Origin of the sequence: Exiguobacterium sp. s26, assembly GCF_018618235.1 — a bacterium.
GTDB lineage: Bacteria > Bacillota > Bacilli > Exiguobacteriales > Exiguobacteriaceae > Exiguobacterium > Exiguobacterium chiriqhucha.
The window spans coordinates 1-115,343 of sequence record NZ_JACSLS010000006.1 but is presented as its reverse complement, the minus strand read 5'-3'; the positions used below and the strand labels follow the sequence as shown (position 1 = coordinate 115,343).

General features: G+C 52.5%; 110 protein-coding genes and 2 pseudogenes (1 of these 112 running past the window's edge). 79 read left to right on the top strand and 33 right to left on the bottom strand.

What is annotated here, in order from left to right; translation table 11 throughout:
• The 3 genes in view from glgD to KNP82_RS11100 are tightly spaced (at most 22 nt apart) and all read left to right on the top strand, a layout consistent with a single transcriptional unit that may run on beyond the window.
• Positions 1-855 carry the 3' portion of a glucose-1-phosphate adenylyltransferase subunit GlgD gene (gene glgD / locus KNP82_RS11110; protein ID WP_021066734.1) on the top strand. The gene continues 246 nt to the left of window position 1, outside the view, so the window shows 855 of its 1,101 coding nt (coding positions 247-1,101); its start codon lies beyond the left edge, outside the window; it ends in the stop codon at positions 853-855.
• 10 nt (positions 856-865) lie between these two features.
• Positions 866-2,305: a glycogen synthase GlgA gene (gene glgA, locus KNP82_RS11105; RefSeq protein ID WP_029595993.1), complete on the top strand. Its 1,440-nt coding sequence runs from the start codon at positions 866-868 to the stop codon at positions 2,303-2,305.
• A 22-nt stretch (positions 2,306-2,327) separates the two neighbouring features.
• Complete coding sequence (locus tag KNP82_RS11100) at positions 2,328-4,760, top strand: glycogen/starch/alpha-glucan phosphorylase (protein WP_029595992.1); 2,433 nt, start codon at positions 2,328-2,330, stop codon at positions 4,758-4,760.
• A gap of 13 nt (positions 4,761-4,773) precedes the next feature.
• Here KNP82_RS11100 and KNP82_RS11095 read toward each other — a convergent pair whose 3' ends face one another.
• The gene (locus KNP82_RS11095) at positions 4,774-5,592 is read right to left on the bottom strand and encodes a sulfurtransferase (RefSeq protein ID WP_029595991.1); all 819 of its coding nucleotides are present in this window, start codon (positions 5,590-5,592) and stop codon (positions 4,774-4,776) included.
• Positions 5,593-5,691: 99 nt separating this feature from the next.
• Between KNP82_RS11095 and KNP82_RS11090 the strand changes: the two genes are divergently transcribed.
• The 3 genes from KNP82_RS11090 to KNP82_RS11080 all read left to right on the top strand — a co-directional run bounded on the left by KNP82_RS11090 (position 5,692) and on the right by KNP82_RS11080 (position 8,950).
• Entirely contained in the window at positions 5,692-7,419 is a 1,728-nt protein-coding gene (locus tag KNP82_RS11090) for a phospho-sugar mutase (RefSeq protein WP_029595990.1), read from the top strand.
• 125 nt (positions 7,420-7,544) lie between these two features.
• Complete coding sequence (locus KNP82_RS11085) at positions 7,545-8,303, top strand: transporter substrate-binding domain-containing protein (RefSeq protein WP_029595989.1); 759 nt, start codon at positions 7,545-7,547, stop codon at positions 8,301-8,303.
• Positions 8,300-8,950, top strand: coding sequence for an amino acid ABC transporter permease (locus tag KNP82_RS11080; RefSeq protein WP_021066728.1), 651 nt, complete (start codon positions 8,300-8,302; stop codon positions 8,948-8,950). Before KNP82_RS11085 ends, KNP82_RS11080 begins: the two co-directional genes overlap by 4 nt.
• A 55-nt stretch (positions 8,951-9,005) precedes the next feature.
• Here the strand turns inward: KNP82_RS11080 and KNP82_RS11075 are convergent, their stop codons facing one another.
• The 3 genes from KNP82_RS11075 to KNP82_RS11065 form a co-directional block, all read right to left on the bottom strand.
• Positions 9,006-9,842: a DUF6671 family protein gene (locus KNP82_RS11075; protein WP_029595988.1), complete on the bottom strand. Its 837-nt coding sequence runs from the start codon at positions 9,840-9,842 to the stop codon at positions 9,006-9,008.
• A gap of 143 nt (positions 9,843-9,985) precedes the next feature.
• Positions 9,986-11,086 carry an ABC transporter ATP-binding protein gene (locus tag KNP82_RS11070; protein ID WP_021066727.1) on the bottom strand — a complete coding sequence of 367 codons (1,101 nt, stop codon included), beginning with the start codon at positions 11,084-11,086 and terminating at the stop codon, positions 9,986-9,988.
• A gap of 103 nt (positions 11,087-11,189) precedes the next feature.
• Positions 11,190-12,041: a PucR family transcriptional regulator gene (locus tag KNP82_RS11065; RefSeq protein ID WP_058765777.1), complete on the bottom strand. Its 852-nt coding sequence runs from the start codon at positions 12,039-12,041 to the stop codon at positions 11,190-11,192.
• Between the two features lie 76 nt (positions 12,042-12,117).
• Here KNP82_RS11065 and KNP82_RS11060 point away from each other — a divergent pair, with 76 nt between their 5' ends.
• From KNP82_RS11060 to KNP82_RS11040, 5 genes are all read left to right on the top strand, one after another.
• Complete coding sequence (locus tag KNP82_RS11060; RefSeq protein ID WP_131472313.1) at positions 12,118-13,209, top strand: DUF445 domain-containing protein; 1,092 nt, start codon at positions 12,118-12,120, stop codon at positions 13,207-13,209.
• Between the two features lie 35 nt (positions 13,210-13,244).
• The gene (locus KNP82_RS11055) at positions 13,245-13,616 is read left to right on the top strand and encodes a YlbF/YmcA family competence regulator (protein WP_021066724.1); all 372 of its coding nucleotides are present in this window, start codon (positions 13,245-13,247) and stop codon (positions 13,614-13,616) included.
• Between the two features lie 131 nt (positions 13,617-13,747).
• Positions 13,748-15,523 carry an SLC13 family permease gene (locus KNP82_RS11050; RefSeq protein ID WP_251128729.1) on the top strand — a complete coding sequence of 592 codons (1,776 nt, stop codon included), beginning with the start codon at positions 13,748-13,750 and terminating at the stop codon, positions 15,521-15,523.
• Between the two features lie 62 nt (positions 15,524-15,585).
• A complete protein-coding gene (locus KNP82_RS11045; protein ID WP_214755681.1) occupies positions 15,586-16,077 on the top strand; it encodes a hypothetical protein in 492 nt (163 codons plus the stop codon).
• Positions 16,078-16,163: 86 nt separating this feature from the next.
• Positions 16,164-17,734, top strand: a protein-coding gene (locus KNP82_RS11040; protein WP_125317986.1) for an IS3 family transposase whose coding sequence is annotated in 2 segments (ribosomal slippage) — positions 16,164-16,803 and positions 16,803-17,734 — 1,572 coding nt in all. Because the reading frame shifts where the segments join, the coding sequence is not laid out codon by codon here.
• Between the two features lie 64 nt (positions 17,735-17,798).
• Here the strand turns inward: KNP82_RS11040 and KNP82_RS11035 are convergent.
• Genes KNP82_RS11035 through KNP82_RS11025 form a run of 3 tightly spaced genes read right to left on the bottom strand, consistent with a single transcriptional unit; the run spans position 17,799 to position 20,120 of the window.
• The gene (locus KNP82_RS11035; RefSeq protein WP_214755682.1) at positions 17,799-18,017 is read right to left on the bottom strand and encodes a YhzD family protein; all 219 of its coding nucleotides are present in this window, start codon (positions 18,015-18,017) and stop codon (positions 17,799-17,801) included.
• Positions 18,018-18,060: 43 nt separating this feature from the next.
• Complete coding sequence (dinB, locus tag KNP82_RS11030; RefSeq protein WP_251128724.1) at positions 18,061-19,149, bottom strand: DNA polymerase IV; 1,089 nt, start codon at positions 19,147-19,149, stop codon at positions 18,061-18,063.
• 59 nt (positions 19,150-19,208) lie between these two features.
• Positions 19,209-20,120: a magnesium transporter CorA family protein gene (locus tag KNP82_RS11025; protein ID WP_214828011.1), complete on the bottom strand. Its 912-nt coding sequence runs from the start codon at positions 20,118-20,120 to the stop codon at positions 19,209-19,211.
• A 172-nt stretch (positions 20,121-20,292) separates the two neighbouring features.
• On the opposite strand from KNP82_RS11025, the gene KNP82_RS11020 reads away from it, so the two are divergent.
• Both KNP82_RS11020 and KNP82_RS11015 read left to right on the top strand, forming a co-directional pair.
• The gene (locus KNP82_RS11020; RefSeq protein ID WP_051627804.1) at positions 20,293-21,165 is read left to right on the top strand and encodes an HD domain-containing protein; all 873 of its coding nucleotides are present in this window, start codon (positions 20,293-20,295) and stop codon (positions 21,163-21,165) included.
• 277 nt (positions 21,166-21,442) lie between these two features.
• A complete protein-coding gene (locus KNP82_RS11015; RefSeq protein WP_214803325.1) occupies positions 21,443-21,661 on the top strand; it encodes a hypothetical protein in 219 nt (72 codons plus the stop codon).
• A gap of 126 nt (positions 21,662-21,787) precedes the next feature.
• Here the strand turns inward: KNP82_RS11015 and KNP82_RS11010 are convergent, their stop codons facing one another.
• Positions 21,788-22,774: a peptidylprolyl isomerase gene (locus tag KNP82_RS11010; protein ID WP_214803328.1), complete on the bottom strand. Its 987-nt coding sequence runs from the start codon at positions 22,772-22,774 to the stop codon at positions 21,788-21,790.
• Positions 22,775-22,925: 151 nt separating this feature from the next.
• On the opposite strand from KNP82_RS11010, the gene KNP82_RS11005 reads away from it, so the two are divergent.
• Complete coding sequence (locus KNP82_RS11005; protein WP_236355805.1) at positions 22,926-23,264, top strand: DUF1878 family protein; 339 nt, start codon at positions 22,926-22,928, stop codon at positions 23,262-23,264.
• Here the strand turns inward: KNP82_RS11005 and KNP82_RS11000 are convergent.
• Together KNP82_RS11000 and KNP82_RS10995 are read right to left on the bottom strand one after the other, a co-directional pair.
• Positions 23,248-23,811, bottom strand: a complete 564-nt coding sequence (locus KNP82_RS11000; protein WP_021066715.1) for an HTH-type transcriptional regulator Hpr — start codon at positions 23,809-23,811, stop codon at positions 23,248-23,250. The two genes, KNP82_RS11005 and KNP82_RS11000, sit on opposite strands and share 17 nt — an antisense overlap.
• Positions 23,812-23,870: 59 nt before the next feature.
• On the bottom strand, positions 23,871-24,227 hold the full coding sequence (locus KNP82_RS10995) for a hypothetical protein (protein ID WP_021066714.1): 357 nt from the start codon (positions 24,225-24,227) through the stop codon (positions 23,871-23,873).
• Between the two features lie 174 nt (positions 24,228-24,401).
• Between KNP82_RS10995 and KNP82_RS10990 the strand changes: the two genes are divergently transcribed.
• A complete protein-coding gene (locus tag KNP82_RS10990; RefSeq protein ID WP_235045179.1) occupies positions 24,402-24,731 on the top strand; it encodes a hypothetical protein in 330 nt (109 codons plus the stop codon).
• Between the two features lie 54 nt (positions 24,732-24,785).
• On the opposite strand, the gene KNP82_RS10985 is transcribed toward KNP82_RS10990, so the two are convergent.
• A complete protein-coding gene (locus KNP82_RS10985) occupies positions 24,786-25,214 on the bottom strand; it encodes an HIT family protein (RefSeq protein WP_214803330.1) in 429 nt (142 codons plus the stop codon).
• A gap of 132 nt (positions 25,215-25,346) precedes the next feature.
• Between KNP82_RS10985 and KNP82_RS10980 the strand changes: the two genes are divergently transcribed.
• Positions 25,347-26,396, top strand: a complete 1,050-nt coding sequence (locus KNP82_RS10980; RefSeq protein WP_214803333.1) for a hypothetical protein — start codon at positions 25,347-25,349, stop codon at positions 26,394-26,396.
• Between the two features lie 47 nt (positions 26,397-26,443).
• On the opposite strand, the gene KNP82_RS10975 is transcribed toward KNP82_RS10980, so the two are convergent.
• Positions 26,444-26,698: a GlsB/YeaQ/YmgE family stress response membrane protein gene (locus KNP82_RS10975; RefSeq protein ID WP_021066710.1), complete on the bottom strand. Its 255-nt coding sequence runs from the start codon at positions 26,696-26,698 to the stop codon at positions 26,444-26,446.
• Positions 26,699-26,865: 167 nt separating this feature from the next.
• Here KNP82_RS10975 and KNP82_RS10970 point away from each other — a divergent pair, with 167 nt between their 5' ends.
• Positions 26,866-27,603: an ABC transporter ATP-binding protein gene (locus tag KNP82_RS10970; protein WP_214828008.1), complete on the top strand. Its 738-nt coding sequence runs from the start codon at positions 26,866-26,868 to the stop codon at positions 27,601-27,603.
• Entirely contained in the window at positions 27,600-28,730 is a 1,131-nt protein-coding gene (locus KNP82_RS10965) for an ABC transporter permease (protein ID WP_029595972.1), read from the top strand. The genes KNP82_RS10970 and KNP82_RS10965 overlap by 4 nt, the downstream gene beginning before the upstream one ends.
• A 39-nt stretch (positions 28,731-28,769) precedes the next feature.
• On the opposite strand, the gene KNP82_RS10960 is transcribed toward KNP82_RS10965, so the two are convergent.
• Positions 28,770-30,068 (bottom strand): ammonium transporter, encoded by a 1,299-nt coding sequence (locus KNP82_RS10960; protein WP_035385685.1) that lies wholly within the window; start codon positions 30,066-30,068, stop codon positions 28,770-28,772.
• 129 nt (positions 30,069-30,197) lie between these two features.
• Between KNP82_RS10960 and KNP82_RS10955 the strand changes: the two genes are divergently transcribed.
• From KNP82_RS10955 to KNP82_RS10880, 16 genes are all read left to right on the top strand, one after another.
• Positions 30,198-30,503, top strand: a complete 306-nt coding sequence (locus KNP82_RS10955) for a MerR family transcriptional regulator (protein WP_021066706.1) — start codon at positions 30,198-30,200, stop codon at positions 30,501-30,503.
• Positions 30,504-30,619: 116 nt separating this feature from the next.
• Positions 30,620-31,669: a uroporphyrinogen decarboxylase gene (gene hemE, locus KNP82_RS10950; protein WP_021066705.1), complete on the top strand. Its 1,050-nt coding sequence runs from the start codon at positions 30,620-30,622 to the stop codon at positions 31,667-31,669.
• Positions 31,666-32,595: a ferrochelatase gene (hemH, locus tag KNP82_RS10945; RefSeq protein WP_021066704.1), complete on the top strand. Its 930-nt coding sequence runs from the start codon at positions 31,666-31,668 to the stop codon at positions 32,593-32,595. Before hemE ends, hemH begins: the two co-directional genes overlap by 4 nt.
• A complete protein-coding gene (hemG, locus tag KNP82_RS10940) occupies positions 32,588-33,973 on the top strand; it encodes a protoporphyrinogen oxidase (protein ID WP_029595969.1) in 1,386 nt (461 codons plus the stop codon). The genes hemH and hemG overlap by 8 nt, the downstream gene beginning before the upstream one ends.
• 89 nt (positions 33,974-34,062) lie before the next feature.
• Positions 34,063-34,950: a Cof-type HAD-IIB family hydrolase gene (locus KNP82_RS10935; RefSeq protein WP_242679012.1), complete on the top strand. Its 888-nt coding sequence runs from the start codon at positions 34,063-34,065 to the stop codon at positions 34,948-34,950.
• A 68-nt stretch (positions 34,951-35,018) separates the two neighbouring features.
• Positions 35,019-36,008 (top strand): lipoate--protein ligase, encoded by a 990-nt coding sequence (gene lplA / locus KNP82_RS10930; protein ID WP_021066701.1) that lies wholly within the window; start codon positions 35,019-35,021, stop codon positions 36,006-36,008.
• Positions 36,009-36,165: 157 nt separating this feature from the next.
• Entirely contained in the window at positions 36,166-36,639 is a 474-nt protein-coding gene (locus KNP82_RS10925) for a PTS sugar transporter subunit IIA (RefSeq protein WP_131472251.1), read from the top strand.
• A 103-nt stretch (positions 36,640-36,742) separates the two neighbouring features.
• Positions 36,743-38,290: a long-chain-fatty-acid--CoA ligase gene (locus KNP82_RS10920; RefSeq protein WP_214828005.1), complete on the top strand. Its 1,548-nt coding sequence runs from the start codon at positions 36,743-36,745 to the stop codon at positions 38,288-38,290.
• 96 nt (positions 38,291-38,386) lie between these two features.
• Positions 38,387-38,689 (top strand): metal-sensitive transcriptional regulator, encoded by a 303-nt coding sequence (locus tag KNP82_RS10915; RefSeq protein WP_021066698.1) that lies wholly within the window; start codon positions 38,387-38,389, stop codon positions 38,687-38,689.
• A 12-nt stretch (positions 38,690-38,701) separates the two neighbouring features.
• Positions 38,702-40,813 (top strand): heavy metal translocating P-type ATPase, encoded by a 2,112-nt coding sequence (locus KNP82_RS10910; RefSeq protein ID WP_214803350.1) that lies wholly within the window; start codon positions 38,702-38,704, stop codon positions 40,811-40,813.
• Entirely contained in the window at positions 40,810-41,016 is a 207-nt protein-coding gene (gene copZ / locus KNP82_RS10905; RefSeq protein ID WP_021066696.1) for a copper chaperone CopZ, read from the top strand. Before KNP82_RS10910 ends, copZ begins: the two co-directional genes overlap by 4 nt.
• 345 nt (positions 41,017-41,361) lie before the next feature.
• Positions 41,362-42,024: a response regulator transcription factor gene (locus KNP82_RS10900; RefSeq protein ID WP_214828001.1), complete on the top strand. Its 663-nt coding sequence runs from the start codon at positions 41,362-41,364 to the stop codon at positions 42,022-42,024.
• Positions 42,021-43,400: a sensor histidine kinase gene (locus KNP82_RS10895; protein ID WP_214827998.1), complete on the top strand. Its 1,380-nt coding sequence runs from the start codon at positions 42,021-42,023 to the stop codon at positions 43,398-43,400. The genes KNP82_RS10900 and KNP82_RS10895 overlap by 4 nt, the downstream gene beginning before the upstream one ends.
• A gap of 122 nt (positions 43,401-43,522) precedes the next feature.
• Positions 43,523-43,972, top strand: coding sequence for a competence protein ComK (locus KNP82_RS10890; RefSeq protein ID WP_021066693.1), 450 nt, complete (start codon positions 43,523-43,525; stop codon positions 43,970-43,972).
• A 108-nt stretch (positions 43,973-44,080) separates the two neighbouring features.
• Complete coding sequence (locus KNP82_RS10885; protein WP_214827995.1) at positions 44,081-47,149, top strand: efflux RND transporter permease subunit; 3,069 nt, start codon at positions 44,081-44,083, stop codon at positions 47,147-47,149.
• Between the two features lie 130 nt (positions 47,150-47,279).
• The gene (locus KNP82_RS10880) at positions 47,280-47,690 is read left to right on the top strand and encodes a hypothetical protein (RefSeq protein ID WP_021066691.1); all 411 of its coding nucleotides are present in this window, start codon (positions 47,280-47,282) and stop codon (positions 47,688-47,690) included.
• A gap of 27 nt (positions 47,691-47,717) precedes the next feature.
• Here KNP82_RS10880 and KNP82_RS10875 read toward each other — a convergent pair whose 3' ends face one another.
• Both KNP82_RS10875 and KNP82_RS10870 read right to left on the bottom strand, forming a co-directional pair.
• A complete protein-coding gene (locus KNP82_RS10875) occupies positions 47,718-48,074 on the bottom strand; it encodes a hypothetical protein (protein ID WP_021066690.1) in 357 nt (118 codons plus the stop codon).
• A gap of 55 nt (positions 48,075-48,129) precedes the next feature.
• The gene (locus tag KNP82_RS10870) at positions 48,130-48,510 is read right to left on the bottom strand and encodes a truncated hemoglobin (RefSeq protein WP_021066689.1); all 381 of its coding nucleotides are present in this window, start codon (positions 48,508-48,510) and stop codon (positions 48,130-48,132) included.
• A 159-nt stretch (positions 48,511-48,669) separates the two neighbouring features.
• Here KNP82_RS10870 and addB point away from each other — a divergent pair, with 159 nt between their 5' ends.
• From addB to KNP82_RS10825, 9 genes are all read left to right on the top strand, one after another.
• On the top strand, positions 48,670-52,110 hold the full coding sequence (addB, locus tag KNP82_RS10865; RefSeq protein WP_214827992.1) for a helicase-exonuclease AddAB subunit AddB: 3,441 nt from the start codon (positions 48,670-48,672) through the stop codon (positions 52,108-52,110).
• A complete protein-coding gene (addA, locus tag KNP82_RS10860) occupies positions 52,094-55,696 on the top strand; it encodes a helicase-exonuclease AddAB subunit AddA (RefSeq protein ID WP_214827989.1) in 3,603 nt (1,200 codons plus the stop codon). Before addB ends, addA begins: the two co-directional genes overlap by 17 nt.
• Positions 55,697-55,811: 115 nt before the next feature.
• Entirely contained in the window at positions 55,812-56,174 is a 363-nt protein-coding gene (locus KNP82_RS10855; RefSeq protein WP_021066686.1) for a response regulator, read from the top strand.
• Positions 56,171-58,729, top strand: coding sequence for a HAMP domain-containing sensor histidine kinase (locus KNP82_RS10850; RefSeq protein WP_214827987.1), 2,559 nt, complete (start codon positions 56,171-56,173; stop codon positions 58,727-58,729). The genes KNP82_RS10855 and KNP82_RS10850 overlap by 4 nt, the downstream gene beginning before the upstream one ends.
• A gap of 144 nt (positions 58,730-58,873) precedes the next feature.
• A complete protein-coding gene (locus KNP82_RS10845) occupies positions 58,874-59,254 on the top strand; it encodes a YisL family protein (protein ID WP_029595956.1) in 381 nt (126 codons plus the stop codon).
• A 102-nt stretch (positions 59,255-59,356) separates the two neighbouring features.
• Complete coding sequence (locus tag KNP82_RS10840) at positions 59,357-60,358, top strand: class I SAM-dependent methyltransferase (protein WP_021066683.1); 1,002 nt, start codon at positions 59,357-59,359, stop codon at positions 60,356-60,358.
• A gap of 73 nt (positions 60,359-60,431) precedes the next feature.
• Positions 60,432-61,958, top strand: a complete 1,527-nt coding sequence (locus KNP82_RS10835) for a phytoene desaturase family protein (RefSeq protein ID WP_214828019.1) — start codon at positions 60,432-60,434, stop codon at positions 61,956-61,958.
• On the top strand, positions 61,955-63,433 hold the full coding sequence (locus tag KNP82_RS10830; protein WP_214827984.1) for a phytoene desaturase family protein: 1,479 nt from the start codon (positions 61,955-61,957) through the stop codon (positions 63,431-63,433). The genes KNP82_RS10835 and KNP82_RS10830 overlap by 4 nt, the downstream gene beginning before the upstream one ends.
• Positions 63,402-64,241: a phytoene/squalene synthase family protein gene (locus KNP82_RS10825; protein WP_058763050.1), complete on the top strand. Its 840-nt coding sequence runs from the start codon at positions 63,402-63,404 to the stop codon at positions 64,239-64,241. Before KNP82_RS10830 ends, KNP82_RS10825 begins: the two co-directional genes overlap by 32 nt.
• Positions 64,242-64,670: 429 nt before the next feature.
• On the opposite strand, the gene KNP82_RS10820 is transcribed toward KNP82_RS10825, so the two are convergent.
• The 6 genes from KNP82_RS10820 to ybaK form a co-directional block, all read right to left on the bottom strand.
• Positions 64,671-66,137, bottom strand: coding sequence for a phytoene desaturase family protein (locus KNP82_RS10820; protein WP_058763052.1), 1,467 nt, complete (start codon positions 66,135-66,137; stop codon positions 64,671-64,673).
• A gap of 14 nt (positions 66,138-66,151) precedes the next feature.
• Complete coding sequence (locus tag KNP82_RS10815) at positions 66,152-67,219, bottom strand: glycosyltransferase family 2 protein (protein WP_029595952.1); 1,068 nt, start codon at positions 67,217-67,219, stop codon at positions 66,152-66,154.
• A complete protein-coding gene (locus KNP82_RS10810; protein WP_214827981.1) occupies positions 67,216-67,914 on the bottom strand; it encodes a lysophospholipid acyltransferase family protein in 699 nt (232 codons plus the stop codon). Before KNP82_RS10810 ends, KNP82_RS10815 begins: the two co-directional genes overlap by 4 nt.
• The gene (locus KNP82_RS10805) at positions 67,880-68,632 is read right to left on the bottom strand and encodes a carotenoid biosynthesis protein (RefSeq protein WP_021066675.1); all 753 of its coding nucleotides are present in this window, start codon (positions 68,630-68,632) and stop codon (positions 67,880-67,882) included. The genes KNP82_RS10810 and KNP82_RS10805 overlap by 35 nt, the downstream gene beginning before the upstream one ends.
• An 87-nt stretch (positions 68,633-68,719) precedes the next feature.
• A complete protein-coding gene (pssA, locus tag KNP82_RS10800) occupies positions 68,720-69,418 on the bottom strand; it encodes a CDP-diacylglycerol--serine O-phosphatidyltransferase (RefSeq protein WP_021066674.1) in 699 nt (232 codons plus the stop codon).
• Positions 69,419-69,438: 20 nt separating this feature from the next.
• A complete protein-coding gene (ybaK, locus tag KNP82_RS10795) occupies positions 69,439-69,903 on the bottom strand; it encodes a Cys-tRNA(Pro) deacylase (protein ID WP_058763054.1) in 465 nt (154 codons plus the stop codon).
• Positions 69,904-70,058: 155 nt separating this feature from the next.
• Here ybaK and KNP82_RS10790 point away from each other — a divergent pair, with 155 nt between their 5' ends.
• Positions 70,059-70,793, top strand: coding sequence for an enoyl-CoA hydratase/isomerase family protein (locus tag KNP82_RS10790; RefSeq protein WP_021066672.1), 735 nt, complete (start codon positions 70,059-70,061; stop codon positions 70,791-70,793).
• Between the two features lie 46 nt (positions 70,794-70,839).
• Here KNP82_RS10790 and KNP82_RS10785 read toward each other — a convergent pair whose 3' ends face one another.
• Together KNP82_RS10785 and KNP82_RS10780 are read right to left on the bottom strand one after the other, a co-directional pair.
• Entirely contained in the window at positions 70,840-72,198 is a 1,359-nt protein-coding gene (locus KNP82_RS10785; protein WP_021066671.1) for an MATE family efflux transporter, read from the bottom strand.
• Between the two features lie 156 nt (positions 72,199-72,354).
• Complete coding sequence (locus tag KNP82_RS10780; protein ID WP_029595949.1) at positions 72,355-74,139, bottom strand: glycoside hydrolase family 13 protein; 1,785 nt, start codon at positions 74,137-74,139, stop codon at positions 72,355-72,357.
• Positions 74,140-74,510: 371 nt separating this feature from the next.
• Here KNP82_RS10780 and KNP82_RS10775 point away from each other — a divergent pair, with 371 nt between their 5' ends.
• The 11 genes from KNP82_RS10775 (at position 74,511) to KNP82_RS10725 (ending at position 87,457) form a co-directional block, all read left to right on the top strand.
• On the top strand, positions 74,511-75,776 hold the full coding sequence (locus tag KNP82_RS10775; RefSeq protein ID WP_029595948.1) for an extracellular solute-binding protein: 1,266 nt from the start codon (positions 74,511-74,513) through the stop codon (positions 75,774-75,776).
• A gap of 105 nt (positions 75,777-75,881) precedes the next feature.
• Positions 75,882-77,237: a carbohydrate ABC transporter permease gene (locus KNP82_RS10770; protein ID WP_021066668.1), complete on the top strand. Its 1,356-nt coding sequence runs from the start codon at positions 75,882-75,884 to the stop codon at positions 77,235-77,237.
• A 1-nt stretch (position 77,238) separates the two neighbouring features.
• Entirely contained in the window at positions 77,239-78,072 is an 834-nt protein-coding gene (locus tag KNP82_RS10765) for a sugar ABC transporter permease (RefSeq protein WP_021066667.1), read from the top strand.
• Positions 78,073-78,095: 23 nt separating this feature from the next.
• On the top strand, positions 78,096-79,607 hold the full coding sequence (locus tag KNP82_RS10760; RefSeq protein ID WP_058763056.1) for an alpha-amylase family glycosyl hydrolase: 1,512 nt from the start codon (positions 78,096-78,098) through the stop codon (positions 79,605-79,607).
• Positions 79,608-79,658: 51 nt separating this feature from the next.
• A complete protein-coding gene (locus KNP82_RS10755) occupies positions 79,659-80,702 on the top strand; it encodes a LacI family DNA-binding transcriptional regulator (RefSeq protein WP_029595946.1) in 1,044 nt (347 codons plus the stop codon).
• 234 nt (positions 80,703-80,936) lie between these two features.
• Entirely contained in the window at positions 80,937-81,908 is a 972-nt protein-coding gene (locus KNP82_RS10750; RefSeq protein ID WP_021066663.1) for a YsnF/AvaK domain-containing protein, read from the top strand.
• An 87-nt stretch (positions 81,909-81,995) separates the two neighbouring features.
• On the top strand, positions 81,996-82,805 hold the full coding sequence (locus KNP82_RS10745) for a YsnF/AvaK domain-containing protein (RefSeq protein WP_029595944.1): 810 nt from the start codon (positions 81,996-81,998) through the stop codon (positions 82,803-82,805).
• Positions 82,802-83,209, top strand: coding sequence for a general stress protein (locus KNP82_RS10740; protein WP_029595943.1), 408 nt, complete (start codon positions 82,802-82,804; stop codon positions 83,207-83,209). The genes KNP82_RS10745 and KNP82_RS10740 overlap by 4 nt, the downstream gene beginning before the upstream one ends.
• A gap of 210 nt (positions 83,210-83,419) precedes the next feature.
• Positions 83,420-85,717 carry a glycoside hydrolase family 65 protein gene (locus KNP82_RS10735; protein WP_214827978.1) on the top strand — a complete coding sequence of 766 codons (2,298 nt, stop codon included), beginning with the start codon at positions 83,420-83,422 and terminating at the stop codon, positions 85,715-85,717.
• A gap of 145 nt (positions 85,718-85,862) precedes the next feature.
• Entirely contained in the window at positions 85,863-86,711 is an 849-nt protein-coding gene (locus KNP82_RS10730) for a YitT family protein (RefSeq protein ID WP_021066659.1), read from the top strand.
• A 74-nt stretch (positions 86,712-86,785) separates the two neighbouring features.
• On the top strand, positions 86,786-87,457 hold the full coding sequence (locus KNP82_RS10725; RefSeq protein WP_214827974.1) for a 5'-methylthioadenosine/S-adenosylhomocysteine nucleosidase family protein: 672 nt from the start codon (positions 86,786-86,788) through the stop codon (positions 87,455-87,457).
• A 56-nt stretch (positions 87,458-87,513) separates the two neighbouring features.
• Here the strand turns inward: KNP82_RS10725 and KNP82_RS10720 are convergent, their stop codons facing one another.
• A complete protein-coding gene (locus KNP82_RS10720; protein WP_029595940.1) occupies positions 87,514-88,326 on the bottom strand; it encodes a Cof-type HAD-IIB family hydrolase in 813 nt (270 codons plus the stop codon).
• Positions 88,327-88,490: 164 nt separating this feature from the next.
• Between KNP82_RS10720 and KNP82_RS10715 the strand changes: the two genes are divergently transcribed.
• The 11 genes from KNP82_RS10715 (at position 88,491) to KNP82_RS10665 (ending at position 95,232) form a co-directional block, all read left to right on the top strand.
• Positions 88,491-88,685: a YjzD family protein gene (locus KNP82_RS10715; RefSeq protein ID WP_021066656.1), complete on the top strand. Its 195-nt coding sequence runs from the start codon at positions 88,491-88,493 to the stop codon at positions 88,683-88,685.
• Positions 88,686-88,751: 66 nt separating this feature from the next.
• Positions 88,752-89,171, top strand: coding sequence for a thioredoxin family protein (locus tag KNP82_RS10710; protein WP_021066655.1), 420 nt, complete (start codon positions 88,752-88,754; stop codon positions 89,169-89,171).
• The gene (locus KNP82_RS10705) at positions 89,168-89,950 is read left to right on the top strand and encodes a phosphatidylserine decarboxylase (protein WP_214827971.1); all 783 of its coding nucleotides are present in this window, start codon (positions 89,168-89,170) and stop codon (positions 89,948-89,950) included. The genes KNP82_RS10710 and KNP82_RS10705 overlap by 4 nt, the downstream gene beginning before the upstream one ends.
• A 128-nt stretch (positions 89,951-90,078) precedes the next feature.
• Positions 90,079-90,705, top strand: coding sequence for a YqeG family HAD IIIA-type phosphatase (locus KNP82_RS10700; RefSeq protein ID WP_021066653.1), 627 nt, complete (start codon positions 90,079-90,081; stop codon positions 90,703-90,705).
• Positions 90,706-90,839: 134 nt separating this feature from the next.
• Positions 90,840-91,952 (top strand): ribosome biogenesis GTPase YqeH, encoded by a 1,113-nt coding sequence (gene yqeH, locus KNP82_RS10695; RefSeq protein ID WP_029595938.1) that lies wholly within the window; start codon positions 90,840-90,842, stop codon positions 91,950-91,952.
• A complete protein-coding gene (gene aroE / locus KNP82_RS10690) occupies positions 91,949-92,734 on the top strand; it encodes a shikimate dehydrogenase (protein ID WP_021066651.1) in 786 nt (261 codons plus the stop codon). The genes yqeH and aroE overlap by 4 nt, the downstream gene beginning before the upstream one ends.
• A gap of 5 nt (positions 92,735-92,739) precedes the next feature.
• Positions 92,740-93,036 (top strand): ribosome assembly RNA-binding protein YhbY, encoded by a 297-nt coding sequence (gene yhbY / locus KNP82_RS10685; protein WP_021066650.1) that lies wholly within the window; start codon positions 92,740-92,742, stop codon positions 93,034-93,036.
• On the top strand, positions 93,033-93,602 hold the full coding sequence (locus KNP82_RS10680; RefSeq protein WP_029595937.1) for a nicotinate-nucleotide adenylyltransferase: 570 nt from the start codon (positions 93,033-93,035) through the stop codon (positions 93,600-93,602). The genes yhbY and KNP82_RS10680 overlap by 4 nt, the downstream gene beginning before the upstream one ends.
• A complete protein-coding gene (gene yqeK / locus KNP82_RS10675) occupies positions 93,592-94,149 on the top strand; it encodes a bis(5'-nucleosyl)-tetraphosphatase (symmetrical) YqeK (RefSeq protein WP_021066648.1) in 558 nt (185 codons plus the stop codon). Before KNP82_RS10680 ends, yqeK begins: the two co-directional genes overlap by 11 nt.
• 10 nt (positions 94,150-94,159) lie before the next feature.
• The gene (gene rsfS, locus KNP82_RS10670) at positions 94,160-94,507 is read left to right on the top strand and encodes a ribosome silencing factor (RefSeq protein ID WP_021066647.1); all 348 of its coding nucleotides are present in this window, start codon (positions 94,160-94,162) and stop codon (positions 94,505-94,507) included.
• Positions 94,507-95,232, top strand: coding sequence for a class I SAM-dependent DNA methyltransferase (locus tag KNP82_RS10665; protein ID WP_131472289.1), 726 nt, complete (start codon positions 94,507-94,509; stop codon positions 95,230-95,232). Before rsfS ends, KNP82_RS10665 begins: the two co-directional genes overlap by 1 nt.
• Before the next feature lie 151 nt (positions 95,233-95,383).
• Here KNP82_RS10665 and KNP82_RS10660 read toward each other — a convergent pair whose 3' ends face one another.
• Both KNP82_RS10660 and KNP82_RS10655 read right to left on the bottom strand, forming a co-directional pair.
• Complete coding sequence (locus KNP82_RS10660; RefSeq protein ID WP_029595934.1) at positions 95,384-95,932, bottom strand: GrpB family protein; 549 nt, start codon at positions 95,930-95,932, stop codon at positions 95,384-95,386.
• Between the two features lie 218 nt (positions 95,933-96,150).
• On the bottom strand, positions 96,151-96,564 hold the full coding sequence (locus tag KNP82_RS10655) for a VOC family protein (protein ID WP_214755697.1): 414 nt from the start codon (positions 96,562-96,564) through the stop codon (positions 96,151-96,153).
• A gap of 154 nt (positions 96,565-96,718) precedes the next feature.
• Here KNP82_RS10655 and KNP82_RS10650 point away from each other — a divergent pair, with 154 nt between their 5' ends.
• The 7 genes and pseudogenes from KNP82_RS10650 (at position 96,719) to KNP82_RS15690 (ending at position 101,023) form a co-directional block, all read left to right on the top strand.
• Complete coding sequence (locus tag KNP82_RS10650) at positions 96,719-97,300, top strand: DUF2238 domain-containing protein (RefSeq protein ID WP_214827967.1); 582 nt, start codon at positions 96,719-96,721, stop codon at positions 97,298-97,300.
• A gap of 108 nt (positions 97,301-97,408) precedes the next feature.
• A complete protein-coding gene (locus KNP82_RS10645; protein WP_021066643.1) occupies positions 97,409-98,878 on the top strand; it encodes a catalase in 1,470 nt (489 codons plus the stop codon).
• 114 nt (positions 98,879-98,992) lie between these two features.
• Entirely contained in the window at positions 98,993-99,211 is a 219-nt protein-coding gene (locus KNP82_RS15565) for a maltose acetyltransferase domain-containing protein (RefSeq protein WP_251128723.1), read from the top strand.
• A 33-nt stretch (positions 99,212-99,244) separates the two neighbouring features.
• Positions 99,245-99,298 (top strand): annotated as a pseudogene (locus tag KNP82_RS15740) (hypothetical protein); the annotation flags it as partial.
• A gap of 66 nt (positions 99,299-99,364) precedes the next feature.
• A pseudogene (locus KNP82_RS15735) lies at positions 99,365-99,514 on the top strand (DapH/DapD/GlmU-related protein); the annotation flags it as partial.
• A 259-nt stretch (positions 99,515-99,773) separates the two neighbouring features.
• A complete protein-coding gene (nfsA, locus tag KNP82_RS10635) occupies positions 99,774-100,526 on the top strand; it encodes an oxygen-insensitive NADPH nitroreductase (protein ID WP_214827963.1) in 753 nt (250 codons plus the stop codon).
• The gene (locus KNP82_RS15690) at positions 100,433-101,023 is read left to right on the top strand and encodes a YrvL family regulatory protein (RefSeq protein ID WP_353048233.1); all 591 of its coding nucleotides are present in this window, start codon (positions 100,433-100,435) and stop codon (positions 101,021-101,023) included. The genes nfsA and KNP82_RS15690 overlap by 94 nt, the downstream gene beginning before the upstream one ends.
• A gap of 68 nt (positions 101,024-101,091) precedes the next feature.
• Here KNP82_RS15690 and KNP82_RS10625 read toward each other — a convergent pair whose 3' ends face one another.
• From KNP82_RS10625 to KNP82_RS10615, 3 genes are all read right to left on the bottom strand, one after another.
• The gene (locus KNP82_RS10625; protein WP_214827959.1) at positions 101,092-102,213 is read right to left on the bottom strand and encodes a TlpA family protein disulfide reductase; all 1,122 of its coding nucleotides are present in this window, start codon (positions 102,211-102,213) and stop codon (positions 101,092-101,094) included.
• 63 nt (positions 102,214-102,276) lie between these two features.
• Positions 102,277-103,677 carry an MBL fold metallo-hydrolase gene (locus tag KNP82_RS10620; RefSeq protein WP_131472301.1) on the bottom strand — a complete coding sequence of 467 codons (1,401 nt, stop codon included), beginning with the start codon at positions 103,675-103,677 and terminating at the stop codon, positions 102,277-102,279.
• Between the two features lie 69 nt (positions 103,678-103,746).
• Positions 103,747-104,043, bottom strand: a complete 297-nt coding sequence (locus KNP82_RS10615; protein ID WP_214755701.1) for a rhodanese-like domain-containing protein — start codon at positions 104,041-104,043, stop codon at positions 103,747-103,749.
• A 113-nt stretch (positions 104,044-104,156) separates the two neighbouring features.
• Here KNP82_RS10615 and KNP82_RS10610 point away from each other — a divergent pair, with 113 nt between their 5' ends.
• From KNP82_RS10610 to KNP82_RS10595, 4 genes are all read left to right on the top strand, one after another.
• Entirely contained in the window at positions 104,157-104,528 is a 372-nt protein-coding gene (locus tag KNP82_RS10610) for a rhodanese-like domain-containing protein (RefSeq protein WP_242679019.1), read from the top strand.
• Between the two features lie 40 nt (positions 104,529-104,568).
• On the top strand, positions 104,569-105,348 hold the full coding sequence (locus KNP82_RS10605) for a sulfite exporter TauE/SafE family protein (protein WP_029595924.1): 780 nt from the start codon (positions 104,569-104,571) through the stop codon (positions 105,346-105,348).
• A 195-nt stretch (positions 105,349-105,543) separates the two neighbouring features.
• Positions 105,544-107,451, top strand: coding sequence for an LTA synthase family protein (locus KNP82_RS10600; RefSeq protein ID WP_131472305.1), 1,908 nt, complete (start codon positions 105,544-105,546; stop codon positions 107,449-107,451).
• Positions 107,452-107,553: 102 nt separating this feature from the next.
• On the top strand, positions 107,554-108,168 hold the full coding sequence (locus KNP82_RS10595) for a class I SAM-dependent methyltransferase (RefSeq protein WP_029595922.1): 615 nt from the start codon (positions 107,554-107,556) through the stop codon (positions 108,166-108,168).
• Between the two features lie 19 nt (positions 108,169-108,187).
• Here the strand turns inward: KNP82_RS10595 and KNP82_RS10590 are convergent, their stop codons facing one another.
• From KNP82_RS10590 to KNP82_RS10575, 4 genes are all read right to left on the bottom strand, one after another.
• Positions 108,188-108,382: a hypothetical protein gene (locus KNP82_RS10590; RefSeq protein WP_021066752.1), complete on the bottom strand. Its 195-nt coding sequence runs from the start codon at positions 108,380-108,382 to the stop codon at positions 108,188-108,190.
• Positions 108,383-108,488: 106 nt separating this feature from the next.
• Positions 108,489-109,037 (bottom strand): cysteine hydrolase family protein, encoded by a 549-nt coding sequence (locus KNP82_RS10585; RefSeq protein ID WP_035385683.1) that lies wholly within the window; start codon positions 109,035-109,037, stop codon positions 108,489-108,491.
• Positions 109,038-109,102: 65 nt separating this feature from the next.
• Complete coding sequence (locus KNP82_RS10580; protein ID WP_021066754.1) at positions 109,103-109,840, bottom strand: ABC transporter permease; 738 nt, start codon at positions 109,838-109,840, stop codon at positions 109,103-109,105.
• Positions 109,818-110,753, bottom strand: coding sequence for an ABC transporter ATP-binding protein (locus tag KNP82_RS10575; RefSeq protein ID WP_214827956.1), 936 nt, complete (start codon positions 110,751-110,753; stop codon positions 109,818-109,820). The genes KNP82_RS10580 and KNP82_RS10575 overlap by 23 nt, the downstream gene beginning before the upstream one ends.
• 335 nt (positions 110,754-111,088) lie before the next feature.
• Between KNP82_RS10575 and KNP82_RS10570 the strand changes: the two genes are divergently transcribed.
• Both KNP82_RS10570 and odhB read left to right on the top strand, forming a co-directional pair.
• The gene (locus KNP82_RS10570; RefSeq protein WP_214827953.1) at positions 111,089-113,935 is read left to right on the top strand and encodes a 2-oxoglutarate dehydrogenase E1 component; all 2,847 of its coding nucleotides are present in this window, start codon (positions 111,089-111,091) and stop codon (positions 113,933-113,935) included.
• Between the two features lie 18 nt (positions 113,936-113,953).
• Positions 113,954-115,231 (top strand): 2-oxoglutarate dehydrogenase complex dihydrolipoyllysine-residue succinyltransferase, encoded by a 1,278-nt coding sequence (gene odhB, locus KNP82_RS10565; protein ID WP_058763087.1) that lies wholly within the window; start codon positions 113,954-113,956, stop codon positions 115,229-115,231.
• Positions 115,232-115,343: the final 112 nt, after the last annotated feature.

Below are 115,343 nucleotides of genomic sequence, written 5' to 3'. Positions count from 1 at the left end.
GGCCTGCACATCTTCCCGCCGGCACTCAAACCTGACGGAGAAGCCTACCTCGGCGATTTGGCCAACTTCTCGATGCACCGCGAACATTTTGTGCGTAGCAAGCAACCGTATGTGGTCATCACAGGTTCGAACGTGTTGACGACAATCGATTTCCAAGACATGCTCGAGCATCACAAATCGATGGGGGCGGACATCACGCTCGCCTATACAGGCCATGAACAGAAGTGTGGCTATTGCCGCCCGATCCGTCTCGGCGAGAACGATCGCGTCGTCGGCATCGGTGAGCGCGGATACAGCCCGAGCGATGAGTATACGTATACGGAGACGATCGTCATGTCGAAAAACCTGTTCCTTCGTCTCGTCGATGAAGCGACGTCAAGAGGCGAGTATGACTTGCTCGACGGTGTCATCCGTCCGCAGCTTCACCGTCTCCACGTTCACGGGTATCACTATACTGGCAAAATGCAGGTGATTCACTCTGTGCTTTCATACTATAATGAGAGTATGCGCTTACTTCGTCATGAGGGAATCATTTACGACTTCCCACACATTTATACGAAGATTAAACATGAGCCACCGACACGCTATTTGAACGGGTCGAAGGTGAATGAGGCGCTCGTCGCGAACGGCTGTAAAATCAGCGGTGAAGTTCAAAACAGCATTCTCTTCCGCGGTGTCGTCGTCAGCGAACACGCCCGCGTTAAAAACTCAATCATTCTATCCAAATCGATCATCGAAGAAGGGGCTGTCGTCGAGAACGCCATTTTAGATAAAGAAGTGGTCGTCAAACGAGGGCAAGTCATTCGTGGTACGGTCGATGAACCGATCGTAATCGGAAAACGGACAACGGTGTAAGGGGGATATTATGAAAATATGGTATGTCGCTTCAGAAGCAGCACCGTTCATGAAAACGGGGGGGCTTGCCGATGTCATCGGCTCGCTCCCTCAAGCGGTGTCTAGCCTTGGTGAAGAAGTGAGTGTCATCATGCCGAAGTATGGCACGATTGCTCAAGAGTACGTAGATGAAATGGAATACATGTTCGATCTGATCGTTCCGGTCGGCTGGCGCAAGCAGTTCGGTGCCGTCCTCAAGCTTGAACGCGATGGAATCACGTATTACTTCATCGACAACGAATATTACTTTAAACGGGAAGGCGTGCTCTATGGCCATTACGATGATGCCGAGCGCTTCGCATTCTTCTCTCGTGCCGTGCTCGAGATGATCGGGAAGCTCGAAGCGGAAGACGTGCCTGACGTGCTCCACTGTCATGATTGGCAGACCGGTGTCGTCCCAGCCTTCTTGCGGATCCATTATCAACATATCGAGGCGTATCAACGCATTCGTACCGTCTTTACCATCCATAACCTGCAATACCAAGGCATCTTCCCGGAAGCGGTCCTCGGCGAGCTGTTACAGTTCGGTCCGGAACACTTCACGGCGGAAGGAATTCAACATAACGGTCTCGTCAACTACATGAAGGCGGGCATCGTCCATTCAGACCAAATCACGACGGTCAGTCCGTCGTATCGTGACGAAATCATGGAACCGTACTACGGGGAAGGGCTCGACGCGACACTCCGTTATCGGTCTGTCGACGTCCGAGGGATTTTGAACGGCCTCGATTTGGCGACGAATGACCCGAGCACGGACAAGCGCATCGCCCAGACGTACAATCTCGATACGGTCAAAGAAGGGAAGCTCGCCAACAAGCGTGTGCTCCAAGAACGGTTCGGCCTCGAGGTACGTGACGATGTCATGTTGATCGGCTTCGTCAGTCGACTCGTCGAACAAAAAGGTCTTGATTTGATTGAAGCGGTGAGTGAGGAGCTCGGGAACTTGGACTGTCAGTTCGTGTTCCTCGGATCGGGCCAACCGGAGTATGAAGGCATCGTCCATCATATGACGGCGTCACACCCTGGCAAGGTCGGGTCATATATCGGTTTCGATATCGAACTCGCCCACTTGATTTATGCCGGATCGGACGCATTCCTCATGCCATCCCGCTTCGAGCCGTGCGGTCTCAGCCAACTCATCTCGATGCGTTACGGGACGCTTCCAATCGTACGCGAAACGGGTGGACTGCGCGATACAGTCAAACCGTATAACGAATACACACAAGAAGGCACAGGTTTTGGTTTCTTGAACTATAACGCTCACGAGATGCTCGCGACGATCGAGAAATCGATTCGCGTCTTCTACGAGGACAACACGTGGAACGCGCTCGTCCACCAAGCGATGACCGCGGACTTTAGTTGGAAACAATCTGCGAAGCAATACCGTGAGTTGTATCACCTATTTGCATGACCGGAAGGAGTTTTACACACATATGTTTACAGACAAACAGAGCTTCGTCACTTCATTCCAAGAGAGATTTGTCGCATTAAACGGGAAGTCGTTTGATGAAGGGACCGAGCAGGAAGTGTATCAAACGTTGGCCACGATGGTGCGCGAGCAGGCAATTCCGAAATGGATCAACACCCGCGACAAGCATGAAGAAAAACAAAGTAAACAAGTCATTTATTTCTCACTTGAATTTTTGCTCGGTCGTTTTCTGTACAACAATTTACTCAGTATGGACGTCCTCGAAGTCGTGCAAGAGGGACTCGATGAGCTCGGATTCAATTTCACCGATATTACCGAATATGAGCCGGAACCAGGTCTCGGTAACGGCGGTCTCGGCCGCCTAGCCGCCTGCTTCCTTGACTCGCTCGCAGCGCTCAGTCTCCCAGGACACGGGAACGGAATTCGCTACCGTTACGGCTTGTTCAAACAAAAAATCGTTGACGGCTATCAAGTCGAGTTGCCAGACAACTGGCTTCGTGACGGGAACATGTGGGAAACACGCCGAGCGGATCGCGCCATCGACGTCAATTTCGGCGGCTGGATTGAGATGCGTCAAATCGGTGACCGGCTCCGGGTCGTCCACCATCCGGACGAAGTCGTAAGGGCCGTCCCTTACGATATGCCAATCATCGGGTACAAAAACGACGTCGTCAACACGCTCCGACTTTGGAACGCCGAGTCGCCGTTTGATGATGAGGAGTATATGGAACGGACGAAAGGGTCGTATAAAGATTTGTTGAAGTATAAGCAGTCGATTGCGACCATTTCTGAATTCCTGTATCCGGACGACACGACGTACGAAGGAAAAGTGCTTCGTTTGAAGCAGCAATACTTCTTCGTCTCGGCGGGCGTCCAGTCGATGATCGCGTCTTATTTACGTCATAATAAATCCTTGAAGCACTTAGGCGACCATTATGCGGTCCATATTAACGACACGCATCCGGTCGTGGCCATTCCTGAACTCATGCGGATCTTGATGGACGATCATGGTTACGGCTGGGACGAAGCGTGGCGTGTGACGAAGAGCGTCATGTCGTTCACGAACCACACACTCCTCGCCGAGGCGCTCGAGAAGTGGCCGGTCGAGATGTATGAACGGTTATTGCCACGCATTTATCAAATCATCACGGAAATCAATCGCCGTTTCTGTAAAGACGTCCTCGTCAACTATCCGCATCTCGAGCCACATATGGGCGAGATTGCAATCGTATCGAACGAACACATCAACATGGCAAACCTTGCCGTCGTCGGTTCGCACTCGACGAACGGGGTGGCCCGGATTCATACGGACATCTTGAAGCAACGCGAAATGCGTCATTTGTACGAGATGTTCCCGCTCCGGTTCAACAACAAGACGAACGGCATCACGCATCGACGCTGGCTCCTCAAGTCGAATCCACGCCTCTCGAATTTGATTACGGATGCAATTGGTCCATCATGGATTGAACATCCGAACGATCTCGAGAAGTTGATGGGTGTCTCGAAAGATGCGAGCTTCCAAGAACAGGTCATGAACGTGAAACAACAGAACAAACTGGATTTGGCAAGTTATATCCAAGCCGAGACGGGCATCGCCGTCGACCCGGACTCGATTTTCGATGTCCAAGTCAAGCGACTGCACGCCTATAAACGTCAATTGATGAACGCGATGCACATTCACGCGCTCTATCAAAAGATTCAAGCCGATCCGACTTTCACGATGGTCCCACGTACGTTCATCTTCGGGGCGAAGGCGGCACCAGGGTATTATTATGCCAAAGAAGTCATTCGCTATATCAACGCCCTTGCGTCGATGATCAACAATGACAAACGGGCGAGCCGCTTCATCAAAATCGTTTTTCTTGAGAACTATCGCGTCTCGATGGCCGAGCGCATCTTCCCAGGTTCGGACTTGAGTGAGCAAATCTCGACAGCGAGCTACGAGGCGTCAGGTACCGGCAACATGAAGTTCATGATGAACGGGGCGCTCACAATCGGGACGCTCGACGGCGCCAATATCGAGATTCGCGACGCGGTCGGCGACGACCACATCTTCATCTTCGGATTGACACCGCAAGAAGTCATGAACTATAAGAAGTTCGGCGGTTACCATGCGGCCGACATCTATCATGCGAACACGGACGTGCGCAACGTCGTCGACGGACTCGTCAACGGGACATTCGACAAGGTTGGAGAATACCAATTCCAAGCGATTTTCGATTCGCTTCTCGTCTATAATGACGACTTCCTCGTCTTGAAAGATTTCGCGTCATACATGCAGGCACAGCGTCGTGTCGATGAAGTATTCGCCGACAAGGCACGCTGGGCCGAGAGTTCGATCGTCAATACGGCCAAATCGGGTATCTTCTCGAGTGACCGGACGATCACAGAATATGCGAACGCCGTTTGGAACATTAAACCGACGAGCGTCAAATAAAAAAATCCACCCGTTACGGGTGGACCTTGTTTTCTGGATAACTAATCCAATCAGAGTAAGAGCCGGGGTACAGACGCACATCGTCTTTACCGAGGGCGTGTAGCGCCAAAATGTTGACGCAGGCGGTGACCCCGCTCCCGCAATAAAAGATGGGATTCGGGACATCGAGGACGTCGGCGTAATGCTCTTTCAAATCGTGGAAGTCTTGAAGCGTCCCTAAGTCGGTGACGGCCTCGGTATAGGGACAGAGCACGGCGTTCGGGATATGCCCGGGCTTGCGGTCAATCGGTTCATGGCTGCCGTCGTAACGGTCGGCCGTTCTTGAATCGTATAACCCACCAGTGACGGTGGCGGCGCGCACGTCTTCAATCGTCGCGATCATCTCGTCTTGGAAGACGGGTGTATAGTCGGAAACGGGATAGGACGGGACGTCTGTCGTCGTCTCCCCGCAGTAAGTGATGCCGGATTGGATGCCGCCTTCGAGCACGATGACGCGCTCATGGCCGGCCCACTTGAATAACCACCACGCACGAGCGGCGAACGGGAAGCCGTCGTCGTAGATGATGACCAAGTCATCGCGTTGAATCCCGATGCGGCGGAGCGTTTCGGTCCATGCCTGTTTAGACGGCAGCGGATGGCGTCCGCCGTGCTCGGACAACGGTCCGGACAAGTCTTCCATCAAATCAAGGAAGACGGCGTTAGGCAGATGTCCTTGTCGATACGCATACTTTCCGTATGAGGCGTCGTTTAATGAATAGCGGCAATCAATGAAGCGGATCGAGTCCGTATGGACGATGTGTTTCAATTCTTGGGCACGCATAGTTGGAAACATAGTATCACCTCGAAGTTTCGTTACTCCCATCGTATACAAGATGGAACAAATTGGCGAGTACTTCGATTGAATTTTTGAATGTCGAAAGGGGAACTGACCATGACATGGCAACAGACATATGACCGATGGAAACAACACGAGGCGCTCGAGCCGCATTTGCGCGCCGAACTCGAGGTGCTCGAGCAAGACGAGACATCACTCGAGGATGCCTTCTATAAGACGCTCGAATTCGGGACGGGCGGTATGCGCGGTGAAATCGGTCCAGGGGCAAACCGGATGAACATCTATACGATTCGCAAGGCATCGCAAGGCTTTGCCGATTTTATCGCCGCGTCAGGGGAAGAAGCGAAACGTCACGGCGTCGTCATCGCCCACGACTCGCGTCACTTCTCGCCAGAGTTTGCGCTCGAGGCGGCACGCACACTCGCTTCGAACGGGATTAAGACATACTTGTTCCCGAGTTTGCGGGCGACGCCAGAGTTGTCATTCGCCGTCCGTCATTTGAACGCCTTCGGCGGCATCGTCATCACGGCGAGCCACAACCCGCCGGAATATAACGGCTTCAAAGTGTATGGCGCCGACGGTGGACAATTGCCACCGGCCGAAGCCGATGAGCTCGTCTCGTACGTCAATGCCATCGAAGATGAATTGAAGATTGACGTTAAAGATGAGGCACCGCTTCGGTCCGAGGGCACACTCGTCACGGTCGATGCGTCGGTCGATGCGGCATACATGGAAGCTCTCCAATCGATTCGGATTCATACGGACGTCCAAGGCGATCCGCTCAAAATCGTCTATTCACCACTTCATGGGACGGGACGTCGCCCGGTCATGGAAGGATTGAAAGCATATGGGTTCGAACACGTCACCATCGTCGACGAACAGGCTGAGCCGGACGGGGCATTCCCGACGGTCAGTTATCCGAACCCGGAAGAACGAGCTGCCTTCGAGCTCGCGATGCAGTACGGCGACCGCGTCGGGGCCGACTTGCTCATGGCGACGGACCCAGACGCCGACCGTGTCGGCTTCACGGTCCGTGACCGCAATGGCGAATGGTTCGTCTTGACGGGGAACCAGACCGGGGCGCTTCTCATGGATTACATTTTGTCTCAAAAAGTGGAGACGGGGACGCTTCCGACGAACGGCTTCGTCGCGAAGACGATCGTCACATCAGAACTCGGGGCGGCCATCGCCAAGGCGTATGGGGTCCACCTCGAGAACACGCTCACCGGTTTCAAATTCATCGGCGAGAAAATCAAGCAGTATGAAGAGTCGGGCCAGTACCAGTTCTTATTCGGTTACGAAGAGAGCTACGGTTATTTGATTGGAGACTTCTGCCGTGACAAAGATGCCGTCCAGGCGTGCTTACTCGGCGCCGAGATGGCGGCTTTCCATAAACAGCACGGGCGCACGTTGTACGATGCCCTCCAAGCCGTCTATGAGAAGTATGGCTTCTACGAGGAGTCGCTCCAATCGATGACGTTGAAAGGGAAGGCCGGTCTCGAACAAATCGGTCGAATGATGGAGGCGTTCCGCGCCAATCCGCCACAAGAAGTCGGCGGCTACGAAGTCGTCCGCTTCGAGGATTACAAGCAACAAGTCGCGAAAAACTTGCAGCAAGGCGAGACGGAAGCGATCGAGTTGCCATCGTCGAACGTACTCAAATTCATCTTCGAGGACGGCTCATGGTTCTGCCTGCGTCCGTCTGGGACCGAACCGAAAATCAAATTCTATTTCAGTGTCCACGCCGATAGCGCGGAGAAAACGACAGTGAAACGGGAAGCGATTGAACGTGATGTTATGAAGCAAGCGAAAGCAATCGATTAATCGACGACACCGCCCTGACGAGGGTGGTGTCTTTTGTTTGACAAGATATGCCCCCCTCAGTATGATGAGTGTATTGTTCATAACCATGTAATCATATACGGATTATCAGGAAGGCGGAAATTACCATGAAAAAATCATTAACAGCAGTACTTGCAATCGGAGCATCGTTCGGGGTGCTCGCGGCTTGCGGGACAGAGACAGACAGCGGCTCAGAAGAAGCCGTCATCACAGTCGGGACAGAAGCGACGTACCCGCCATTCACGTACAAAGACAAAGGTGAAATCACAGGGTATGACATCGATGTATTGAACGAAGCGGCCGAGCGTGCCGGTTACACGGTCGAATACGAGCCAATGGACTTCAAAGGACTCGTACCGGCCCTCGACGCAGAACGCATCGACATGATTGCCAACCAAATGAGTATCACGCCAGAACGTGAAGAGAAATACGCGTTCTCAACTCCGTACGCGGTATCAGGTGCGCAAGTCATCGTCGCTTCGGACAACGAAGACATTCAAGGCATCGATGACCTCGACGGCAAAGTCGTCGGCTCGACACAAGGTTCAGTCTACGCGCAGCTCGCTGAAGAAGCCGGTGCTGAAGTGAAGTTCTACAAAGGCGCGAACCAAGTGCTCCAAGACCTTCAAGTCGGACGTCTCGATGCGGCACTCAACGACCGTCTCTTCATCTTGACGGAGCTTGAGAAGACAGGTTACGACGTGAAAGCGGTCGGAGACGTCTTCAATAAGAGTGAAGCGGGCTACATGACACGTCAAGACTCAGACGTGCTCGACAAGTTGGACGACGCGTTAGCTGAGATGCAAGAAGACGGCACGATGGCTGAGATCGGTGAGAAGTACTTCGGTGAGGACATCAGTCAATGAGTGAACTGATCACGACCGTCATCGAGAACCGTTCGGCCTATATCGAAGCCGTACAATTGACGTTGATCGCCAGTATCCTGTCGATTCTCCTCGCCTTGGTGCTCGGTCTGATCATCGCTGTCTTACACAGCAGCCCTGTCAAAGTCGTTCGTTTGTTCACTCGTACGTATATCTCGTTCTTCCGGGGCACACCGCTCCTCTTGCAACTTCTCATCCTGTACGTCGGTCTGACCGGTTTCGTCCAGTTGAGCGGGATGCAGGCGCTCATTTTCGGGTTAGGCCTTCACTTTGCGGCCTATATCTCGGAAGCGTTCCGCGCGGCCATCAATTCGGTCGATCGCGGGCAAGTCGAGGCGAGCGTCGCCCTTGGGATCCCGCGTGCGAAGCGCTTCAAGGATATCATCTTCCCACAGGCGCTATCGCGTGCAATCCCACCGGTGTCCAACTCGGTCATCGATATCATCAAATCGACGTCACTCGGTTCGGTCATCGCGGTGCAGGAGTTGACATACGTCTCGGACCAAATCGCAGCGACGACGTATCTCGTCATGCCGCTTCTCTTATTCTCGGCGTCGATCTATTGGATTTTATCGACGCTCATCCAAGCAGGACAGCATCGGCTTGAACGTCGCTACGCGATTCGTTAACCAAAAAAGCAGCCATGATTTCTCCTTATGGGGAGATAGCAGGCTGCTTTTTTTATTAGGGATTACACACATCACAATATCTTGGAGATGTGTATAAATCTCCAAGATATTCGGTTTGTTGATACTTACAAGTCGAGCAGGCATAAACATGTTGCATTATTTGTTTTGTGGGAGTATGGCATTGCTCGCATAATTGACCAGGTACTTTGCGGACGATACGGAAGCCCGGTGTGCCACAGGATGGGCAGAGTGAGTTTGCCTGTTCAATGAGTTGCCTCGTCGCGCTCTCAATATTTTTCATTCGAGTTGGGTTGGCATACGCCCGCATGTCTGTCTCGATAAAGACCTGTCGATTCGTTGACTTATTAAAACAGTATGTAAAAGCTTCTTTTAATAGCGATTCACTGGTGATGTCTTTTAGCATAATGGATGAATGTTCATCATCTGATCGGAGAATCACATGATGATCTGGAAAACCAACTTTATTAACAAACTGCAGTGCAGAAGGGTAATCTTGAACGATTGTATGACTGAAGTTTGTGTCGAGTCCTTCATAATAACCATGTAATTCAAGCTCTAATTCGTCATCTTGCAGTAATACCAGTTCAGTATTCCAAGGAATGGGCGCGAGAGGATGGAATCCGAATGTGCCTTCGCTCGCTACCCCAACATGATGATTGGTCAGTTCCAGACCCCTAGTCGCTTTTTTTCTTGCTGTATCAAATTGAGATTGTTTTCGACTGATTTCCCGTGTGAATGTTCCGAATTGATCAGTGTCGAGCGGACTCACGTGTACGTTGCATCCGAATGCGTCCTCAAGGAGAGGTTTGATAACTTTTTCTTTTTGGTGAATTGTCACCAATAGCACATCTCGATCTTTTAAATAATTCATAAATGGTTTCCTTTCTAAGCAAATCAGAGTCCTTATAAAGACTATAAAGGAAGAATTCACGCAGTGTAAACGCCTATGGAATAGTATGAAATAAAAAAGAAGTGAACCGTATGTATACGGTTCACTTCAACATATCGTAGTGCTTAACGGATGACGAGTTCTGTCTCCGTGTCGAAGAAGTGAGCTTTCGTCATATCGAGTGCGAGTGTGACATCGTCACCCATGTGGATGTTCGAACGTCCATCGATCCGTGCCGTGAACTGGTGGCCACCGAGTTCAGCGTACAAGTACGACTCAGCGCCCATGAGCTCGGCAACGTCGATGTGCGTGCGGAACGTGTGCGTCGTTGGCGAGTCGATGTAGATTGGCTCATCGTGAATCGATTCTGGACGGATTCCGAGCACGAGTTCTTTGCCGACGTAACCGCGGTCACGAAGACCTTTCATTTTGCCTTCAGGGACGTTGATTTCTTCGCCGCCGACGAGGAACTTCCCATCAGCCAATTTACCGCGGAAGAAGTTCATCGAAGGTGATCCGATGAAGCCGGCTACGAAGATGTTGTCTGGGTTTTCGTATACTTCTTTTGGCGAACCGACTTGTTGGATGATTCCGTCTTTCATGATGACGATCCGAGTCGCGAGTGTCATCGCTTCCGTTTGGTCATGGGTAACGTAAATCGTCGTCGTGTCGAGACGGTTGTGCAACTGGATGATTTCTTTACGCATTTGAACGCGAAGCTTGGCATCCAAGTTTGAGAGCGGCTCATCCATCAAGAACACTTTGGCATCACGAACAATGGCACGGCCGATGGCGACACGTTGACGCTGACCACCAGAGAGTGCTTTCGGTTTACGTTGAAGGTATTCTTCAAGTCCGAGGATACGGGCCGCATCTTGGACGCGACGGTCGATTTCATCTTTCGGGAACTTGCGAAGTTTCAAACCGAACGCCATGTTGTCATAGACACTCATGTGCGGGTAAAGTGCGTAGTTTTGGAAGACCATGGCGATGTCGCGGTCTTTCGGTGCGACGTCGTTCATGCGCTTGCCGTCGATGATGAAGTCGCCGCTCGAGATTTCTTCGAGTCCTGCGATCATACGGAGCGTCGTCGATTTACCACAACCTGAAGGTCCGACGAAGACGATGAATTCGCGGTCCTTGATGTGCAAGTTGAAATCGCTGACTGCCTTCGAGTCACCACCGTCGTATATTTTATCAATGTGATTTAATTGAATTTCTGCCATGTCGTTAGCCTCCTGGGAATCTGTTCTTGTATAATAGCGCTTACAAGACTGATTATACGATGAAACCGCTTGCATCGAATATGTACACGTTGCACAAAAACGATTACTCAGATTTGTGCAACGTGACAATCAATTGGAGCAGACTGGCATCGTAGAACTGCCTAGCGTCATAACCGGTCGCTTCGTAGAGCCGATCGAGCCGATAGTTGAGCGTATTTCGATGCATGAATAACGCCTTGGCCGTGTGCGATACGTTCAACGAGTTGGCGAACAACGCCTCCAATAAATCGATCGTCGTCTTATCGAGTGACGCGACGACAGGGGCCGTCAGACGGGGACGTACATCAAAAGTCTCATGGCGTTGTAGTAAATAATGGTATAATAATTGACTAGCAGGGTAAGCTTTAGTAGAGAGCTTGGCGAGTGGGAGTAGCGCCTGATGCTGGTGATAAAGTGGCGCAAGGTCACCGAGCGGACGTGCGCTATAGACGACATGCGCCTCGACGTAACAATCGCTCGCGATCGCCCGCAAGACGTCTTCGAACTCGGTCAGCTCGACGAACTGATCGGTCTCAATGATTTCAACGTGAGACCGGGTCATGAGAACAATCTCTGCTTCAGGCATAAAGTCAGCTAACACGTCTAAAAATTGTTCGAGTGCCTCAGGGTCTTGATAATGCAGGACGAGCGACATGAGACGGAACGGCCGGTCGAACCGGTACGCATCGGTGAGTAGACGGTCCTGCCATTTGGCTTGTCGTGGGTCGAGTCTTGTCAGGAGTGGGGTGGCGAACCATTCAAGCAGCTGTCGCTCACGCTCCGTCAGCTCCAGTTTAGGGAGACCGAAGACCGTGCCGTCCTGGGCTTGATACCAGCGAACGTCACTGGACGCTTCTTCGGACCGATGGACAGCCATCGGGAAAATCGATTTAATTCGTTCAAACGTAGTCAACACAATCACCTCTTCAATAAATGTATCATATTTCAGATCGGAGGCAGACAGTTTGGAGAGTCTAGTCAAAGTATTCATTATGATCGCCATCGGTGCGACAATCGGGGGAGTGACCAACTTCCTCGCCATCAAAATGTTATTCCGGCCCCATCACCCTAAATATATTGGGAACATGCGCGTCCCGTTCACGCCAGGCTTGATCCCGAAACGGCGCGATGAGTTGGCGACGAGCCTCGGTAAGACAGTCGTCAAACACTTGTTGACCCCGGAAGGGATGCGTAAGCGCCTGCTCGATGAACAGGTCGGTGGCCACATCACGTATTACGTCCAAGGTGAGGTGCGGACGATGCTGCGCTCGGATCAGACGATTCGATCGCTCATCGAACCACTTTATCCGGATGCCGAGACTCGTGTCTTGGCAGAAGCGGACACGAAGCTCCGCCAAGAGCTCCGGCTCGTCCTCGCAGATGTGAAGACGCGTAAACTGTATGAGATTCTCGGTGAAGACGGCATGGACCGCGTCCGGGGCATCATTCCGGAGATTGTCGATACCTTGCTCGTCAAGTCGGAGGAGTATTTCTATTCCGTCGAGGGTGAGGCCCAACTTCGACACATGGTCGACTCGTTCGTCCAGCGTCGGCTTGGATTCATCGCCGGTTTCGTCCAGAACTTGAATTTTGTCGAGATGATTCGACCGGAGATTATCAATATCCTCCGCGGCGGCTCGACGCGATCGGGTATGGCGGAAATGATTACACGTGAGTTCGAACGGTTCAGCGAACGGTCGGTCGATACGTTGCTTGACGACCGTCTAGAGGAACGGTTGATTGACGGTGTGACGACGGAAGTCGTCTCGCGCTTGCCGGTCGGGGAGTTGCTCGATCGAACGGTCCACTCGTACACACGGGACATTGAAGACCGCGTCGTCGACGAGCTCGTCCCGGCTGGAGTACGACTCGTCATTACGCGCTTCACGGATCAAATGGAGACGATCATGGACCGCCTCAAAATCGACCAAATCGTGCAAGAGCAGGTGAGCTCGCTCGATACATCGTACCTCGAAGAGATTGTTCTCTCGATCTCGAAACGAGAGTTCCGGGCAATAACATGGCTTGGCGCCTTGTTAGGTGGTATGATTGGGTTGATTCAAGGGTTGATTGCCATCATTTAAGAGGCACGCCCTAATAGTATTTAGGAGGACGTCACATGTCACAAACAAACTTGTACGATCATGCTTACCAATTGGAAAAAGCACTTCGCGATTCTGAGGAGTTCACAAATCTCTCTTCACTATACGACCGTGTCAATGCGGATGCAGAAGCGAACCAGTTATTCGCTGACTTCCGTGACATCCAAATGACGCTTCAACAGAAGCAGATGCAAGGCGAAGAAATCTCTGAACAAGAGATGATGGACGCGCAAACGAAAATGATGGGCGTTCAACAGAACGAATTGATCATGGAGCTCATGCAAGAAGAGCAACGCATGCATCAACTCGTCACAGAAGTGACGAAAATTATCATGAAGCCACTTGAAGAGCTTTACGCTCCAATGGTCAATGATCACGAAGTTCAATAAGACGTGATGCGGATGGCAATCGAGCCATCCGTTTTTTTTGTTGCCAAGATTGTCACTCACCTTATGATAACGCTTACATAATGCGTGGTATAGTAAGCTTGTAGAAACTTTCACAAGGAAGGGTGGACGTGATGGTCACCTTGGTGATTTTAACGATCATGATTATCGGGTTTATTGGAGGCTGGCTCCGAGCCGACTTGGTTGCGCTCATCGGTCTCTTGTTGCTCGTCTTGACGAATCAATTGACGCCGGTTGAAGCAATGGCCGGTTTTTCGAATTCGGTCGTGCTCATGATTGCTGGGCTGTTCATTGTGGGGGCCGGCCTATTTCACACAGGTTTGGCCGAACGGTTAGGTGCTGCGCTTATCCCGTTCGCAAAAGGGAGTGAGGTGCGTCTTTTTCTCGTCTTGATGGTCACGGTGACCTTGTTGTCGAGTCTCATGTCGAATACGGGGACGGTCGCCCTATTGATTCCGGTCGTCCTCGCCATGTCGAGACAGATGGGGACGAGTCCTGCCAAACTGTTGATGCCGCTCGCGTTCTTCTCGAGTATCGGCGGAACGATGACGCTGATCGGGACGCCGCCGAACCTGGTGGCGGCTGAGACGTTACGGAACACGTCCGCTGGCACGCTCGGTTTTTTCGCGCTCTTACCGATTGGGCTCGTCATGGCAGTCATCGGCTTATTCTATTTCTATGTTATCGGCAATCGGCTGCTCGGTACGAGCGATGTGCGCGCCGCGACGATGCCACGCTTGGCGGTGCCGCATGTGAGCCTATTCGCCTTATCTCTTTCGAAAGGGCACCCTTTAATCGGGCGGACGCTCCGCGACGTCAATTGGTCACGAGACGGTCTAATCGTCGTCGGTGAACAACAAAAAGGCATGACGCACCGCTTTGTCACAGCGCGTGCGGATACGCGTCTCACTGAAGGTCAAGTGTATGTCAGCGGAGCAGAGGCGGATGTCCGGCGAATTGCCGGAAGGGAAGGGGTGACGGTGGAACACGTCGACTTGAAGGCCGTCTACGGGAAAGCGGCCGGCGTAGCCGTCTTCACCATCCCAACGGATAGCCCGCTCGTCGGTCGTTGTTTATCGGATAGTCACTTGCGCAACGAATATCGGTTGAACGTGCTTCAAGTCATCCGTCCGAACGAAGAGATTGCCATCACGCGATTGAAAGATGTTCCGCTCGAGCGCGGAGATATGCTCGTTACGCAAGGGGAGTGGAGCGATTTAGAGCGAGCTGGGGACGAGACGTCCCTGTTGCTCGCCAATGAGCGGGTGACCGATGTCGCGAACCGGGTCGTGTCCGAGCGTCATCAGCTGGCAGCGGGTCTCATCATGCTCATGATGGTCACGCTTCTCGTCTTCGAGTGGGTCGACCCGACCGTGGCGGTATGGCTCGCAGCACTGGCCATGGTGCTCACCGGAGCCGTGCGGCATATGGATGTCGCCTATGACTCGATTCAGTGGTCATCGTTGTTATTGATTGCCGCGATGATTCCCGTCGGTCAAGCACTCGACAATGCCGGGATTATGGCCTGGCTCGTCACGTGGATCAGCGACTCGTTCAGTCAAGCCGGACCGGTCTGGGTGCTCGTCGCCATCTTCCTCGCGACGATGGCGCTCAGTCAAATCATCTCGAACACGGCGACGGCCGTCTTGTTCGCACCGCTCGCCGTATCGCTCGCCGTGGCGCTTCAAGTGAGTCCGGTCCCGTTCGTCGTCGCCGTCGCGATTGCGGCATCGCTCGCGTTCATGACCCCGTTCGGTTCGCCGACGAATGCGATGGTGTTCGGAATCGGCGGCTACCGTTTCTTCGATTTCGTCAAAGTCGGCTTGCCGTTGCAAGTGGTGACAGCGGTCATTGCGATTTTCACGATTTTACTCATCTTTCCGTTTTGAAGGACATGTTGATCTATCTGCCTAATATGTAAAAAAATGCTAAATAATGAGGTGGAGAAACGATGTGGAAACGAATCGGAATCATTGTATGTGCCCTGCTGCTTGCAGCCTGCTCGAATGAGAGCGAACAGCCGGCACCGACGCTCGGGGCGGATGCCAAAGTGGCCAAGGCGTACTTAGAGGAGCAAGGCTATGACGTCGTCTCTTATAGAGGGAATAGAACGTCGAGTTTTGAAAAGGAAGATCTGCTTGAGTTGCCAACGCAAAGTACGTGGCAAGTCCAGACGCCGCCGCCGGATGACTATATCGGACGTGACATTCGACATGAGTACTTTATCGTCCGCGACCATCCGCTCGATGATGTTGCAGAACTCGGCCAGACGAACGTCTCGGTCATGATGGTGGACGGCGAGATCATCGGCGGGACGTCATATCCGGATTCGGCCGAGCCGCTCGTCGGCAGTGCGTACTCGCTAGACGGCAAGACGGTGGAAGAGCTGCATCCCGATTACATGGAGTGGCGCAGCGAGTGGGAAGCCAAATATAGCGAATGAACAAGCGCCTCGGGATTTGATATGCTCCCCAATAAGTAGACAGATGAAATAACAAATCTGTTTATCTGATTGGGGAGTGTTTTTTTATGACGAGAAGTCGACATACGATCGAACAAAAACTGAGCGCGCTGCGCATGATGGATCAAGGCACATATACCTGGAAGGAAATCAGGGAGGCACATGACGTCTCTATGGACACCCTTCAGTTATGGAAAGTAAAATTCGATACCGGCGGTATTGACGCGTTGAAGCAATCGAGGACATGGAAGCCCTACACCAAGGAACAGAAGATTGCGGCGGTCCGTGACTATCTCGGTGGTCTCACTAAACTAGAGACACTCTCCAAACATCAAATCAGTCACTGGTCTGTTCTTCACAGATGGATTAGGAAGTATACTAGTCATAGCGAGTTAACAGATTCGAGAAAAGGGATGGGTCTAGCTATGACAAAAGGAAGAAAAACTACATTTGAAGAGCGCTTTGAGATCGTGAAATACTGTTTGGAGAATGGTCGCAACTACCAGCAGACCGCGGAACAATATCAGGTATCCTATGCCCAGGTCTATGGCTGGGTCAAGAAGTATGACACGACCGGGGCAGAAGCGCTCCTAGACCGCCGTGGGCGTACGAAACCAGAGGATGAACTAAGTGAAGAAGAGAAGCTGAAACGTCGTATCCAGCAAATGGAGCTTGAGAACGAACTTCTTCGTGCGGACAACCTGTTCCTAAAAAAGTTAGAGGAGATCGAGAGGAGGTCGTGATCAGCCAGGTACGGCTACAGCAAAGATATATCGCCATCAAAGAATTGAACGAAGAGGAAGCCCTCTCGATTGTGCTCCTCTGCCGGGTCGCCGGCATCTCACGGGCGGCCTATTACAAATGGTTGAATCGCACCATATCGGTGCGTCAAGAAGAGAACGAGAAGCTCCTGGAGGACATCCGTCTACTCTATGATCAGGCGAACGGGACATACGGGTACCGTCGGATCACGATGACCATCAATCGGCTGCGCCGGCAACAAAGCTTGTCCCCGTTCAATGAAAAGCGAATCTATCGTTTGATGCATAGCCATGGGATTCAATCGATCATCCGCCGGAAGCGGAGGAAACATAAGAAGTCAACGCCACAGCATGTGGCCGAGAACTTGATGAACCGAGAGTTCAGCGCGGCCCGGCCGGACGAGAAATGGTGCACCGACGTCACCGAGTTCAAATACGGTGCCGGGAAGAAGGCGTACCTTAGCGCGATTATCGACCTGTACGACGGCTCGATCGTCGCCTATCGTGTCGGGAAGTCCAACAACAACGGGCTCGTCTTTAAAACGATGATGCCAGCCATCGCGGGTCTACGTACAGGAGCGAGTCTGATGATCCATAGCGACCGAGGGTGCCAATACACCTCGAGAGGGTTCAAACGCATGGTAGAGGACGCGGGACTGACCCACAGCATGTCCCGCGTGGGACGCTGTATCGACAACGCCCCAATCGAGAGTTTCTGGGGCACCCTGAAAGTGGAGATGTACTATTTGCGTGAGTTCCAGGCCTATAGCGAACTGACGAAGGCAATCGAGAACTACATAGCGTTCTACAACCACGACCGTTTCCAGAAACGACTAAACGGCCTGAGCCCTGTCGAATACAGGTCTCAAGCCGCCTAGGTTGGTTTTCATTATTTACACTGTCTACTTGACGGGGAGCAGTTCAATTCCCGAGGCGCTTCTGTTATGAGGCCGTGCCTTTCAGTTTTCCTGGCAGTTTACAGCGCTCGAAGTAGATCAGTTGGCCGCGACGTGCGATGCGGGCCCCTTTATGGAGGTGCCCGGCTTCCTCAAGCAACGTGAGTCCTTTCGTTTTCGCCTCGTCATTGCTTGCCGCAGTAAATGAATCGTTCAAGACGACCGTGCCGTCGTTCTCGAACGCTGTGATCGTATACTGTTCCATCCGTTCGCCCCCCTTTACTTCCATTGTACTGAATGACCATTCATTATTCAAGCGAAGGTTTCGTCAGCTCCTCGAACGTGAGCTGACGCGCCGTCTCAGTACGGGGAATCAAATCGGACACCGTCATCCCGATCAAGCGGACCGGTTCAGTGATCGCCATCTCGTCGAACAGGCGGCGGGCGAGCCGTTTAATCTCGTCGTGGTCGTGCGTCGGATGGTTCAGTTTGATTTGGTGGCTCCGGGCCTGGAACTCGCTCGTCTTGATTTTAATCGTCACCGTCTGGCAACTGAGTTCGCGTCGGTCGAGTTGATGGAGCACGTCTTCGATTTCCGGGACGACCCGTTCATACACTTCTTCCGGGTCATCGAGGTCGAACGCGAACGTCGTCTCGGAGCCAATCGATTTTTGTTCCCGCGTCGGGACGACGGGACGGTTATCACGACCGGACGCGAGTTCATATAGTTGGCTCCCGCGGTCGAATCCGAAAATGGCCTTCAGTTGTTCAGGTTGCGCACGCTGTAAATCGGCAATCGTATGGTAGCCGTGCTTGAACAGTGTTTGGGCCGTCACTTTACCGACCCCGTGCATCGTCGTGATCGGGAGCGGGGCGAGGAACGACTCGACATCGGCTGCTTCGACGACAGTCAGTCCGTTCGGTTTGTTGAATCCTGAGGCGATCTTGGCCACGAACTTCGACGGGGCGACTCCGGCCGAGGCCGTCAGTCCCGTCCGGCGTTTGATTTCCCCGAGGATATAGCGCGCGATATAAGGGCCGGACGTGCTCATGAGTGTGTTCTCGGTCACATCCAAATAGGCCTCGTCGAGCGAGAGCGGTTCAACGAGCGGCGTGATAGACTTGAAAATCGCCATCACTTGTTGGCTGACGTGCCGATAAACGTGAAAGCGCGGTTTGACGAACGTCGCCTGAGGACAGAGCGCAAACGCACGCCGTGACGACATGGCGCTGTGCACCCCGTATTTTCTCGCCTCATACGAACAGGTGGCGACCACACCACGGCTGTGGGGGGCGCCACCGACGATGACAGGCTTATCACGTAAATCAGGACGGTCCCGCTGTTCGACCGAGGCGTAAAACGCGTCCATATCAACGTGGATAATCAATCGTTCCATGTACATCACCTTTCTATGGCAGCTGCTCCTTTCAGTATACCGAACTTTTGTTCGTTTTTTTACTGTTTTCTCTTTTTCCGTTGTTTTTCTAGACGTTTTTGATTGTGGACTTGATTCGGGAACTGTAAGAGCGAGCCAATCCAATTCTTCCGTTTCAACCACGCATAGACCAAGCCTGTGAAGAGCATGATCATCATCCAGGCGAACACATAACCGAGCGGCCACTTCAGTTCAGGCATCGCTTTGAAGTTCATTCCCCAGATGGCACCGAAGGCGACGACTGGTGTCGTCAATGCCGTGAAGACGGTCAACGCCTTCATAATCTCGTTACCGCGAAAGTTCGACAGCGTCGAGGCGAGGTCGGTTAACGCGATGACATCGGCTTGATAATGTTCGATTAACGTCAAGAGCCGGTCGACCCGGTACGTGGCAAGTCGATAAGCGTTCAACTCGTCCAAGTCGACATCGAGGAACGCCTCACGTCCGGCCATGAGCAACTCACGGTATGGGACAACGGTATCGGACCACCGTTCAATCTCGCTGCGGAGTCCGAAAATCTCATTCATAAATTCGGGAGGGACTTGCCCGCTCATCTCGCGTTGGGTCATCATCAAGCGTTCTTCATACTCATCGATGCCGTGGAAATAATAGTCCATTTTTTCAGAGAGCAGGTCATAGAATGCCTCGATTGGCGAGTCATACTGCTTCGCGGCCACCGTCTCGCAATACAGCTCATCAAACCCGATTGTCCATAAAAAGTCCCGGGTCACGAAATAGTGCCCGATTTTTTGTGGTTCGCGTTCCAACTGTTCATAATCGAGCGTGAGCGATCCGTACATATAATCGCGTTCGACGATGATTTTTGTCACTTTCGCCGTCGTCAATTGTTCGAGCCAATACGTGTACGCTTCCTCATAGTGATTGTCGACATGTACAATTTCTTCTGGTCGTGTATACCAATTCCAATTCATCTTCCATTCCCCCAATATGCTTCTCTCTCAAGTATTCCCGCTTTTCTTAGAAAGTTGGCATCTGACCTGAACTTTCGTTAAGATGTAGGTACTGACAAGAAGAGAGGTGCTTTTTTTGACGACTACTAAAATCGGTCAGCTCAAAGTGGGCGACACGTTGAACCAATATGTGATGATTAAACAATCGTATCGTGGACTCGCCGGCAACGGCAAACCATATTTGACGCTCATCCTATGCGATGAGAGCGGGGAGATTGAGACGAAAGTATGGGACAGTGCCGATACGGACAAATATGCGACGAAAAAGATTGTCCATGCTTCCGGGGAAGTGATGGACTACCGTGGCCGGACCCAGTTGAAGTTGAAACAAATCTCCATCATCGAAGGTGAGACGGACATCGCGCCATACGTGCGCTCGGCCCCAGTGCCGAAGTCAGAACTCGAGACGGGGATTCGCGGCTATATCGAGGCGATGGAGCACGTAGGGATGAAACAACTCGTGACGGCGCTCGTCGACCGGAACGAGGAAGCTTACTTCACGTATCCGGCAGCGGTGCGCCATCACCATGCGGTCTATTCAGGGCTTGCGTTCCACGTCCTGTCGATGCTGAAGCTGGCTGACACGATGTGCGACCTGTATCCGCAATTGAATCGGGACTTGCTCGTTGCAGGCGTCGTGCTCCACGACTTGGCGAAAGTAATCGAGTTGTCGGACGCAATCACACCGGAATATACGCTCGAAGGCAAACTGCTTGGGCACTTGTCGCTTATGGCATCAGAGATTGAAGTCGTGGCACGCGAGCTCGGCACCGACCGTGAAGTCGTGACGTTGCTTCAACACCTCGTCCTCAGCCATCACGGGAAACCGGAGTGGGGGTCGGCGAACGCGCCGCAGCTCCCGGAAGCCGAGATGCTCTTCTTTATCGACAACATCGATGCCCGGATGAACATGTTCGATAAGGCGTTCGAAGGCGTCGAGCCAGGGACGTTCACAGAACGGGTCATGGCGCTCGATAACCGGGCATTTTATAAACCTAAACTGTAAGAAGCACCATAACTTCGGAATAGTTAAAGTTTATGATTCAAATTCAATTGAAGATGATTAGCATTCCTGTTCTATTCTGGTAAGTACTATGAAACGAATTTTTTTCAGTGAATTTCTCACAGGCTTGGTTTGGTTAATAGGAATGAAGCATTTAAGATTGGGGCAAAAATGAATGTCGATTTTTAGAAAAGTGATCGCTTTGCTGCTTATTGTTTTTCTTCTTCAAACATATATAGACTTAACTAAAGAAGATAGTTTCTTACAGAGGAAGTATCACATGTATCCAGCACACGAAATAACTTATTATAGCGAAGAGTATGGAGAGCTAACATTCAAAAGTTATAGTGAGAGAGACGCCTACTTTTGGCAAAACTACGAGCGTGAATTTTATACGCAGACGGGTGGAACGGTCATTATAAAATATGTTTCTATTTTAGGGTTTTATATAGATTTGACCAATGACGAACAGAACAGGAAAACATCAAATCCAAGATAATCATTCTTAGTTGTTAGTTGAATCACTGACCATATGCATGAAAAGAGGCCCCCTGGCGCAAACAAATCGCGGCAGGGGGCCTCTTTTTTACTCAGTTAGTGAGTGACGGTGCCACTCACTTGTTGCTTATTTCTCAGTCGATTCCTCGGCCGGAGCTTCTTCTTCCGCTTTAAGAGCGTCTTTCACAGCATCGAACTGTGTCGATGCTTTCGCATCTTTCACATCGACGTTATATTTCTCGATCAACTCGGCATAAATCTTATTCGCGTCGACAGAAGCGGCTTTTTCAGTCGCCAATGCTTCACGGATGCGATCTTTCTCGTCTTCGAGTTTAAGGTCTTTTTCTTTACGGTCCATGACTTTGATGACGTGGAAGCCGAACTGTGACTGAACCGGCTCAGAAACTTTGCCAACGACGTCTTCTTGGAACGCGTACTCTTCAAATTCAGGGACCATGGCGCCGGCTGAGAAGTAACCGAGGTCGCCACCTTTTTCACCAGAACCTGTGTCTGTCGATTTTTCTTTCGCGATGTCAGCGAAGTCGCCGCCGTCGTTCAATTCTTTAATGATCGCTTGTGCTTCTTCTTCTGTCTCGACAAGGATATGGCTCGCCTTGACTTCGACGTTTTCTTTCGCGAACTGTGCTTCGATATCTTCGTCTGTGACTTCGACGAGTTCTGATTTCGCAGCATCGACGAGCATTTGACCGCGGAGCGCTTCTTTGAACTCGTCCGTATTCGTCATGCCGGCTTGTTGAATCGCTTGCTCAAACTCTTCTTTCGAGTTGAACTGCTCTTCGGTCTTGCTGAACTCTTCGTCGACTTTTTCTTGCTCGACTTTATCGCCGTACTCTTTTTCAAGCAATTCGTTCATCGTTTCTTGGAACGCAAGTTGTGGGACCATGCGGTCGTAGCTCATGTCGGCGATTTCGCCGCGCGTCACTTCGCCGCCTTCAAATGAAACAACTGGAGAGTTGTCAGAAGACCCGCCGCTTGTCGCCGCGTACGTGCCGCCGACACCGATGAGAAGTGCAATCGCTGATGCGCCGACGAGGGCGCCTGTTGAAAACTTCTTATTCTGTTTGTTCGGTTCATTCGTCATTCCGTTTGACATATATTCCACCCCTATAAATCTATAAGTTTCTAAATCCGACTATACCACATTTTGTTAATGATAACAGCTGTTCTCTTACCTGTGTAGTATCATAGCACAGAAACGTGTCGTATAATGATGAAAGAGAATGTGAAATGATGGGGTGGAGAACGTGTCGTTAGAAGAGAAAATCAATCAATTATCGTTTCAAATGGAACTGTTGCTCGGGGCGGTCGATTGGTCGGAGCGGCCCTTTGAACATGAGGTGCTCAAGGCGAATCTGACACGGCAAGACGTCGTTGCGTTTTTCGCGTTGCTTGATGATATCCGAGAACGACAAAACGAGCAAATGCGCTACGGGCTGTCGTCCGTGGAGCCTTTGCTCGTTCATTTCGTCGGGATGCTTCATCCTCATTTAGAGGCCGAGACGATTCTCGCGGCGTGTGTGCGCCAAGGGATGGCGTTAGACGTCACGGAACCGCTGTATCGGCAGGTCAAGCTTCTTTACTGATCTCGTCGTCCTCAGGGCGACGTCCGGCTTCTTCCGTGATCATCTTCGACGTTTCTGCAAAGATGTCCATGAAGTTGTCGCCATACAAGCGGCGAACGATTGCGGTGATGTCCGTCAAGTCCGGGAATTTCCCGTACAATTCTTGGAGCGGGAGCGAGGCGCGGAAGACGCCGTTCTCTTCCGGATCGAACGCATGAATCGTCTCGAGCAAGAGCGCCTCACCTTCAGGCGTCAATTGGACGTACGTATTTCGTTTGTCCGTCTCCTTTTTCGAGAACGTGAGCAAACCGCGGTCTTCTAACTTCTTCGAGAAGTTGAACGCCGTCGATACGTGCATAACCCCATATTTGGCGATCTCTGAGATCGAGGCGCCGCCGAGGGCGTGAGCGATCCATAAAATATGGTGCTCGTTTATGTTCAAGTCGAACGGTTTAATCCAATTTTGCCAGTCTTTCTCGACCGTCTTCCACAGTGCCTTACTAAGTTGAATGATTTTATGACTATAGAGCATGGCCTCAGGGCCAGTGAATTCTTTTTCGTGTTCCATGTCGATCCATCCTTTCCGATACAATGTGACTAAAACGACGGGCGATGACGACAGACCGGTCAGTTGGCCTTTTCCGCTTTCGCTTCGGTCGCATCTGACTGTACGTTCGAAAGCTCGTTTAGGTTTCCTTGGATCCGCTCGATTGAAGGCTGAATGTCTTGTTGATAGCGTTCGACTTCGGCTTTCACTTGATCTGTCAATTCTTTTCCTTGTAACTTACCTGCCGCCGCAACTTGCGACGCATCTTTAGCGACTTTTTGGAATTGTTCTTTCAACGTAGTGATTGTAGACGCTCGGTGTTGATTGGCCGCCGCGTCATTCGCCGTTCCACGGGCGAGTTTTTTCACGGTCACAGCTCCTAGAAACGCTACGACAAAGCCGAAAGCAACCCAATCGCGACGATTGTGATTCGACAATACATTCCCCTCCTCGAGCACACTCATACTAGAATACATTCTTTTCATATTATTTTACCAAAAAAGAGAGATTAAAAACCTATATCTTAAATAAAATTTTTCAGAACATTCAATTTTGACCGAAAAATCATTTTATTTTAAACTGTAGGTAAAGGAAGGTGACCTCCAGTGAATATGCAAAAGCGTTGGGTTGATGACATGTTAGACCTGTATAACGCGGCCAAGCGACTGGGAGATGACCCTTGGGCACAGACAATAATGGAAGCACTCGAGGCGGGATATGAAGCGTCGGAACATAATGAACAGACGCGGAAACAAACTTTGCTTGAAAAGCGACTGATTGAAATAGACGCCCGTCTAAATTTGTTAAGAAAAGAATTCGAACAAGCGGAATCTGTCAAATCGCGGCAACAGTTATACGAGCAGGCGATTAAATTACAAGTCGAGCGTGCCCAAATCGAAGAGGAGCGGAAACGCCATCTCGATTCAATCAACTCGTCATGAGGCGCAAGACAAAAAATGGACCGGTCGCTCAACAGGCGGCGGTCCATTTGTTCGTTACAGGTTTGCTTTGATGCCGGCGGCGATCGCCTGCATGTCGTCAGATGAGTACGCGTCTTGATGCGTTTCCCACTTGGCACCAAACCCGTCCGCCTCGCCGTAGCGCGGCAAGAGGTGGATGTGGAAGTGATAGACGGTCTGTCCGGCAATCGCTTCGGCGTTAGACAACACGTTCATCCCGATCGCACCTGTTTCACGCTGAATCGCGTTCGCGACGGCAGGGACGGCTTGGAAGACGTCACGGGCCACGTCGGCCGGCAATTCATAGATGTTACGGGCATGATGTTTCGGAATGACGAGCGTATGCCCTTTCGTGACTTGAGAGATATCGAGGAACGCGACGACGGCGTCATCCTCGTATACCTTATACGACGGGATGTCGTTGTTGACGATTTTACAAAAGATACAGTTGTCCTCAGTGTGCATGCTGACTCCTCCATTCATGAATGACTAATCCATCTCATCATAACATGGAAATTCGGGCGGAAGAACGATTGTCCGGACAGACGATGCCCCTTACACTGAAACCAATAGCAAGTAGAGAGAGGAAGGGAACGGATGGCGTATGTACGATCGAAGAAACCGTCGCGGCGAAGAAATATCTACCTCGGGCTCCTCGTGACGCTCGGTGTCGGCCTCGCGGTCGGTGTTTTCTATCAATGGGGATATAAACCGGCTGCCGCCAACGACAAGATTCACGTTCGCTTCAAGGACGCCTTGTTGACCGAAGACGTCAGCTTCTTCCAGGAGAATGTCGAATATGAATCAGAACCGCTCACGCGAGCTGAGGCGCTCCGGTTCATGGGGTGGTTGAATGAAGAAAAGTCGATTCGCGGCGAGGCCATCTCGGAAGTGGCGCAGGACCGGTCGGACCGGGCACAAGGCATGGAGACGGATGGATTGTTCCGTCTCGTCGATACGGGCGAAGGGCGGTTCGGCTTTGCGGATTATCGGATTGAGTTGTTGCCAAAGACGTTGCGGACGTCTGCAGACGTTCCGCTGACAAATATTTGGATCGACGGGGTGCAGGAGGGACGGATTGATGAGGCCGGCGAAGCAGTTGAGATTGTTCGCATGCCAGGCCGCTACGACGTCAAAGCCGTCGCCGTCGTCGATGGGGAAACGGTGACCGAGACCGAGGCCGTGACGTTGACGGAAGATGCGCAACTGGCGTTTGGCTTGTTGCCGGACCAGGACGAGACGGTGGCCGGACAATTCGACCTCGAGAGGGCCGAATTGATTGAAATCGAGGTCGAAGCGCAAACCGGTCATTCGATCGAGACGCTTGAGGCGCTCATGAACAAACGGGAACAGACAGTCGTCGACGAGATTGGTGAACCGATGGAACGGGGCGACGTCTGGCGCTATGATGGGATGGAGCTCCGGTTTGTCGACGGCCGGGTCGATCGCATTGATATCGATTTACAGAAGCGGCCCGACGACCTGCTCGCGCTCTTGGGCGAACCGAATGAAAAAGTCGACACGGACCTCGGCCTCGAATGGCTCTACGACCGGACGTTGCTCGAGTCGATTTTCACGTTCTTGCGCTTACAGAGCGAGAAACGGTTCATCGAGCGGGATGAAGCCATCTATCTCATTTTGACATGACAAAAAAAGGGACCCTCGGCGAGGGTCCCTTTTACGTGAGCCGTAGATTAACGTTTACGGTTCATTGATTTCATAACGAACGATACGATCAAGATCAAGATAATCGCACCGAGAAGTGCTGGGATAATCGCGATGCCGCCAACTGCAGGACCGAAGTCTCCGAAGATGAGGCCACCGAGCCAAGCACCGATGATACCAGCAATGATGTTCCCGATGACGCCACCTGGTACATCCTTACCTAAAATAAGACCTGCTAACCAACCGATAATACCCCCGACGATTAAAGTGATAATCCAACCCATAAAAACATTCTCCTTTCTGTTTTGTCCATTGTTCTCACTAACAATTTTATGGAACAATGGAAGTAATGAATAAGTTTTAAAATGCCTTACAGTTCAGATTATTCCCATGTGACAGCTTTTAAAACATATATCACAAAAAAAAGTTGAAAATGAGGGGTGGATTTTTCATGTTGCACGTCGACCATTTGAATGGCGGTTATATAGGTAAACAAGTGTTGCACGATATTTCATTTGATGTAAAAAAAGGTGAGCTCGTCGGGCTGATAGGGCTAAACGGAGCCGGAAAATCGACAACAATCAAACATATTTTAGGATTGCTTGATCCGATTTCAGGATCGGTCGAAGTCGATAGTCAAACACTCAGCTCGTCAGAAAAGAATTATCGTAAGAAAATAAGCTATATACCCGAGACCCCTATTTTGTATGACACGCTGACGTTACGTGAACATTTGACGTTGATCGGAAAAGCGTATGACATTGATGCGGCAGATTTAACGAACCGGACCGAGCGATTGGCACGAGATATGCGGATGGAGAAGCAACTGGACTGGTTCCCGTCCGTCTTTTCGAAAGGAATGCGTCAAAAAGCGATGATTCTCTGTGCGCTCGTGACGAAGTCCCCGCTTCTCATCGTCGATGAACCGTTCGTCGGACTCGATCCACTCGCGATTCGTCAACTATTGCGATTGTTTGACGAGTATAAGGAAGATTGCGCCATCTTAATGTCGACACACATTCTAGAGACGGCCGAGCGCCACTGCGACCGTTTCGTCTTCTTGCACCAAGGGGCGGTCATCGCGACCGGGACGGCCGCGAAACTGCGCGAGACATACGGTCTGCGTCCGGACGCCACGCTCGATGACATCTATGTCGAGGCGATTGAGGCCGAGGAGCGGAAACGATGAACGTATTCAAACAACGATTTGGCGTCTGGGTGGAAGACGTCGTGAAATACAGCCGCTACGTCGCGAACGGTGGCTTGTTATTCACGCTTTATTTCACGCTCATCTACGGGGCGTTCGTGTATAACCAATTTTTGACGGATTTGGACCCGGCTTTTCCGAGTGAATGGATTGTGGCGCTGATTTGGTTGCTCCTTCCGCTCGGCCATCGTCCCCGAACGTTGATTCAAGAAGCGGATCAAGTCTTCCTATTGCCGCGTCTCGGTGAGATTCAAGCGTTCATGACAGGCATCCGCCTGTTCAATGTCGTCTTTGCCGCCGTCCGCGCCATCCTCGTCATGCTTGTCGTGTTGCCGCTGCTCGTCCGGACGCAAGCGCTCACGTCGGTCGAAGTCGGAGCCATCCTCGCCACGAGTGTACTCATTTCAGCCGCGGGTCGTCTCGCCAAGTTGGAGGGGATTAAATACGTCGTCTTGCCGAGCGCACTCGCCAGCGGCTTCCTCGTATTGTTCGGTGTGCCGTTGTTGACGCCAGTGCCCGCACTCGTCCCGTTTGTCCTGCTCCACGTGCGACGGAATCGGCGCATCCCGCTGCTTGACTGGCTCACGCTCGAAGAAAAGAGCAAAGCCCAGTTCAACCGGGTCGTCAGTTGGTTCGTCGATGTGCCGGCGATGCGGGAAGACGTGCGGGAACGGTCGTTCATCGTGAGCCTGCTCGAGCGGTCGGTGTTGAAACGGGCCGATGCCGCCCGATACGTGTACGGGCTCCGGGTCATGCGGTCGAACGATTCGCTCGATCTCGTGTTGCGTCTTTCCGCCGTCGCGCTCGTTGTCATGTGGCTCTCGGGTGGATGGTATGTCGGGTTGGTCGTCCCGCTTTTCGTCGGGTTGACGGCGCTCCAGCTCGTGCCATTATTTAAACGGCTCGACACCGTGTCGATGGCGTCGTGGTTGCCAATCACACGTACCGAGCGGCTTGTCGCCTATAAATGGTGGGCGACGCGGCTATTGTTCGCGCAACTGCTCGCCCTCGGCGTTGCCTCGCTCTTGTTTGGGGCGACGTGGGACGCGCTCGTCGGTCTCGGACTCGCGTACCTGGTCGTCCGATACTACTTGAGTCGATTGACATGAAACAGGGACACCCGCATTGGGTGTCCCTGACTGTTGTCGTTATTTTTTTGGTGACATGACCGATACGCTCGACCCGAGAATTTTCGGGAGACGTGCCGGAGTTTCAGGTTCTGTCTCGACTTCACCGTATGCGGATACACCGTGCTCGGCGATGTCGAGGCCGATTTCTTCTTGTTCTTCCGTGACACGAAGACCGATCGTGACGTCGAGGAGTTTCAAGAAGGCGTAGCTACCGCCACCGGCGATGACCATCGCAATCAAGACGCCGAGTGCTTGCACACCGAGTTGAGTCAAGCCGCCGCCGTAGAAGAGGCCGGCCGAACCGATGCCTGTGATCTCGACCAAGCGAGGCGAGGCGAAGAATCCGAGCGCGAGCGTCCCGATGATTCCCGCGACACCGTGCACCGAGAAGGCGCAGAGCGGATCGTCAATATATTTCGCCATGAGGATGCTCGTACCGTACGTGGCAATCGAAGCGAGGGCACCGATGACGATGGCGGCCCAAGGTTCGACGAAGGCGCAGGCAGCGGTGATGGCGACGAGTGCCCCGAGGACACCGTTGACGATTGTCGGGATGTCGGCCGTTTTCTTGTGAATCATGACGACGGCGAGAGCGCCGAGAGCGCCGGCAGCCGTGGCGAGCATCGTCGTAAGAGCGACGTAACCGAAGAAGCCGTCCGCGACCGACATCGTCGATCCGGCATTGAAACCGAACCAGCAGAGCCAGAGCACGAGTCCACCGACGACCGTCAAGACGTGGTTATGACCGGCGAGTGATTCCGTTTTACGACGTGGTTTTAAGATGATGGTGGCCATAAGGGCAGCCATTCCGCCTTGAAGGTGGACGACAGCCGAACCGGCGAAGTCTTGCATGCCCATTGTCCCGAGAAGTCCACCAGCCCATACAGAGCGGGCGACGATTGGATACAGGATGGCGACGAAGAAGACGCCGAACAAGACGTATGCAGACAGTTTAGCCCGTTCTGCGAACCCGCCCCAGGCGATGGCGAGCGCTACGGCGACGAATGACAACTGGAACAAGAATTTGATGTCGATTGAGACGTTGGCCCAATCGAGGCTCGTGAACGATCCGTTCATGAAGAATCCTTCCGTCCCGAACCAGCGGGTCCCGTCCCCGAATGAGAGGCCGAAGCCGACAGCCCAAAAGGCGAGTGCCGCCACAGAGAGGCTGATGATTTGTTTGACTGCGACGTGCCCGGCGTTTTTAGCCCGGAGCGTCCCCGTCTCGAGCAACCCAAATCCAAGTTGCATCGTCAGGACGAGCAAAGCGGCGATGAGTACGAACAGCGTGTCCATATAATATAAGATGTCTTCCATGTTGCGATTCCTCCTTTTTTTCGATTGGTGATTCAAAAGTTGTTTTCAGTGTAAGACGAAAAATTCGACTTGGATTGCAATTTGTCAGATTATCTGACATAGTTTTTTTGTGAGGGAGGAGGACGAGCGATGGACTATAAGTCGAAGAAAGTAATTGGAATGGGCGTCATTACTGAACTGACGGGACTTTCGGAGCGACAAGTCCGCTATTATGAGTCAAAAGGGCTCGTCTTTCCAGAACGGACAAAAGGCGGTTCACGTAAATATTCTTTCCATGATGTGGAACGATTAATTGATGTGGCCTCGAAGCTTGAAGACGGCTGGCGGATTCAAGACATTAAAGATCGCGAGAAGCGTTTGTCGACGAAACAGCGTGACGATTTGATTCGTGGTCAGCTCAATTCGGCATTCCGCACGTATCCGCCAAAGAAATGACACAAAGAAAACACAATGAAAATGCTTCACATTAGCATTATTCTAATTAATTTCTGTATAATGTTTTTGAGTTCACATACCTATAGAAGAAGAGTGTAGGAGAATTATAGAGGGGAATGACGCGACGTATGAACGATACTATTTTGAAGGCGTTTAAAGGAGAGGCGACAGACTATGTGCCCGTCTGGTACATGCGCCAAGCCGGACGCTACCAACCAGAATATCGTGAGATCAAAAAAACGAGGACATTATTCGAAATCACGCATGATGCCGAATTGTGTGCCTACGTGACAGAGCTCCCGGTAAAACAACTAGGAGTCGACGCGGCCATTCTGTATAAAGATATTATGACGCCACTCCCGTCGATGGGCGTGGATGTGGAAATCAAGAGCGGCATCGGTCCGGTCATTGATAACCCGTACCGGACGATGGAAGACGTGGAACGCTTAAAACCGCTCAACACGGACGACATCTCGTACGTGTTCGAGACGATCCGTTTGCTTCGGGAACGTTTGGAAGTCCCGCTCATCGGGTTCTCGGGTGCACCGTTCACACTCGCGAGTTATATGATTGAAGGCGGCCCATCGAAGAGTTACCATCGGACGAAAGCGCTCATGTACGCTGAGCCGGACGTATGGAACGCACTTATGGAGAAGCTTGGCGACATGGTCATCACGTATGCGACGGCGCAGGCGGAGGCTGGCATCCAAGCGTTCCAGTTGTTCGACTCATGGGTCGGGACGCTTAGCCGCAAAGATTATGTTCGTTATATTAAACCAACGACAGAACGGATCTTCACCGAGTTGCGCAAGCTCGACATTCCGCTCATCATGCACGGTGTTGGAGCGAGCCATCTCGTTGAAGAGTGGCAAGACCAGCCGCTCGACGTCGTCGGACTCGACTGGCGTCTGTCGATTCAAGAAGCGCGCGACCGCGGCATCACGAAAGCGGTCCAAGGTAACCTTGACCCGTCATTCTTGCTGGCTCCGTGGCCGATCATCGAAGCGAAAGTGAAAGAAATCCTCGATGAGGGGATGAAACAACCTGGATACGTCTTCAACTTGGGACATGGGGTGTTCCCGGAAGTCGATCCGTCTGTGCTCGTCAAATTGACAGCATTTATCCATGACTACTCACGTGAAAAAATGGGAGGCAAATCATTATGAAAACCGTCGGATTACTCGTAATGGCTTATGGGACACCGTACAAACCTGAAGATATCGAGCGCTACTATACGCACATTCGTTATGGCCGCAAGCCTTCACCGGAAGCACTCCAAGACTTGACGGAGCGCTATGAGGCCATCGGTGGCGTGTCGCCGCTCGCGAAAATCACAATCGATCAAGCGGAGACGCTCCGTGACATCTTGAACGAGCGCCACGTGGGCGAAATCGACTTCAAGCTCTATATCGGGCTCAAGCACATCGAACCGTTCGTAGAAGACGCGGTCGCGCAAATGGCGAACGACGGCATCAAAGAAGCGGTCTCGGTCGTATTGGCCCCGCACTACTCGTCATACAGCGTCAAGTCGTACAACGGACGGGCGCATGAAGAAGCCGCGAAATACGGCATCGAGATTCGTTCGGTCGAATCGTGGTACGATGAGCCGAAATTCATCAATTGGTGGGCGGAAGCCATCAAAACGACGTTCGCGAACTTGCCGGTGCCGGCTGAGAAGGCTTGCTTGATCGTCTCGGCGCACAGTCTGCCAGAGAAGATTTTGGCAGGTGGCGACCCGTATCCGGATCAATTGAAAGAAACGGCTGACAAAATCGCCCAAGCGGCGGGCGTACCGAACTATGAGGTCGGTTGGCAGTCGGAAGGCAACACGCCTGACCCGTGGATCGGGCCGGATGTCCAAGATTTGACGGCTGAACTTTATGAAAAGCATGGCTATGAAGCGTTCGTTTACACGCCGGTCGGATTTGTCGCGGATCACCTCGAGGTGCTCTTCGATAACGACGTGGAATGTAAAGTCGTCTGTGACCGCCTCGGCGTTCACTACGCGCGTCCTAACATGCCAAACGCGGAGCGGAGCTTCATTGAAGCCATCGCCGATCGCATGGAAAGCGTGATTGTACATCATGCGTAATGTAACGATTGTCGGTGGTGGGATCACAGGTCTCACCGCCGCTTTTTATGCCGAGCGTTATTTACCGAACGACGTCACGATCAAGCTCGTCGAGACGAGCGGACGGTTAGGCGGAAAAATCGATACGTTTGAAACGGGGGAATTTGCGGTCGAACGAGGGCCCGACTCGTACGTGTTCCGCAAGACAGCGATGACGGATTTGATTCATGACGTCGGTCTCGGTGATGAAATCGTCCGAAACGGGGTCGGTCAAGCGTACGTGCTCCATCATGACGGGCTGCATCCGATTCCGAAACAGACGGTCATGGGCATCCCGCTCGACGTCGATGCGTTCAAGGACACGACACTCTTATCGGACGAAGAACATGCCGCACTCCGGGCGATGCTCTTATCGCCACCGGACGTCGAAGCACCGGAAACGGACGTCTCCCTTGGCTTGTACTTGCGTGAACGGGTCGGGGACCCGATCGTCGACCGGCTGATCGAACCGCTTCTTTCCGGGATTTACGCGGGAGACATCGATCAGATGAGCGCCTTGTCGACGTTCCCACAGTTTATCGAAGGCGAGAAGAAACATGGGAACTTGTATGAAGGGATGCGTCACTTGCGCCCTGAACAACGGGTCGCGGAAGTCGGCGCCAAGAAAGTTGGACAGTTCGCTTCACTCAAACGAGGATTGAAGTCGCTCACTGATCGTCTTGCCGAGCGGCTAGAGCGCACCGAAATCATCTTGAACTGTTCGGTCGAACAAGTCGAGGAGATTGAAGGCGGCTATCGCCTGCTGACGAATCGAGGCGATATCGAGTCCGATCACCTCATCTTGACGGTCCCGCCCCGGCTCATCCGTCAGTTCTTACCGAAAGTCGACAGTAATTTTCTCGCGGATATGAAACCGCACGCGACGGCGACGTGTTCGCTCGTATTCAAAGAAGACGATATCGAGCTGCCGTTCGTCGGGACGGGCTTCGTCACGAGCCAGGAGGCGGATGTGACGATTACGGCGTGCACGTTCATCGACCAAAAATGGCCGCATGCTGTGCCGGAAGGGTATCACGTCCTGCGCGTCTTTCTCGGACGTCCGGGCGCCGATGAGATCGTAGATGCGTCCGATGAGGAGATTGTCGCGACGGCGTTACGTGACCTTGGCGGCTTGATGACGATTAAAGCAGCACCGCTCGAGACGGTCGTCAGCCGGCTCCGGGACGGGTTGCCACCTTACGCCGTCTTCCATTCCGACCGGGTCCGCGCGTTGCGCGCCGAGATGGGCCGCGTCTATCCAGGCATCTTGCTCGCAGGCATCGCCTATGACGGAATCGGCATGCCAGACTGCATCAAGAGCGTCCATGAACAAATCAAAGCGCTCGCAGAAGAAGGGTAAAGATTCGTGAAGGGAGGTGTCGGATTATTCCGATGGCCTCTCTTTTTGTTATAGTTATAAGCGAAACAGAAAAAGAGGAGTGGATGTTGATGACAACGTACAAATTGTTCGTATCCGATATGGATGGCACGATCCTGCACAACCACACGAAAATTGCACCCGAGACGGCAGAAATCGTCCGTGCGGCAGAAGCACAAGGGATTCGCTTTGCGATTGCGACGGGACGCAATTACTTCAACGCGAAAGAGATTCTCGACGAAGTGGGCCTCACGTGCCCGATCGTCTCTTCGAACGGCGGTCGCGTGCTGACGGAAACGGGTGAAGTGCTACATGAAATCGATTTGACGACAGAAGAGGCGCTCGAGGTCGTGTCGGTGTTGCATCAAGACCACAAATATTCGGACGTCTTTTATGAAATGTATTCAGAGGCGGGCCTCGTCGCGAGCCGACTCGATTTGATCGATGCGACGATGGAGAACTTGAAGCAGAACGGCGATGAGCGGTCGCTCGAGATGTATGAGTTCTTCCAAAAACGTTATTACGTCAACGAGGACGTCCGTCTCGTCGAAGACATCGAGGATTTCATCAAGAATGAGGCCGGACGCGTCTATAAATTCATCGCCTTTTCGAGTCATTTCGAGAAGATGTCCTCACTATGGACGGAAATCGATGAGCGCGTGGAAGGCGTTTACGTCACGTCTTCAGGCAATGACAATATCGAAGTCATGGCGAACGGGGCCGATAAAGGGCACGGCGTCAAAAAATTGGCTGAGCATTTCGGCGTCGATTTATCGGAAGTCGTCGTCATCGGGGACAACTTGAACGATGTCCCGATGTTTGAGGTGGCCGGTAAAGCGATCGCGATGGGCAATAGTCACGAAGAGTTGATTGCCATTAGCCACCACGTCACAGAGCGTCATGACGAATACGGCGTCGCGAACGCATTGAAGCGCGTCATGAACGGGGAATGGAAGTAAACAAGTTGTAGCGTCGGGCCGCCGTCTCGTATAATACAATTAACGATTATCCTTAGGAGGAACCTACTGTGAAATTTATTTTCAACCCGGATATCCGGGACCCGAAACTCAACTTGGCGGTCGAGGAGTATATCCTCAAACATTTGAACGTCGAGCATGAGGATTATTTCTTGTTCTATATTAACGGCCCGTCGATCATCATCGGCAAGAACCAGAACACATCAGAAGAAGTTAACTTGAAGTATATCGAAGAGAACGGGATTGACGTCGTCCGTCGTTTGTCGGGCGGCGGTGCTGTCTATCATGATGAGGGCAACTTGAACTTCAGTTTCATCACAAAAGATGACGGCAACTCGTTCAACAACTATAAGAAGTTCACGCAACCGATTGTCGACGCCTTGAAGCAACTCGGCGTCGAGGCAGAGTTGACGGGACGTAACGATATCCAAGTCGGCGAACGAAAAATCAGCGGGAACGCCCAGTTCACGACGCGCGGCCGTATGTTCAGCCACGGAACACTCATGTTCAACTCGAACATCGAGGAAGTCGTCAACTCGCTCAACGTCTCGGAAGAGAAGATGCGTTCTAAAGGGATTAAATCGGTCCGTAGCCGTGTCGCTAACATCACAGAGTTCTTAGAGGAAGAGATGGCGATGGAGCACTTTGTCGAGGCGCTGCTTCATTCCATTTATGACGGACAGGAACCAGAACGTTACGTGCTTCGCGATGAGGACTGGGAAATCGTTCAAGATATCTCGAAAGAGCGCTATGCGAACTGGGACTGGAACTTCGGAAAATCGCCGAAGTTTGATGTCGAGTCGAAACGTCGATTCCCGATCGGTACGATCGACGTCCGCTTGAACGTCAACAAGGGTACAATCACGGAAGCGAAAATCTATGGGGACTTCTTCGGTGTCGGGGATATCCATGACGTCGAACAAGCCCTCGTCGGAACGCGGTTCGAACGCGGCGCGATTCGGGAACAATTGTCACAGCTTGACGTCAAACATTACTTCGGCAACGTCGAGCTCGAAGAACTCGTCGATCTCATTAGCTGAAGCGGGTTTTCATGCAGAAGGGCCTCCCTACAGAGGTCCTTCTTTTTGGCGTTTTCGTGACAGGTTGTCTGGACCGTTGCGTGTCGTTCCGGCGAGGCGTATCATAATCAGTGCAAGCGCTTTCGTGAGATGGAGTCAACCAATGGGAGGAAACGATATGTATCGATTTATCACTGAATGGATGGACACGAATTTGATGTGGGTGACGGAGCAACCGACATTTGATCTCGCCGTCCAAGCGATTGGACTTGAACTCGAAGGTCGAGGTATCGTCAATGACACGTTCGCGCGCGTCGTGACGGAGCAAGAGCGGACGATCCCGTCGGGCGTTACCGATGTCGCCGTACCGGTCGCTGTCGTCGATGTACCGCTTCACGTCGCAAAACAAGACGGCATCACCTTGTTGCATCTCAATCAACCGTTTGCGATGCAGACGATTGCGGGAGAGAGTATTCGGGCCGAAGCGATTTTCTTCATCACGGCGACGACGGAAGCGAAACAGTCGGCGCTCCATAAGTTGATGGACGACTTGCTCATGGACGATGAGACGTTACAGGCGCTCGTGCACGTACAGAGCCGGACCGGATTGTATCATTTGCAGACGATGGACTTGAAAGCGTTTTCTTATTGAGGCGTTTCATGTACAATGAAGATAACTGAAAAAGAGCGCGGCTGCCGTGCTCTTTTTTACGGCTCAAAAGTGAATAGTCATTCATTTTCAAAGGGGGATTATCATGGCAAACTTAGTCACGGCACTACAAGGCGTGGTGGCCGCGCATCCGAACAAGGCGGCCTACGTGTTTGGGGAAGACACGGTCAGCTACGGACAGTTCTATGGACAAGTCGAGGCGATGGCGGCGACGCTTGAGCAAAAAGGCATCAGTCAAAGCGACCACGTCGCGCTCGTCCTCGGCAACAGCCCCGCGTTCTTGATTTCGTATTTCGCGGTGCTCGCCCGAGGTGGGGTCGTCATTCCGATCAACCCTACATACACACCGGATGAGATGGCCTACATCTTGCTCGATGGCGACGTGAAAGCGATTGTCGCGTTGTCGCCGCTCGTCGCGCAAGCGGAAGCCGCACTCACGAAATTACCGCAACTCCGACTCGTCATCTCGGTCCCGTATGCAGACGTACCGGCGTTGAAGCGGGATGGGGACATCGAGTTCTTACCGTTCAGCGAGGCGTTCGCGACGACGAAAGTTGAAGTGGTCGAAGTCGATGAGGACGAGGTCGCTGTCATCCTGTATACGAGCGGGACGACCGGGAAACCGAAAGGCGCCTTGTTGACACATCTCAACTTGTTCTCGAACGCCCATTCGATCGGGGAGTATTTGGAGATCACGCCGGAAGACAAAGCGCTCGCCGCCTTACCGATGTTCCACGTCTTCTGTTTGACGGTCATCGTCAACGCACCGCTCCTGCGCGGGGCGACGATTGTCATCTTGCCAAAATTCTCACCGCAGGACGTGTTCGACCTCGTCCCAAAACATCGCGTCAGCATTTTTGCCGGTGTCCCGACGATGTACAACTTCCTGTTGCAGACGGCGATGAAAGTTCCAGCATACGCTTCGGCGCTCAAGCACGTCCGCGTCTTCGTATCCGGTGGAGCGAGTCTGCCGGTACAGTTGCTCGAATCGTTCGAGCAAAAGTTCGAGTGTAAGATTCTCGAAGGATACGGTCTGTCCGAGGCGTCACCGGTCACGTGTTTCAATCCGCTCCACGGCGAGCGGAAAGCCGGATCGATCGGTCCGTCAATCGTCCACGTCGAGAACAAGGTCGTCGACGAACTCGGCGAAGAGGTCGGGATCGACGAGGTCGGTGAACTGATCGTCCGTGGACCGAACGTGATGAAAGGCTATTATAAACTACCGGAAGAGACGTCGATGACGCTTCGCGACGGGTGGCTCTATACAGGCGACTTGGCGAAACGTGACAAAGACGGTTACTTTTATATCGTCGACCGGAAGAAGGACATGGTCATCGTCGGTGGCTATAACGTCTATCCGCGCGAAGTCGAAGAAGTGCTTTATCAACATCCGGGCATCGTCGAAGCAGCCGTCATCGGGGTACCGGATGCCGAACAAGGGGAAGCGGTCAAAGCGTTCATCGTCACGCGAGACGAACAGGTGACGCTCGACGAGATCCGAGCGTTCGCGGCGACGAAACTGGCGAAGTACAAACAGCCGACGCACATCGAGATCATCGAGGAGCTGCCGCGGAACACGACCGGGAAGATTTTACGGACCGTCTTGAAGAGCGAGCAATTCCAACGCAATTGACGGGAGAGAAGGACGACGAAATCAGTCGTCCTTTTTTTGTTCAAAAGATTTGACACCGTTACCGGGTAGGGGTATATTGGTGGTGAGGTGATAATCATGGAAGAATTCATGCATGACCAACCAATCGTTCCGCGTGAAGACGCAGAACGTGAAGCGCTCAGCAAACGGCTGCGCCGGATCGAAGGACAAGTACGTGGGATTCAAAAGATGGTCGAGAGCGACCGCTACTGCGTCGACATTTTGACCCAGACGTCAGCCATTCAAGCGGCACTCAAACAAGTCGAGATGCAACTGCTCGAACGTCACATGCGTAAATGTTTAGTCCATGCGAGTGAAACGGAAGACATGGACCCGTACATTGACGAATTGATGACAATCGTCAGCCGCATCAAGAAGTAAGGAGGTGTTCCGATGAAAACCGTCGAACTGTCGATTCAAGGGATGACATGCGCCGCATGCTCGGCCCGCATCGAGAAAGTGTTAAATAAAATGGACGGTGTTGAAGCGACCGTCAACTTGCCGCTCGAGACGGCGACGATTCGCGTCGACGACGGCATCACCGAAGACGAACTGATCGCCCGCATCGAAAAAATCGGTTATGGCGCAGAACGAAAGGCGGAACTGACGCCAAAACACGACCTGCGCCCGCTCGAGCGAAAAGTGCTCATCTCGGCGCTGTTGTCGGCACCGCTTCTGCTCGTCATGATTACGCACATCCCAGGTGTGACGTTCCAGGCCGATTGGCTGATGAGCCCGTGGTGGCAATTCGCACTCGCCACGCCGGTCCAGTTTTGGATTGGGGCCCAGTTTTATAAGGGTGCTTATAAGAGTTTGAAGAGCGGCGCGGCCAATATGGACGTGCTCGTGGCGACCGGGACGTCGGCGGCTTATTTTTACTCCGTCTTCGAGATGCTCGCCCATCCGATGCATCCGTCACTTTATTTTGAGACGAGTGCCGTCCTAATCACGCTCGTATTGCTCGGGAAATGGTTAGAGGCCCGAGCGAAAGAGAAAACGACGGACGCGCTCAAATCGCTCCTGTCGTTACAGGCAAAAGAGGCGATTTTACTCGTCGATGGTGTCGAACGCTCGGTCGCGATCGATTTGGTGAAAGCCGGTGACGTCATCGTCGTTCGTCCAGGTGAGAAAGTGCCGGTCGATGGGAAAATCGTCGAAGGAGAGACGGTCATCGATGAGTCGATGCTGACCGGGGAGTCAATCCCATCCGAGAAAACTGTCGGAGCTGACGTCGTCGGCGGAACGATTAACCGTTCACATCGGGTGTTGATGGTCGCCGAACGTGTCGGTAGCGAGACGATGCTCGCTCAAATTGTCCGCGTCGTCGAACAGGCCCAAACGGACAAGGCGCCGATTCAACGGCAGGCCGACCGGATTTCGGGTGTGTTCGTCCCGATCGTCGTCGCCATCAGCGCCTTGACGTTCGCGGTGTGGACACTCGGGTTCAACGATTTAGATATGGCAATTCGGGCCTCGATCGCCGTCCTCGTCATCGCCTGTCCGTGTGCGCTCGGTTTGGCGACCCCGACATCGATTATGGTCGGGACAGGCCGTGCCGCCGAACAAGGCGTCTTATTTAAAGGTGGTGGCCAACTCGAATCGTTGAACGGTGTCGACATCGTTGTCTTCGATAAGACGGGGACACTCACGAAAGGGACGCCGGAAGTGGTGGCGACGTTCGGAGACGCGGCGTTCTTGAAGTTGGCCATCATGGCCGAACGCCAGTCGACACATCCGCTCGCCGAGGCAATCGGTCGTGGTGAAGGAAGCGGCCAGGTTGAACGTGTCGAAGAGTTGGCCGGTCGAGGATTGAAAGCGGTCGTGGATGGGAAACCTCTACGTATCGGTTCGGTCCGCATGATGCAAGAAGCCGGATTCGCCTTACCGGACTGGGACATGCAGGCGATGACGCCTGTCTATGTGGCCGACGAGTCTGGAATCGTCGCGGCGTTCGGTCTACAAGATCAATTGAAAGAGCGGAGCCGTGCCGTCGTGCAACATCTAGCCTTGACGAGACAAGTGTACGTCTTGACCGGTGACCGCAAAGAAGTCGCATTCGATATCGCCCGTCAACTCGGGATTCCCGAAACGAACGTCATCGCCGAGGTGTTACCGGTCGAGAAAGCGGATCACGTCGAAGCGTTGAAGCGCCAAGGACGTGTCGCCATGGTCGGGGACGGCATGAATGATGCGCCGGCTCTCGCCGTCGCGGATGTCGGCATCGCGTTCGGAAGCGGGACGGATGTCGCGTTAGAAGCGGCTGACGTCACAGTGATGGGACAAGACATCGAGGGCGTGAACCGTGCCATCGAAATGAGTTCATTGACGATGCGCAACATTCGGCAAAACCTGTTCTGGGCGCTGGCCTATAACAGTCTGGGCATCCCGATTGCAGCGGCGGGTCTACTCGCCCCTTGGATTGCTGGGGCAGCGATGGCGTTCAGTTCGGTCTCTGTCGTCTTGAATGCGTTACGATTGAAAACACAAGGAGGAAAATCAACATGAATGAAACGACTTTAAAAGTAGAAGGTATGACATGCAACCATTGCAAAGCAGCAGTCGAAGGGGCGCTGACGGAATTAGACGGCGTCGAATCAGCGATCGTCTCGCTCCAGGACCATCGGGTCGATGTCATCCATAACGATAAAATCTCGAAACAAGCGATGATTGAAGCCATCGAAGAACAAGGCTACGACGTCAACGCATGATTCAAAGTTCTCGCCTGACGGCGGGAGCTTTTTTTGTGATGTTCAAGCGAGTCAAAACATGCTATATTATAGGTGATAATGAGAATCGATATCAATGGGGAGGGTGGGGACAAGATGGAACTCGTAATGATTAGCGGCGTACTGGCCTTACTAAGTGGAGGCACAGTATTCCTCGCGCAACAGATGCGCACTCGGCCGACACGGTAAGGAAGGGGAGACCCTTCTTTTTTTGTCGATTCGTTGACGTGTGGCGAGCACATTCAGCGTCCAAGAAACGACCCCATTCCCATCTTTTGTCCATAATTGTTTGATATGATATGTAAAAACGTTGCAGAGGTGACTCGAATGTACACAATTTATTTAGTGGATGACGAAATCAATTTGAACAAAATGCTCGTCACATATTTGGAGCAGGAAGGGTATCTCGTTCGGTCGTTCACGGACGGAATCTCGGCTCAAGCTGCCATCAAGGACGAGCCGGATCTATGGGTGCTCGATATCATGCTTCCAGACTTGGACGGGTTCCAACTGTTGAAACAAATCAAGGCGACGAACGCCTTCACGCCGACGATCTTTATTTCGGCACGTGACGAAGACATCGATAAAATCATCGGGCTCGAGATGGGGTCTGACGATTACATCGCCAAACCGTTCTTGCCCCGCGAGCTTGTCATCCGGGTGAAGAAGTTGATTGACCGGGTATACGGCTCAAAATCGAACGAACATATCGAGTATGGGGAATATACGATTTATCCCGAGAAACGTCTCATCCGACACGAACAGGATGAAATCGATTTGACGTCGAAAGAGTTCGACTTATTGCTCCTCTTCCTCGAACACCCGGGTTCGGCGTTGTCGCGTGAACAGATTCTCGAAGGCGTCTGGGGCCATGACTATTTCGGTTCGGACCGCGTCGTCGATGATTTGGTGCGGCGCCTGCGGAAGAAATTGCATCGCTTGGAGCTCGAGACGCTTTATGGCGTCGGTTATCGACTCGTTAAGCCATGAAGCTCGATCACCTTCAGCCGAAGCGGCTCATGTGGAAAATCTGGGTGTTGATTCTCCTCATCATCGTGACGCTCGCCTTGATGATTTTATTGACGATTCGTTCCTCAATCACGCAGTTTATCGATGAACAAGTGTATGAGACGTTACAAGATGTCGATTATTACCTGGGTAATACGAACGAGTTGGAAAATATCCCGCAAAATCCGATTGAATATGACCGTCGCCAACAAGAGTCCCGTTCGGTCAACCAGCTCATCTTTCTGCCGAACGGACGAATCATTTATGGGTCGGCCCCACTCGAACTGACGAACCGGATGTATCAAGAGGCGATCGAACAGACGAGCGAGGTCGCTAAATATCAGACGACGATTGACGGAGAGGATGTCTACTATATCATCCGTCAAAACGAATACGACGGGGAGCTCATCTATCAGGCATCTTATGCGTGGGACGCCTATCGCCGTGAGCTCGTCTCGACGCTCTACTGGCGCATCTCGATTTTAATCGGGGTCATCAGCTTGCTGTCGTTGATTCCAGCCTTATGGATGTCGCGTGAGCTGACGAAGCCGATCGTCGAGATGGAACGGGCGGTCGAAAAAATCTCGAACCGTCAATGGGAGACGGTGCTCCCGCTCGCCCGTCAAGACGAGCTCGGCCAATTGGCCCGCTCGATTGACGCGATGCGGCAAGAGTTGCAAGAGCAGGACGTGGCCCAACAGGCGTTGCTTCAAAACATCTCCCACGACTTGAAGACGCCGATCATGGTCATCCGTGGTTACGCCCAATCAATCGGGGACGGCATCTATCCGACCGGAGACTTGAAAGGGTCGGCCGAAGTCATTGATGAAGAGGCATCGCGTCTCGAGAAGAAAGTCGTCGATTTGTTGTACGTCACCAAGCTGGAATATTTCAAAGGCCAAGAGATGCGACTTGAACCAATCAATCTCGATAAATTGGTGGAGCTGCTCGTCAGCCGGTTCAAATTGCGTGGCAACTTGGACTGGACGGTCGAAGGGCATGCCGGTGAGATGCTCGGTGATGGGGAACAGATTCGCGTCGCGTTCGAGAACGTGCTCGATAACGCCTTGCGCTACGCCGAATCGAGGATTCATATCCGTCTGTCTCACACTGAGGCAGGCGTCGAGATTACGATTGAGAACGATGGTCCACTGGTCGATGAGAACCTCGATTTGTTCCATCAATTCTCACGCGGAAAACAAGGAAAGTTTGGGCTCGGTCTCTTCATCGTTCAACGGATTGTGACGCTCCATGAGGGGACGGTCGCCTTGGGAAATACGAGTGACGGAGTTGCTGTACATTTTCACTTTCCGCCATCGAATTCGAATCCAAAACTAAAGTTAGATCATCGAAATTAAAAAATCAGCCACTCGTTGGCTGATTTTTTTAGTTGGAAATGTTTGAGCTCGATTTGTGGAAACGGTGACTCCTTGGTATGAATGAGAGGTAAGGCAATACATCCATGATGGAGGCAGATCAGATGACTCAGTTGACGAATGAAACAAGAGCTTTGATTCCGGTGTTTAATGAGTACGGGGAGGCGGAGACGCTCGTCTATCAATCCGATGGTGTCCGACGCTTGAAAGGCTCACCCCTTCACTTACTCGAATCCGCCTGTCTGTATTACGGTTCAAGTATCCAAGGACGGATTGAAGCGGCCCGTGACGTACTCGGACCGCACCGGAAAACGCCCGTCATCATGGATTGGCATGCAGATGCCGTATTTTTCCCGACCATTGCCAAAGAAAGCCCCGACTGTGCCTGGATCAACTTCTCTCAAGTCTATGATGCGGAGAAGAGCGGAAAAGGGAGCCGAATTATCTTTCATTCAGGTGAATCGGTCGAAGTGCCGGTGTCGAATCATACCGTCTATAAGCAGAAGCAGCGTTCCATCGAGTTATCGTATTCGTTTCAAAAACGCTTTCACTGAAACACATTCAATCAGGTTTAAAGATTGAAATCGATGACGAACCCCTCTATGATGAAGAAGAATAGTTCATATGTGTATTTGCACATCATCTGAAAGTGAGGGGTCAACATGTTTTTTCAAAAAATGATTGAACGAGGAAAACTGGTCATCGTGTTTTTACTCGTCGCAGTCGTTGTCGGGGTGCTCACGTTCTTCCAACTTCCGAAGCGTGAAATTCCGGAGACGAGTGTCAATATCGTCTTGATTCAGACGCCATATCCAGGCGCGACCGCAGAGACGGTCGAACGGAACGTCACGAATATTTTGGAGACTGAATTGAGAGGACTCGAAGGAATCGAGAATGTGTCATCATTATCCGCATCCGAGTTCTCAAACATCACAGTCGAGTATGAAGACGGCTTCGACCGAAGTGAGCTCCAGGCGAACGTGCGCCAAGCCATCTCGGATGCCGCACCGCGCTTGCCTGAGAATGCGCTGGCACCGACCGTCAATGATTCGATCGGACAATTGCCGGTCGCTTCATATTTGTTGACTTCGGACGACCGCGAAACGTTGCAAGCGGCTCGAGAAGATGTCGAGCGGTTGGAGGAACGATTGTTACGGACCGAAGGCGTGACCGGTGTGACAATCAAAGGATTGCCAGAAACCGAATTCGTCGTCTCGCTCGACTCGGCCGAACTCGGGGAGCGTCAACTCGCCTTCCCGGACGTTTTGACGGCCATCAATGAAGAATATAAGACGACACCGCTCGGACGCCAGTCGACGGAAGAGGGCATCTATCAGTTGGCGATCGACAGTTTGACGAACGTCAATGATATGGGCCAAGTCGTCGTCGGATCGGTAGACGGGACGCCCGTTCTACTCGAAGACGTCGGTACGGTCGAAGAGACGGAAAAAGCGGTCACCGACCTCGTCTCGCTCGATGGGATGCCCGCCATTTCCTTGACGGTCACAATCGAGTCGGGACAAGATATCCCGACGCTGCAAGAACGCGTCGATGAAGTCGTCGCCGCAGAAGTCGGAGACGTCTCTGGCGTCGAGCTCGTCCCTTATTACGAGCAGGCCAAAGCGGTCGACGCGATCTTCTCGTCGTTGACAAAAGAGTTCATCGTCGCCATGATTGCCGTCATCGTCGTCACGACGATTGGATTGACGGTATCAGGATCCATCATCGTCAGCTTGGCGATTCCATTATCGTTCTTGCTCGCGTTAATCCCGCTTCGCTTCACGGGGGTCGACTTGAACCAAATCTCCATCATCGGTGCCATCATCGCCCTCGGGATTCTCGTCGATGACGCCATCGTCGTCAACGACAACATCCTGCGTCGTTACCGGAAAGGGGATACGGCGATGGGAGGTGCCGTACGCGGGACGAAAGAAGTGTGGGGCTCGATCGTCACTTCGACGCTCGCCGTCGTCTTCGCTTTCTTGCCATTGACCCTCTTGTCAGGTGCGAACGGGAACTTTATCCGCGCCTTGCCGACCGTATTGGCGTTATCGGTGCTCGCTTCGATGGTCATCAGTTTGACTCTCGTCCCGATTGCCCAATACTGGTTGAACCGGAAACAAGTCAAAGTCTCGAAACGAGAGCCGGGTTGGTTAGGGAAACCACTCAACCGTCTCAGTAATTTCTATGCGGACACGTTGTTGCCAAAAGTTGCGAAGCGTCCATGGACGTTCGGACTCGTCGGTTTCGTCATCACGACCGCCTTGTACGGATTGATTCTATTGACACCATTCGAATTTTTCCCGGCCGCGAACCGACCAGAAGTCGTGACGAGCGTCACATTACCGGTCCAGACCGACTTGGAAGAGACGGAACGGAGACTTCAAGCCATCGAGGAAGAGTTCCAAAGCATCGATGGCGTCACCGAGACGTCCATCTTTGCCGGGGGCGGGTTACCGAGCCTGTTCACGGGTGGTCTCGACCAAACAGGTGACAACACCGGCCAAATCGTCGTCCGTGTCGATAACGAGACAATCGATGCGATTCAATTGATTGATGAGTATACGACACAAATCCGGGAAAACAACCCGGACGCTGAAATCTTCTTGGATACGCAACAACAAGGACCGCCGACTTCGGCACCTGTCGAGTTCACGATGCGCGGCGAGACAATCGACGAGCTCGTGGCGGCACGGGATACCGTGAAAGCAGACCTCGAAGAGATTGACGGCGCACTCGTCCTCGATAACATTAAAGAGCCGTTCCAAACACTCACGTATGAGCTCAACCGTGACGCGATGGCGGCCGCTGGCGTGACCGCGAAAGCGATCAGTGACCAGATTCGCCTCGTCACGGACGGGATTCCGATCGGAACGTTCGATGATGGTGTCGAACAGCGCGATGTGAAAATTGTCGTCGATGCGGAAGCAAACCGTGAGGCGCTCGCTTTAGACGATATTCTCGTCCCAGTCGAAACGGAAGCCGGCCCACCGGTCGCACCGCTCAGCACGTTCGTCACCGAAACGACGACGGAACAGATTCAACAGATTCCGCGTGAAAACGGAGAACGGACCGTGACGCTCCAAATCTTTGCGAGCGAAGGTATGGACGAGGAAGCGTTCAAACAAGACGTCGACCGCGTGCTCGCCGATGCGAAGTCTGCATTGACCGATGACGGGATCGCGTTTGATCAATCGGGGGCAAGTGACACACAAAACGAGTTCTTCCTTGAACTCGCCACGTTGTTCGTCGTCGTCTTGTTCTTAATCTTCTTGATTATCGCATTCCAGTTCAATTCATTGTCACTACCGATGCTCGTCCTGTTCACGATTTACTTGGCGATTGCCGGAGCTGTCGTCGGACTGTTCATCACACAGACGCCATTTAGCTTCATGGCTTCGATGGGGATTGTCTCGCTCGCCGGAATCGTCGTTCGGAACGCCGTCGTCTTGTTCGAGTTCATCGAGCAAGGGATTCGGGACGGCATGGCTGTCACGACCGCTGTCTATGAGGCAGGGCGGGCCCGGATTCGTCCGATCCTGTTGACGGCCTTGACCGCCGTCGTCGCCCTCTTGCCGGTCGCGTTCGGACAAGACCCACTCTTCAAACCACTTGCCATCTGTATCGTGTCAGGGATTCTGTTCTCGACGGTACTGACGCTCGTGCTCGTCCCGGCCTACTACTTGATTTTGGCGAAACGTCGCCACCGGGATAAACCGTTCACAGAGTAATTGCATGACGACAAAGGATGGCCCGAGGTGGGCCATCCTTTGTTCGTTTACGTCGGGAGACGTATGTTTTTGTGAGATGCTCTATGGGTATAATAAGAGAAGGACTTCACAATATTGGAGGGAATCAACGATGAATGATTCATACACATGGTTAAACCGCCGGACGATTCGCCCGGCTTACAGTGCGACAGGGGGCCGGGCGTGGACGAGCGAACGCGTCGTCCGTCCGGATGCAGCGCGGGGGAAGACGGTTCGCGGTGTCAAACGCGTCCGTCGTCCGTATACGGATGAGCATGGAAATCGCCGTTATACGACGGGGCGTGTCGTCATCACCGACGCGGCTCGCAAAGCGCGGGCCAACGGTCATGGTGAGTCGGCCGTCCAACTCGAGTTGTCGGTGCCGACACCGTACGAGCGGGTCAAAGAGATGATTCCGACGAAGAAAATCCTCGTGCCTGCCATGGCCGGGATTGCCGTCGCTGGTGGGATTGCGGGAGTCATTTATGCACTCCGCAAGAAAAAGCGGAACAAAGGAAAATAAAAAAATCGCCCAACTCGGGCGATTTTTTTATTTGAGACGATCCGCAAGAATCCGTTCGAGCTGTTGCTCGCCGAGTTCGCGCATCTCTGCTTCATTCTCTTCATCGTATGCCTCGTCAGTGAAACGTCCGACGAATTCGACTTTCCCGTTGCCGAGTTCACGGAAGACGAGGTTTTTGCGGTCCTGATAAAAGACGACGCGGTACTCTCGTCCGTTCTCGTGCATATAGTTGAACACACCTTTAATGTGGTCCATGTTCTTTTCTTCGGGTTGGTCTTCTTCCTCTTCGTCCTCTTCGAGGGCGTCGGCGAGGACTGCCGTCGGTTCTACTTCTTCCGTTTCTTCTTCAGACGAAACGGCCTCTTTCTTTTCTTCTTCTGTCATGAAAAACGACCTCCTTTACTTACTTTCTTATCATACCCGCTTTTCGAAAGGCTGACTACTCAAAATGGTGCGAGCAGACGCGGACGACGTTCGAGGATGACATGATCAAGCGATGGAACAGCTGTTGTTTGATCGACTCGGGCGCATCGACCGTTTTGAGCGCTTGCTCCATGCAGCCGAGCCAATGTCCGGCATGAGTCTCAGAGATGGGGTGGTCACGATGGATCATCGCCAAGTTACCGCCACCACGACGTTCTGTATACAATTTCGGTCCCCCGAGCAACTGTGTTAAAAATTCGAATTGATGCGCTTTGACCCGCTCTTTGTCGTCCGGAAACAACGGCAACAAGACCGGGTCGGCGTAGACGAGATCATAAAAGGCGTCTACGAGCTGTTGGACTCCACGCTCGCCGCCGAATTGTTCATATGCACTCATGTTCATTTCCCCCTCATACGTCCAGTCTAATCGATTTTTGCTGAAATTGGGAAGGATGCGGGCTGGCCAATTTTCTTGCCGGGGTCTCGAAGGATTTCCCTCTACAAACTGCGCGGAATGGGTCATAATAAAGAAAAAAGGGAAGGGGTGTTCGCCTAAATGACGGTCACTTTTCACGTCGGGCGTTCCGGGAGCGGAAAAAGCGAATGGATGACGAAACAAGTCATCGAAGAGCTGAAGCGTGACCCGAGCGGACCGACCATCTATATGCTCGTCCCAGATCAAATGTCGTTTGAAATGGAACGGAAGATGGCGATGACCGACGGCTTGAACGGGTCGACCCGGATTCAAGTCTTATCGATGCGCCGTCTCGCCTTTTTGATGATGCGCGACCGTGGCGTCGCGACCGAACAGTTTTTGGACCAGACGGGGACACATTTGCTGTTGCGCCGTGTCGTCGAGATGAACGAGGAACGCTTGACCTTGTTCCGCCGGACGATGAATCAGTTCGGTTTCTATGAGGAATTGAATGCGTTGATCACGCTCCTCAAACGAGGACTCGTCGATCCGGAGCAGTTGCTCCGCTTGAGCGAACAAGACCAACACCGGTCGCTGAAACTGCAGGACCTGTCCATCCTGTATGAAGGTTTCTTGACGATGACAGCGGGGAAATCGCTGCACGCCGAAGATTACTTTAACGTGCTGCTGCAACTGTTACCGGACATCGACTTGACCGGGACCCGGTTTTACGTCGATGGGTTCAATGAATTTTCCGAGCAGGAGCTGGCGGTGCTGGTCGCTTTGGCGGAGAAGGCGCCGCTCGATGTCCTGTTGACGATCGACCCGGATTCGCTCTACCGGCCCCATCCGTCGTTCGGACCGACACAGCGTACGCTCATGCGCTTCAAAGAGCTGTTATCCGAACGGGGTATCTCGTCGAGTGACACGCCTCATACGGGTGCGCCTCGCTTCCAACATCCGAGCTTGGCCTATCTCGAGGCCACGTTTGGGCAAGTGACGGCAGCCCCGTATACCCGTCCCGATTCGAACGTCGTGTTACACGCGGCCGTCGACCGGTCGGTGGAAGTCGAGGCCGCCGTCCGTGAAGTCGTGCGTCTCGTTCGTGAGGAAGGCTTCCGTTACCGCGATATCGCGTTCGTGTCCCGTTCGCTTGAAGCGTACGGCGATTTGGCGACGCAGGCGCTACAAAAAATGAACTTGCCGTTCTTCCTCGATGAGCGACAACCGATGCTCGATCATCCGGTCGTCGAATTACTGAAGGCGACGATTGAAGTCGCACTCCGTGGATACCGGGAAGAGCCGGTGTTTCGCGCACTGAAGACGGAATTGATTCTGCTCGATGAGGAGCATCGACGCACATCGGTCGACCGGCTCGAGGCGTTCGTAATTGAACGGGGGATTAAACATTACCATTGGCATGACGCGTGGTACTTGAAACGTCGTGCCGAGGAAGAGGCACGGTTGACCGGGGAAGAACTCGACGTAGAGACGGCGCTCAATCGCTATCGGCAAACCGTCGTCGACACGTTCGACCCGTTGTTGGATGACTTGAAGGCAGCGAAGACGATGCAGGCTTACACGCATGCCATCTACGCATTCTTGGAACGAGTCGGCGTGGCGTCCTGTCTTGCCCATTGGCGAGATGAGGCGCTCGAAGAGGCACGCTTGCTCGAGGCGCGCGAACATACGCAAGTATGGGACGCGGTGTTGCACTTGCTCGAACAGCTAGAGGCGGCCGCACCGGACGAGACGCTCTCGACCGAGCTGTTCCTCCAAATGATGGACACCGGGCTCGATAGTCTGCGCTATGCGCTCGTCCCGCCTTCTTTGGATCAATTGACGGTCACCGATTATGTTCGGGGCCGGTTGCTTGATAAGAAAGTCGTCTTCCTGCTCGGAGCGAACGAAGATCAAATCCCGCTCGTCTCGACCCAGTCGAAACTATTGACCGACCAGGACCTCGACTTCATGCACGAGAACGGCGTCCGGGCTGGGAAAGCGACCGAGCACTTGTTTGACGATGAGACGTACTATTTGTATAAGGCGCTCACTGCACCGAGTCATCGGCTGTTCGTCAGCTACGCCCTCGTCGACCGCGCCGGCAAGGCGATTCAGCCGGCCAGCTTCATCGCGGACCTGAAGGCGCGGCTTGGCGGTGGCAAGGTCGTGACGACCCACTTCGCAGAAGCCGGGGAACATCGCCCGAGCGACCAGTTGTCGTTCATCACGAACGTGAATCAGACGGCAGCGGTCACGGCGCTGGAATTACAGCGGCTCAGTCGCCACTACCCGATTCAAGACACGTGGTTCACGGTATATAACGAGCTGTTGAAACATCCGGAAGGCCGCGAGCGGATCCGGTTATTGACGAGCGCGCTCTTCTATCAAAACGTGCCCAAGCCGTTACCGGAAGACGTCGCCAAGTCGCTGTACACGAACTCGATTCGGGCGAGCGTCTCGCGGCTGGAGACGTTCCAAGCCTGTCCGTACCGTCACTTCGCCAGTTACGGCCTTCGTTTAAAAGAGCGCCGTTTGTATCGCTTAGAGGCGCCGGATATCGGCAACTTGTATCATCGCACCATCGAGCACATGTCGCAGACCGTGCAGATGGAAGGGAAAGAATGGCGTGATGTGAGCCGGGAGGAATGTTCTTCTCTCGCTGAGGCGGCCGTCGAGCTCGTCACACCAGAGATTCAAAACGCGATTTTGATGAGTTCGAACCGGTATGGCTATTTGAAGAAGAAATTGACCGACGTCGTCAGCAAGACGGCCGAAGTGTTAATCGAGCAGTCGAAACGAGACGGGTTCGATCCGGTCGCCTTTGAGCTCGCTTTCGGCAGCGGCAATTTCCCGCCGGTATCGTTCACGCTCAGTAACGGGGCGACGTGCGAACTCGTCGGTCGGATTGACCGGGTCGATACGGCTTCGATTCACGACCAATTGTACGTTCGGATCGTCGATTACAAGTCGAGTAAACGAGAGATCGACTTCGCCGAGATTTATTACGGGCTCGCGATGCAGATGCTCATCTATTTGAAAGTGTTGATTGAGCAGGCGAACGCCTGGACGCAAGAGAACGTCGCCCCAGCGGCCGCGCTCTATTTCCACGTCCATCGCCCGCTCGTCGCTCCGGCCGAGACGGATACCGACACCGAACGCAAGGTGCTCGAGTCGTATCAGATGCAAGGGTTGCTCGTCGATGATCCGGCCATTTTAGAGATGATGGACCGGACGGCGAAACTCGACCAGAAAAAATCAATCGTCATCCCGGTCAAGTACAAGAAAGACGGGACGCTCGATGCGAACACGACGAAAAAAGTCGTCTCGCCACCGCAACTCGAACAGTTGATGGACCATGCCATCGATTTGGCCCAATCGAGCGCCGAGGCGATGTATGACGGTGAAATCGGGGTCGAACCGTATGAGTATAAAGAACGCCGGCCATGCCAGACGTGCCCGTTCCAAAGTGTCTGTCACTTTGATGAGGCGTTGTCCAACGAGGCACGGCAATTGAAAAAGCTAGAAAAAGATGACGTCTTGTCAAGATTAGGAGGTGACGTCGATGCAGTGGACGAATGACCAACAAGCGGCCATTGATGCCAGAGGATCGCACGTGCTCGTCTCGGCGGCAGCCGGTTCCGGCAAGACGGCAGTCCTCGTGGAACGACTTGCGAGCCGTCTCTTGGATGAGAAGGACGAACTGACGGCCGACCGCATGCTCGTGGTCACATTCACGAATGCGGCCGCGGCCGAGATGAAGCGGCGAATCGCCAAAGCGCTCGATCAAGCGCTTCGTGACGACCCGGAGAACGCATATATTCGCAAACAACGCCAAATGCTCAACCGAGCACTCATCACGACGATTCACTCGTTCTGTCTCGAGGTGATTCGAGAGAATTACTATTTGCTCGACCTCGACCCGGCGTTCAAAATCGCTGAAGAGCGTGATTTGGTGCTCTTGCAGGACGATGTGCTCGAAGACGTGCTCGAAGACGCCTATGGCGAACAAGACCAAGCGTTCTTCGCCTTGATTGACGCCTATACGTCCGACCGCGGGGACAGTGAGATTGAGGAGTTGATTCTCGGACTTTATCACTATGCGCGAACACTGCCTGACCCGGAAGCCTATCTGGATGAGCTCGTCTCGTTGTATCAATTTGACGGGGACCCGGACGATGAGCAATTGCTGATCGAATTCGGTCACCTGCTTTGGGTAGACATCGAGAAAGCGTTGCGTCAACTTCGTCGCGTCGCCATCGAGCTTCGGCTCGCTGGTTATGAGGCGCAATCCGAGAACGTGCAACAGGCGATTTTGCCGTTCGCGAACCTTGATCCGGACTCGTTCAAGTGGAGCGAGCTCGAGACGGCTTCCCGCGCCGTCAAATTCGGGACGATGAAATCCGTCCAAAAGAAAGACGAACATCATGTCTACCACACGGTGTTGAAACCGGCCTACGACCAGGCGAAGAAGAAGTTGAGCGAAGCGACCGCACAGGCCGGCACGAGCGGAGCGGACTATTTAGAGGTCTTGATGACGCAACGTCCGCTCGTCGAGACGCTCGTCAAGACCGTCCGGACGTTCGGTGCTGCCTATGAGCAGGCGAAGCGGGAACGCGCTTTCGTCGATTTCAGCGACCTTGAACATTATGCGCTCGCGATTTTGCGCGACGGGGACGGACCGTCCTCGGTCGCATCGCTCTATAAACAGCGCTTCGCCGAAGTGTTGATCGATGAGTATCAAGATACGAACGAGATCCAAGAAACGATTATCGGACTCGTCAGCCACGAAGCCGAACACGTCGGCAACTTGTTCATGGTCGGCGATATCAAACAATCGATTTATCGGTTCCGCCATGCCGAGCCGCGTCTGTTCATCGAAAAGGCGACCCGGTTCAAACAAGGTGGTTCGGGACAACGGATCGACCTGTCCCAAAACTTCAGGAGCCGGGCCGAAGTGCTCCATGGCATCAACGACTTGTTCGTCCGGTTGATGGACGAGGAAGTAAGTGAGATCGAATACGATGAGGCGGCCCGACTCGTGCCAGGCCGGGCGTATGAGGAGCTCGAGGCGAGACCTGAGCTGATTCTCGTCAATGGTGAGAGTCGTGATCTCTCGAAACAAGAGCTCGAAGGACGCGCCATCGCGACCCGGATTTTAGAACTTGTCTCGGGCGAGGAACCGTTCAAAGTGACCGATGAGGCGACCGGCTTGCTGCGGTCGTGCGAATATCGCGATATCGTCATCTTGGTCCGCTCAAAAAAAGAGCGCGTCGAACAGCTGATGGATATTTTGACACAGTACAACATCCCGGCCTATACCGATTCAGACGGCGGCTATTTCCAGGCGACCGAGATTCGCATGATGCTCGCCGTGTTGAAACTGATTGACAATCCGCTTCAAGACATCCCGCTCGCGGGAGCGCTCCGTTCACCGATGTTCGGCTTCAGTGACCAAGAACTGGCCAAGATTCGTCTTGAATCGGAGGACTCGTTCTTCGAGGCGCTCAAAGCGAAAGCGGACGATGAGGATGACCTCGGTCTGAAGTGCGGCGATGTGCTCGACGCGTTGTCAGCGTGGCGCACGTTCGCACGGAACCATAGCTTGTCGGAGCTGATTCAACAAGTGTTCAACGACACCGGCTTCTACGATTTCGCCGGTGGCTTGCCAGGTGGGAAAGGACGCCAAGAAAACTTGAAGGCGCTCTATGATCGGGCCTTGTCCTATGAACGGAGCGGATACCGCGGTTTGTATCGCTTCCTCCGCGTGATGGACCGACTGCAAGATAACGGTGAGGATTTGTCAGAGGCGCGTTCGCTCGGCGAAGAAGAGAACGTCGTCCGAATCATGACGGTCCATAAGTCGAAAGGACTGGAATTCCCGGTCACGATCGTCGCCCAGCTTGGAAAGCAGTTCAATAAACGCGACCAAATGCAGCGCGTCATCTTCCATAAACGGTATGGCATCTCGCTCGACGCCATCGATGTCGTCACCCGGACGAAGACGGAGACGTTCGTCAAAGAGATGATTCGCCGCGATCTCGATGCCACGATGAAAGCCGAAGAGATGCGCGTCCTGTATGTCGCCCTCACCCGTGCCAAAGAGAAATTGATTTTGGTCGGGACGATTAAAGAACCGGGGAAACAGATTCAGCAGTGGCTGCACGTCGAGCAGACCGGGACGACGTTATCGGCCGAGTCGCGTCGTGACGCGAAGACGTATCTCGATTGGGTCGCTCCGGCACTCCTGAAACTTGAAGGGGCTGCCTCGTTCTTAGAACAACAGGGCTTGCCGGTTATCGCTCCGCAACAAGAAGCGACACCGTGGACGTATCGCATCATCGGTGAGGAAGATTTGGCAGAAGTCGCCACGCTCCAAGAGATGATGGCGCAGCTCCATCACGTCAAACAGTTCGAGGCGATCGATTTTCCGGTGAAAGACGAAGCGAACGTCAGTGAGTTCGTCCACAAGGCGTTCGCCTACGCCTATCCGGCACAGGCTGCGACGGAGACAGCGGCCAAACAAACGGTGACCGAATTGAAGCGGGCGCTCCAGCTTGAACAGGCGGCGTTCGAAGAGACGTACCGGGCGACGGACACCCCGTATCGAGAACCAAAATGGAAGCAATCTCCGCAGACAGGAGCCGAACGGGGGACAACGCTACATCTCGTCTTCCAATTGATCGACCCGTCCGAGCCGCTCGATGTCCAAATCGACCGCTGGGAAGCGGAAAGCATGCTCAGCCCGGTCGAGGCCGAAACGGCACGGCTTGCGAGTCCTGAAATCGAGGCGTTCTTTGCCTCGGAAACGGGACGCGCGTTGACAGCAGCGCTTCAAACTGGGACAGGTTGGCGTGAGCTACCATTCACGTACACGGTCCCGGCCGAGCGAGTCAATCCAACGGGGACGTTCACCGACGAGCACGTGCTGATCCAAGGGATTATCGATTGTCTGTTTTATGACGGAGAGACGTATGTACTTCTCGATTATAAATCGGACTCTGTGCTTTTCTCGAGCGGTTCCCGTGACGCGGCAAAACAAATGTTACGTGACCGCTATCACGTCCAACTCTCGCTTTATCGTGAGGCGATTGAGGCGATTTGGGGAATCACGGTCGGGCAGATGCTCATTTATTCGCTCGAATTGCAGGAAATTGTTGTATTATAATGTAGACGTTGTGAAGAAAAAGGGGTACGGTTATACACCGTACACCCTTATTTTTTGTGATTACGAACTGAATCCGTTAAAATAATGAAATGGGATAAAAAATGGAGGAATCGTCATGGTAAAAATTTTACTAGCAGAAGATGAAGAAGTATTACGCATGCTTGTTTTAGATACATTAGAAGATGAAGGATATGACATTGATGAAGCGCCAGACGGCCTTGAAGCCTATCGGCTAATCGAACAGAACGAGTACGACCTCGTGATTGTCGACCATATGATGCCAGGCATGACCGGTCTTGAGGTCATTGAGAAAGTACGAAAACTGCCAGGACGTCAACATACGAAAGTGATGATGCTCACGGCGAAGAGCCAACAATCTGATCGTGATTGCGCGAATGAGATTGGCGTCGACTACTTTATTTCGAAGCCGTTCAGTCCACTTGAATTGGTGAAGATTATAGGAGGCATCGTGAATTGAACAGATGGTTTAAACAAAAACTCGGTCGCGACCTCATGGTCGCCCTCTACTCGTTCCTCGCGCTCGCGCTCGTCGGCTCGATTTTTATGTATTTGCACATGCAAGAGCGTGTTGCGGCGAACGAACAACGGCTACAAGATGTCGATCAACGCATCGACCGTTTGAACACGCTGTGGGACGACTGGCAAGGGGTCCAATATGAGGCCCGAGGTTATCTCGTCTTCGGTGACACCGAAGCGCTCGATCGCGCCAAAGCGAAAGAGAATGAGTTCCAACAAGAAATCAACTGGTTCAAGAGTGTCGTTCAGACGAAACAAGGTGAGATTTTTGCGGAAGACTTGCAAGAGTTCCACGATTTCTATTTTGGCGTCATCCTTCCGGTGACGACGGAATATGGACAGTTGCGTGCTGACGGTGAAATCACCGAGACGACGATCGACCCGGAGACCGTATTAGGCTTACCGACCGCCCAGCGCTTGATTGAGCAGGGCGTCGTCCCATACAGCCCAGAGCGCGGGATTGATACGCTCGGACCGATTCAACAGATTGAGACATCATTGTCAGATTATAAATCTTTGATGAATAGCGAGAAACAAAAAGTGTACGATGCTTGGAAATTGAATAACGATATTCTTCAATTCCTCTGGATTGCGAGCATTTTATCGTTCGCGGCATTGATTTTACTGTTCATCCAACCGTTCTTGCGTCGTCAAACGCGTTTGATTTCGCGTCTCTCAATCGCTTCGGACCGTCTGCTCAAGGGCGAGATCGTCGATTTGAGCGATCAGATGGGACGCGAAGATGAGATTGGGACGATGTCACGGTCGTTCCATAAGATGGCCGAGACGCTTCGTGACAATGAACGTCACTTGATTGAGAAAAACCATGAGTTACAGGCGCAACAAGAAGAATTGATTGCACAACAAGAGGAGCTTCAAGCCCAGCAGCAAGAGCTCGAGGAAATCTTGGAGCAGACGCAACAGAACGAGCAACACTTGGCTTATCGTAACGAATTGACCGAGACGCTCGCGGCCCGCGATTCGCTCACGGCCTATCCAGAAATTATCGAGAAGCTCGTCGCCATCACCGACTCAGAAGTCGGCGCGCTCGTCTTCGTCGATGCGACAGGTTCATTCTCGATCACGAGCCATGGCTTGAACGAGACGCTCACGCGTCAATTGCTCGATAGCGAGAATTCGGTCTTGACGCGGGCGATGACACTGCGGACGACCGTCCATTCGTCGAAACAAGTCGCGAGCGACCATCCGCTCCCGTATCCATACTATATGTATGAGACGGCCGTGCCGGTCCATGATCCGACGGATGACTCGATTATCGCGTTCATCTATCTCGTTCGTTATAAAGACCGCTTCACGCAGACACAGATGGGCGACATCATGTCGTTCGCCCGTCAGTTGTCGCTCTCACTTCTCCGGATGCGTCTGTTTGAAGAGATGACCCGTGAGAAAGGGAAGACGGAACGGATTCTCGACTCGATTCGCGAGGCGGTCATTTACGTCGAACACTCGACCGATGACGTCTTCGTCAACCGTCCGCTCTATGAGATGTTCCCTGAGCTTGACGAGATCACGTCGAGCGAACTCGCGGAACTATCATGGAACGAATGGCGCGAGACGATTTCAACGACGGTCGATCAAGAAGACGATTTCTTGAAGTATACCGATCGTTTGTTCACGGACGACTTCCCGCATGACAGCGTGAGTTTCTCGATCCGTAAAGGGGAAATGAACCTACAGATGTATGCGGAGCGCATCGTCGTCGGCGGGTTATCGAAAGGAACGTTGCTCGTCTTCCGTGACATCACGAGCGAGACCGAGGCGGAGCGCTTGAAGAGCGAGTTCATCTCGACCATCTCCCATGAATTACGGACCCCGCTCTCTTCGATTTATGGGTTCACCGAGCTCATGGTCAAGAAGCAGTTGCCGAACGAGAAGCAAGCGAAATACTTGCAGACGATTCATGCCGAGACGGAGCGCTTGACGCATCTCGTCAACGACTTCCTTGACGTGCAGCGCATGGAAGCCGGCAGTCAAATGTATGACCGCGAACAGCTCGACGTCGAGCCGGTCATTCGCGATATGATGACGTTCTATGAGGCGTCATCGTTGAAACACCAGTTCGAGCTCGTCACGGCCGATGACCGCCCGTACGAACTGTTCGCCGACTGTCAGAAGTTCAAACAGTTGATGAGTAACTTGCTCTCGAACGCCGTGAAGTATTCGCCGCGTGGCGGGAAAATCACAGTCGAACTGGCCCATCACGACCAATCCATTTCGATTAAAGTGAAAGACCAAGGAATCGGGATTCCGAGCGATGCGCTCGACCGACTCTTCGACAAGTTCTATCGTGTCGACAATTCGGACAGCCGTGAAATCGGCGGTACCGGACTCGGCCTTCCGATCTGTCAGGAAATCGTCCGCGGTCACGCCGGTCAGATTCATGTCGAGTCGGTGCAGCATCAAGGCTCGACGTTCACGGTCGTCATTCCAAGTTATGAATACGCCGTCCGTGAACAAGAAACGACGACAGCTTAATCACGTCAGCAACGCAAGGCGCCTATCGATCATCGATGGGGCGCCTTTTTGGTGGAAGCGAAGATTTTTCAATCACCTGCTTGACCGTAAAGCGAGCGACTCGTGTACAATAGAGATTGTACATAATGGAAAGGGGGACTTTGAATGCCATTGACTGCATTCCTACACACGCACGTCACGAGCTGGATTTTATTACTCGTCTTGTTCGCTGTCGCCTACGTCGGCTATAAGAACGCGAACAAGAGCGGGAAGATTGCCCACATGGTGTTTCGACTCATGTTGCTCGTCGCGTTCGGCACAGGACTTTATTTGTATTTACAATTGAACGGTGGCGGCATGTTCTATCACGTGAAAATCACGGTCGGACTGCTCACGCTCATCTTCGGTGAGATGACGCTCATCCGTGTGAAGAAGAAAAAACCAGCGAACGCGATGTTCGGCGGTTTCGTCGTACTTGCACTCGTGACGATCTTCATCGGCTATGCGTTGCCATACGGACAGTCGTTCTTTAGCAATTTCATTTAAGGTTGATTCCCATTCCGCACATCGGAGTGGGATTTTTTTGTTTGTCCGTAAATTATTAGGGGAAAATAAAAAAATCAGTGATAACGATGATGAGGTGAAATGATGGAACAACAAATGAATGAATGGTCACGCGTCTTGCACGCGCGAAGATGGATGAAACAAACGGAATCGTTCCTGCCGCTTTGGCACGGATATATCGGCTATAAATATGGATTGTTCGATGCACTCCAAGGCGGGGCCAGCTTTGCGGAGATGACGCTTCGCTTGAAGCAACCGTTGACGAAACTCGCGCTGGAGCGTTGGCTTGAAGTGGGGGTCGCCGTTCGTCATTTGAAGAAGAGAGGCTGGCGTTACTTCCCGACACGTAGTTTGAAATATCAATTGTCGCATGAGGATGAGCGCAGTATCGGTTTCATGCTGCAAGAGATGATGGAGCTGCATATCCCGGCGCTCATCGCTTACCCTGACTTTTTAGAGTCGGGCAAACAGAAGACGTTCGATGGGGCGACGCATGGACAGGTCGTTGCACAGACGTCGACGCTCGTCGAGACGGTCGCTTTCCCAGTCGTTCAACAACTGTTGCGTCAGGCCGACGTGAAGACGATGCTCGATATCGGATGCGGGCACGGTGGTTACTTGCGTAAACTGCATGGCCTCGAACCAGAGTGGAAGTTGACCGGGATTGACTTAGAAGAGGACGTCATCGCCGAAGCCCGGGAGCAGGATGAGTCAGGCGATATTCGTTACGAAGTGGCCGATTTCATGGAATGGGATCATGAGGACCGGTTCGATGCCGTCATGATGAATAACATGCTCTATTACTTCTCGCCAGAAAAACGAATCGAATTGCTCGAACGGATGCTCGAGAACCTCGAAGCGTCCGGTGTCGCCGTCCTCGTCACTCCGCTCGCAGAGACGCCGCTCGGCTCTCGGTTTGCCTCGGCGTTCAATGCGTTCATGACCCTCCATGACAACTTGCATCCGTTACCGACAATTCGAGAGTTGCGCCGTCAAATGCAGCAAGTCGGCTTTGAAAATATTCGCTTTATCCCATTCATCCCGGAAGGATCATGGTATATCGTCATTGCCGAACGCGGCAATTGACACATGGCGGACACACGACGAGCCGATTCAAATTTGAACTTGTCTCCAGTCATTTCTATAATGAGATAGAAGCATAAGAGACTATTCACATAGGGAGTTGTTCAACGTGTCGGAAAAAAGAGTCGCCGTGATCGGTGCCGGACCAGGAGGACTTGCGGCTGCGATGCTGCTCGCAAGCCGTGGTGTGAAGGTAACAGTATTTGAGAAGCAGGCGTTCGTCGGTGGACGAACGTCTCGTCTTCAAGTCGGAGAATTCGCGTTCGATCGTGGCCCGACTTTTTTAAATATGCCGTATATTTTAGAAGAGATTTTCGAAGAGACGGGTCGCGATTTACATGACTACGTCGAGATGAAACGCCTTGAACCGATGTACGACCTTTATTTCGATCGAGGGAACCGGGTACTGTCGATGACGACCGACCGTGATCAAATGCATCAGGCGATTGAAGAGCAATTCCCTGGGAACGGGGATGGCTATGAACGTTTCATGGCCGAACAAGCCATCAAGCTTTCGAAGTTGATGCCGGTCCTGCAGACGGCGCATGACAAGCTGACGGATTACGTGGCTACACGCGTCTTGAAGGCGTTGCCGTTCTTGTCGATTGGTAAATCGTTATATGACGTGTTATCGGAATACTTCACGAGCGAGGAGCTGAAGTACGCCTTCACGTTCCAAGCCAAATATTTAGGGATGTCTGCTTGGGATTGTCCAGGCGGCTTCTCGATTCTGTCGTATATGGAGCATGCCTACGGCGTCCATCATCCGATTGGCGGCGTGAACCAACTATGTACAGCGATGGCGCGCGTCATCGAAGAAGAGGGCGGTGAGATTCGTCTCGGAGAAGGCGTTGACCGTCTCTTGCTCGATGGGAAGCGTGTTAACGGTCTCGTGGCGAACAACGTGCATTACGCGTTCGATGAAGTGATTGTCGGGGCCGATTTCGCCCATGCGATGACGACGCTCGTCCCGAGCGATGCGCTCACGCGTTGGAGTCCGAAACAACTGAAGAAGAAGCGCTACTCGTGTTCGACGTTCATGCTCTATCTCGGGCTCGATCGCGTCTATGACGACGTCGCCCATCACTCGATTCATTTCGCAGACGACTACGAGCGTAACGTGAAAGAGATGACGCAAGACTTGAAGCTGAGTGAAGACTTCTCCTTCTACGTGCAGAACGCGTCAAACATTGACCCGACGCTGGCACCAGCCGGTAAATCGTCACTCTACGTCCTCGTGCCGGTCCCGAACAATCTGTCGAACTTGCCTTGGGAGAAGCTCGAGGCGACGATGACGGAACGTGTCCTCGATGCGCTTGAGACGCGTTCACCGTATCGCGACATTCGTAACCATATCGAGGTCATGCAGCCGCTCACGCCGAACGACTGGGAAGCGTTCGGTGTATATGAAGGAGCCACGTTCAATCTCGGACACAACTTATCGCAGATGATGTATTTCCGTCCGCACAATCAGTTCGAGGAACTCGATCACGTCTGGCTCGTCGGCGGGGGCACTCATCCAGGCAGCGGACTGCCGACGATTTTTGAGTCGGCGCGGATCACGGCGAACCTATTGCGTGACCGGGCAGGTGTCGGCCAATGAACATCAGCTTCGTCGGTGCCGGAATCGGGTCGCTTTACGCGGCCTTGCTCCTGACCCATAAATATCCGTCGCTACACGTGACCATCTATGAGAAAGAATCCCGCGTCGGGGGTCGACTCAATTATGTCGAATTCGAGAACGGTGCCCGCGTCGATGAGGGGCCGACCATCGTCCTGTTACCCGGGAAACTGAAAAGTCAGCTTCAAGAAGCCGGGTTCCCGGAACGTGAGCTCGAACTGCTTGAAGTCGACCCGCTCTATCGCCTCCGTTATGAGGATGGGACGACGTTCTATAAATATCGCGATATCGAGCGCCAGGCGGCCGAAATCGACCGTCTTTTCAACGAGGGTGCCAGATTCAAAAAATATATGGCCCAAAAACGAGAAGAGTATCGCCTCGGCTTCGACGCGTTCTTGGACCGGGGCTATAAGAGCAAGACGGATCTGTTCGAGCCGAAGTTATTAATGCTCCTCATGCGCTTGAAGGCGTATGAGACGGCCCACGAGAACATGAAACGCTTCTTTAAGGACGAACGTCTTCGTGTCGCCTATAGTCTGCAAACGCTCTACATCGGCGGCAACCCGTATGACACGCCATCCCTCTATGGCTTGATTCCGTATCGGGAGCAAGAAGAGGGGATTTGGTACGTCAAAGGAGGATATTTCTCGCTGGCGACGAAAATAGAACAAGAGTTGAAGCGCCGGGGCGTCACGTTCAAGCTGAACGCGAAGGTGGAACGCGTCCGCGTCGCCGAAGGTCGGGCGGATGCGGTCGTCGTCGACGGAGTCGTCCATCCGTATGATGCGGTCGTCGTCAACGGCGACTTCCCGCTCATGGAACGCTTGATTGATGGCGTCAAGCCAAAGTCGTATGAACCGTCGAGTGGGACTCTCTTGTTGTATTTCACCGTGAACGGGGACATCGACTTGCCGGTCCACCAATTCGATTTACCGACTGATTTTGCCGGGTCGATGCGGACCATCTTCGAAGATGGTAAACTGAGCAAGTATCCAGCGATGTATACGTTCAATCCGTCCCTCATCGATGACTCGCTCGCACCGATGGGCACGAGCGTGCTGTACGTACTCGTACCGGTGCCTCGTAAATTGGAACGGAAAGACTTCGAAGCGAGCGGTGCGATCGAGCATTTGATCGGCCGCATCGAACGAATGGTGCCCGATTTCAGAGACCGTGTCTTGGAAATGAAAGTCCGGACGCCGATGGACGCGGAACGATTCGGCTTGTTCGAGGGTGGAAGCTTCGGCATCGCACCGAAATTGGCCCAGTCGGCCGCGTTCAAACCGCAGGCCCGTCCGTATGCCCAGATTGACCGTCTCTATGCGGTCGGGGCATCGGTCCATCCGTGCGGAGGCGTTCCAATCGTCATGATCGGCTCGCAACTGTTAGTGAAAAGAATGGAAGAAGAAATGGGGGCATTGTACCATGACGACACAAGAAGCGTATCGTCAATGTGAAGACGTAATGAAAAAAGGCTCGCTCACGTTCTATCGGGCCTTTTCCCTGCTCTCTAAACCTGACCGCCAAGCCGTGGCTGCGGTCTATACGTTTTGTCGGACACTCGATGACGCGGTCGACGAATCTGATAGCCCCGAGGAAAGTTTGACGCATTTTTTGGCCGAGTTCGATCGTTTCTTGGCGGGCGAACCATTGCCGGATGCGCTCTGGGTGGCGCTCGAGGATGTCTGGAAGCGATACGACATGGACGTCGAACCGTTCTTCGAGTTGGCCGAAGGCATGAAATGGGACTTACATAAGACGCGTTATGCGACGCTCGAGGAGACGGAGCAGTATGGCTATTACGCGGCCAGTACCGTCGGCTTGATGCTGTTACCGATTCTCGCGCCGGACGCCGATGCGGGTGGACGCCAGCAATTGAAGCAAGGCGCCATCGATTTAGGAATTGCCATGCAGTTGACGAACATCTTGCGCGACGTCGGGGAAGACCTCGATCGGGACCGGATTTATGTGCCCCAGTCGTTGCTCGCCGAGTTCGGTGTCGAGGAAGCCGATTTGTTTGCGCGGCAAGTGACTCCGGCGTTCATCGACGTCTGGGAGACAGTGGCCCGTCGCGCGGAAGCGTTATACAGCAGCGCCCGGGAGACGCATCACTTGTATCCTGTGACGAGCCGGAAGCCTGTCGCGGCGGCAGCGCTCCTCTATGAAGGGATTTTAGATGCGGCCCGGCAGAACGGGCATGACGTCTTCACGAAGCGGGCGTATGTCTCGACGATTCAAAAAGGCAAACTGTTGACCAGATTATAAGCAAGGGCGGTCGTCTTGAGACGGCTGCCTTTTTTGCGCACAAAAAAACCACTTTTGGCGGGGGACCAAAAGTGGTGTAAGCGTTATGTGATTCGTTCATCGGGGAAACGAACGAATCGGACGTGATGAACCCTAAAGATGTGCCTCGTTTCATGGGGAATGAAACAATGGGGCATCTTCGCTGAAGCAGGATGCTTGATGGACTAAGGGGGAACATCAGATGCATGCTGTTCCAGCTGCGGGATACGAGTGGGGAAACTCGCTCATCACTTTTTTCTCGGGTGTGACAAGTTCAAAACGCGATAGGCTCGGGGAAGCCATTCGATCGCTACAGGTGTAACTAACGTTACAAAACTGCTTGAACTCGAATATGATATTATCACGTCTGTCCCGTGTCGACAAGTGTCGAATCCTCTGTTCACAAAATGTTCAAATTGTCAGAGGTATGTCCTCTAACATCGATCGGGCCGCGAATTGTCCTGAAAGCGTCACCATCGGGCTACCGCCACCAGGGTGGGTCGAACCGCCCGCAAACCAGATGTTTGAGACGTCTTCGGAACGGGCCGACGGACGGAAAAACGCTCCTTTTTTCGAGTTGGCCGACGTCCCGTAAAGCGCTCCGTAGTAGGCGTAAAAATCACGGGTCAAATCGAGTGGAGTGACGCGGCGATGGAACAAGACATCGCTGTCTTCCCAATCGACACCGAACGTGCGGAGCCGTCGACGAATCAAATGCTCATACGTCTCGGCATCGATATCGGTCATATGGGCCGGCGCATTGACGAGGATGAACAAGTTATCGCCGGCTTCTCCCATTGACGGGTCGGTATGGGCCGAGTTCGAGATATAGATCGTCGGCTCATCGGCATAGCGTTCCTCTTCAAACAAGGCCCGGAACTCGGCCTCGTAGTCGTCTGAGAAATAGACGTTGTGATGGGCGAGATTCAATCGTTTGTTCAAGCCGATCATGATGACGAAAGCGGACACCGATGGCTCGATCGTGTCGCGTGTCGGTACCGGGAACGAGGGACGGTCCATCGCGTCGACGAGACGCGGATATTGCGTGAGCAGTTCCCCGTTCAGAAGGACGGCATCGCAAGACATGACCTCTTCGTGGTCGATGACGACCGCATGGGCCTTCCCGTTCGTCACTTCGATTTTCGTCACCTCATGGCCGAGCCGGAACTCGACGCCGAGCTCGCTCGCCCGTTTCGCGAAGCCTTTCGCGATCGTCCAGTTCCCACCTTTGGCGAAATAGACGCCGTCATTCAGCTCGAGATGCGAGATGAGCGCGAACGTGCCTGGTGTGACGTAGGGGCTGCTGCCGATATACGTCGCATACCGGTCGAGTGCTTGGATGATGCGAGGGTCCTTGAAGTACTTTTTATGGAGCGCATGCAGGCTCTTGAGCGGATGCACTTTCATCATGTCGGCCCAAAGACCGGTATCGATTTTCGAGTCCATCCGCGTGAAGAAGCGGTGATTGGCAATCTCGAACAGTTTTTCCGCCTCGTCTAAGTAAGCGGCCAATTGATTTTTATCGGCTTTGTCGCCGGTCAGACGGCGCACCTCAGCTTCCATTTTTTCGCGGTCCGAATCGAATGTGAACGTCGAACCGTCGGAGAAGTGGTTGACCGTGTGCGACTCGAGTTTGACGAGCTCAAAATAGTCATCCGGGTTGGCGCCGCTGTTGCGGATGACGGAGCGGAACACGTCCGGCATCGTAATCGTATTCGGTCCGAAGTCGAAGCGGTGTCCATCGGTGATAATCGGCATGAGCTTCCCACCGACATGCTCGTTCTTTTCAATGACGGTCACGTCGTAACCGCGGGCGGCCAAGGTGACGGCGGCACTCAAGCCGCCGAGACCGGCCCCGATAATGGCGATATGTTTCATAGTATGCCTCCTAATTATTGATACGTCCGGCCTTTCCATGAAATCGGCTTCCGTCGCCATTTGCGCACGACCGCGCTCGACAAGAGGAGCAAGTAGGCGATGAGACTGAACGGGTGGAGCCAAAACTGGCGGCCACCCGATTTGACATCGATGGCGAGGCGCGCGAGCAAAACGAACGCGCATGCCAAGAATGAAATCCAGTCCATGCGGACGAGAAAGACGATGAAAGCAGACAGCTGGATGCCGTAGTAGAGAAAGAAATAAAGGGCGATGCCCACTGCTTCATTCATTCCCTTGAATACGTTCTTTGAAAACCCATTCCAGACTTCTTCATTCGTCGCATACATGTCACACGTGATATACGGCGAGACGTTGACGAGCGACGTGATCTTTTTCCGACGTTTGAACTCGCGGCAGAGATCGATGTCGTCAATCAATGAATCATGAATCGAGGCGTGCCCTCCGACATCCTCGTAGCTCGCCCGCTCGACGAGGACGTTCATCCCGTTGGCCGCGGCGAAGGCAGGATGACGGACTTTTCGCCAAAACAGGGGCAAATGCTGGGCGATTAAGACGTGCTGCATCGGAATCAACAGTTTCCCGAGCCAAGTCGGTGTCGGGAAACGGGGGAAGCCCGACAAGAAGACCGCTCCTTCGCGGGCGAGTGTGCCGTGAAGTCGACCGATGAACGTCGGGTCGATCGTCACGTCGGCATCGAGGAACAATACATACGGCTCGGTCGTCCGGGTCGCCAACTGATGGCATGCATGGACTTTACCGGCCCAGCCTTCCGGGAGCGGCACCCCACGGAAGATGGTGAAGCGGGAATCGCCCGCAATCGCTTGAACGAGCGCCTCATATGTACCGTCCTCGGACCGGTCCTCATACAAATAAACGTGACATTCATCCGTCAAGGCTGCCTTCAAACTTGTGACGAGTTTCGGCACGTTCCGCTCCTCGTTCCGAAGCGGGATGCAAATCGCGGTCGAAGGGACAGGGGCCGGAGCGGTGAGCGGCCGGAGGAATAGCAAGTTCACCAGCGTGAAGACGAGCATCAGGGACGTGATGACGAACAGAATCATGAGCGGCCTCTTCCGAGTTGGAGCACGTGCTCTGTCCAATCCGCCAAGCTGCGCTTCGGAGGGAACAGCTCGATATAGCGGTCGGATTGTGCGATCACGTCGTCGCGCGTATCGTCATATAGTCGCTCAAGTGCTTTGGCGAGCTCTTGTTTTTGGTCACGTCGCGTCTTAGAGACGACCGTATGGTTGCGGAACCGCACATAGACGAGCGGGGCGGCGTGGGACGCGAACGTATAATAGATGGCGCACAACTGGACTTCTGGATTGTGAATCAGCATCGTTGCACCGGAACCGATCTCGAGCGGGCGATGCTCCTGTGGATACTCACGTCCTTGCGGGAACACCCAGACGGACTTGCCAGCGAGTAACAGCCGATTAGCATAGTCGAGCGAGGCGCGCACGTCCGATAGTTTGCCTTTTTTGATGGAGAACGCACCTAAGTGGCGGAAGAACGGGAAGCGGCGCAGTCCATCCTCATCCATCAAGACGTGGACGTCGTGACGCAAATAATATTCGTTCAACATGAGCAGAATCATCCCGTCCCACCACGAGCTGTGTGTGCTCAAAAACAATCCAGGTGTCGGCACGTCATCGGCCCGGACGTGAATCGTATGGAAAAACGGACGGATTTGACGCTCTTTGACGAACGTCGAGAACAGGTTATTGAACCATTTCTTTTTGCTCGCTTCGATCATGACGGCTCCTCCGTTCTATCAAGATGAGACCTGCGGCGGTCACGAGGCTGAGGACACCGATCCCGTAGAGACCGGCGTTGACGGCCGTGACTCCGAACAAGGCGTGAAGCATGACGAACAAATAACGGCCGTGCCCGAGCAACATCGGTTCCGCCTCGACTTCAAACCGGTCGAGTAACCAAGAGAAAATGAGCGACAGTCCGAACCAGCCGACGAAGTTTTGCGTCGGGATATCATAATACAAACCGTCATTGGCCCATTCCCAATAGCCTTTCACGTTCGCGGCGACCGGATCGATTGCCATGTCGAGCCAAACAGCGAGGAATGGGACGAGCCAGAGCGTGCGGTTCTTGAACGAGAACAAGCGGGCGACGGCAAAACTCGAGCCGATGACGGCGAGCCAGGCTGCACCGATTGTGACCGGTACACCGAACACGGTCGGACCGAACGCCTCGGCGTAGATATACTCGCTGAACGGGAACCCGGTTTTGACACCGAGCGTCTCGACAGCGATTGAGCCGAAGAAGATGAACGGGACAATCCAGCGGGCGTGGCGGACGCCGTCCGCGATCACCCAACCACCGATGGCCCCAGCGAGCCATAAGAATACCGGGTTTGCCCATTCGAGCCAACTCGGCAACAAATCAAAGCCAACGAGGACGACCCCGATGACATACCAAACTAAAAACCATTTCCAAATCCATGGATACACTTTCATTTCATCACCTCTATTACCATTCTAGAGAGGTTTGTGACATCCGTCTAATAAATGCATGCAAAAAAAGAGCCCCTCGAGAGGGACCCATCAATTCGCCATCCGTTTTCGTTTCTTGACGAACGAGAAGGCGATGAATAAGACGTAGAATGTGACGGCGATGAACCAGAACGACGGCCATTCTTTCCACCGGGCGAAAATCATGTACGTCAAGTAGATGAGACTGACTGTGATGATGAACGAATGGCGCGGGAGCGGCACATCTTTGAAACTCGGGATACGCACGCGGCTGACCATGAGCAGGGCGAGACCCGTGAAAAAGATTGGGGTGAGCAGTTCATTAATCTGGTCCCCGAACGTCGTCACGACGGCGAGCAGTCCGCCGGCCGCGGTGATCGGGACGCCTGAGAAGTAGCTGGCCGTGACGTTCGTCGCCGATAAGTTGAAGCGGGCCAAGCGGTAGGCGCCGAACAGCGGGAATAGGGCGGCGAAGAAGAGGCCGTAATTGCCGTAATCGATAAAGAACGTGTAGTAGGCGAGTAACGCCGGGGCGACCCCGAACGTGACGACATCGGCGAGCGAGTCGAGTTCTTTCCCGAAGTCACCGGCCACTCCGAGCATACGGGCCAGCCGTCCGTCGAGACTATCGAGCATCATGGCGATGATAATCAGTAACGTCGCGTTCGAAAAGTCGCCGCGCGCCGCATAGACGATGGCCAAGACGCCACAGAACAAGTTGCCGAACGTAAATGAGTTAGGAATCCACGAGCGGATTCGTTCTTTCCACATAGGTATTGCCTCCATCTTTGTTATTGAGTGAACCAGCGACCGTCCGTGAATCCGAGCAAGTCAGCCGGAGCGAGTTCGAGTTGATAGCCGCGTTTTCCGGCCGAGATGATAATCGTGTCTTTTTGTTTGGCGCTGTCGTGAAGAAACACAGGGAATCGTTTCTTCGCACCAATCGGCGAGACCCCGCCCCGGATGTACCCGGTCAGTGCCTCGAGTTCCTTCACCGGTACGGGCGACGCCTTTTTGGCGCCCCAGGCTTTTGCGGCCGCTTTTAAGTCGATATCGAGCTCTCCTGAAATCAAAAAGAAGGCGAATCGGCGTTGCTCGTTCTCGAGACAAATCGTTTTATACAGTTGGTCGAGCGGTTTACCGAGTGATGCGGCGACATGCTTGGCCGAGACGTCGGACTCGTCCACTTCATATGTGTGATACGTGAACGGGACGTTCCGTTGTTTCAGTTGTCTTGCGGCGTTTGTCAGTTGCATCGGTCCCACCCTTTCGTTGAACGACTCTTTTAAGAATAGCAAATAGTGGTAGCGTCGGGCAATCGAACTCGGAAAGTTTTCATGACAAGAAGGAAACAGAATCCATGATAGAGAAATGAATAGTGATTCATTTTATCATGAAGGGGGAAATTAGGATGGAAACGATTCAACTGGAACAGCGGAACGGGGTCGGCTGGCTGAAATGGGACCGGCCGGAAAAATTGAACGCATTAAATGAGACGTTGCTTCGCGAGGCGAGGGAAGCGATGGAGCAGCTCGTGGCGGATGAGGCCGTCCACGTCATCGTGCTCGTCGGGCAAGGACGTGCCTTCTCATCGGGACAGGACTTGACGATTGAGAGTGACGCCGACTATGGAGTGTATTTAGAAGAGGTGTATCATCCACTCGTGCGGGCGCTTGCCGACTGTCCGAAACCAATCATTGCCGGCATTCATGGGGTCGTCGCGGGGGCGGGTCTCAGTCTGGCGCTCGCCGCGGACGTCCGGCTCGTCGCAAGGTCGACGAAGTTCAGTTCGGCGTTCATCAAAATCGGTCTCGTCGCCGACGCGGGGGGACCGTACCATTTGCGACGCTTGATGCGGCCAGATCTCGCGCTCGCTTGGATGTGGAGCGGCAGCACGATTGACGCCAAACAGGCCGAGACGTTCGGTCTCGTTACGGAGCTCGTCGAGGATGAGGCGTACTTGGAGCGGTTGACGACATACGCCGAGACGCTCGCAGCCAAGTCACCGACAGCGGTGCAAGGCATGAAGGCGTTGTTCCGAGCCGATTCGTTCGAGGACGGGCTCGAGCAAGAGATTATCTGGCAACGGAAATGTGGGCAGACGGACGTTCATCGCCAGGCGATGCAGGCGTTCTTAAATCGATAATCGATAAAAAAAGAAGCGGTCACAGCGACCGCTTCTTTTTGATTGGTTATGAAGTTGGCTTCGGTTCGAACTGGAAGCCTTTTTGTTGCCACGTCCCGTATTTCCAGCGCCGGAAGGCGAAGAAACCGCGGAACCACTCGTCGAGTGAGAAGGCGAGCCAAATCCCGAGGACGCCGAGCCCCATCTGGAGACCGAACAAATAACTGAAGACGACGGCGACGCCCCACATCGAGGCGATTCCAATCATGACCGGGAAGCGAACGTCGCCGACCGACTTGAGCGAGCCCATCAAGACGATGTTCATGGCACGACCTGGCTCCAGGATGAGCGTCGCCCATAAAATCGGTACGCCGACGGCGATGATGTCCGGGTTCGACGTGAACAGGCCGAGCAACGACTTACCGAAGACGGCGAGTCCGAGTGAGGCCACGAGTGATGCGAACATGGCGAGCTTCAACGTCTTGACGGCGCGGGTATACGCCTCTTTAAACCGTTTCCCGCCGATGTCACGGGCAATCAACAGCTGCGTCCCTTGCGCGACGGCGACCGTGAACAAGAAGGCGAGCATCGACAGGTTCATGACATAGACGCGGGCGGCGAGGGACGCCTCACCCATCGTGGCGATGAAACCGGTGATGATGATTTGTGAGAACTGATACGACAAGTTCTCTCCAGCCGATGGTACCCCGATTTGGAGCAAGGCACGGATATCATCGCGTTGCGGCTTAATCAATTCTTTGAGCGGGAAGCGGAGCATGAGTCGCTTCTTGACGATCCAGAACAAGAGTACCATCGCCGAGAAACGGGCGATGACGATGGCCCAGGCGACACCGGCGACACCTGTCACCGGGAGGCCGAACCAACCCATGACGGCAATCATGGCTCCGATGGCCGTGATGATATCGATGAGAAGCGTCGCGAGCATCGCATGTTTCGTCATCCCGTGACTCCGGAGGACGGAACTGAGCGCCATGATGAGCGCCTCGGTGAAGAGCGACAACCCGACGATTTGTAAAAACAAGAGACCGTGGTCGAATAGCTCATCCGATAGACCGAACAGGCGGAGGAACGTCTCACCGAACAAGAACACGACGGCGACCATGATCACGCCGAGCCACATGTTCAAGCTGACGGCAGAACGGGCGAAGTCGCGGCTCTTCTTCATCCGATTGGCGCCGATGGCTTGACCGATCAAGATGGTCGCGCCGACCGACGTCACGCTGAAGACGATTAAGAAGACGTTCAAAATTTGGTTGGCGACGCCGACGGCAGAAGCGGCGGCATCTGAGTAATGGGCCAACATGAGCGTGGCGATAATCCCGGTCCCCATATGGAGCGCGAGCTCGATGAAGATTGGCCACGATATTTTAAATAAACTGAGCTGTTCGGTGTTTTTGTTCGGCATGTGTATTCTCCCTTGTTTCTACAATTCTCTCTATGAAATATTTACGTTGTCAAAATCACAAGGGTCATGTTACTCCTTTTGATATGAAAAAGAAAGGGATTTAGCAAATTATTTTCAACAAAAAAAACACCCGCCGAAACGGGTGCAAAACCGAATTTATTTCATTTTCAAAATCGTGGCGCTGAACGGTGCGAGTTCGACTTCAAGTGAGTCTACATCGCGGTCGTGAAGCAAATCGTAAGCGCTTCCCGTATGCCAGAGTGGGTTCAGCTTCGATACCGTCTCTGAGTTATTGAAGTATATCAAATATGTCTCGTCTTTCGTGCAACGCTCAATGATGAGTGCGTTCGACTCGTTATCGACGAGGTTGAAGCGATACGACCCGGCGTTAGCAAGCACCGGGTGCTCTTTGCGAAGTCGAATCAATTTTTGGATATAGCGGAACAGCTCCCGGTCTTCCTGCGTCTCATCCCACGGCATGCAACGACGGCAGCCCGGGTCTTGTTCACCCTCGAGACCGATTTCATCCCCGTAATAGATACATGGGCTGCCCGTGTACGTGAGCATCGACGTCATGAGCAACTTGAACTTTCCTTTATGTCCTTTCGCTCGTGTAAGGGCACGCGGCGTGTCGTGCGAATCGATCAAGTTGAACGTCACTTCGTTCACGTTCGTCGTGTTCATCATCTCGACGCGCGTCAATTCATCCCGGAACTCGGAAGCGGACGTACGGTCGAGCGCGAAATAGTTGAGGCTCGCGTTCGTGAACGGGTAGTTCATAACCGCATCGAACTGATCGCCTTGAAGCCACGGCTGCGCGTCATGCCAAATCTCACCGAGGATGTACGCTTCTGGGTTCGCTTGTTTCACGGCTTTCCGGAAGTCGCGCCAGAACGCATGATCGACTTCGTTGGCGACGTCCAAACGCCAGCCGTCGATGCCGAACTCCTCGACCCAATAGCGCGCGACTTCTAATAGATAAGCTTTTAGCGCCGGGTGCTCCGTATTGATTTTCGGCATGTTCTTCTCGAACGCGAACGTATCGTAGTTCGGCTTCGGTGTCGTCTCGATCGGGAAGTCACGAAGGTAGAACCAGTCCCGGTACTCCGACTGCGGTCCGTTCTCGACGACGTCGAGGAACCACGGGTGATTGTACCCGACGTGGTTGAAGACCGCGTCGAGCATGACTTTAATCCCGTTCTCGTGCAGAAGGTCGACGAGTTGTTTGAACTGTTCCTTCGTTCCGAACTGAGGATCGATTTCCATATAATCGAGCGTATCGTATTTATGGTTCGTCGTCGCCTTGAAGATCGGGCAGAAGTAGATGCCGGTAATGCCGAGGTCGACGATGTGGTCGATATGATCGATGATCCCTTGGAAGTCGCCGCCGAAGAAGTTCGTGATTGTCGGCTCGGTGCTGTTCCACGGGAGCGTGCCTTCCGGGTCGAGTGACGAGTCACCGTTCGCGAACCGGTCCGGGAAGATTTGATACCAGACCGTATCTTTCACCCACGACGGGGCATGGAAGATGTCGACCGGGTTGATGAATGGGACGCAGAAATAGTAGCCCGTGTCATCGAGCGGTTTATCTTCGAACCAACCTTTTTCCGTATAGACGGCCGTCTCATTGCCGTCATGGAGACGGAAGCCGTAACGGAGCCGGCGGAATGGCGGCTTGATGGCGATGAACCAATAGTCGTATTGGTCGTCGTGTCCGATCTTTTCCATCGGTGTCTCGAACGTGCGCCAGAAGCTCGGCTTGTCCGGATCGAAGTTCCACATGGCCGGGTCTTCCGAATGCCAGTCATATGGGTCATTCCAAATTAAGTCAACAGATTGGATATCATTTCTTTTCGTATGGAATCGAATATGTATCGTTTCTCGGTCGTACTTGTACACGAAAGGGGACATGGCGCGATGATAGATAGCTTCTTTAATCAAATGAAATCGTTCCTTTCTCTCTTAGGGTTGTTACCATTTTACACTGTCTGTTCAGAAAAGAAACATCAGTTGTGAAAACGTTTGCTCAAGCAAAGGGTAATAAAGCGTTTACATTTTGTCAATCGTTCGATTCCTTGTTTCATAAGAAAAACACCCACAAAAAGTTCAAAAAGAGATAAATGGGACAACAGCAGGAAAAATTCCTAAAAAAAAGTCTTGTAAAACGCTTACACAACTGTATAATAAAAATTGAGGTGAGGATGCAAACGTTTTCACTAACCTACTGATTCTGTAGCGGAGTTGTTTAAAATCAGTAGGCCAGTGCGATTGCGCAAATCTGACCATACTATTCCTTGGGGAGGTTTTTCATCATGAAGATGAAAAAAATGGTAGCAGGACTTTCAACGGCAGTATTCGCTTTCGGTGCACTTGCTGCATGTGGTGGCGGTACGGACAACGGTTCTACTAACGAAGGCGGTTCTACTAGCGAGAACAAGCCAGAAAAAATCGTAATTTGGGAAGATATTGAAAAGTCGGAAACGACGAAAGAAGTTGCGAAGGCGTTTGAAGAAGAACACGGCGTCGCAGTTGAAGTCGTTGAAGTCCAAATGACGGATCAAAAAGACAAGTTGGCGCTTGATGGCCCAGCTGGTAAAGGTCCTGATATCGTTCTCGTACCACACGACCAAATCGGAACAATCGCTGACCAAGGTCACTTGGCTCCACTTACGGATGAAGGCGCACTTGAAGCGTTCACAGACGCTTCGAAATCGGCTGTCATGTTCGACGGACAAGCTTACGGCTATCCGAAATCAGTTGAAACACCAGTCCTCATGTACAACAAGGATTTGGTATCAGAAGCTCCTACTTCAATGGACGACTTGTACAAGTTGTCTACAGATCTTAAAGACAAAGGTGAGTACGGCTTCCTCGGTCTTTGGGATAACTTCTACTTCGCTCACGGTGTAGTGGCTGGCTTCGGCGGTTACGTCTTCAAAGAAGACGGCGGCGCGCTCGACCCAACCGACATCGGTTTGAACAACGAAGGCGCAGTTGAAGGCTTCGACTACATCGGCAAATGGTACCAAGAAGGCCTCTTCCCTAAAGGGTTGATCGGCGAGTCTGGTGGCCAAGCGATGGACCAACTCTTCACTGAGAAGAAAGCACACACAGTCATGAACGGACCATGGGCCGTAGCTGGTTACCAAGATGCTGGCGTCAACCTTGGAGCGTCTGCATTGCCGACACTTCCAAACGGTGAGCCAATCAAGACGTTCATGGGCGTGAAGACATACGCACTTTCTGCTTACACAGAAAACCAAGAGTGGGCTGAAATGTTCCTCGCAGAACTCACGAACGAAGAGAACGCATTGAAAATGTTCGAAGCGTACAACGAGATTCCACCAGTAGCAGCACTCGAGTCGAATGAGACAATCACGTCGAACGAAGTTGCGAAAGCGGTATTCGATCAAGCGACGAACGCAATCCCAATGCCTAACATTCCTGAAATGGGACAAGTTTGGGAGCCAATGGCACAAGCACTTCAGCTCGTAGCAACTGGCAAGCAAGATGCACAAAAATCAGCTGACGATGCTGTTAAAGTCATCGAGCAACAAATCCAAGCGAACAACCAATAAGGACAAGAGATGATGGGGTACGCCGACTGGCGTTCCCCCTCATTTTCTAGAATTGAGCAAACGCTTGCTCGATTGATTTGCTCAAATTGAAAGGAGAAATTGAGGATGGCTTCAATTGCGAACCCGAAAACGCCGGATCAACGTCCGGACAAACAACCGACCAATCATGCTCGGAACGCTGCATTACTCTCGATCATTCCGGGAGCCGGTCAATTTTATAACAACCAAAAAGCGAAAGCAATCGCTTTCTTTATTGTCATCATGTCTTATTTTGCAGTAAACTACGATCTCTTTTTCAAAGGAGCAGGCGCTGGACCTGGCGACCGTGGCGGCCTTTGGGGATTGATCACGCTTGGCGAAGTGGCAGGACCTCGTAACGACCATTCCATCTTCTTGATGGTAGAAGGTATTGTCGCATTGATCTTACTTTTCTTCGGAATCGCGTTCTACGTCTGGAACATTCGTGACGCTTACCGAGTCGGTCGCATTCGTGATCAGCACCTAAACGTTGCAACGTTCCAAGTGCAACTTCGCAACTTGCGTGACCACGGATTCCCATACCTGATGTTAATTCCGTCGCTCATCTTGCTCGTCTTCACCGTTATTCTTCCATTGATTTTCACATTCTTGATCGCCTTCACGAACTATCGCTACAACAACGCACCACCGGCGAAACTCGTGGAATGGGTCGGATTTGAGAACTTCACACGAATCTTTGAAATTGATATTTTCCGTGACACGTTCGTCGGCGTTCTTGGTTGGACGCTCGTCTGGACAGTCGCTTCGACGGTCGGTGTCATCGCCATCGGGATCTTCCTTGCAGTCCTCTTGAACCAAGAAGGTCTTCGTTTCCGTCGCTTGTTCCGCTCAATCTTGATTTTGTCATGGGCCGTACCGGCGTTCATCACGATCTTGATTTTCCGTTCGATGTTCAACGAATCGTTCGGGGTATTCAATACGACGATTCTTCCGGCGTTCGGACTTGATCCGATCAACTGGATGACCGATCCGACGGCGACACGCAGTGCGCTCATCTTGATTCAATGGTGGCTCGGCTTCCCGTTCATCATGACGCTCATGACTGGGGTGCTTCAATCCATCCCGGGTGACTTATATGAAGCGGCGACGATTGACGGTGCGACCATCTTTGATAAGTTCCGTTTAATCACATTACCGATGCTCTTGTTCGCAACAGCACCGATTCTCATCACGCAGTTCACGTTCAACTTCAACAACTTCAACATCATCTATCTCTTTAACGGTGGTGGACCGGCTGTTCCGGGCCAAACTGCCGGTGGTACCGATATCTTGATTTCATGGATTTACAAATTGTCGCTCGGAGCCAACCCGCAATACGGACTTGCGGCTGCGATTACGCTCATCTTGTCATTCTTCATCATGACACTTGCCGTCATCCAGTTCCGTCGGACAAAATCTTTCAAAGACGAGGATATGATCTGATATGAAAAAACAAAAACGAATCAATTTGGCGTTCTCTTATGTCATCTTGACGCTTGCGTCGATCATCATTCTCTATCCAATGCTTTGGGTGGTCGGGACGTCATTCAACCCGGGTCGTACGATCACATCGACCATCATTCCGTCGAACCCGACATTTATTCACTATAAAAACTTGTTCGATCTATCTATTTCGGATTATAGTTTATGGTATGTGAACACATTAAAAATTGCAGTCATCACAATGTTGCTCTCAGTCGTTTTGGTAACGATTACAGGTTATGTCTTCTCGCGTTACCGTTTCGTGGGACGGAAGAACTCGCTCGTCATGTTCCTCGTCTTACAGATGGTCCCGCAATTCGTTGCCATCATCGCCATCTACGTGCTCTTGAACATGCTCAACCTTCTTGATACGCACACAGCCCTTATTTTGCTGTATGCCGGAGGCGCAATCCCGATGAACACGTACTTGGCAAAAGGTTATTTCGATACGATTCCGAAAGAGCTCGATGAAGCTGCTCGGATGGATGGTGCCGGTCACCTTCGTATCTTCTGGCAAATCATTTTGCCGCTCGCGAAGCCAATCGTCGCAACGATCGCCTTGTTCAACTTCATGGGCCCGTTCAACGACTTCATCTTGGCATCGCTCGTCCTTCGTTCACCAGAGAAACAGACGCTCGCGGTTGGTCTTTACAACATGATCTCTCGACAGTTCGACAACAACTTCACGTTGTTCGCGGCAGGCGCCGTCCTTTCGGCCCTCCCAATCGTCCTCTTGTTCTTCATGTTCCAACGCTACTTCGTCTCGGGTCTCACTGCCGGTGGTACGAAAGGATAATACTCACTTAAGGGGGAAGCGATATGAGGCGAGGCGTCGTGCTCGTTCTTCTGTCGCTTCTTTTGTTTCCAACAATCGTCGGAGCGAAAGAAGCAGCATCATGGGAACAGGAACGCATGTACTTTATCATGGTCGACCGGTTTGTTGACGGGAATCCGGACAACAACGCGCAGGTCGACAAAGATGACCCGAAAGCCTTTCACGGGGGCGATATCCGCGGCGTGATTGAAAAGCTCGATTATATCGAGTCGCTCGGGTTCACGTCGGTCTGGCTGACACCGGTGTTTGAAAACATGCCGGACGGCTATCACGGATATTGGATTAAAGACTTTTATAACATCGATCCCCAATTTGGGACGAAAGAAGATTTGCAAGAACTCGTTGACGAGGCCCATAAACGGGACATGAAAGTCATCCTCGACTTCGTCGTCAACCACGTCGGTCCGAAACATCCATGGGTCGAAGAACGACCGGACTGGTTCCATGACGAGTTGCCGATCGTGCTTTGGAACGATCAAGAACAAGTCGAGACGCACTGGCTGTTCGACTTGCCGGACTTCAAAACGGAAGATCCGGAAGTGAAAGACTACTTACTCGAGGCGGCCACGTATTGGATTGAAGAGACCGGCATTGACGGCTATCGTCTCGATACGGTGCGTCACGTCGACAAACCGTTTTGGGAAGACTTCGTTAAAGCGGTCCGGGCCGTCGACCCCGACTTTTATCTGTTGGCCGAAGTGTTCGACCCAGATCCACAGTACGTCGCGGAATATGATGACCTAGGCTTCAACAGCATCACGAACTTCACGTTTTACGACCGCGTCTCGAAGACGATGACGCAAAAGTCGGCGAGTGTAGACGAAATCGACGTGGCCGCCAGCTACGCCGAGACGTTCTTCAACGACCCGAACCAAATGGCGACGTTCCTCGATAACCACGACGTAGAACGATTCATGCACGTCGCGGAACTCGGCGGGGCCGAGTCGGCCGAGCGTCGCCTACGCCTCGGATTGTTCGCCCTTTATGCGTCTCCAGGCATGCCGATCGTCTTCCAAGGGACGGAGAACGCACAAAAGGGCGGAGCCGATCCGGCGAACCGGGCCATGACCGATTTCCCTGGAAATGAAGAGCTCCATGAATACGTCACGATGATGAACCGGATGCGAGAGGAATATCCCGTCTTCGCGACCGGCGAACAACGCATGATCGCCTCGAAAGACGGCATGGCCGTGTTCGAGCGTCGTGACGGCGACGATGTCGCTTTGTACGCTATCAATATGAACGCCGAGGACCGAGAGATTGAATTCGAGGTAAGCGAAGTCGGAGAAGATACACGCCTTCGTGGTCTCTTGTTCTCACAACTTGTCACCGACAAACGTGGCACGTTCACCATCAAGCTCGCAGGAGAAAGCGCGAACGCCTACATCGTCGAAGAATCGGAAGTGAACATGTGGACGATCGGTCTACTTGTCATCGCCATCCCGATTTTCTTGACTGGATTGGTCATGTGGAAGCGTCGCAAGAGCGCGAGCTGACGATACCCTGTGATAGGGAACTATGAATTAACGGAAGCAAGGGGGAGCATCATGCAAATCACGATCAAAGATGTCGCCAAACACGCCAATGTCGCACCGTCGACCGTGTCTCGCGTCATCGCCAACAGTCCACGTATCAGTCAGAAAACGAAAGAGCGTGTACGCAGTTCGATGGAAGAACTCGGGTACCATCCGAACATTCACGCGCGAAGTCTCGCCAACCGCTCGACACAGTCGATTGGTCTCGTCATGCCGAGCGCAGCGACGAAAACGCTTCAAAATCCATTCTTCCCTGAAGTATTGCGTGGAATCAGTACGAAAGCCCACCAAAACGGTTACTCGCTTTACATGACGACGGGCGTGACCGAAGAAGAGGTCTTGTCGGGGGTCATCGAGATGGTCCAAGGCCGTCGCGTTGACGGCGTCATCGTCTTGTACTCACGTGAAGACGACAAAGTCGTTCAATACTTACGTCAGACAAAATTCCCGTTCGTCGTCGTCGGGAAGCCGTTTGGAGATGCCTCCTCGATTACGTACGTCGACACGGACAACTATTTGGCCGGGCGTGAAGTAACGAAACACTTATACAACCTCGGCCATCGTTGCATCGCCTTTATCGGGGGATCCGATAAACTCGCCGTCACACAAGATCGTCGCAACGGGTACGCGACAGCGTTGATGGAGGCGGGCATCCCGGTTCGGGAAGACTATATCGCTCGTGCCGAGTTCATGACGAAGGGCGGGGCCAAAGCCGTGCGGGAGTTGCTCCAGTTAGAGGAACCACCGACAGCCGTCGTCGTCAGTGACGATATGATGGCGCTCGGCGTCATCAGCACGCTCAGTGAGATGGGGCTTAAGATACCTGAGGACGTCGCCGTCGTCAGTTTCAACAACGTCTTCATCGCCGAACATTCGAATCCGCCGCTCACTTCGGTCGAAATCAACATCTTCGGCCTCGGTTTCGAGGCAACGAACTGTCTGATTGAACAGATTGGAGACAGCGCGCCACCTTACGGGAAACGCGTCATCGTTCCGCATTATTTGGTCGTTCGTCAGTCATGTGGTCAGAAAAAGAAAACTGAAATCGTTGAATGAGGTCAAACCTTCCGTTTCATGCGGGAGGTTTTTTATGTTCAATCCGGATGCATATAATAGAAGCGGAATCAATCGGTCAAAAGTCATATCGTTACAAATAGATTACAATCGTGAAAGAAATGCATGAAACGGAATTGCAAGGGAACATCTACATTACCGGCCGAATGGCAGATCATTACGAATCCGCCCAGCCAATAACCAAAAAAATAAAGAATTTGAAAGGGAGATACAATCATGGATAACAAACGTTATGTAGGCACTTACTATCAGGAGTCAGAGCTTGTGTCAAAAATTGATGAGCTTCGCGCCCAAGGGCATCGCGAAGACGATCTGTACGTCGTTGTGAAAGATAAGTCGAACCTTTCGATGGTTCGCGGCGAAACGGATGCAGAAGTAAAAGAAACGAAAGCGTCATGGCTCGATCGTTTCTTCGGAGTAGCAGACGGCGGAGACGAAGTACGTCACACGTTCGATAAACTCGGCTTCTCAGAAGAAGAGACGGCGCGTCATCACCAAGATATCGAAAACGGCGGCATGGTCCTCTTGCTCGACAAGAATGACGGCGTGTTTGACGACGGACGTAACGATACGTTCGAAGGCGGCCGCACATCAGCTGGTTACGGATCAGAAGGTAACGAAGCGGGCAATATGACCGCGCGTGACTTCGGAACAGGGACTGGCGTAACCGGTGCCGGCATCGGTGCAACAGGTGCAGGCGTCAACTCGAACCGCTTCAACGATATGGATGAGGACATCCGTAACCGTACGGACTTGACGGACGAACAGAAACTCGAGTTGCACGAAGAGCGTCTCCTTGTGAACAAGGAACGTGTGCAGACTGGTGAAGTTCGCGTCGAGAAAGATGTGGTCGAACGCGAAGAACGCGTCGATGTCGAAGTCGAGCACGATGAAGTGTATGTCGAACGTCGCCGTGTCGATGGGGACCGTGAAGCGACGGGGCATTCGTTCGATGCGACGACTGACCGCGATGAGATTCGCGTACCGGTCACGGAAGAACGTGTCGATGTGACGAAGAAAGATGTCGTTGCCGAAGAAATCATCGTCGGCAAAGAGAAAGTCAAAGATACGGAAACGGTACGTGAGACGTTGCGTAAAGAAGAAGCGCATATCGAAGGGGAAGACGACCTTCGCCATCGCGATCATGATCTCGATCGCAAACGTCGCGACGAGCGTGACCGCCTGTAATCGATTGACCAAGTACCTCGACAAGGATGGCTCTCTCTGAGGGACCATCCTTTTTTTCGCCAAGTAACCATAGGAGGAATCAATGCCATGAAACATGCGATTATCTCTGAAGTATTTGACCAGCCGGAGGCGCTGCTCAATCGAACGGTCGATTTGAAACGAGAAGGATACGCCGAAGAGGACATGTACGTCCTCGTCAAACGAGCCGACGCCGCGGACGCGGTCCGACGCCAGTCGAAGTTATATGTGCTCGTCACCGACGAACCGGGTACGGTCGCCTCACTCGTCACATCGAGCGAGCGACCGATTGAACGCTGGCTTGGTAGCATGCGGCTCACGAAGGAGCAACAGGATCGCTTCGCTCAGGAAGTCGAGCAGGGACGACTCTTCTTGTACGTCGATGCCGACCGTGGCGACCAATCGCTTGAGGCCGGCCGCCCGAAAATGAAATCAGAACCGGAGACGGAAGAACAGACGCTTGCCTTGCACGAGGAACGCTTGACCGTCGAGAAACAAGCCGTTCAAACGGGCGAGGTCGTCATCAATCGACACGTCGCGGAGACAGTTCAAGAGATTGAAGTCCCGGTCCGCAGGGAACAGGTTCATGTGGAGCGGACACCAGGGTCAGAAGACGTGCTCGAGGACTATGACTTTAATCAGCCCGGCATTCGCACGATTGACGAAGGGGACCATCTCCGGATTCAAGTCATCGAGGAACGGGCGTTCATCGTCAAACGTCCTGTCGTCGTCGAAGAGATTATCGTCCGGAAACAAGTGACCGAAGACGTGAAAACCATGACGGAGACGCTCCGTAAAGAAGAAATTGAAGTGACCGAGGTCGGCCAGGCCGACGTCACGATTCATGACCAGACAACCCGAAAGGATGAGACACGATGAGCAAACGTCGATTTGTAGACACATACCAAGACGAAGCGGCCCTCGTCGCCAAAATCGATCAACTGATCGAGGAAGGCTATGAGGAGAGCGACTTATATGTCGTCGCGAGAGACAAAGATGACGTCTCGCTCGTCAAACGGAACACCGACGCAAAAGTGGAAGCAGCGAGCGCGAACTGGATGCAAAAGTTCGCGGGTGTGGCCGAAGGCGAACAGGAAGTGAAGCGGGCGTTGCTCGACCTCGGTCTCGCTGACGACGACGTCAACCGCGCGTATGGCGATATTTTAAACGGAGGCTACGCCTTGATTCTCGATGAACCGGACACGGGGTTCAATGACGGAAACAACCCGGCGTTCGAAGGGCACGAAGCGAACGCAGCGTTCGGGCGCGACCAAGACAAGTGACTAGAGCACCTACTGCCTTCTTGAAAAGGTGGTAGGTTTTTTGTTTGTTCCAAAAAGTAAGAAAAAAGTTTATGCAAACGATTGCATTCTCGTGCAAGTCGTGTAAAATGAGAGGTGAGATTGAAATACAGCGCTTTCATAGACAAACGGTTGCATGATTCGATTGTCTAATGACGAGTAGCCTTGTAGAGAAAAAGGAGTGGCAGACAGATGAAACGATTGTTTGCAGTCGACGAATGGAAAGTAACGGAAAAAGGCCTACATCCGGAAGAAAATCGCCTGGCGGAATCAATTACCTCGCTCGGGAATGGACATATGGGGATGCGTGGCAACTTTGAAGAAGAGTATTCAAACGATACACATCAAGGCTTTTACGTGGCCGGTGTTTATTACCCAGATAAGACACGTGTCGGTTGGTGGAAGAACGGTTATCCGGAATACTTCGCAAAAGTATTGAACGCGACGAACGTCGTTGGGCTTCGTGTCGCCATCAACGGGACTCCGGTCGACTTGGCGAAGTGGGAAGTGAAAGACTTTACGCGTGAACTTGATATGCAGCGCGGTGTCTTGACGCGGACGTTCACGCTCGTGAACGGGACGGAAGAGACGAACGTCGAAGTCGTCCGGTTCTTCTCAATCGTCGACAAAGAGATTTTGGCGATCCGTTACAACGTCACTCCGGTCAACTACGAAGCGAAAGTCGAATTCACACCTTTCTTGGACGGCGATGTCGTCAACGAAGACTCGAACTACGATGAGAAGTTCTGGTTGCCGGTCGAACACGGCGTCGAAGAGCGTTTCGGTTTCGTGACAACGAAAACGAAGAAGCTCGACTGGCACGTCACGGCATCGATGATTGCTGACGTCGAGGGGGCACGTTGCGAAGTGCTCGAAGCGACGGACCTTTACGTCGCCAACAAGTTCACGGTCACGGCACCAGCTGGTGAGACGGCGACGGCGTACAAGTACGTCTCGGTCGTCACGAACCGTGATTATGAAGTCGAGGCGTTACAATCGGAAGGGATGCAACGTGTCGAGATGGCGTTCGAAAAAGGCTTCGAAACGCTTCTCGCCGAGCAGACGGAAGCATGGCTCGCTCGTTGGGAAGACGCGGACGTCCGCATCGACGGCGACGCTGAAGCGCAGCAAGGTATCCGCTTCAACATTTTCAACATGTATCAGACGTATACGGGCGAGGACTCGCGCCTCAACATCGGACCGAAAGGGTTCACCGGCGAGAAATACGGCGGCGCCACATACTGGGACACGGAAGCGTATTGCCTCCACTTCTACTTGGCGACGACGAAACCGGAAGTATCGTGGAACTTGCTCAAATATCGTCACAACCAATTGCCGCAAGCAAAAGAGAACTCGGTCAAGAACGTCGGCATGGAAGGCGCCCTCTATCCGATGGTGACGATGAACGGCGAAGAGTGCCACAACGAGTGGGAAATCACGCATGAAGAGATTCACCGGAACGGTGCGATCGCCCACGCCATCTTCAACTATACGAACTTCACGGGCGACAAGTCATACCTAGGTCAATACGGACTTGAAGTATTGGTCGAGATCTCGCGTTACTGGGCGAGCCGCGTCAACTTTGTCCCGCACAAAGACGTGTATATGATTCTAGGCGTCACAGGTCCGAACGAATACGACAACAACGTCAACAACAACTGGTATACGAACTTGATTGCCGCTTGGACGCTCGAGTACACGCAAGAAGTGTACAACTATTTGAAAGAAGCAGAGCCGGCGCGCCTTGAAGAACTTGTCGCGACGCTCGGTCTTTCAGACAAAGAACTCGCGAAGTGGAACGATATTCAAACGAAGATGTACTACCCGAAAGATGACCTCGTCCCAGACGTGTTCATGCAACAGGACGGCTTCATGGATAAAGAACAGATTTTGGTGAAAGACCTCGATCCGAAACATTTGCCGCTCAATCAAAACTGGTCGTGGGACCGTATCCTCCGCTCGAACTTCATCAAGCAGGCGGACGTGCTCCAAGGACTGTATACGTTCAGCGATCGCTTCACGGTCGAACAGAAGCGGGCCAACTTCGACTTCTATGAGCCGCGTACGGTCCATGAGTCGAGCTTGTCGCCTTGCGTCTACTCGATTATCGCAGCCGAAGTCGGCTATGAAGACAAGGCGGTCGAGTTGTACCAACGTTCGGCACGACTCGATCTCGATAACTATAACAACGATACGGAAGACGGGCTTCACATCACGTCGATGGTCGGCTCATGGATGTCGATCGTTCACGGTTTCGCAGGTATGCGCGCCCTTGAGTCGGAGCTCACATTCAGCCCGATGATTCCTAAGGGCTGGAACGGGTACTCGTTCAACATGCTCTGGCGCGGTCATCATTTGACGGTCACGTCGACGCGTGAACAAGTGACGATCAAACAGACAGGTGGCACGGACGTGTCCATCCGCGTATACGGAAACATCGTCACGGTCCCGGCAAACGATACCGTGACAATCGAGACGGTGAAAGCGTGACCAAACGCATCAGCTCAACAAGTCGGCCTCGGCCGGCTTGTTTTTTTATGAAGAGCGTGGACACATCCCATTATTTTTATGGTAGGCAGCACTAGAAAACTATGTTATCTTGATTCTTAGCCATTTTTGAAAGGGGAGACAAAACTTGACGGAAGCCGTTAAAGAACACGCTCGCATCGGAATCGTTTCGATTATCGGGGGAGTGTTCGTTGCATTATCCATGACATTATTTTTAATCCCGGCGGGGGTATACTCGACCGGATTTACGGGGCTCGCCCAAATTTTTACGCAACTGTTTGCGGGGACACCGTTTGAGCTCGGGGAAGGGATTTGGTTCTTCGTCTTGAACGTACCGCTGTTGATCGTCAGTTATTTCATGCTCGGCAAGAACATGATGATTCATACATTGATCAGCGTCGCGGCAGTCACCGTGTTCATTCGCGTGCTTCCGCAGTCGTCAATCATTTCGGACGACCCGCTTTTGAACGCTGTGTTCGGTGGGGTTTTGCTCGCCATCGGTTCGGGGATTACGATTCGTTTCGGTGCCTCGACCGGCGGATTCGATATCGTCGCCCTGATCTTAGCGAAGTTCACGAACAACTCGGTCGGCGTCTATCTGTTCCTCATGAACATGATGATCGCGCTTTGGGCCGGTGCGTTGTTCGGTTGGCAGACCGCGCTTTATACGATCGTCTTCTTATATGTGACGTCGAAAGTCATCGATGAGATTTATACGAATACGCAGCGCCAGACGCTCTTCATCGTCACGAGTCATCCGGACGAAGTGACGAAGGAGTTGCACCAGCACGTCTTCCGCGGCATCACGCTCATGCCGGCGATCGGCACATACTCGAAAGTCGAGAAAGCGACGCTCATGATGGTCGCTCAACGACACGAAGTGCGTGAAATCACACGCATCTGTAAAGACGCCGATCCAAGCGTCTTCATCAATATGGTCCCGACTGAAGATGTCGAAGGTGCGTTCCGACGCTAAAATAAACCCCCGCTGAACGCTCAGCGGGGGTTATTGTATAGGTAGAGATAAAACGAGTGTGAGGGGGACGTGTGATGATTGGAGTCAGTATTGCGACGAAGTGGGAATATGAAGCGACATTGGAGCATTATGACGTCAAAGTGGATGAGCGGTTCAGTTATCCCTATGGCGAGTATTTCAAGAGGGCGCTTAATGATGTCGAACTCGTTTTCTACAGCACCGGTGTGCGGAAAGCGAACGGGGTCGGTGCTAATCAATATATGATGTCTCGCTTCAATTTAACGAAAGTGATTGTGGCTGGCACGTGCGCCGGAATCGACGATACGTTCAACCAGTTGGATATCCTCATCCCTCATCGCGCTGTTCAATACGATTGCACGGTCAAAGAAGTAGAGCCGCTGATCAAGCAATCGTTCATCGTCGACATTGAACTAGCGAACTACGGGGACGATTTTTTGACGGGTACCATTGCGACGGCCGATCGAGCGGTCGTGATGTGGAACGACTACCTGGAACTGAAAGGACACGACATCACCATCGCGGATACGGAAGCAGGCGCCATCGCGTATATCTGCAAGAAAAATGACGTCGAATGCATCGTCATCAAAGGAATCTCAGACTTCCCGACGGATGAACGTGACGCGGATCCGTATGAATCGAACGTGGGACAAATCAACGTGTACATCGCGAACACCCCGAAAGTGATGACCAAGATTTTTGACGACTATTTGTGGCGCTTTATTTGACCATAGTTAGAATCGAACGCAAAAAACACCGACTGCATGAACAGTCGGTGTGTGGATTATGCTTTGATGCCAAGTTTTTCTTCGAGGTAGATGGCGATGCCGTCTTCCATATTCGAAGCGGTCACTTCATCCGCGACGGCTTTCAACTGGCTGATGGCGTTGCCCATCGCGACGCCGGTGCCGACGTAGTCGAGCATCTCGAGGTCGTTTTCCTCGTCGCCGAACGCGATGATGTTTTTGCGGTTGATACCGAGATGTTTCGATACTTCGCGCAACCCGAGCGCTTTCGACGTGTTCTGGCTCATGACCTCGATCATGTGCTCTGGCATGCGCCATTGGCGGTTCAAGACGGCCTCGGCGTGGACTTTATTCAAACGAGCGCGGACGTTGTCGACGTGCTCTTTCGTCGCGTGGATGAGGAGCGATGTCGGTTCTTCCTGCAAGTGCTTGAGCAAGTTGCCCGACGTGACGCTGAGCGCGCGCTCGGCGTACGGGCTGTAAAACTCTTGCGGATCTTTATGGAAATAGACGTGGTCGGTCACTTCGACGACGATGTTGTGCGCTTTCGTTTCCGATACTTCCTCGATAATCTCGTGCGCCGTCTTGAGGGGAATCGGCCGGTGCGTCACTGCGTATGACGGATCTTTCGGGTGATGGACGAGCGCGCCGTTGAAGTTGATGAGCGGTGTCGTCAAGCCGAGCTCTTCGTAATACATGATCGAGTGGCGTTGTGGGCGACCGGTCGCGATCATCACTTCATGACCCGCCTCACGGGCTGCTTGAAGCGCGCGCACGTTGCGCTCACTGATCGTCTTGTCGTCGCGCAACAACGTTCCATCCAAATCGACTGCGATTAAATAACGTGACATAGGGTTTCCTCTTTTCTACGAGTTGCTTATTTCTCAAACCGTACCATATTTCCCGTTTCGACGGAAAGAATATACAATCGAGGTCGCACATTTTACGGTAACAATGCTATACTAAGGACGTATGAATTTTTCATGAATCATCTGTGAGATGGAGGGGACTATCGATGCGTTACTTAGTCACATTGTTCTGGGCGATCTTGCTTTCGAATACAGCAATCTTTATCATTTCTGCTGTCGATGGCGTGACGTTCAACGCGATGCTCGCGACATTCTTTGGCGTCGTCATCACGATCTTTATTGTACTCTTGGACACGCTTAACCAAGATATGGGGATTAGCGACGTCGCACAAGAGAAGTAAGACGTCTACAACCAAGCTGGCTCATATCCGAGTCAGTTCTTTTTATATTATTAGGAGGAATCGAATATGAAAAACAATGCCAAACGGGCGAACTTCATCACGTTCGCTATCATCGGAGTCATCATCGTCATCGGTCTCGGCTTGTTGTTCTTCTTGAACAACGCGAACGAGGAGACGGGCGTCAACGCCGTCACACCTGACGAGCTCGAGACGAAGATTTCAGAAGAAGAGGAAGTCGTCGTCTACTTCTGGCAGACAGGTTGCGAATACTGTGAGCAAGTCAAACCATACGTCGAGCCACTCATCGAAGAGAATGACGCCGTCTCCATCAACTTGGCCGACCACAACGTCTGGACGACTTATGGCATCAACGGGACACCGACGATGATTCGTTTCCAAGATGGCAAAGAAGTCGGACGTGTTGAAGGAGCGGTCTCTGAGCAACAGTATGAAACGTTCTTTAAAAACGAGGAGGGCACACAGTGATCAAAAGCCGCTTATATCAGACTTTGTTTGAATTGAACGCGACCCCGGTCATTGCCAAGCGACTCCGTGCCTTCGCTGAATCGTCAGCGAGCCGGGCCTTCATCCCGTCGTTTGCGAAAACGTATCAAATCAACGTTGATGAAGCGGCGGAACCGATCGAGGCTTATCCGAGCCTGCACGCCTTTTTCACACGTCATTTGAAAGACGGGGTCCGGCCGATTGACGCCAACCCGAACTCGGTCGTCTCACCATGCGACGGCAAACTATCCATCGTGGCCGATATTACGGACGACAGCCGCTTCGAGGTCAAGGGTCAGTCGTACACGCTCGCCGAACTGCTCGGATCGCAACAAGAAGCAAGACGTTACGCCAGCGGTACGGTCTGTGTCCTTTATTTGAGCCCGCGTGACTATCACCGCGTCCACGTCCCGCTCGCCGGGCGGGTGCTCAGTCATTATGAACTCGGTGACCGTTCGGCACCGGTGAATGACATCGGGTTGACGGAGACGGTTCGTCCGCTCTCACGCAACTATCGTCGCGTCACACGCTTCGAGACGGCCGTTGGAGTATACGAGCACATCATGGTCGGGGCGTTAAACGTCAATACGATCGAATGGACGCTTGAAGGCGACCGCGCGGGCAAAGGCGACGAGGTCGGTTATTTCTCATTCGGCTCGACCGTCATCCTTTGTTTTGAGAAAAGCCGCGTCACCATCGACCCAGCCAAAATCGGCCCGGTTCGACTCGGAGAAGTCATCGGGACGATGCAAAACGGTTGATTTTTTAAAACTTTTTCAGGCCGACCGAACGATACACTAGTCGTTTGGTCGGTTTTCGTTTACCATAGAAGGGATATCACTACATGTATAGTAGTTGAATCGCTTTAGCTAATTGGAGGAATTTAACCGTGTTTAATCGACTTTATCCGAAACAGTTCGTCGCGTCAGTATTTGACATTGACCTTGAAGAATTGAAAGACCGTGGGGTACGTGTAATTTTGACGGACCTTGATAATACACTCGTGGCCTGGGACGTCCCGCACGCACCAGAGCTTCTTTTGCTATGGCTTGAAAAAGTGAAGTCACACGGCCTCGATGTCATCGTCGTCTCGAATAATAACGAGAACCGCGTACGTACGTTCACGGAACCGCTCGGCCTTCACTATGTGGCACGTGCGAAAAAGCCGTTACCGTCTGGATTCAAACAGGCGCTCGCAAAATATGGCTATTCGACGAAAGAAGCCATCTTCTTAGGCGATCAATTGTTCACGGACGTACTCGGTGCCAACATGGCCGGGATTCACGTCATCCACGTGCAACCGGTCGTCAAGACGGACGGACTCGTCACGAAGTTCAATCGCATGCTTGAAAAAGTCGTGTTCGCCCATATGAAACGTCGCGGAAAGTACGTGTTGATCACGAAAAAAGTTGAGGAACTCGCCGTCGATGCGAAGCGCGCCAAAGTGGCCGTCGCTGAGAAAATCGGTGAAGCGATGCACTCACGTTCCGAAGATTCACATAAAAAAGATGAATAAGGACCTCGAACGCACAGGAAGAAGGAGGCTGTCCATGTACGGCGCGTAAGGCGTCGGAATTAACGCTTCAGGAGTAGCGGCGAGGCGCTACAGTGAATGAAGAAGAGGCAACTTAAATGACAGCAGACAACATTATGGAAGAAACAACACGTTATTGCGCCGGTTGCGGTGTCGCTATTCAAACGGAAGACCCGACCGGTGCCGGTTATGCACCAAAATCGGCACTCGATCGCGAGATCGTCATTTGCCAACGTTGCTTCAAATTGAAGCACTACAATCAAATTCAAGACGTCGAATTGACAGATGACGACTTCTTGCGCATCTTGAACGGCATCAGCTCCAAAGAAGCGCTCGTCATTAAAATCGTCGATATTTTCGACTTCAATGGCAGCTGGTTGCCAGGGCTACAACGCTCAGTCGGCACGAACCCCGTCCTCTTGGTCGGGAACAAAGTCGACTTATTACCGAAGTCGGTCAACCCGAACCGGATGGCCAACTGGATGAAGTCTGAAGCGAAAGAACTCGGCTTGAACCCGGTCGATGTGCACTTGATCAGTGCCAAAAAAGGGCACGGCATCGACGAGCTCGCAGAGAAAATTGAGTACTATCGTAAAGGCAAGGACGTCTATGTCGTCGGTTGTACGAACGTCGGGAAGTCGACGCTCATCAACCAAATCATCAAGCGTTTCGGAGCAGAAGACGAGGCTATCATCACGGTCAGTCATTTCCCGGGAACGACGCTCGATTTGATTGACGTCCCGCTCGACGATGATGCGAACCTGTACGATACGCCGGGGATTATCAACCGTCATCAAATGGCGCATTATGTCGATGCGAAAGATTTGAAGACGATCACCCCGAAAAAAGAGATTAAGCCGCACGTGTTCCAACTGAACCCGCAGCAGACACTCTTCTTCGGTGGACTCGCCCGTCTCGACTACATGGAAGGCAACAAGCGCTCGTTCGTTGTCTACATGTCGAACGAGTTGAAGACACACCGGACCAAGCTCGACAAAGCAGATGAACTATACGAAAACCATATCGGTAAGATGCTCAATCCGCCGAACGAGAAAACGTTGCAACTATTGCCTCCGCTCGTGCGTCACGAGTTCAGTCTCCGTGACGGCGTCAAGACAGACATCGTCTTCAGCGGACTCGGTTGGGTTGCGATTCACGGAAAAGGTGGACGCATCGCCGCGTGGGCACCAAAAGGAGTTGCCGTCACATTGCGTGAGGCGCTCGTATGAGACTGGCCGTCATCGGTCACCCGATTGCTCATTCGCTCTCTCCCGTCCTGCACGAGCAGTGGCTGAGAGCGTCTGGGCTTTTCGGGCGCTATGAGGCGCTCGACGTCACCCCGGACGAAATCGAGGACTTGTTTCAACAGATGCGTGACGGTGTCTGGGACGGATTCAACGTCACAATCCCGTATAAAGAGGCTGTCATCCCGTACCTTGATACACTCGATGTGGCGGCCGAAGCCGCTGGTGCCGTCAACACGGTGTATAAGCGGGACGGGAAGCTGATTGGGACGAACACGGACGGTGCTGGCCTCGTCGCCGCGCTCGACCGCTGGACTGATTGGACGGGCCATGTGCTCGTCATCGGGGCGGGTGGGGCAGCGCGCGGCATCATCAGTGCCTTGCCGACCCGTGACGTCACGGTCACGAATCGAACGATGGAACGGGCGGAGCGTCTCGCGGACGCGTTCGGGATCGAGGCGCAGGCGCTCACAGATGTCGAGATCGCAAGGTATGACGTCATCATCCAGACGACATCGGTCGGCATGGACGGCGTCGATTCACCACGATCGTTAAAAGGTTTACGACAAAACACCGTCGTTTGTGATATCATATATCGTCCACTCGTCACACCGTTTTTAAAGGAAGCCGCCAAAGCAGACGCGAAAATCGTCAACGGAACTGCCATGTTCGTCGGACAAGGCGCTTTGGCGTTTGAATATTGGACAGGTGTGAGACCGGATCAACTTGTCGGAATGAAGTTAATTGAACGCTTATTGGAGGAATAAATAGTATGTTATCAGGTAAACAAAAACGCTTTTTACGTGCCGAGGCACACCACCTCTCGCCGATTTATCAAGTCGGAAAAAATGGAGTGAGTGAAGCGATGTGCAAAGACATCAGCGACGCGCTCGAAAAACGTGAGCTCTTGAAAGTTCAAGTGCTTCAAAACTGTACCGATACGCCGAAAGACGTAGCCGGAGAATTGGCTGAAGGCACGAAAGCCGAAGTCGTTCAAGTCATCGGAAAAGTCATCGTCTTGTACAAACAGGCGACTGAGAAAGAAAATCGCCAAATCAAACTCCCATGAGCCGCATCGGCCTGATGGGAGGCACGTTCGACCCGCCACATCTCGGTCATTTATTGATCGCCGAACAGGCGCGCGAACAGTTGGAACTCGATGAGGTCTGGTTTCTGCCGGCGGCGATTCCGCCGCACAAGGCGGGCTTCAGCCCGGCCGAAGACCGAATCGAAATGACCCGGCGGGCGATTGCGGATCAACCTGCGTTCAAACTGAGCTTGATTGAGTTTGAACGTGACGAACCGTCCTATACGGTCGAGACGATGAGACGGTTGCGGGACTTGTTTCCGGACGACACGTTCTTCTTCTTGATTGGGGCGGACTCGCTCGAATCACTTGAGAAGTGGTACGATTACGAGACGCTCGTCACCCTCGTCACGTTCGGGGCTGTCGCGCGTCCGGGCAGCCGCTACCGCATCCCGAAACAGGCAGATGTGCGCACGATCGATATGCCGCAACTCGAGATCTCGTCGACCGATATCCGGGAGCGGACGAGACGGGACAAGTCCATCAAATATCTCGTCCCGCTCGATGTCGAAACTTATATCAAGGAGCGCGACTTGTATGACGTATGAGGAAGCACAATCATTGATTGAGGCGACGTTGCCCGAGAAACGCTACATCCACACGCTCGGTGTCGTCGAAACGGCCGACCGGTTGGCCCGCTTGTACGGGGCTGATGTGGAAGCGGCGCGACTCGCGGCGATGTTGCACGACTATGCGAAATATTTGGATGCCGACATGATGCGGCAAGTCGTGGTCGAGGAGAACCTCGACCCGAGCTTGCTTGCGTTTGATGACGAGCTGTTGCATGCGCCGGTCGGGGCCATCCTGTTAGACCGAGCGTACGACCTTGACCCGGCCGTCGTGTCGGCCATCAAGAACCACACGACCGGAGAACCGGGCATGTCCCGGCTCGACCAGATTTTATTCGTTGCGGACGCAATCGAACCGAATCGGTCGTATCCCGGCGTCGACGTCTTACGTGACCTCGCGGATCGTTCGCTCGAAGCGGCCGTCGTCGCGACGTTGCGCCAGACGATTGCTTATTTATTGAACAAGTCGGTGCGGATTTTCCCACTGACGATTGAGACGTATAACCATTTTGTGAAAACACCCTAGGAGGTACAGTATGACTGTAAAAGAAGAATTAGAATTGATCGTGAAGGCCGCTGACGATAAGCGTGCCGAAGATATCGTCGTCCTCGACATGGAAGGCATCTCACCAGTCGCAGATTATTTCGTCATCTGCCACGGTAACTCAGAGAAGCAAGTCCAAGCGATTGCGCGCGAAATCAAAGACGTGGCCGGCGAGCATGAGCTTCCGCTCCACAAATTCGAAGGCATGGACTCGGCACGTTGGGTGCTCGCTGACCTCGAAAACGTCGTCGTCCATATCTTCCATCGCGATGACCGTGACTACTACAACCTTGAAAAACTGTGGGCAGATGCGCCACAAGTGGAAGTAGAAGTCGGCTAATGGCGTACGAAGGGTTCGCCTACGTCTACGATGAGTTGATGAAAGATGCCCCGTACGAGGACTGGGTCGCCTTCGTGCGCCGCCATGTCAAAGACGGTGCATCGCTTGCTGACATCGGATGCGGGACGGGCTCGGCGACGATTCGCTTGGCGCAGTATTACGAGACGATCGGACTCGACTTATCTGAGTCGATGCTCGAAGTCGCCCAAGAGAAAGCGCTCGAGGCAGGCATCACGCTTCCGCTCTGGCAACAGGATATGCGGGAGCTTGAATTGCCACACCCGGTCGACGCCGTGACAATCCTCTGTGACTCGCTTTGCTATCTCGAGGATGAGGCCGATGTCATCGACACGTTCGAGGCGGTGTACGAACAATTGAAACCGGGCGGCATGTTCATCTTTGATGTGCATTCGCCAAACAAGATGCAGACGCTTTTCAACCAGAAGACGTATGCCTCGAACGGGGAAGATTGCTCGTATATCTGGTTCGCCGACCCAGGCGAATCACCGCTCTCGGTCGTTCACGATTTGACTTTCTTTGTCGCCCTTGAGGATGGCACGTATGAGCGTGTCGAAGAGACGCATGAGCAACGGACGTATGAGCCGGGGCAATATATGCAATGGCTCATCGGAGCCGGCTTCCATGTGAAATCGGTCACGGCCGACTTTACGGACCAAGCTCCGGGCCCGAACGCAGAACGAATCTTTTTTGTCGCCCAGAAATAAACGAGACCCCATCGCGGATTTGCGATGGGGTCTCGAGCTGTTAACGAATCAAATCGCAACATGCGGTCTGATTTTTTTTATTGATGGCTCTGCCCGAAGTGAAGCATTGCTGCAGTCATGTTTGCCCAATTCGTGTTTCCATGCCTCCAAGTCAGGTGTTTAATACTTGATTTATAAAGGCAGCTTTAGCTTGAGTATACTTTTCTCGGTCATTACGAAATTCTTTTGCTAAATGTCTTTTAAGAAGCCCGTACTCATTTACAAGCGAAGGATTGTCTCGTAATTTATCTCGAAACTCAATCTGTTTTCCCCAACGATCTTCTGTTATTTTCATGATGTGTAAATGAGCAACTCGCTTATCATTTTTTACTTTCACAAAAAATCTCCGCCAGGATTGTCCATCTAGTTCAGGTGGTACATAGTGCCAATCATGCAACGTTAACGTATCAACAATATCGTGGATTTTTTCAAACGATTCGATCCCAATCATCACATCTATAATCGGTTTTGCGGGTAGACCAGGAACGGCCGTACTACCTATGTGTTCCGCTTCCTTGATGTCAAACTTTGAAAGTAAGTCGAACAACTCTCTTGTTTCTTGTAGACCTAACCGTGCCCACTGCACATTAGAATCTTCTATTTCAATAGTCTCATAAGCCCAAATCGGAATATTTGAGTGTTCGTGTTTGTCTTCTTTCATGAGTTTATCCCATCTCCCTGAAAGTTTTTTTCACTTTATACGCAGAACCTCATTTTAAAACGCGATATAGAGAACCAGATCATTTTTATCTCATGTTGCTTACAGCCTTGTTTCTCCGTTCATAAGTAATTCAGTGTTGATTCATGGCCCCGTCATAATGCTAATCATAAAAAGAGTCGAAAAACCCCATCGCAAGTAGCATGGGGTCTTTGTCATGGTCAAGCCTCGTGACTGAATTGCCATTGGACACCGAAACGGTCTTCGACCATACCGTACGCTTTGCTCCAGAACGTCTCTTGGAGCGGCATGAGGACACGGCCGCCGTCAGATAGGGCCTCGAATTCACGACGGATGGCGTGGAGGTCATCTGTCACGACGGCGAGCGTGATGTTCTGTCCGAACGTGACCGGACCGTCCGGCATCGCGTCCGAAAACATGAGCGAAGTGCCGTGGACGCTTAGACGGGCATGGAGCACGAGGTCGGCCAGCTCATCCGGTACCGGTTCACCGTCCGGTCCAGGCTGGGCAGCAAACGTCATGATGTCCGGGGCGGGCTCGGCGAAGACGTCGGCATAAAACAGGACGGCGTCGCGACAGTCGCCATTGAAATTGAGATACGGGTTGATCGGCATGAGTGTTCCTCCTCGAATCGTTTCTTTCAGTATGAGACAAACTGATGACGGAAGAATCCGACAAAAGCACGAATTTTCGGACGGGATTGTTGAAACGGTCGCTGAAACGGGAATACGGTAGGTGAGACATTCTTACGAAGGAAGGCGCGCAGAGATGAAACTGACACGAGGACGTCTACTGGAATTCGGGTTCGTGTTGTTCATGGCGGTCATACTCGTCACGTCGATCATCGAAGGAGAGTGGTTTGACGTGAGCGTCGCCGGGGCGGGAATCGTGTCGGGTTTGATTCCGTTCATCCTCGAGAAGACGTTCAAAACCGAGTTCGACGCTAAAATGAAAGTCGCCTATATCTTATTCTTGTTTGCGTCGCAGTACTTGGGGTCAATTGTCGGCTTATATTCGAACGGTTGGTGGGACACGTTTCTTCACGTGTTGAGCGGCGTCTTCTTGGCGTTTCTCGGCTTTGATTTCTTAAGTCGACTTGATGAGGACATCCGACTTGAGATGCCGAAGCGGTTCGTCTTCGTCTATATCGTCGTCTTCGCGATGGCCGGGGCGGCACTTTGGGAAATGTATGAATTCACATCGGACTTGCTATTGAACACGACGATGCAAGGGAACGGGAACGACGACACGATGGTCGATCTCGTTGCCGGATCACTCGGCGGCATTATCGCAGCCTTGCTCGTGACCGAGATTCACCGAAAAGAACAACACAAGAAACGTAAAAACTGAAAGCGATTGCAAAACGTCCGAGCATAGCTCGAGCGTTTTATTTGTAATAATTATTATCTTTTAATATCATTAACTTTGTAAGAATGATTATAAAGAGGAGGCAACAATATGGATCAACATCGTCGTCTAACTACTAACCAAGGCGTCCCAATCGGGGATAACGCCAACTCCATCACAGCGGGTCGCCGCGGCCCGACACTTCTCGAAGATTATCAACTCATTGAAAAACTCGCCCACTTTGACCGTGAGCGCGTGCCGGAGCGGGTCGTTCATGCCCGTGGTGCCGGAGCACACGGTGTCTTCAAAGTTAAAAATAGCATGAAACGATATACAAAAGCCAAATTTTTGCAGGAAGAGGGACAAGAGACACCAATCTTCGCTCGCTTCTCAACCGTCATCCATGGTCTTGGCTCACCAGAGACGCTTCGTGACCCACGTGGATTCTCGGTCAAGTTTTACACGGAAGAAGGGAACTATGATTTCGTTGGAAACAACTTACCGGTCTTCTTTATCCGTGACGCCATCAAATTCCCAGACGTGATCCACTCACTCAAACCGGACCCACGGACGAACTTGCAAGACCCAGACCGTTTCTTCGACTTCATGTCGCTCACGCCGGAATCGACGAGCATGCTCATCCACTTGTTCAGCGATGAAGGGATTCCAGCCTCATACCGTCATATGCGCGGTTCATCGGTCCACTCATTCAAATGGGTCAACGAATACGGAAACACGGTGTACATAAAACTCCGTTGGGTCCCAAAACAAGGGGTTAAAAACTTGTCGATGGAAGACGCGGCGAAAGTACAGGCCGAAGACTTCAACCATGCGACACGCGACTTGTTCAACGCCATCGAGGAAGGCGACTTCCCAGAATGGGATCTCTACGTCCAAATCCTCGACCCGGCCGATATGGACAACTTCGACTTCGATCCGCTCGACGCGACAAAAGACTGGTTCGAAGACGTCATCCCGTATCAGCTCGTCGGTACGATGACGCTCAACAAAAACGTCGACAACTACTTTGCCGAGACGGAATCGGTCGGCTTCAACCCGGGCGTGCTTGTACCTGGGATTCAACCGTCGGAAGACAAAATGCTCCAAGGTCGCTTGTTCTCCTATTCGGATACGCAACGTTACCGGATCGGAGCGAACTACTTGCAGCTCCCAATCAACTGTCCGTTCGCACAAGTGTCGAACAATCAGCGTGATGGCGTGATGCCGTTCAAACAACAAACGAGCCCGGTCAACTATGAACCGAACCGCTATGAGGACGCACCGAAACCGGATGCGGCTTATATCGAGACGGAACAACCACTCTCAGGCGTGGCCGGACGTCAAAAAATCGAGAAGACGAACGACTTCGGTCAAGCTGGAGAAGTGTACCGTCGCTACTCGGAAGAAGAGAAGACGGCACTCGTGAACAACTTGGTGGCGCATATTAAAGAAGTTCGCCATGAAAACACGGTGCTCCTCTTGATCTGCAACTTCTACCGGGCCGACCGCGACCTCGGTGCGCGTCTCTCGGAAGCACTTAACGTCGATATCACACCGTTCTTGAGTCAAGTGACGGAATAATTATTTTAAGCAGAGTCGGCAACAGCCGCTCTGCTTTTTTGCGTATAATGAAGAGCACAGGGATGGCTCGTTTTGACTAGCAGGCCCTAATCCATACGTCAGGAGGAACATGTGATGAGAGAGACCATTTATTATGAACGAGGAACTGACGCTCTGAAGCGTCAAGGAAGACGTGCACAGCGGCTCGTGCAGCGCTTCAATGCATCTGAAGTCGATGATGATACGTTACGAGCGTCAATCCTCCGTGAACTATTTGGTACAGTGGGTGAAAATCCGGTCGTTGAACACAATTTTCATTGTGACTTAGGCACTAACATTCATGTGGGAAATTGATTTTATGCAGGCTATAATTGGACGATTTTAGATATGGCTGAAGTAACGATTGGCGATGACTGCATGATTGGACCGAACGTCGGGATTTATACGGCAGGACATGCGTTACCTTCACGTGACCGAAACAAGAGTGGGATCGCTACCCCGATTCATATTGGCAACGATGTATGGATTGGAGGGAGTTGCGTCGTTTTGGCAGGAATAACGATTGGCGATGGTGCGGTTATTGCTGCAGGTTCCATTGTAACGAAAGATGTTCCTCCGAACGTCGTGGTGGCTGGAAACCCAGCCAAAATCATCAAAGCGATTGAGCAAGAATGATGATGAAACAACGAACTAATACGTTGCTGAACAGTTCCCGTTTCGTTTGAATGAACATGGCTTGATTCCGACGCTTGAAGAAGCAGAACGCTATTGTACATATAGCAATCAAGAAGACGTGGAGACAGAATCTATCCTTTGGCTACCGTGGGCGATTTTTGAGGTGGATGTCTGAATAGAAGCTTTCAAAATTGTCCCGATCTTGTGGTTATGCCAAGATAAGAAAAAAGGGGGATGCTTCATGAATCAAGTCATCGAAACACTACTGAACCACCGCTCTGTCCGCTCGTTCACGGACGAGACGGTGACCGACGAACAAATCCGGCTCATCGTCGAGAGCGCCCAGCGCGCGTCGACGTCGAGCTTTATCCAAGCCTATTCCATCATCGGGGTGACCGACCCGGAGAAGAAAGCACGTCTGGCCGAAATCGCCGGCAACCAGCAATACGTCATCGACAACGGTCACTTCTTCGTCTTCTGCGCCGACCTATATCGACACGAGTTGATTGGAGAACTGCGGGAGGCCGAAGTGAATGCGACGCTCGAGACGGACGAGAAGTTGCTTGTCGCGGTCATCGATGCCGCGCTCGCGTCGCAAAATGCCGTCGTGGCCGCCGAATCGATGGGCCTCGGCATTTGTTACATCGGTGGGATTCGCAATGATATGTTCGCCGTGAAGGAACTGCTCGGTCTGCCGGAGCGGGTATTGCCGCTCTTCGGACTTGCCGTCGGTGTACCGGAGCACGTCGAAGGTCAAAAACCGCGCCTCCCGCTCGAACATATTTATCACGAGAACACATACGTCGCAGACGCCGAGCAACTGAAACAAGAACTCGATGCGTACGATGCGACGATTCACGACTACTACGCGGCCCGTGGGTCGAACCAACGAAGCGACACGTGGACCGGACAAATGGGACGGATGTTATCGAAACCGACCCGGCTCGACGTAAAAGACTTCTTGAAGACTCAAGGTTATTTAAAGCAAAATTAAGAACCGCTCAGGCGGTTTTTAATTTGGGGACGCTGTCTAAACAGAAGGAGGCAATCACGATAAAAGGAATCAAACCTTTATTGATTTGTACGTTGATTATTTCAATCATATTGATTGTGTTTACATCTCTTGAATTTCTAATCTTGAAAATACTCGGTCTACAATATGAATCGTTGTGGAGTCTGCTCCTCTTCTTCCTCGTATACGGACTGTCAGAGATCCCGATTAACTTGTTTCTGTCGGCTTTATTGAAGGCGTTGACGACTCTCAATGTCATCCAATCACATACAGGGATGTTAGCTTTGTTCCTTCACATCATGAGTACATTCATCATTGTTAACATCATTGACCGATTGATGACGTCTGTGTCGATTTCTCAACTGGGGATCAGTCTGTTCTCGCTTGTCACAGGTCTAGTAGGGTGGTTATCTATTCAACAAGATCCTGATCCTCCAAAACGAGGTTCAAAAGAATTTGAAGCTTACGAAAAAAGATGAGTAGAATTACCGGCGAGACAAATAAAGGAGCGGCTTTTCTCAATCGAGAGAAAACCGCTCCTTTATTTTCAATTTGTCTGAGCATCGAGCCAGGCGTGGTCAATGGCGCCGAATTGCTTGGCGACGATGACTCCATTTTCATCGAGGACGTACGTCGTCGGCATCGCCTGAATCCGATACGCATCCCCGACGATTCCTTCTTCGTCATAGACGACTTCGAACGCATCTTCATACGGGGCGACGAACGATTCGGCATCAGCGACATCCCGTTCGCTCGTCGTCGTATTGACGGCGACGATGGTCACATCGTCTTGTTCACGGGCAAACTTGGCCATGTCAGGCATCTCGGCCCGACACGGTGGGCACCACGACGCCCAGAAGTTGACGACGATCCGTTCGCCGCGCAACTCACTCAAGTTGAACTTCGTCCCATCCGTCCGCTTCAATTCGAAGTTCGGTGGCACTTGACCAATGTTCAAACCGGTCTGAGACGAACCGGCTTCGAGTCGTGGTGTCTCGTCTGGTAGGCTGGCGTTGATGATGGCGAGCACGACGATGAGACCGAGTCCGTATTGAAGGGTCTTCTGGGACGGTCGCGCCACGTAGGCGGCGACGGCGATTAGAAGGAAGAACGGAATGACCCACCACAACTCGAACGTACCGGTGACGATTGACCCGATCAACCAAATCGAAAATGCACCGACCCCCGTCCAGAGCAGTGCTCCGAGCGTCGGTGTCCGCATCCAGCGCCACGTCGCGATAAGCAGTAAGATGATGAGGGCGGCCATATAGAGATGGAGCGGTTGCGATGAAGAAAGCAGCGGGAGCGTCCCATATTTCGGGACGACGAGCGTCATCGCAAACCAAAGGAACAAGGCCGAGAACAACCAATAACCACGAAGGCTAGGCGAGAGCCGGTAGACGAAAAATGCAATCACACCAGCGGCGATCAGGATTGACCACGTGCCCCCGGTCGCATAAAGGGATAAGGCCAAACTACCCGTCGACGCGAGACCGAGGACGATTGCACTTCCTTTCCACGCGAGGAAACCGGCGAACCATGTGCCGAGGACGGCGTCGCGGTCTTTTTCCGATAAGCCGATTTTTTTAAAACCGATGTAGAGAATGAGCAGGCTGACCATCATAGCCAGTAAATCGAGTCGAACGTTCAATGGACCGATCGCAATCACACAATCCCTCCTAGAGAAAAAGCGCCCAGACGAGTGGGCGCTTTCTTTGTTTGTAGTATAGCATTAGCCGATTTGTTCTGCATTGAGGACAGTCTTCATCGCACCGTAGCCACCGAGGATGTTTTGGATATCCTTGTAGCCGAGTGATTGAAGCACGCTCGCGGCCATCCGTGAACGGACGCCTGACGCACAGTGAACGGCGATCGTTTGGTCTGTCGGGAGACCTTCGTGGTCGCGCGCCAACTTACCGAGTAGGATGCGCTCTGCTTTCTCATAGTGGCTCGCGTTCCATTCCGTCGCATTCCGGACGTCGAGGACGAAGACGTCACCTTTTTCAGCTGATTCAATCGCTTGTTCCGCTGTCACGTCCGTGTACGTTTCCGTCAAGAGTTCTTGATCGAGCTCTTCGACTGGGACGATGAAGCGGAGACGGTCGAGACCGATTGATTGAAGATCCGTCTGCACTTGTTCGACGTCTTCCGCGCTCGCGATGAGCGTGATGTCTTTGTCGAAGTTGACGAGCCAGCCGGCCCATGAGACGAATTTCGTGTTGTATGGGATGTTGATGGTGCCAGGGACGTGTCCTTTGGCGAATTCTTCCCCTGTACGTGTATCGACGACTTGTGTCTCGTCGACGAGCGTGTCGAGGCGGTCCGTACCGACGACTTCCGGACGAGCGATCATGTTCGTCACTTGAATGCCTTCTTTGTTTACTTTCTTCATCATTGCGAAGTAGTTCGGCGGTTCTGGTTGATCCGTCGTCAACTCTTTGATGAACGCATCTTGATCAGTCATTTGAAGTGCCCAGTTCGTCGCTTTCTCGTAACCGACTGTCGATGTCGGGATGGCGCCGAGTGCTTTCCCACAGGCACTGCCGGCACCGTGGCCCGGCCAGACTTGAACGAAGTCAGGAAGAGCTTTGAACTTCTTGAGCGAGTTGAACATTTGCTCGGCACCGATGGCTGTCGTTCCTTTTACGCCGGCTGCTTCTTCGAGCAGGTCAGGACGACCGATGTCGCCGACGAAGACGAAGTCGCCTGTGAAGATGCCCATCGGTTGTGTTTGGTTCCGGTCGTAGAGCAAGAACGAGATGTGTTCTGGCGTGTGACCTGGTGTATGCATGACTTCGAGTGTGACGTTACCGACTTTGAACGTGTCGCCATCTTTGACGAGTTTTGAATCGATGTCTTTCGCGAACGCATATTTCCATGACGCGTCACCTTCGTCTGAGAGATAAGCTGTTGAACCGGTGCGTTTCGCAAGCTCGAGTGAACCTGATACGAAGTCGGCGTGGATGTGAGTCTCAGCCGTCGCGACGATTTTCATGCCTTCTTTTTCAGCTTCCTGAAGATACGGTGTGATGTTACGGGCCGGGTCGATGACGACGGCTTCGCCGGTCATTTGGCAACCGACCATATAAGATGCTTGTGCTAATTTTTGATCATAGAAATAACGTAATAACATGTGGAATACCCCCTAAGAATAGTTGACTGTAAACGACTGTGTTTTTTTAACTGTATATATAGAAGATTGTTAGACCGTTTCACCTGTCCAGCACATCATGCCGCCATCGACGTTGACGCCATCGAAGCCGAGTGAGTCGAGGTAAGCCGAAGCGTTCATGCTTCGTCCGCCTGCCGCACAGATGACGTGAATCGGTTTCGAACGATCGAGCTCATCGACTTTCGCACCGAATTCAGAGAGTGGGACGTTTTTCGCTTGCTTGATGTGGCCACCTGCAAATTCGTCTGTCTCTCGAACATCAATCAAGTTAAGCGTCTCATCAGATTGAAGCAACTTTTCTAGTTCAGTAGTCGAAATGGTTTTCATGAGTGATAAATCTCCTTTGTGATTCAAGAATTTTTGAAGTGAGTTTCTTTCGTTGTTTTTAATATACCCCCTGAGGTATACTGAATGCAAGAAAAAGAATCGGAGGTCGAAAATTGAAGAAAATCATGATGATTGTATCGATTTTAGTGCTAGCGACGGTCGGAATCGTTCTTTTTACGTCAGATGAGAGTGAAATTACAAAAATCGACGTCGAAACACTACAAAACAGATTGGAAAACGAAGAAATAACCTTGTTAGACGTCCGAGAAGTGGATGAATACGAGGGGGGGCATATTGAAGGAGCGGTGAACGCACCACTTTCATCATTAAATGCAACCGAATTACCTTATCCGAAAGATGAACCGATTTATGTCATCTGCCAGAGCGGAAATCGAAGTGCTCAAGCGGCACAGCTGTTGCAAGAACGTGGCTACACGGAAATTTATGATATCTCAGGCGGCATGATTGCTTGGGAACAACAATAAAACTTACTTATATAGAGGGTAGGGAATTGGAGGAGTTAATATGGAATTTGGATTTATTATCACCATCTTTTTGATCGGCTTTATCGGGTCGTTCATTTCGGGGATGGTCGGGATTGGCGGATCGATTATTAAATATCCGATGCTGTTGTACATTCCACCGCTTCTCGGCTTCGCAGCGTTCAGCGCCCATGAAGTATCGGGAATCAGCGCGATTCAAGTTTTCTTCGCGACAATCGGTGGGATTTACGCATACCGGAAAGGCGGCTACTTGAACAAGCAGCTCATCCTGTATATGGGTGTCGCCGTGTTGATCGGGAGTTTCATCGGCGGCTACGGCTCGACGCTCTTGTCTGAGAACTTGATTAACGTCGTCTACGCCGTGCTCGCGACGATTGCGACAATCATGATGTTCTTACCGAAAAAGAACGTCGAGGACGTCCCGCTCGACCAAGTCACATTCAATAAAGTGATTGCAGCGAGTTCGGCGTTCGTCGTCGGGGTGGCCGCGGGAATCGTCGGGGCGGCAGGCGCGTTCATTTTGATGCCGATTATGCTCGTCGTGCTCCGGATTCCGACGAAGATGGCGATCGCGAGTTCGCTCGCCATCACGTTCATCTCGTCAATCGGCTCGACAGCAGGGAAAATCATCACCGACCAAATTGTGTGGGAACCTGCCGTCATCATGATTATCGCCAGTTTGATCGCCGCACCGCTCGGCGCGAACGTCGGTAAAAACATGAAGACGAAATCACTGCAGATGATTTTAGCGTTACTCATTTTAGCGAGTACAGTAAAAATTTGGATGGATATCATCGGGTGAGCGAATCACTCGTAATCGGCTACCGAGGCGACTCGGTAGTCTTTTTTTCGTAAACATTGCAATCGGATTGTTAAGTTTGTGTATAGTTGTAAACGTCAATTAGTTGAATTGAGTTCAAGGGAACGTTAAAATATAGCTTATACGTCTAAAAAGAAAATGAATCTTTAACTTGAATTCCATATAAGGAGTGTTTACATGAATCCCATGAATCAATCGAAAGGAAGGATGGACCGCTTCCGCCAGACGGCGCTCGACTCGTTCAAGACACACCGTCTGTTTTGGATGTTCACCATCCTGTTATGGACGAAGTCGCTGATCGCGTATCAGTTCTTCTTCAATATGCCGGCCGAGAACGCGGTCCAGGCATTCATCCTCATCATCAACCCGCTCAGTTTCACGTTGTTCCTGTTCGCTTTCAGCTTCTTCTTTGGGGGGAATAAGCGGAAGTGGGCACTGTACAGTCTGTACCTCGTCTCCTCGCTCATCTTGTTCGCGGATACGACGTACTATCGTGAGTTCACAGACTTCTTGACCGTACCGGTCTTGTTCCAGTCGTCGAACATGGAGACGCTCTCGTCTTCATTCCTGTCGCTTCTCGAATGGAAAGACTTGCTCCTATTAGGGGACCTCGTTGTGCTTCCATTCCTACTATGGAAGATGAACGAGACGAGCCAGGCATCGCAACGCCGCGTCTTAATCACGTTCGGTGCGGCCGCGGCCTTGTTCGGGTTCAACCTCGTCCTCGCCGAAACGGAGCGTCCAGAACTGTTGACGCGCTCGTTCGACCGAGAGCTGTTGGTTAAAAACTTAGGAACGTTCAACTTCCACGTCTACGACGCCATGCTCCAAACGAAGACGTCGGCCCAGAAGGCGCTCGCAGACGGTTCTGAACTGGATGAAGTCGAGAATTTCACACGTCAGAACTATGCGGCTCCGGACCCGGAGATGTTCGGGAAGTATAAAGGCAAGAACGTGGTCGTTGTCTCGTTCGAGTCGGCCCAAAACTTCACGCACAACATGAAAGCGTCGAACGGCGAGTACATCACGCCGAACTTGAACAAACTGATCGAAGAGTCCCACTACTGGCCGAACTATTACCATACGACCGGCCAAGGGAAGACGTCAGATGCCGAGTTCGCACTCGATAACTCGCTTTACGGCCTCTCACGTGGAGGAGTCTACTTCACGAACGCCGACAACGAATATAACGCGTTACCAGAAGTCATCAAAGATGACAACTATTACTCGGCCGTGTTCCACGCCAACAACAAATCGTTCTGGAACCGCGACCAGATGTATCAAAACATCGGCGTCGACAAGTTCTTTGACGAAGCCAGCTATGACCTCGGAAACCCCGAGGATATGACGGAGTGGGGTCTACTCGATGATGAGTTCTTCCGCCAATCGGTACCGATGCTCGAAGAGCTTCCGGAACCGTTCTACGCGAAGTTCATCACGCTGACGAACCACTTCCCGTATACGATGCCGAGTGAAAAGCACGAGCTCGTCCCGAAATTCGAGACGAACTCGACGACACTCAACAACTTCCCGCAAGCGCTCGCTTACCAGGATTATGCCCTCGGCTTGTTCATCGATGAGTTGAAGGCGAACGGCATGTGGGACGACACGATTTTCGTCGTCTACGGTGACCATTACGGGATCTCGACGAACCATAATGACGCGATGGCCGACTTGCTCGGCAAAGACGAGTTGACGCCATACGATGTGGCTAAACTTCAAGCGGTTCCGTTCGCGATCCACTTACCGGGCCAAGACAAGGGTGAAGTGCACGAGACAATCGGAAGTCACGTCGACATGAACCCGACGATTCAGCACTTGCTCGGAATCGATACGTCTGAACAGGTCGGATTCGGGAATGACTTGTTCTCGAAAGAGCATTATGACCGCGCCATCTTCCGTGATGGAACGGTCGTGACGCAAGACCATCTGTTCACGCAGTCGATGTGTTATGACGCCAAGACTGGCGAAGTCGCTGAAGATGGTGCAGCATGTACGCCACTTGAAGAAGAAGCGAATAAAATCCTTGAGATGAACGACCAGCTCATCTATTCGGATTTACTTCGCTTCAAGCAAGACCAATAACGAGGAGAGGAAAGGTTGGAGACAATCTTTTCTCTTTTTTTGTGGTCGTGGCGTGCTAGGAAGACTAAGATGAAAGCACAGTAGCTTTCCAAAGGAGAATTTATGACATTAGATTATACGGGAGAACGGGTCATCCCAGATCGCATGGACCCGCTGAACGGCTTGTTGCTCGAACATATCGCCCGTTACCATTTCGCCTTGTTATACATGAACGGACGCGTCCTCGATTTTGCGAGTGGGAGTGGATATGGCAGTCAATTGATTGCGAAGAACTTGAAAGGGATCGTGACCGAGGTCGTCGCTGTCGACTTGTCAGAAGAGGCGACACGTTATGCGAAAGGGCGTTATCACCATCCGAACGTCAACTATATCGTCGGCGATGTCGTCGACCGGACGTTGCCGGACAAACTGGGGACGTTCGATTGCATCGTCAGCTTCGAGACGATTGAACATGTCACCGACTATGAGGCGTTCATGGCGAACGTGTGGGACTTATTGAAGCCAGGCGGAATCTTGGTGTTGTCGACACCGTTCGGTCAAGGCGTTGGGCAACCGACGAATGAGCCCTTCCATGCCCATCAGTTCACTGAGGCCGAGTTTGAGGAATTATTTACGGCCTTCACATCGACCGAGTTCTATTACCAGCGAGGCGTGCTCGTCGAACCGAAGCGGGGGACGCGTCATTATCCAATCGGCATCACCGTCGCGGTCAAATAAAAAATCCCGATGAACGAGGTCATCGGGTAATGAAATAGTATAACAGGCCGAGCGCCAAAAATGAGACCGGGAACAAGACGATATACGTCCACGACACCATTGACCAGCTTTTCTTTTGATTGTAGTCTGATTTGTCTTTCCCGAGTCCGACCATGATCGTAAAAATGAGGGCAAGCACGCAAACGAGTAACGATAATCCAATTGTGAGATACATGTTGTCACATCCTTCATTGTTTCTTCATATATCAAGCATAGCTGAAAACAAAACGAAAAAGCCTCTGAAATGTTGGGATTCTGTGTCCAACAATCAGAGGCTTTTATCACACCTGGGTATCTTTTATATACGTGTCGGCATCATCGGTCGAAATGCCGAGCGCCTCGTGGATGACGGTCAAGGCGCTGTCGTTGCGCTTGTCCGTCTCGGCGGCGACACAGTCGCGCGGGACGTGGAGCTCATACTCGCGCATATAGCCGTCGTTCGCCGAGAACAAGATACAGATGTCCGAGGCGACACCGGTCAGGACGAGCGATGTGACCTCAAGTTGACGCAACAAGATATCGAGCTGCGTCCCGTAAAACGTCGAGTGCCTTGGTTTGATGATGAAATACTCTTTGTCTTCCGGTGCAATCCGTTTTGCGATAGAGCTGCCTTTCGACGACTCGACGTGACGGATGATATCCTCGGTGCTGTCTTTCCACTGACCGAAGTTGTCGTTGCAATAGATGACCGGCCAATCGTTCGCCTTAAAATGCCGCTTCAGTTTTAATATCGGGTCGACAATTGGCTCCGTGTTTCGAAGTAGGTCCTCCCCGCCGACAAAGTCGAAATCATTGAACATGTCGATGATGAGTAACGCCGTCTTTGACATCGTGGTCCCTCCATTCAAAATGAGTCTCACATTATGAAGTACCACTCTGCCGACTGCGTTAATCGTCATTCAGCGAACGTTTTGCTTCGGAATACGAATGCTGTGATGATATAGAACGCGACGATATGAATCAACACATAGAACGCCGAGAACCAAATCGTTACGTCCATTGTTTCCATGAAGCCAGGGCTCTGGTAATAAATCGACAGGTCCGTATGCAAGAAGACGATCCATTTGGCAATGTCCGGCTTCCAAGCGATGAGGAGTCCGCCGATCATCGTCGAAACGAAGTTCGCGAGCACGGTGAAGCCGATGACGACACCGACGGACTTGAAGACGACCGAGAACATGAGCGTCAAGAAGATGACGAAGACGCCGCTCGAGACACTAAGTAAGACGTTGCGGAACTGCTCGAACGTCAATGCTCCGTCGAGCGTCCAGGCGAAGCCATACGTGACGGCAAGGATGAACACGAATTGGACGAGCATGATCAAGAGCGCGGCGACAAGTTTCGAGAGTAAAATCCGGTCACGCGAGTAAGGGCTCATGAGCAAGTGCTTCAACGTATCAAATTTCAACTCATTTCCAATCATCTCGGCTGTGAACACGATCGTGAAAATACCGAGGAACGTCATGGCGGCCATCGTCGCATAGTTGACGAATGTTTCCGCGTCACCTGGATTGTCGCCGCTCCGGACGATGAAGTACGTCAAGATGATAATCCCGGTATACATGCCGAGCGCGATCAACGGTTTGATCGTGCGCCGCCACTTCATAAATTCATTGGCTAGTAATGAACGCATTGTTCGTGCCTCCTTCTTTCTTCGTCACTTTCAAGAACTGCTCCTCAAGGGTCTCGTGTTTCATGCCGATTTGATAGACCGCGATGTCGCGATCGACAAGATGTTTCAACAAGTGCGGGATATCCGTTTCCGGACGTGGGACGATGAACGTCTCGGCCGATTGTTGAATGATTTTCACGTCATCGAACGCGAGTGCGACGACATCGAGCGCCTCGTTCATTTGTTTGCGGTCGACTTTACAGAGGATGACGCTCTCCGTCTTCGCTTCGCCGTCACCTTGAATCGATTTGATTTGTCCTTGGTCGATGATGGCGAACCGATCGGTGATCAGTTCCATCTCGCTCAATAAATGACTTGAGATGAGGATGGCGATGCCGCGATGGTCGGCTAAATGCCGTAAGTAGTTACGCAAATCGGCGATTCCGGCCGGGTCGAGCCCGTTCGTCGGTTCGTCGAGAATCAAAACTTTCGGGTTATGGAGTAGGGCACGGGCAATCCCGAGGCGCTGTTTCATCCCGAGCGAGTATTGTTTCACTTTCATATCAAGTTTCGTCTCGAGTCCGACGAGGGCACCGAGGGCGTTCAAATCAACTTTCTTTAAGCCGGGAATCAAGTTCATCGCGTGAATCAAGTTCTCGCGGCCCGTCAAATATGGATAGAAGGCCGGGTTCTCGACGATGGCTCCGATGCGACTGAGCGCTTGTTGGCGATCTGTTGAGACGTCGAACCCGTCGACAGTCACAGTTCCGTGTGTCGTCGGCATGAGTCCGGTGATGATGCGGATCGTCGTCGTCTTCCCGGCGCCGTTCGGTCCAAGGAATCCGAAGATTTCTCCAGGGGTGACGTCAAAACTGACGTTTGTCAGGACGTTCGTCTGCCCCATTTTCTTGTGTACGTTTTGTACGGATAACATAAGGTCACCTTGCTTTCGTTGAGAGTATTTTCCAACTGGATTACCGTACTATACGGGGCAGATTGAAACAAGGTTTCACCTATTTTTGAAATTGTTGAAACAAACGCATGATTTCACAATTTGTTGATAAGGAAAACTTATTGAAATAGTATGGACGAATTGTGAATTTGAAAGGGTCTTTCCATATGGAAAGGTGTAGTATGGAGAGGAGAGAAAGAGGCAAGATTTGGCTCTTTTTGCAGGACGAATCAGAAGGATGAACTGCTTCGTGCTTAATGTTAAAATGAAAGCGTTCACACATCGGGCGCACAGGAACGGATAGGGGGATTTATTCAATGGGAGAGTCGTCGAACGGTCGCGAAGAAGTGCAAGCATTTTATGGTCCAAACTTAGGCTATATCGTTGAATTGTACGAGCAGTATGTGGAAGACCCAGAATCAGTCGATGCGGAGACGCGTCAATACTTTGACGAACACGGGGCACCGGAAACGAGCGCACCTGTCGCGCCGGCTGCATCGTTTGATTTAGAGAAAGTCGTGGCAGCGACACGGTTGGTCAATGATATCCGGGCACTCGGCCATAAAGCGGCCGACATCTATCCGCTCAAAGACCACCCGCGCGAGCACGGCTTATTTGCGTTTGACCGCTACGGGTTGAGTGAAGCGGACCTCGAGCAAGTACCGGCTCACTTGTTGTCGGAAGACGTGCCGAAGCCGGGTGCGAACGCGCTCGAGCTCGTTCGTCACTTGCTTGACGTCTATACAGGACCGGTCGCCATCGAGCTCCGTCACTTGGATGACATGGAAGAGAAGCGTTGGATTCGCCGCCGCATCGAGCAGGGCGCATTGAAAGCGAAATACTCGAAGAACGAGAAAATCGAGTTGTTCCAACGTCTAGCGGAAACAGAGTTGTTCGAGTCGTTCCTTCATAAGACATACGTCGGACAAAAACGCTTCTCAATCGAAGGGCTCGACGCGATGGTGCCGCTCCTTGACGCGATGGTCGGCGGCCTCATCTCGAGCGGGTCAGAACATATCAACATCGGGATGGCCCACCGTGGACGCTTGAACGTGCTCGCGCACGTGCTCGGCAAACCGTATGAGATGATTTTCGCTGAGTTCCAGCACGCTCCGAATAAAGAATTGATTCCGTCGGAAGGATCGATCGGCATCAACTTCGGTTGGTCCGGCGACGTGAAATATCACCTCGGTCTCGACCGCAGAGTGTTAGAAGAGAAGAAAGAGGTCCGCTTGAACCTCGCCAACAACCCGAGTCACCTCGAGTTCGTCGGTTCGGTCGTCGAAGGGTATACGCGCGCCGCGCAAGACGACCGCTCTGAAAAAGGGATGGCCGTCCAACATGACGACAAGGCGGCATCAATCTTGATTCACGGGGACGCCGCGTTCCCAGGTCAAGGCATCGTCGCCGAGACGCTCAACATGACGAACTTGAATGGTTATCGTACAGCCGGGACGGTCCACGTCATCGCCAACAACACGATTGGCTTCACGACCGACCCGAGCGACTCGCGCTCGACACGTTATGCGAGTGATATCGCCAAAGGCTATGAGATTCCGGTGTTCCACGTCAATGCGGACGATCCGGAAGCGTGTGTCGCTGTCGCTAAACTGTGCAGCGAGTATCGCGCCAAGTTCCATAAAGACATTCTCGTCGACTTGGTCGGCTACCGCCGCTACGGTCATAACGAGATGGATGAGCCGATGAACACGAACCCAGTGCTCTATAAGGCCATCAAAGAACACAAATCGGTCCGTCATGTCTATGCCGACGTGCTCGAAGCGGAAGGCGTCATGTCGAAAGAAGACAAAGCGACGATCGAGCAATCGATTGAAGATCGTCTCAAATCGGCCCGTGACCTCGTCCCGGCCGAAGAAGAAGATGCCGACATCATCTTGCCGGAAGCGGTCCACAAAGGCTTCCCGTTCGTTGAGACAGGTGTCGAACGTGACGTGCTCCAGCAATTGAATGACGAATTGCTCGTCTGGCCGGAAGGCTTCGGCGTGTTCCATAAGCTGCAAAAAGTGCTCGACCGTCGCCGTGACGCGTTCGCGGACAAAGGGAAAGTCGACTGGGGCCATGCCGAAACGCTCGCTTACGCCTCGATCATCTCGGACGGCACACCAATCCGTTTGAGCGGACAAGATTCGGAGCGAGGTACGTTCGCGCAACGTAACATCATGTTGAACGATGTCGAGACAGGCAAGAAGTTCTCGCCGCTCCATCACTTGTCGACGGCGAACGCCTCGTTCTCGGTGCACAACAGCCCGCTCTCGGAAGGTTCAGTGCTCGGTTTCGAATACGGCTATAACGTCTTCGCCCAAGACACGCTCGTGCTGTGGGAAGCACAGTACGGTGACTTCGCCAACTCGGCCCAGGTTATGTTCGACCAGTTCATCTCGGCCGGCCGCGCCAAATGGGGACAGAAGTCAGGTCTCGTCATGCTGTTGCCGCACGGGTATGAAGGCCAAGGGCCAGAGCACTCGAGCGCCCGTATGGAACGTTACTTGACGCTCGCCGGAGAGAAAAACTGGACGGTCGCGAACTTGTCGACGGCCGCGCAGTACTTCCACATCTTGCGTCGTCAGGCGAAGATGCTCGACACGGAACAAGTCCGTCCGATGATCATCATGACACCGAAGAGCCTGCTCCGTCATCCGCTTGCAGCCTCATCGGTCGATGAACTGTCAGACAATAACTTCCGTCCGATCATCGAACAAGTCGGTCTCGGTGAGAATCCGGACAAAGTCGAACGTCTCGTCTTCTGTTCAGGGAAGATGGCGATCGATCTCCAAGAAGCGACGATGAAGTCAGAGGAGTCACTCGACTTCCTGCACATCATCCGCGTCGAAGAAATCTATCCGTTCCCGGTCCGCGAGATCCGTGAATTGATCAGCCGCTATCCAAACACGAAAGAGATCGTCTGGGTTCAAGAGGAACCGAAGAACATGGGGGCATGGACGTACATCGAGCCGCGTCTCGAAGCGGTCACATCGAACCGTCTGAACGTCCGCTACGTCGGCCGTCGTCGCCGTTCGAGTCCGGCTGAAGGAAACCCGACAGCCCATAAACAAGAACAAGCACGCATCATCCGTGAAGCCATTTCACGTGACGCCGTCTCGGCTGCTGCCGGCACGAGCACATACCAAAAAGATCGTAAATAAGTTAAGGGGGAACTCATTGTGATCGAAATCAAAGTACCGGAATTAGCAGAATCCATTACGGAAGGAACGGTCGCGTCTTGGCTCAAACAGCCAGGCGACCATGTCGAAAAAGGGGAAGCCATCGTCGAACTTGAGACAGACAAAGTCAACATCGAGGTGCCTGCCGATGAGTCGGGTACGCTCGACGAGCAATTGGCGGCCGAAGGGGACACGGTCCAAGTCGGACAAGTGATCGCTCGCCTCAGCTCAGGTACTGGTGGCGGCACGGCTGTCGCGACGAAGACAAAAACGGAAGCGGCGACAGAAACTGCTCCAGCACCAGCTGAGACGAAAGTCGAAGCGGTCGGAGAAGCGAAGAAAGTCGAGCGCCGTGAAGAACATGTCGCGAGCCCAGGCAAAGGACCGATCGCGACACCGGCGGCCCGCAAATTGGCCCGTGAGAAAGGCATCGATTTGTCAGCCATCCAAACGAACGACCCGATCGGCCGCATCAACGTCCATGACGTGACGAGCCACGAGTCGAAACCGGCACCGACGCCAACGCCACAAGCACCGAAAGCTCCGGCAGCGGCACCGCAACCAGCAGCGAGCGGCAAAGACGAAGAGCGCATCAAAATGACGCGCCGTCGTCAAACGATTGCCAACCGTCTCGTCGAAGTGCAACAGACGGCAGCGATGCTGACGACGTTCAACGAAATCGATATGTCGGCTGTCATGGCGCTCCGCAAACGTCGCCAAGAGAAGTTCATCAAAGACAACGACGTCAAACTCGGGTTCATGTCGTTCTTCACGAAGGCGGCCGTCGCGGCACTCAAACGGATGCCGTACTTGAACGCTGAGATTCAAGGCAACGAGATCGTCTTGAAAAAATACTATGATATCGGTATCGCCGTGTCGGCTCCGGACGGTCTCGTTGTCCCGGTCGTCCGCGAAGCGGATCGCAAGAACTTCGGTGAGATCGAGAAAGACATCTTGCACCTCGCCGATAAAGCACGCAATAACAAGCTCGGGTTGAGCGACCTCACAGGTGGAACGTTCACGATCACGAACGGTGGCGTCTTCGGCTCACTCTTGTCGACACCGATCTTGAACGGCCCACAAGTCGCGATTCTCGGGATGCACTCGATTCAACTCCGCCCAATCGCTATCGACGCGGAAACGATGGAGAACCGACCGATGATGTACGTGGCGCTCTCATATGACCACCGTATCGTCGATGGTCGTGAGGCCGTGACGTTCCTCAAGCACATTAAAGACATGATTGAAGATCCAGAACAATTGTTGTTCGAAGCGTAATACAAGAAGGTCCATGCCGAGCGTGATATGCTCCCCAATAGGTAGACAGATGAAATAACAAATCTGTTTATCTGATTGGGGAGTGTTTTTTATGGCGAGAAGTCGGCATTCA

Coding starts and splice junctions, on each gene's coding strand:
- glgA (WP_029595993.1), top strand. CDS start 866: ATGAAAATATGGTATGTCGCTTCAGAAGCAGCACCGTTCATGAAAACG.
- KNP82_RS11100 (WP_029595992.1), top strand. CDS start 2,328: ATGTTTACAGACAAACAGAGCTTCGTCACTTCATTCCAAGAGAGATTT.
- KNP82_RS11095 (WP_029595991.1), bottom strand. CDS start 5,592: ATGTTTCCAACTATGCGTGCCCAAGAATTGAAACACATCGTCCATACG.
- KNP82_RS11090 (WP_029595990.1), top strand. CDS start 5,692: ATGACATGGCAACAGACATATGACCGATGGAAACAACACGAGGCGCTC.
- KNP82_RS11085 (WP_029595989.1), top strand. CDS start 7,545: ATGAAAAAATCATTAACAGCAGTACTTGCAATCGGAGCATCGTTCGGG.
- KNP82_RS11080 (WP_021066728.1), top strand. CDS start 8,300: ATGAGTGAACTGATCACGACCGTCATCGAGAACCGTTCGGCCTATATC.
- KNP82_RS11075 (WP_029595988.1), bottom strand. CDS start 9,842: ATGAATTATTTAAAAGATCGAGATGTGCTATTGGTGACAATTCACCAA.
- KNP82_RS11070 (WP_021066727.1), bottom strand. CDS start 11,086: ATGGCAGAAATTCAATTAAATCACATTGATAAAATATACGACGGTGGT.
- KNP82_RS11060 (WP_131472313.1), top strand. CDS start 12,118: ATGATCGCCATCGGTGCGACAATCGGGGGAGTGACCAACTTCCTCGCC.
- KNP82_RS11055 (WP_021066724.1), top strand. CDS start 13,245: ATGTCACAAACAAACTTGTACGATCATGCTTACCAATTGGAAAAAGCA.
- KNP82_RS11050 (WP_251128729.1), top strand. CDS start 13,748: ATGGTCACCTTGGTGATTTTAACGATCATGATTATCGGGTTTATTGGA.
- KNP82_RS11045 (WP_214755681.1), top strand. CDS start 15,586: ATGTGGAAACGAATCGGAATCATTGTATGTGCCCTGCTGCTTGCAGCC.
- KNP82_RS11035 (WP_214755682.1), bottom strand. CDS start 18,017: ATGGAACAGTATACGATCACAGCGTTCGAGAACGACGGCACGGTCGTC.
- dinB (WP_251128724.1), bottom strand. CDS start 19,149: ATGGAACGATTGATTATCCACGTTGATATGGACGCGTTTTACGCCTCG.
- KNP82_RS11025 (WP_214828011.1), bottom strand. CDS start 20,120: ATGAATTGGAATTGGTATACACGACCAGAAGAAATTGTACATGTCGAC.
- KNP82_RS11020 (WP_051627804.1), top strand. CDS start 20,293: ATGATTAAACAATCGTATCGTGGACTCGCCGGCAACGGCAAACCATAT.
- KNP82_RS11015 (WP_214803325.1), top strand. CDS start 21,443: ATGTATCCAGCACACGAAATAACTTATTATAGCGAAGAGTATGGAGAG.
- KNP82_RS11010 (WP_214803328.1), bottom strand. CDS start 22,774: ATGTCAAACGGAATGACGAATGAACCGAACAAACAGAATAAGAAGTTT.
- KNP82_RS11000 (WP_021066715.1), bottom strand. CDS start 23,811: ATGGAACACGAAAAAGAATTCACTGGCCCTGAGGCCATGCTCTATAGT.
- KNP82_RS10990 (WP_235045179.1), top strand. CDS start 24,402: ATGCAAAAGCGTTGGGTTGATGACATGTTAGACCTGTATAACGCGGCC.
- KNP82_RS10985 (WP_214803330.1), bottom strand. CDS start 25,214: ATGCACACTGAGGACAACTGTATCTTTTGTAAAATCGTCAACAACGAC.
- KNP82_RS10980 (WP_214803333.1), top strand. CDS start 25,347: ATGGCGTATGTACGATCGAAGAAACCGTCGCGGCGAAGAAATATCTAC.
- KNP82_RS10975 (WP_021066710.1), bottom strand. CDS start 26,698: ATGGGTTGGATTATCACTTTAATCGTCGGGGGTATTATCGGTTGGTTA.
- KNP82_RS10970 (WP_214828008.1), top strand. CDS start 26,866: ATGTTGCACGTCGACCATTTGAATGGCGGTTATATAGGTAAACAAGTG.
- KNP82_RS10965 (WP_029595972.1), top strand. CDS start 27,600: ATGAACGTATTCAAACAACGATTTGGCGTCTGGGTGGAAGACGTCGTG.
- KNP82_RS10960 (WP_035385685.1), bottom strand. CDS start 30,068: ATGGAAGACATCTTATATTATATGGACACGCTGTTCGTACTCATCGCC.
- KNP82_RS10955 (WP_021066706.1), top strand. CDS start 30,198: ATGGACTATAAGTCGAAGAAAGTAATTGGAATGGGCGTCATTACTGAA.
- hemE (WP_021066705.1), top strand. CDS start 30,620: ATGACGCGACGTATGAACGATACTATTTTGAAGGCGTTTAAAGGAGAG.
- hemH (WP_021066704.1), top strand. CDS start 31,666: ATGAAAACCGTCGGATTACTCGTAATGGCTTATGGGACACCGTACAAA.
- hemG (WP_029595969.1), top strand. CDS start 32,588: ATGCGTAATGTAACGATTGTCGGTGGTGGGATCACAGGTCTCACCGCC.
- KNP82_RS10935 (WP_242679012.1), top strand. CDS start 34,063: ATGACAACGTACAAATTGTTCGTATCCGATATGGATGGCACGATCCTG.
- KNP82_RS10925 (WP_131472251.1), top strand. CDS start 36,166: ATGTATCGATTTATCACTGAATGGATGGACACGAATTTGATGTGGGTG.
- KNP82_RS10920 (WP_214828005.1), top strand. CDS start 36,743: ATGGCAAACTTAGTCACGGCACTACAAGGCGTGGTGGCCGCGCATCCG.
- KNP82_RS10915 (WP_021066698.1), top strand. CDS start 38,387: ATGGAAGAATTCATGCATGACCAACCAATCGTTCCGCGTGAAGACGCA.
- KNP82_RS10910 (WP_214803350.1), top strand. CDS start 38,702: ATGAAAACCGTCGAACTGTCGATTCAAGGGATGACATGCGCCGCATGC.
- copZ (WP_021066696.1), top strand. CDS start 40,810: ATGAATGAAACGACTTTAAAAGTAGAAGGTATGACATGCAACCATTGC.
- KNP82_RS10900 (WP_214828001.1), top strand. CDS start 41,362: ATGTACACAATTTATTTAGTGGATGACGAAATCAATTTGAACAAAATG.
- KNP82_RS10895 (WP_214827998.1), top strand. CDS start 42,021: ATGAAGCTCGATCACCTTCAGCCGAAGCGGCTCATGTGGAAAATCTGG.
- KNP82_RS10890 (WP_021066693.1), top strand. CDS start 43,523: ATGACTCAGTTGACGAATGAAACAAGAGCTTTGATTCCGGTGTTTAAT.
- KNP82_RS10885 (WP_214827995.1), top strand. CDS start 44,081: ATGTTTTTTCAAAAAATGATTGAACGAGGAAAACTGGTCATCGTGTTT.
- KNP82_RS10880 (WP_021066691.1), top strand. CDS start 47,280: ATGAATGATTCATACACATGGTTAAACCGCCGGACGATTCGCCCGGCT.
- KNP82_RS10875 (WP_021066690.1), bottom strand. CDS start 48,074: ATGACAGAAGAAGAAAAGAAAGAGGCCGTTTCGTCTGAAGAAGAAACG.
- KNP82_RS10870 (WP_021066689.1), bottom strand. CDS start 48,510: ATGAGTGCATATGAACAATTCGGCGGCGAGCGTGGAGTCCAACAGCTC.
- addB (WP_214827992.1), top strand. CDS start 48,670: ATGACGGTCACTTTTCACGTCGGGCGTTCCGGGAGCGGAAAAAGCGAA.
- addA (WP_214827989.1), top strand. CDS start 52,094: ATGCAGTGGACGAATGACCAACAAGCGGCCATTGATGCCAGAGGATCG.
- KNP82_RS10855 (WP_021066686.1), top strand. CDS start 55,812: ATGGTAAAAATTTTACTAGCAGAAGATGAAGAAGTATTACGCATGCTT.
- KNP82_RS10845 (WP_029595956.1), top strand. CDS start 58,874: ATGCCATTGACTGCATTCCTACACACGCACGTCACGAGCTGGATTTTA.
- KNP82_RS10840 (WP_021066683.1), top strand. CDS start 59,357: ATGGAACAACAAATGAATGAATGGTCACGCGTCTTGCACGCGCGAAGA.
- KNP82_RS10830 (WP_214827984.1), top strand. CDS start 61,955: ATGAACATCAGCTTCGTCGGTGCCGGAATCGGGTCGCTTTACGCGGCC.
- KNP82_RS10825 (WP_058763050.1), top strand. CDS start 63,402: ATGACGACACAAGAAGCGTATCGTCAATGTGAAGACGTAATGAAAAAA.
- KNP82_RS10820 (WP_058763052.1), bottom strand. CDS start 66,137: ATGAAACATATCGCCATTATCGGGGCCGGTCTCGGCGGCTTGAGTGCC.
- KNP82_RS10815 (WP_029595952.1), bottom strand. CDS start 67,219: ATGATTCTGTTCGTCATCACGTCCCTGATGCTCGTCTTCACGCTGGTG.
- KNP82_RS10810 (WP_214827981.1), bottom strand. CDS start 67,914: ATGATCGAAGCGAGCAAAAAGAAATGGTTCAATAACCTGTTCTCGACG.
- KNP82_RS10805 (WP_021066675.1), bottom strand. CDS start 68,632: ATGAAAGTGTATCCATGGATTTGGAAATGGTTTTTAGTTTGGTATGTC.
- pssA (WP_021066674.1), bottom strand. CDS start 69,418: ATGTGGAAAGAACGAATCCGCTCGTGGATTCCTAACTCATTTACGTTC.
- ybaK (WP_058763054.1), bottom strand. CDS start 69,903: ATGCAACTGACAAACGCCGCAAGACAACTGAAACAACGGAACGTCCCG.
- KNP82_RS10790 (WP_021066672.1), top strand. CDS start 70,059: ATGGAAACGATTCAACTGGAACAGCGGAACGGGGTCGGCTGGCTGAAA.
- KNP82_RS10785 (WP_021066671.1), bottom strand. CDS start 72,198: ATGCCGAACAAAAACACCGAACAGCTCAGTTTATTTAAAATATCGTGG.
- KNP82_RS10775 (WP_029595948.1), top strand. CDS start 74,511: ATGAAGATGAAAAAAATGGTAGCAGGACTTTCAACGGCAGTATTCGCT.
- KNP82_RS10770 (WP_021066668.1), top strand. CDS start 75,882: ATGGCTTCAATTGCGAACCCGAAAACGCCGGATCAACGTCCGGACAAA.
- KNP82_RS10765 (WP_021066667.1), top strand. CDS start 77,239: ATGAAAAAACAAAAACGAATCAATTTGGCGTTCTCTTATGTCATCTTG.
- KNP82_RS10760 (WP_058763056.1), top strand. CDS start 78,096: ATGAGGCGAGGCGTCGTGCTCGTTCTTCTGTCGCTTCTTTTGTTTCCA.
- KNP82_RS10755 (WP_029595946.1), top strand. CDS start 79,659: ATGCAAATCACGATCAAAGATGTCGCCAAACACGCCAATGTCGCACCG.
- KNP82_RS10750 (WP_021066663.1), top strand. CDS start 80,937: ATGGATAACAAACGTTATGTAGGCACTTACTATCAGGAGTCAGAGCTT.
- KNP82_RS10745 (WP_029595944.1), top strand. CDS start 81,996: ATGAAACATGCGATTATCTCTGAAGTATTTGACCAGCCGGAGGCGCTG.
- KNP82_RS10740 (WP_029595943.1), top strand. CDS start 82,802: ATGAGCAAACGTCGATTTGTAGACACATACCAAGACGAAGCGGCCCTC.
- KNP82_RS10735 (WP_214827978.1), top strand. CDS start 83,420: ATGAAACGATTGTTTGCAGTCGACGAATGGAAAGTAACGGAAAAAGGC.
- KNP82_RS10725 (WP_214827974.1), top strand. CDS start 86,786: ATGATTGGAGTCAGTATTGCGACGAAGTGGGAATATGAAGCGACATTG.
- KNP82_RS10720 (WP_029595940.1), bottom strand. CDS start 88,326: ATGTCACGTTATTTAATCGCAGTCGATTTGGATGGAACGTTGTTGCGC.
- KNP82_RS10715 (WP_021066656.1), top strand. CDS start 88,491: ATGCGTTACTTAGTCACATTGTTCTGGGCGATCTTGCTTTCGAATACA.
- KNP82_RS10710 (WP_021066655.1), top strand. CDS start 88,752: ATGAAAAACAATGCCAAACGGGCGAACTTCATCACGTTCGCTATCATC.
- yqeH (WP_029595938.1), top strand. CDS start 90,840: ATGGAAGAAACAACACGTTATTGCGCCGGTTGCGGTGTCGCTATTCAA.
- aroE (WP_021066651.1), top strand. CDS start 91,949: ATGAGACTGGCCGTCATCGGTCACCCGATTGCTCATTCGCTCTCTCCC.
- yhbY (WP_021066650.1), top strand. CDS start 92,740: ATGTTATCAGGTAAACAAAAACGCTTTTTACGTGCCGAGGCACACCAC.
- KNP82_RS10680 (WP_029595937.1), top strand. CDS start 93,033: ATGAGCCGCATCGGCCTGATGGGAGGCACGTTCGACCCGCCACATCTC.
- yqeK (WP_021066648.1), top strand. CDS start 93,592: ATGACGTATGAGGAAGCACAATCATTGATTGAGGCGACGTTGCCCGAG.
- rsfS (WP_021066647.1), top strand. CDS start 94,160: ATGACTGTAAAAGAAGAATTAGAATTGATCGTGAAGGCCGCTGACGAT.
- KNP82_RS10665 (WP_131472289.1), top strand. CDS start 94,507: ATGGCGTACGAAGGGTTCGCCTACGTCTACGATGAGTTGATGAAAGAT.
- KNP82_RS10660 (WP_029595934.1), bottom strand. CDS start 95,932: ATGAAAGAAGACAAACACGAACACTCAAATATTCCGATTTGGGCTTAT.
- KNP82_RS10655 (WP_214755697.1), bottom strand. CDS start 96,564: ATGCCGATCAACCCGTATCTCAATTTCAATGGCGACTGTCGCGACGCC.
- KNP82_RS10650 (WP_214827967.1), top strand. CDS start 96,719: ATGAAACTGACACGAGGACGTCTACTGGAATTCGGGTTCGTGTTGTTC.
- KNP82_RS10645 (WP_021066643.1), top strand. CDS start 97,409: ATGGATCAACATCGTCGTCTAACTACTAACCAAGGCGTCCCAATCGGG.
- KNP82_RS15565 (WP_251128723.1), top strand. CDS start 98,993: ATGAGAGAGACCATTTATTATGAACGAGGAACTGACGCTCTGAAGCGT.
- nfsA (WP_214827963.1), top strand. CDS start 99,774: ATGAATCAAGTCATCGAAACACTACTGAACCACCGCTCTGTCCGCTCG.
- KNP82_RS10620 (WP_131472301.1), bottom strand. CDS start 103,677: ATGTTATTACGTTATTTCTATGATCAAAAATTAGCACAAGCATCTTAT.
- KNP82_RS10615 (WP_214755701.1), bottom strand. CDS start 104,043: ATGAAAACCATTTCGACTACTGAACTAGAAAAGTTGCTTCAATCTGAT.
- KNP82_RS10605 (WP_029595924.1), top strand. CDS start 104,569: ATGGAATTTGGATTTATTATCACCATCTTTTTGATCGGCTTTATCGGG.
- KNP82_RS10600 (WP_131472305.1), top strand. CDS start 105,544: ATGAATCCCATGAATCAATCGAAAGGAAGGATGGACCGCTTCCGCCAG.
- KNP82_RS10595 (WP_029595922.1), top strand. CDS start 107,554: ATGACATTAGATTATACGGGAGAACGGGTCATCCCAGATCGCATGGAC.
- KNP82_RS10590 (WP_021066752.1), bottom strand. CDS start 108,382: ATGTATCTCACAATTGGATTATCGTTACTCGTTTGCGTGCTTGCCCTC.
- KNP82_RS10585 (WP_035385683.1), bottom strand. CDS start 109,037: ATGTCAAAGACGGCGTTACTCATCATCGACATGTTCAATGATTTCGAC.
- KNP82_RS10580 (WP_021066754.1), bottom strand. CDS start 109,840: ATGCGTTCATTACTAGCCAATGAATTTATGAAGTGGCGGCGCACGATC.
- KNP82_RS10575 (WP_214827956.1), bottom strand. CDS start 110,753: ATGTTATCCGTACAAAACGTACACAAGAAAATGGGGCAGACGAACGTC.
- KNP82_RS10570 (WP_214827953.1), top strand. CDS start 111,089: ATGGGAGAGTCGTCGAACGGTCGCGAAGAAGTGCAAGCATTTTATGGT.